The organism is Streptosporangium sp. 'caverna' (genome assembly GCF_003203775.1).
Taxonomy (GTDB): domain Bacteria; phylum Actinomycetota; class Actinomycetes; order Streptosporangiales; family Streptosporangiaceae; genus Streptosporangium; species Streptosporangium subroseum.
The window spans coordinates 9,967,895-10,083,237 of sequence record NZ_CP029711.1; the positions used below are offsets into that span (position 1 = coordinate 9,967,895).

A 115,343-nucleotide genomic window follows, 5' to 3' on the forward strand; every position below is an offset into this window, starting at 1 on the left:
ATTGGCCGAGCGGACGAAGAAGCTGACAACTAGCCCCTCCAAGGTCAGACCTCGCGAGAGCGTGTTGCCGCCGACCGCGACGGCGACCACCGGACGTGCGCCGGAGTAGTCCAGCCTGTCGCGGCTGCGGAAGTTATCCACGATCACCTTTACGTCGCCGAAGACCTCGGAAAGGTGATTCACCAACTCGTCGAAGCGCACCGGGGTCAGGCCATCGAACCTCGACGCAGGTACCCGCTTGGTCTCCTTCTCCCACAACGTCTTCAGCTTGGTGAGCGTGTCGGGGTCCTGACGTTTAACCGCAGCGGCAAGATTGTTAAAGAAATTGCGCAACGGCTCCCGATAGGCGTCGTGGATGACAGTCTTCATTCCAGTGTGTACGAGCATCGTGGAATGGCTCTCGTCGCCGCGGTGCCGTCGAGCCGCGGTGGCGAGGATGAAATAGCGCAGTGACTCCGCAAGCTCTTCGGTAATGGTCGGGACAAAACCATTCTCCGACCCCCGACCTACCGGACGGATCTGCGCGACGGTGTTATCGGGCACGATACGCACCATGTCGTAGCCATCGAGCTGGGGGCCGGTGTACTCGCCTTCGATCGCGTCCCGTCCGAAGATCTTCTCGGCACCAAAATAACCGTCGGGTTCGGGCAGGTTGAGGATGAACGTCTCCGGATACAGCTCGTCGGGGATCGACGGGTCGATGAGAACGTTGGCAAACGGGGTGGCGGTGTAGCCGATGTAGGCGCAACGCGGGAACAGCTTGAGCAGCGATCGTATCTGAGGGTTGATCTTCGCAGTCGCGACGCTTGCCTGGTCGGCCTCGTCATCAATGATCAGTGCTGGAGCATTGGCGAGCGCGCCGTCCTTCGCCGCTTTAGTGAGCCAGTTCAGGAGTCGGGCGAGGACGTCCTTCTGCTTCTTCGCAACGATCAGGATCGTGCGATCGCCCCCTTGATGGGCGGCGAACGTTGCTGAAGGCTTATGGAAATCCTTGGTCGCATCCGTCAAGGGGAACCAAGCTCCGTCGCCAGCGGTCTCGACAAGTTGAGCCTGCAGCCGCTCCTGGGTCTGTCGACGCAGACCGTTGTGGATGCCCGACAGCACAATGACCAGCTTGTAGCCGGTGTCGGCGGCTTTGGCCGCGACTCCAGTAAAACTGGTGGTCTTACCCGATTGAACGTATCCGACGACGAGACCTTTCGTCAGATATCTTGGAGTATCAGGACTATGAGTATTGGCGACGATCTTCGACGTCGACTGGTCCAGTTTCTCCACAACATCGGCTGGCAACTGTGTCAACGAGTCGCGGAAGGCGGGCCAGCGCTTGTGGTGGTCCAGCGGACCGGGATACCAGGGCTTGAGGCCGGGTGCTGAGAGCATCTTCGGTGGATAGCCAATTTTCACGCCCTCCACGAGACGCTGGTATTCCGCAACCCACTCGTCGATCTGTCCGTTCGCGAATGGCCCTCCGCGAAAGTGCTCCAGGGCACCTTCAAGCCCGAAACGCTCAACCCAATCGATGAAGACCGCAGCGAACTTGTCCATGGCGAAAACCCTAACGGTATTAATCGTTGAAAAGACGGTCATTCCGCTACATCTGGTGTGCTCGTCGGCGCGGACTGGACGGTGTGTTAGGCGGCTGGCGCGGTTCCCTCGACCATCTCGGGCGTACCACCGGGGCCGATGGTGACAACGGCGGTCACGCAGCTCAACAGCACCACCAAAGGAAATTCGACAGCGAACATCCAGAACGACGGACTCTTATCCAGAGGCTGGAGGGCGCGTACCGTATCCGGGCGGACGATAGCGTGGCGGGCGGCCGGAGGCTCCTTGGTGGTATGCCACTGTCTCTCCAGGGTGGATGGCTAGTGTCGTCTTTTAGACGGATGACACGCCCCGGTGGGTTACCACAGCTACCGGTAGAGATCAGATCGTTAACATGACAACCTGCGCCCGCGTTTCCGCGTCTCACCGGTATCTCGTGCCAAGAAAAGCCATCTTCAGCGCTGGTGAGACGGGGTCCCTACATCCCTCAGGCGTGGATCAATCCCTTGACTCAGTACGTCGTGTCGTCAAACTGGTCTGTCAGCACCCCTGTGCACCTGGGCTTGATCCGCTTTGACGGACATCATCGATGGGAGAAACCGGTTGGGTGGGGGCCGACGCATGGGCCATATCGGCGGATGGGTTGGCGCCCACGATCGTGGGCGGGTCCAAGAACCCTGGTGGGGCCGACCTTGGACTTACTCGAGCGAAGCGATTATGGCTAGAGCCGGACGCAGACGGGGTCAGTCTGGCCGATGACGTTCTTGATACCAAGTTCGTACTCGACCCTGGCATCGGAACATGCGTCATGCGAGAAGTCCGTACCCTCCTCCTTGCGTAGAGTTTCACTCCACGTCACTTTCCCTGAAACAGCTCTTTTGAGAGCCTCAGCTTTCAGATCGAGTGCTGCCGCGAGGACATGGGCAGCAAGACGCGGTGGAATGGCATTGCCAATCTGCTGAGCGATGGCCCGGCCAGCCCACGGATAGTCGGGAGGGAAGGTCTGCAACTGTCCCGCCTCAGCATGGGTGAAGCGGGGCAGTTCGGCACCATCGTTCGCTACCACTCGATTCCGAGAAATCTTTCCGGTGACAGTGGCGGCCGGCTCGGAGGAGCTGCGTCGGCCGCGAGCTCTAGGATTGCCACCACTACCGTAGTTGGACACAACGATGAACGGTTCCTGCCGATCGAGCTCGTCACCCATCGTCACCCACGGTTCCGGCTTTTGACCCCCCTCTGTGCGAGGCACACCTTTGCGGTACGGGTGATGCGTTGCACTGGGCAGTGCAACCTCGTCGTTAAAATCCTGACCCTTAAGGCGAGCGATCAAGACCGCACGACGTCGGGTTTGCGGTACTCCGAACTCCTCCGCGCGTAGTACATCATGGGCCACTGAGTAGCCATTTTCACGAAGGATTTCACCTACCACTTTCCATACCGGCAGTACCGCTGGCACCTGCTCCAGCACGATCGCCTGGTAGGGGCGGCCTAGCTCTACTGCTTTGAGCGCCCACCGCAGAGGCTCCAGTACCAGACCTGTGCGTTCGTCCTTCAGCATTGCCAGATCCGAGGTGACATCCTCGCCATCGGCCATACGCCTAGCGAAGCTAAGCACATCATCCAGGGCACGGCGTCCGGCACCAGAACCTGCAACGGTGTATGTCTGGCACGGCGGTCCACCTGCGAGGACTGTGGCGGTCGGGAAATCCGACGGTCCGAACTTACGCACGTCCTCTTGGTGCGTGCGCAGCTGGGCCGCACGGCGAGTCTCACATGCGTCCCGATCCCATTCGATGCCGACCACGGGTATACCCAACTGGCATGCGGCCACATCCAATCCGCCCGGCCCGGCGAAAAGATCCACAATTTCGGCGGTGTGCACGCGGTCTCCTGGCTGTCAGAATGGGGGTCCGTGATGGCAGAGCTGGTGTGCGCTCATCGCCGATCTACTCCTGAAGCTCGCCATGACCAGGAAAGCGTACTCCCTGTTTACGGTGGCTAGCCACCGTGGCACGGTGGCTCTATGCCCAACAAGCACAAGAACGCTTCCGTGGTCTGCCGCCCGGACCCAGAACTCTATGAGCGAGCCAAGGAGGCTGTCGCCGAGGTGGGCTCCAACATGAACGCGCATTTCATCGAGTTCCTGTGCTGGCTCGTCGGAGATACTGACGAGCTTCCCGCTCGTCCGGCTCGAAGGGGCACGGAATTATCTTCAGTGGGAAGACACGTCCAGCCGCACCGTGATCGCGATGGTGCACCAGGACTGCGGCCTCATGAGAGGGAGACGCCTGGGAGGTTGCCCTCGGTCGGACCATCTGCATCGTGAGCTTGATCGAGCTCCGTCGCGGTCGGGCTTCCCAACAGATCGACCGACGGCACGGTGACGCGTCTCCTGATCGCTCTGGATAACGATCAGCCGACCTGCCGTCAGCTGCCGACCCTCCCAACACACTGAACGACCAGGCGTAGAGGCAGGCCATCGATCCCGTTTGACGACCAAGGGCATCACTACCACTAAATGACGTTTTCCCAATTTGTCGGATAAGGCGGCTACCCTCTTCCTGATCAACAGGAGGCTACTTATGGGCAGCGCTGGAAGAACTTTGAAGGTCCTGGAGATCTGCGCCGGCGCCGGCGGTCAGGCGCTAGGCCTGGAGCGTGCCGGGTTCGAACATGAGCTGCTGGTCGAGCTAGACGCGAACGCCGTCGGCACACTCAGACATAACCGCCCACACTGGGAAGTCATAGAGGGCGATGTCGCCGATCCCGCAGTATGGGATCCCAGTGACCATAAAGGGGAGATCGCCCTTTTGGCAGGGGGGGTACCCTGTCCCCCTTTCACGATCGCGGGCAAGCAGTTGGGGGCCGGGGACGAACGTGATCTCTTCGCCTGGGCGGTCGAGCAGGTCAAAATCGTGCAGCCTCGCGCCCTGTTACTGGAGAACGTCCGAGGGCTGAGCATGCCCAGGTTCGCAGGTTACCGGCAGCATGTGCTGGATCGGCTCCGCGAGTTCGGGTACGCCGCCGAATGGCGAGTCTTAAACGCTTCCGACTACGGCGTCCCGCAACTCCGACCCAGATTCGTGCTCATCGCGATGGCATCGGATGATTTCGCATATTTCCACTGGCCTGAGACCATCGGTCGTCCCCCTACAGTCGGGGAAGTGTTGTTCCCGCTAATGTCCGCTAACGGCTGGCATGGAGCAGATGCATGGGCAGCGAAGACCAATCGCATCGCACCGACCATCGTCGGGGGTTCGAAGAAACACGGCGGCGCCGACCTGGGACCCAGCCGAGCAAAGAAGGCATGGGGGGAGATGGGTGTAGACGGTTGGGCTTTGGCTAATGCCGCTCCTGTCGGTGGTGATGTGTTCGACATCGGGCCCAGGCTGACCTGTGAGATGGTAGCCCGACTGCAGGGGTGGGACGATGAAGAATTTTTTTGGGAATTCACTGGCAAGAAAACCACGAGGTACCGTCAGATCGGCAACGCATTCCCTCCCCCGGTCGCTAAAGTGCTCGGCATCGCCATCGCCGCTGCCCTCAATCGTACGACTGAGCCTCGTGAGCGCGATCCGGACACGATGCACGACGCGATTTATCGGATCCTTCGTGACCGAGATGACTTTATGACCATCACTCAGATCAATAAGGCGGTCGATTCCCCCTTAGAGGCCCATGAACTAGAGCGCCGGATCAGCGTGCTTGGCCGGGACTTCCATATCGAAGTCCATCAAGATGGAAAAAAGCCACTGGCGTACAAACTCGGCGGCTTCAAAGCCTTTCTCGGCCAGGAGGACCACATTCGCCATGAGAAATTCAAAAAAGAAATAGGTCGCATCAGCTAGCTTCCCTTGGATGGCAGCCCAGAAGTTTGGGCTCAGCGAGTAGTCAGCGTCCACGGGAGTGATGTACGGATTTGAAGCCGTACATCACTCCCGTGGACGCAATCGTGAACTCCTTCTAGATCGACCGAAGATGCCCTAGCTCCACGCGGAGAACACAGTGAACGTCAGAGGGTCTCTGTAAGGTATGTCCCATCCGGGGAACGATGAGTAGATGTGAGCTGCGACCCAGGCGCTGGACAAGGGTGCAAGCTTGGGCCAAGGGGGTCACGCGATCTTCGTCTCCGTGGATCAGGAGGAGCGGGCGCCGAATCCCGGGTTCGCTTACTTCACTGGAATGCTCGCTGTGAAGCAGCTCCGCGTGATGGGCCTGGAACTTTGGTGCGGCTGCGCTCCAGGCCTCAAGGTCGACCACGGCGGACCTGGCGACTCCCGCCGCAAACGCATCAGTCGTCGCCAGAGCACGCAGAACGGTGTAGCCGCCAGCGCTGGCACCCCAGATGGTCATTCGCCGGGGATCTACACGAGAGGTAGCCGCTAGGTGGAGGGTAGCGTCAGCGCAGTCGGTGGCGTCGACCGTTCCCCATCTCCCCCGAAGCTGAAGCCGATACGCGCGGCCGTACCCAGTGCTACCTCGGTAGTCGATGTCGGCAACGGCGAAGCCTCGGCTCGTGAAGTACTGCGCATGAAGATCCAGCCGCAGCGGCCAGTTCGCCGTAGGTCCCGGATGAGCCCGCACCAGCAACGGTGGCGGCTGGTCGCTCTCCTCCAGCGGAGGGTAGTACAAGCCATACGCCTCGGCTCCGTCACGGGTGCTGAAAACAAACGGTTCGGGCCGGACGAGCGATGCCGGAACCAGAACGAGGCCGGCCGAGGCGAGTTCTCGAACGGAACCATCCGGATCGGCCAGCACCACCGTGGGCAATAGGGCCGAGCTGGAGCCGATGAAGGCGATGCTCCAGCCTGCCATGGCCAGGTATGGCTTGATCGAGGTGTACGGCAGAACCAGACGTTCGAGGGCACCATCAGGATTCCTCACCGCCAGATGATGCCGAGGACCCTGCTGGATGACGGCCACGACCTGGGCACCCTGGAACGCGTAGGTCCGATAGCCGAACTCCCAGGGAGCCGCCGCGACCTCGAACTCCCCTGTGATCACCGGGTCGAGGCGGTCATCACGCCAGGCATACAGGTTCCACCAGCCGGAACGGTCCGAGACGAGGTGCAGCACACCTTCCGGGCTCCACCGCGGCTGGCACACCGACTCCTCCTCACCCCCCGCGACAAGCCGAGGATCAGTGAGCGATCCGTCAGGCTGGATGTCTGCCACCCACAGACAAGAGCCGTCCCACGGCATGAGCGGCGCGTTCCATGACACCCAGGCCAGCCGCCTCCCATCGGGGCTGGGCTCAGGCGACATGTAGAAGTCGTCACCGGACGCGATCACCCTCGGCTCGGCCGACCTGTCGCCCGGCAGGATGACGAGCTCATTGTGGACGGATCCATCGTCTTCGTGTCGCTCCCGAACGCAGATCAGCCAGCTGCTGCCCGGCAGGAGGCGCAGATCGGCATAGCGCAGGGCGCCCGGTAAGACGGGAACAGGCGTCACCGGTACGGGATCCCGGCCCTCGCTCACGTGGTAGATCCGCTGGTCATAGGCGTTGCAGAACCAGAGGTCTCGCTCAGTGGCCAGATAGGCACCTCCGCCGTACTCATGCACGTACGAGGCGACATGGAAGCCCTCCGGCAGCACGTCCTGAGAGCCATCCGAGGCGGTCCAGCGCACGAGCACGTCCCCGCTCGGCCGCCCCTCGATCCAGTAGACGATCTCGCCGACCGTCTGGACGGCGTCGTGGGACACGGTGGCGCGGGCGACGAGTTCAGCCGGGATAGGGCTCACTCTTGCCATGTTCGGACGAAATCATCCAACTCGCGAACCGCCACGTCCTGGCGCTGCTCCGTCATCCGATCGCGAAGCCGCCGCACCCGGGACATGCCCGAGGTGGATCCTCGCCGGGCGAACACGGTGATCGCCTCTCGTGCCAGCCGTACGGCTTCGACCGTCTCCCCTTCCCCGAGGCGTGCCTGTGCCAGGTCCACGCTGATCTCCGCTCGTCGGCGGACGCACGTGGCGGGGGCACCGCTGAGAGCGTGCTCGAAGGAGCGGGCCGCCTGGGCGTACTGGCCGAGCTCCAGCAGACAGTTGCCCTCGTAACCCAGAAGCCGCTCGTGGTTGAAGTCGTACATCCACTCGTCACGCTCACCGCCGGCCTGCTCCAGGGCTCCGTGCGCCTGGCCGAGCTCGGCGAGTGCGGTACGGCTGTCGCCCGCATGAGCGCGGGCGGCGGCGTTCACGGCATGGAGCCAGGATTTCGTCACGCGGGTGACGGAACGATCGGCCGTGTCCAGGGCGGTCGAAGCATGGCGGACGGCTTCGTCGGCTCGCCCGGCCGCGTCGGCGGTGACCGCCCGGTAGGCGCTGATGTAGGACCGCAGCCCTCTGTCGCCGGCTTCTCCGAGAGCGTTCAGCGCGGTGTCGTACCGGTGTCCCATTTTGAAGTGGTCGCCGAGGTCGAACCAGATCCATGCCGAGAACCCGGCGGCTTCCCCGGCTGCGGAGGCGATGCGTCGTCGTAGCCGATCCGGTGCGGGCGTCTCCAGAAGGGAGAGCAGGAGGCCGAGGTGACCATCGACCGGAACGAGCATCTGGGTCGATGTCAGCTCGTGGTAGAGGCGGCGCTGATGCATGGTGATCATTTCGATGTCGTCCACCACCGCGAAGGTCAGCACGGAAGCGCGTTTACCGCAGGCGCTGAGCCGTCCCCAGTCGACATCGGAATCCGGCGTCTCCGGGCTGGACCTGCGCGCGGCCTCGCCGCTGTGGCGGAGGTGCGTCTGCTCGCGGATGACGCCGGGGAACATGCCCTTCAGCACTCCGCCCGCGCCGAGCGCGGTGTCACACGCGACGATCACCGACTCCGAGGGTGCGACCGTTCCCCGTTCGACCGCGCCGAGGTGTTGCCAGGAGTATCCGGTCAGCTCACCGAGCTCCATCAACGTCAGCGAGCGTCCCTTGCGCAGCTCACGCAGCCTGGCACCCAGGGCGGCGAGCAGTGACATGCCGGGATCGAGGTCCTTGGCCGGTCGCCCGGGACCTCGCTTTCTCTCCGTGGCCATGCGCGCACCTCGCGTTGTTTTTGCTGTTCGTTGCGAGCAAATCAGGCCATGCGGTCTGCTGTCAGCACCTTGAGAAAGCCCACCCGCCAGAGATGGGCGTCATGAGTGGGCACGGCGACTGCCGACTATCTGTCGCCGCGTCTGGAAGCACGGGACGACTCGTACGACACCGCATGAGGAAGCACACCCGATCTCCCCTGGAGAAGCCATGTCAGGCGAACCACCCCTGGTCACGACGGATCCCTGCCAGGCGGCTGAACTGCTGCAACGTGCTCTGCAGGAGGAGGGAATCGCCTCCGACGTGCACGACGGTTACGGGCTGGCGTTGGTGTCGGTCTGGGTGGGACTGGTGGTCTGGTGCAACGGCGAGCGGTTCTGGTGGCGCATCGGGTGGGACGTCCGCCGCCATCGGTTTATCTATGCCTCGCAGTCGGTAACGGACCCTCAACGTGCGGCACGACGGATCGCGTTGCGGTACGCCGATCTCCGCACAGCGCATCCGCTGCCCGAGCTGATGGCGGGGGCGCGTGGTGATCCTGTCTGACGAGTGCGTGAGTCCGCACGTGGCGATGGCCCAGCGAGATCACGTACGGCTGGAGTGGCTGCGCCCGTACCAAGCGCTGGAGCGGGCACGGCCAGTGGCCTGGACATGCTTCTGCCGTGCCACCGTCTACGAACTGCTGGAAGGCGCGGGACGGGCATTCCTCCGGCGAACTGTCCAGCTCGACGGCAAGCATGAGATACACGAGACCTCTGTCCGGCCGATCAACGAAGCCCGGACGATCTGGACGGCGCTGCTGACCGGAAGAACCCGGTAGACCGCCGTGGGATCTGGAAGAAAGGCGTCTTCGAACACGCCTCCGGCAACGTCTGTCGCCTGCCGCAGAGGATCTGGCTGAGCCAACCGGGAACGCTGTAGAAGACGATTAAGAGGAGTGACAACGATGGCGGCGCGACTGCTGTCCCTGCTCGTCGGCGCGTTCACTGATCGATTCCGGCCGATGACCACCAACACCACCGGCCCGGCTCATCCCGGCACGATGTGGCCACCGCACCTGGGACAGACACCCATGATCTCCCAGCGCTTCACCGCCACGCCCAGCCAGGTCAGGCCCGCACGCACCTTCGTCGCCGAACTCCTCGGCGACGACCACCCCTGCCGCGACGACGCCATGCTCCTCACCAGCGAACTCGCCACCAACGCCGTCGAACACCCCACCGGACCTACCGACAGACCCCAGGAATTCCTCATCACGGTCACCTTCGTCCTCAACGGCGTACTCATCACCGTCCAAGACCCCGGCTCCTCGGACATCCCCTGCCCCAAGACCACGGGACCGTACGCCACCGGAGGCCGCGGACTCGCCCTCGTCAACACCCTCGCCACCCGCTGGGGCTTCCACCGCGACTCCATCGGCACCGTCATCTGGTTCGAACTCACCTCACCCAACTGAACCCGGGCAAGCCAGGTAGACCGGCATGGCAGCGCGAGACCGGTGTACGCGCTCTGGGAGAAGCTCGGTGACGCGCCCCGAGACGTGCTTGTGATCAAGGTCAGACAAGATCTTCTTTCCTGTACTGGGCGACGAAGGAATCCATATGAAGCGAGTCATCGCAGGCATCTCGACAGCCGTGGCTATCACGCTCGCGACCGCCGTCCCGGCCCAGGCCGCTGCTCCTGCTCCTGCGGACCCGATCAAGGCGTTGAAGAGCCAGTTCGTCGTGGGCAAGGGCATGAAGTTCACCGACCTCAGCGTCGTGATCTGGGACGATGAGAGCGAGCCCTATCTCCAGCGGACTGGCTCCTTCCAGTTTGGCAAGACCGGAATCATCGCCTCGGACATCAGCTCGAAGAGCGCCAAGAAATCCAGCGACCCGAGAGCCGCGGACCCGACCGGCATATTCGCACCCTCCCGGACGATCCGGATCGGCACCACGAGCTACCTCTCGGGCGGGAGTTACCGCGAGAGCATGCCGGAGGGCAAGAGCTGGTACAAGGATCAGAAGGGCATGACCGGCGGCTCCAGTGGCTGGTTCGGACAGCTCGTGAACATCGCCGAGCCGGCGACCCTCGCGTCCCTGCTCAAGGGTGCCAAGCGGGCGGGCGTCAGCTATTCCGGCACCACCACCTTCGGCAGACTCGCCAAGGTCTCCCCCTGGTTCAGGGCCACCCTGCCGCTCCGGTCGAGCGACAAGACCGTAGTGACCTTCAAGCTCACGGTGAACCGTGGCGGGCTCCCGCAGCGCCTGACCACCTCCCACGCGGTCACGGGCATATTCGACGGTCCCGGCTGGGAAGGTAAGACGATCACCGTCGACACCCGCTTCACCGGGTGGGGCACCAAGGTCTCCATCAAGGCTCCCCCCGCGAGCAAGGTAACCGCCAAGCTCAAGGATTAGAGGCCCGACGTACTGGTCGTGGACGTTGACCGCGGCGGCGACACATGAAATGAGAACCTCCTGGCGTGATGAAGCCACATCACGACCAGGAGATACATGGACGCGCCGCGGCGTCGATCTCCGCCTCGCCATCCCAGCGGAAGCCGCCGACGTTGAGGAGGTCAGTGACCGAGACAGGTCAGTCGGTGTCGCGGTCCAGGGCGTAGCGGAGGTAGAAGTCGGGTTTGGCGAGGTAGCGGCGCCAGTGGTCGACCAGTTGGAGCTTGTCCCACTCGGTGGTGCGAATACCGTGGTCGCCGAGCTCGAGGATCTGGGCTCCGGGGAGGCTGGCGAGAATCGGCGAGTGGGTGGCGCAGATGATCTGTCCGCCCTGGGTGACCACCCGGTCCATCAGGCTGAGCAGCCGCAGACACGAATTGAACGACAGGGCGGCTTCCGGCTCGTCCATCAGATACAGGCCGGGCCCGGCCACCATCCGGTCCAGGACGGTGAAGAACCCCTCACCATGGGATTGTTCGGTGAGATCGTCATCCCAGAAGCCATACTTGCCGGACACACTCCGCGCCAGGTTGAACAGGGTTTCAGCACGGAGGAAGAACGCCCGCCGCTTGAGCCGGGGACCGTGGACAAGCCGTACCCCGGCCGAGGTCAGCTCGGCGTCGAGAACCTCGCCCAACGGAGTCGCCGGTCCGGTGCTGGCGTACTTCGTCCCGGCTTTTCCCCCCTCGGAGTTGATCCTGCACACATCGGCGATGGCCTCGACGATCGTGGACTTGCCCGAACCGTTCTCCCCCACCAGAAACGTCACCGGTGCGGTCAGCTCGACGCCGTCGACCAGGTGAGCGATCGGAGCCAGGGTGAACGGCCACTCGCCGGAATGGTCGCGGGGCATACGTAAACGGGTGACCAGCATGGATGTCATTGTTCACCACCAGATGGGAGCAGCCACTCCGTATGGGCGCGAACCGGTCCGGCGAGGGTGACGTAGTCCCCTCGGCCCGCTCGGTCAAGAATGTGCGCGGCGGCGAAGAGCCGAGCGTAGAAGTGCTCGACGCGCCGGACGAGCCGAACACCGGGTCTTCCGCCGGGCGCACCGCGAGCCTGTCCGCCCCCTCGGCGAGGATGCGACGGAGGAAGGCGCGCTGCCCGGAGTCATGAGAACGATGGTGTCCGCTGGTCACTCGTGGCCTACTTACCAGTCGGCCTGCACTTGTTTGGATTGCGGTTCATCACAGGGTTGCAATTCTGATCCTTCGGGGCACACGGACCGCACGAGTAACTCGGTGGGTTTGCGACGTCGCATGTCAGAGGCTCAGCGGCCCGAATCTTCCTTATTGCGGTGGCATCCCCTCTCTGCCTCGCGCGGATGCGTCAGTGGAGTGCGGTGGGGTGAGCGCGCGCAGGACGTGGGTGATGAGGGAGTCGAGGTAGCTGGAGTCGGGCATGCCGAGATGAAGGGCCAGGCGGTGGTAGATCGGGCCGTACAGCAGGTCGAGCGCGACGTCGAGGTCGGCGTCCGGGGATAGCCGGCCGGTGGCTTGTGCTCGGCGAAGCCGTTGTTTGAACGTGGCGATGCGCGGTTGGATGATGCGTTCACGCAGGTCACGGGCGAGGTCGGGGTCGTGCAGTGCCTCGGCGATCACTCCGATGGCGGGCGAGGCGTGCGGCGGGGTGAGCATGCCGATGACCTCGGTCAACATGGTGCGCAGGTCGATGGCCAGATCACCGGTGTCGGGAGGGTCGATGGCGATGGTCGCGGTCTCGTCGATAAGTTCCAGGACGACCGCGCCCTTGGACGGCCACCACCGATAGATGGTCTTCTTGCTCACCCCGGCACGGGCGGCGATGGCCTCGATGGTCAGCCGCCCGTAACCGTTCTCGCCGCAGAGTTCTTCGGTCGCGGCGAGGATCGCCTGTCGACTGCTCTCGCTGCGGCGCGCTGCGTTCGGTGCCCTGGACATGCCCTCACCCTAAAGGGAACGAAACGTGTCGTGTTGACATCGATCGCGCCGTTCGGCCACACTCTCAGCGACACGATACGTGTCGTTTACGGTCTCTTTTCGAGACGGAATGAGGAGGACGGCAATGGTCACCGCGGCCGACGTTTTCCTGCCGGCCATTCCGGCCCGATCCGATGCCATGCGTCTGATGAGGCCCTCCGGGGAGTTCCGCAGGCCGTCGTCGGCGGGCACGTGGTTGCGATCTTCGGTCAGCCGGTGTTCGTCCTTGGAGGTTTTGTGCCCTTTGGTTATGTGTTCACCGTGGCGCTCCTCGCCTGGTTCACCTTCTTCGCCGTTGTCGCGCCACGCCGGCCCCAACCGCTGGCGACGATGAGTTTCTGGTTCGGCCTGATCCTCAACGAGGTGCCGTCCGTGGGCATCTATTTCCTGGTGGCCTCCACGGCCCTGGCCGCCGCCCAGGGCGATCTGGATTCGGCGGGCGCCAAGGTGACGGCCGCGGTGGCCGCCGTCGCCACCATCGGCCTAGCTGTCTCCGCCTGGCGGGGGCTGCGCACGGATCAGGTGGTCGGGCGGGCCCTCGAGGAGGGGCTCGGGACCGGCTGGCGGGGTCGTGTGCACGTACCGCTGCGCCGCCACCGGCCCTGGGCCCGCATCCTGCTGCTCCCGGGCTTCATGCGGCGGCGTGACGTGGAGCGGATCCCCAACATCCGCTACGGGAACGCCGGACGCCGGAATCTCCTCGACGTCTACCGCCGCCGCGACGCGCCGCAGAACGCGCCGGTCCTGATCTACTTCCACGGCGGCCACTACACCAGCGGCGCGAAGAACCGTGAGGCACGCCCCCTGCTGTACCGGCTCGCCGGCCAGGGATGGGTGTGCATCAGCGCCAACTACCGGCTGCGGCCCGAGACCACTTTCCCCGGCCACCAGATCGACGCCAAGAAGGTCATCGCCTGGATCCGCGAGCACGCCGCCGAGTACGGTGTCGATCCGTCGAGGCTGTTCGTGGCGGGCAGCTCCGCCGGCGCCAACATTGCGGGCCTGTGCGCGCTCACACCGAACGACCCGATGTTCCAGCCCGGATTCGAGTCCGCCGACACCTCGGTCACCGCGGCGATCTGCCTCTATGGCTACTACGGCCACTACTTCGGCGACCCGCCGGATGAGCCGCCGCCCCCGCTCCAGCCACAGGGATACATCCACCCCGGTGCGCCGCCGTTCCTCATCGCCCACGGCACCAAGGACCCGCTGGGGACCGTCGAGGGCGCCCGGGACTTCGTCGCCCAACTGCGCCGTGTCTCGGACAGCACCGTGGTCTACGCCGAGCTGCCCGGCGGGCAGCACGTGTTCGATCTCTTCCACTCCCCGCGCTTCGAGGCGGTCGTGGACGGCGTCGAAGCCTTCACCGCCTGGGTTCTGACTGCTTCGCAGCGCACTCCCGACTCAGCCCGCCAGTAGGGCTTGGTCAGGTGGGGACGAGGTCGGCATGTCGGGGTAACGCGCGGCGGCTGCTCCGTCATCCGGTCACGGAGCCGCCGCACCCGGGACATGCCCGACGCTGGAACAGGCAGGCGGACGCGGCGGCTCTGGCTTGGGAGGGATTACCTGGCCGGGCGGAGAGCGTCGGCGATCTTCTTGAGTTCCGTGTCGGCGTCGACCTTCTTGGCGTAGTCAGGGCTCATCAGGAGCTCGATGGCAAGGCTGGGGTTCTCGACCCAGGTGAGAACGCGGGCGCGAGGCTCGCCGGACGGGGTGTTCTTGTCGTTGGCGAGTTCGCCGGGCGGCTCGCCGACGCTCACCAGGTACGCCTCCTTGCCGCGGATCTCAATCGGCTCGGCGCCCTGCCTGCCATATCCGGCCATCCGCCCGGAGATCTGTTCGACGGCCTTGCCGCCGTAGACGATCACCTGGATCCCGTAGCCGTCGGTCGTCTTGCCCGACTCGTTCCACGAGGTGGAGTCGCTCGTGTTACCGAAGGCGTCGCTTTCGAACAAAGGCACCCACTTGAGCCCTTCAGGCAGGTAGACGAAGTCGATGCCGGCGAAGCGGTGTCCGCCTTCGTCGCCGAGATCGCCCAGCTCGGGCGGGAGCTTCTGTGGCTTGGTCACCGTCAGCCCCGCCTCGGAGGACGAGGAGACAATGACGGTGACCTCGGCGCCGGGTTCGGCATCGTCGCCTGCCGGCGGGCTCTGGCTGACCACGACTCCAGCCGGCATGTCGCTCGACGGCGGGCCCACGCTGGATCGCACGTTGAGGCCGGCGGCCTTCAGGGCCTGGCCGGCCACCTTGGCGTCCTTGCCGACGACGTCGGGGACCACGATTCCGGATCGGATGGTCGCCACCGCCTCGCTCTTCCTCGGGGACGACGTGTGCTCGCCCGCCGAGGTCACCGTGAGATATGCCGGCAGCGCCCCCGCTACTGCCACCATGACGAGCGCCGCGCCGGCCGTGCGAAACCTGGTCACGCGCCTGCGGTGCCTCCTGCGGACGGCGCCGCCGAGTGCCGGGGTGGCCTGCACATCGGCCACCTGTGCGAGCATCGTCTCCTTCAGCGCTTCCTCTGCGTTCATGTTGATGCTCCTTCAAGGCTCGACATGCGTTCGCGGATTCGAGCGAGACCGCGCGAGGCCTGGCTTTTGACACTCCCGACCGAACAGCCCATGAGCGTGGCCGTCTCGTTCTCCGACAGGTCCTCCCAGTAGCGCAGGACCAGTACGGCCCGCATCCGCGTGGGAAGCCGCTGCAACTCCGCGAACAAGGCGTCTCGCAGGTCCACGTCGAACGGGGGCACGGCGGTGTCCGGCGGTCTGGCGAATGTGATCTCCTGGATCACCTTTCGGCGGCGCGCGACGGAGATCGCGGCGTTCACGACGACCCGTCGGGCGTACGCCTGGGGGTTGTCGTGCCTGATCCGCGGCCAGTGCCGGTAGACCTTCTCCAGTGCGCCCTGCACCAGGTCCTCGGCGTCATGCTGGGAAGCGCCACAGAGCAGAATGGCGGTACGCAGGAGCGCGGTGCTCCGGGAGGCAAGGAACTCATCGAAAGCCGATTCGTCTTCATCCGTCATAAGAGAGGCCTCCTTTCGCCCCTCTTCAACGCGCCGGCCCCTCGCAAGGTTGAGCATGAATTTTCCGCGGTGCGGACAATAGAGGCCCGCGTCAATGCCTGCCTGTCCCCCTCGACCTCACAGCCTGTTACGCGCAGAACTTCTGAATAGGCGCTTGGCGGATCCTATTCGCGGAATCTGCCTCATCGTGCCCTGAACGGTCGCGTGCTTCGTCAGCGCAACGGCTCTTGCGCTGCACGCTACTCGCCGCCAAGAGGACACCGCCCGTCACGGCTCTCCCGTCAGCTGAACTCAGCCGCGTGGTCGATGGCCCACCTCGCGAAGGTGCCGGCCGCTCGACCGGTCAGGCGCTCGACGTGATCGGTGACGCGGTTCGACTCCGGCCGGCACGCCGAAGCAGCGATCAGCGCTTCCACCAGTCGCTCGGGACGACCGTCTGCGAGCATTCGTGATCGCGCGAGGTCGGCGGGGACCGCTTCGAAGCGCAGCCGGCGCTGGAGCGCGGCACCGAGACGACCGACCTGGTCGGCACGACTAAGCACCTCAAGTCCTGTCAGCACGTACGGGCTGTGATCGAGGTGGTCCTGGTGTGCGCGCAGTACGGTGACGGCCGCATCGGCGACATCGCGCTCGTCTACGACGGCTGTGCGCGCGATATCCGGACCGGTCACCACGTCGCCTGCCCTCAGCTGTGCGGCCCAGCCACGGGCGTTGGAGGCCAACATGTCGCTGCGCAGCACCACTGGCCGCAGTCCGGCGTCGTGGAGCAGGGCCTCCATGTCCGCGTGCACCTGAACGATGGGATCGCTCTGACGAGCGGCTCCGTCGTTGATGGCCGTCGAGGACAGGTAGACGACACGGGGTGCCGCGGCGGCGAGCTCCGCAACCAGGTCATGGGCAGGGGCGGAATCGAGCAGCGGCCAGATGAGAAAGACGGCGTCGACGCCCACGAGTGCCGAGCGGACCACGGCCGGGTCGGTGAGATCGCCGACCACCGGCTCGACTCCGGGGCGCGGATCCAGCGGATCCATCTGATGGCGGGCGAGGCATCGCACGCGCAAGCCGTGCGCTTGGAGGCGGTCGACCACTTCGCGGCCGAGGTTGCCCGTCGCGCCGGTGACCAGGATCGATGAACCATGACGGGCGCTCGTGGGGCGAGTGGTGTCGGGCATGATTGGGACGCTAAAGGTTCAGGTCGACATGAAGGCAAGGCGTGTGTGGTGAAGACGGTCGGGGAAGCCGCCGCGGAGCTCGGGATCGAAGCTCACGTACTACGGCACTGGGAGCAGGTCGGGGCGCTCACCGTACGTCGCGATGGCAACGGCTACCGCGTCTACGACGACAGCGCTCTGGAACAGGCACGCACCGTACTGAAACTGCGGCGGGTCGGGCTCTCGTTGCCGGAGGTCATCGCCGCCACCTCGCCGCAGAAGGCAGCGGCGCAGGCGGTCGTGAGGGCAAAGATCGCCGCGCTTGAAAATGAGATCGTCCGCAGGCAGCAGGCGATGACATTCCTGCGACACACCGTTGAGTGTCGTCATCGATATCTCGACGACTGCTCGGAATGCGCGACTTTCGTCCGCGAAGCCTGAAACGGACACGCTGACGAATTCGCCGTCGACGCCGTCCTGTGCGCCGACCGGTGACTCCGACTCATCCACGCGCGACCACCGGGGTCTCCCGGGTTTGGACATCATCCGGTCCAGGACGGTGAAGAGCCCGCGGCTTTGTGGGACGCCGTTCGCGCGTCACGCATGAGGGCCTCCCGCCTCACTACTGCCGTCGGCCGCAACGACCTCGGGCACCCCGGAGCACCTGTTGCCCGGATCAGGCGATCCTCGCGCGCTCCAACACTCGAATCACCACGTTGCAGCAGCGGCTTTCAGTGATCGTTTAATCTTTGGGGGTGGCGTACGTACCTGAAGATCTCGCATTGCCCACGGCTCTGGCCGAGGTGGCCCAGGTCGGCTTCGAGTGGAAATGGGACGAGGAGACCGACGAGGCCGACGGCTGTGACTTCGAGCTATACGATCAGTTCGAAGAGCCCGACCGGACGGCGTGGTGGTTCCGCCTGTGGACCGGCAACCAAGAGGTCGACGGCAGCGAGTTCCGCTTCTTCGGCACGACCGGGGCGGGTGACTACGCCGGCTTCTGGCTGGTACGGCCCGATGCGGCGATCACCGACCAGCCCGTTGTCTACATCGGTTCCGAGGGTGAGCGCGGTGTGATCGCCCGGGATCTCAGCGACCTCCTCTGGCTGTTCGCCGCCGGTCTGGGCCCCGCCGAGGCCTTTACGGACCCCGACTCTCCTACGCAGCCGAGTGAGGCCTTCCATACGATCGCCGAGCGACACGCACCCGGCCGCCGCCGTGCCCCCGCCCAGATCGTGACCGCCGCACGAGCGGAGTTCCCGCACTTCTCGGATCTCATCGACGCGATGTGCCGCTGAGTCTGGGCGATCTCATCGGCCGCCTCCTCGTCAGGGGCATCGCGGGTGAGGTGCTCGACGGACGCGCAGAGGTGGGCGTGCTGACTCTGCCAGCGCAGGTCGAGGGGCAGGGCGGGACCTCGGGATAGGCGGTGCGGTTGACGAGCCCGCTGCGCCGCAGGTGCTTAAGGGTGAGCATCCGCCAGCTTGCTCGCGCTCGCAACTGCTCCCTCTTCCCGATAACGCACATGAATGTGCCTTTTGTACGGTTTATCCCACTAATGCACAGTGGGGTTACGAACAGCTGGTAAGTGGTCGAGAAGGGGAAACCCGCCACCCGGCTCTGCGACGTACCGACACAGAAAGCACGAGCATGTCCTACCTTCTGCGCATCGACTCCTCCGTCTCCGGGGGCGCGTCCTTCTCCCGGCAGGTCGCCGACACCTTCACCACCGCCTGGGACGGCGACATCGTCACCCGTGACCTCGCCCTCACCCCCGTCGACCACCTCGACGCCGCAGGCATCACGGCCCGCACCACCCCGGCGGCCGAGCACACCCCCGAGCAGAAGGCCGCCGCAGCCGTGCAGGACGAGCTCGTCGAGGAGTTCCTGGGCGCCGGCGCCTACCTGTTCGCGGTGCCGGTGTACAACTACTCGCTGCCGTCGGTGTTCAAGGCGTGGTTGGACCACATCATGATCGTCGGCAGGACCATCGGCCTCGGCGACGCCACCTCAACCGCGGGCCGGCCCGCCGTCATCGTCTCCGCCCGTGGCGGCGGCTACGGCCCCGGCGCGCCCATGCACGGCAAGGACTTCCTGGTCCCCGCCCTGGAGACAATCCTTGGCGACCCGAACCTGATGGCCCTGGATGTTCGCACCATAACGCCCGAGCTGACCTACGCGCTCACCATGGAACCCCTCCGGCACCTGCTGCCCCTCCACGAGGCCTCGCTGGAGAACGCGCACGCGCTGGCGCGCCAGTACGCCGAAAAGCTGTCCCTGGCCACGGCCTGACCAAGACCCGCAGCCTCGTCAGCAGCCGGGCGGTGCCGGCGGCCGCCAGTGGCGCGAGCGCCTGCACGGCGAACAAAGTCCCTTATGTGCGCCCTAGTGAGAGAGAAAAACATGTCGGACGTAGAACTGCCCCCGGCCGTGATGATGCTTGGGCTGATTTCCGGATTCCAGATGTCTCAGGCGCTCTTCGCGGTCGCCGAGCTCGATGTGGCGACCGCACTGTTGAGCGGGCCTCGGGAGGTCGAAGACATCGCGACGGAGGTCGGCGCGGACGCGGACGCGCTCGGGCGCATCATCCGCTTCCTGGCGCAACACGGGGTGTTCCGTACGTCGGGTAGCACCGTCGAGATCACCGACCTGGGGCGTACGCTCGCGGACGGGCCGGCCGACTCTCTGCGCAGTGTCACCCGCTACTTCCATCAGACCCACTACGCGCCGTTCGGCAACCTGCTGGACACCGTACGGACCGGTGAGCCCGCGGCGAAGGTGTTCCTCGGCAAACCCTTCTTCGACTGGGTCAACGAGAACCCGGACATGGCCGCGCTGCAGAACGACGCGATGGCCGGATTCACGCAGAACGCCCGGGGTGATCTGCTGGAGGTCTTCGACCTTCCCCAGGGCCAGACGGTCGCCGATATCGGCGGAGCGGACGGCACCCTGCTGGCGGAGCTGCTCGCCGGGCGCCCCGAACGCCGAGGCGTCGTCTTCGACCTGCCGAGCACCGTTTCCGCCGCCCGTCCGACGCTGCGGGCCGCCGGCCTGGAGGAGCGGGTGGAGGTCGTCGCGGGAGACTTCTTCGAGAAGGTGCCGGCCGCGGACGTCTACGTGCTGTCCGCCGTGCTGCAGGACTGGAACAACGCCTCCAGTCTCCGCATCCTGCGGAACGTCGTGAAGGCCGCGCCGGCCGGTGCCCGACTGGTCATCGTCGACATGGTGGTCCCCGAGGGCGACGCCCCGCACCCCACCAAGATGCTCGACATCATCATGCTCGGGATGCTCGGTGGCCGGCAGCGCAGCGAGTCCGAATGGCGCCGGCTGCTCGCGGACGGCGGCTTCACCCTCCAGCGTGTCGTCACCGGCTCGGGCTCCTACTCCGCGCTTGAGGCGACCCTCGGCTGAGGCGTCCGTCCGGTACGTACGGGGTGCGGCCCGAAGAGAGCGGAGGGAGTAAGGGGCAGGCGACCACGGTCATCTGCCCGTTGCCCGCGCTCCTTCCACCGCGTCGCCGTCCGATCCGCACGTCGGGAACGGGCGTGGGCAGGCAGCGCGTGAGTCGGGGCAGCCGCCGACACCTTCACCAAGCCCCCCACGTCAGTTCCACCATCTACAGCTGCCGTCTCAGACAGTCGGTTGGCCGGAGCTTTTCAGCCGAACACCTTGTGCGGCTGCCTGCTGAACGCCGCGAGAGTGAGGTCGTGACAGACATCCCCCGGCATTTATCGAACCGAATGACCCTTTGATCACGTTTGTTTGATGCCAGGTTTCATGGGGGCGGGCAGCAGGGGGAAGTCATGACGGCAGACCAGACGACGACAGGATCCGGAGTACGGCCGGGCCTCGGCGGCGAGGTGGATCGGGTGGACCTGCCCGCGGCCGCGGCCGCGCTGGCCCCGCAACTGCGCGCGCGTGCGTCCGAGGCGTCCACCCTCGGCACGCTGCCGACCGACGTCGTCGAGCTGCTTGAATCGGCCGGAATGTTCCGGCTGGGGCTGCCGCGTGGCCTCGGCGGTTTCGAGGCGGATCCCGCGACCCTGATCCGTACGGCCGAGACGCTCGCCCACGCGGACGGATCCGCGGCCTGGGCGGCCATGACCGGGAACGGTTCGATGTTCTTCGCCTGGCTGGATCAGGCCGTCGCGGCCCGTCTGCTCGACGGCCGGCCCGGTCAGCCGGTCTCGTCGTCGTTCGCCCCGACCGGGCAGGGTGTCGAGGAGAGCGGCGGATACCGGGTGTCGGGGCGGTGGTCCTACGTGAGCGGAGCCTCGCACGCGACGATGATCCCGGTGGGTTTCATGGTCATGGGCCCGGACGGGGCGCCGCGGACTTTCGAGGGCCGGCCCCTGATGCGCTGGGCGGTGCTTCCGGCGACGGAGCTGAAGGTCCTGCCCACCTGGAACGACGCGGCGGGCCTGCGTGGCTCCGGCAGCCACGACGTGATCGCCGAGGGCGTCCTCGTCCCCGCCGAGCACACGCTGATGCCGTTCTTCGAGCCACCGCGGGCCGACGGCGCGCTGTATCGCATGCCGTTCTTCACCGGCGTCCGTTCGCTGCTGCTGGGTATTCCCCTGGGCGTCGCCCGGCGCGCGCTGGACGAGCTGACCGACCTGATCCGGCACAAGACCCGCGAGATGGCCCCGCTGAGCCAGGACCAGGACGTACAGATCCGGCTGGCCGAGGCGGAGGCCGCTCTGCGGGCCGGTCGCGGCTACGTGCTCGACGTGACCGAACAGATCTGGGCAGTGGTGCGGGCGGGCGACGAGGTGTCCGTGCCCCTGCGTACGGAACACACCCTGGCCACACAGTTCGCGGTGCGCAGTGCGGTCCAGGCGGTCAATCTGGCGTTCGAGATCGCAGGGGTGTCCTCCGCGCTCGCGGGCGACACCATCCAGCGGTGCTGGCGCGACGTGAATGTCGCCGGCCAGCACATCGCTTTCTCACGGAGCCGCTGGCGAGGTGCGGGGCAGGCACTGCTCGGTCTGGACATCGATCCGTTCTACCTCTGACCGCTGACGACCTCGTGTGAAACAGGCCGGCCTGAGCCGGCGGTCGCGTCGACGGGTGGTCATCGGCGGTGCTTGAAGTGCTGGACGACCAGGGCGACGATGCAGGCGAGGGCGACGAGTCCGAAGCCCATGCCGACGAACATGTTGGCGACGGTGATGGACGTGACCACGTTGAGAACCCCGCTGATCACAAGCACCACCCACAGGACGAGGCGCAGCGGCCCGCTGCGAGTGCTGACGGGCTGTTCCGGCGTCTGAGTGGCGTCCTGGATGCTGTTGATGTCGGCCATGATGTGCTCCTTGTTCGATGCGATCGACGGGTTGTCGTGACGCATCGAAATCTACGGACGATCACCGCCGGCAACGATCCCGCCAACGAGACAAGCGGGGTACAGCCAGCTGTACCTGAGCTCTCCAGTGCGCGGGATCGATCATGCGACCCGCTCACAGCCATTCTGGTGACATCCCAAGCGGACCCCCCACCAGCAAGGAGTGTTCACCATGTCGCACACCCCCACCCAGCCCAGCTCCCCCCGACGTCCCCGGCGGATGCGGGGGCGGATCCTGGCTGCGGCGGCACTGACGGCGCTGACCGGGCTCACCCTGGCCGGCCTGCCGGTCGCCGCCAACGCCGCGACCGGCCCCGGCCACACCCCCGATGTCGTACGGGAACACCTGGAGCAGCTGGCCAAGGAGGCGGGCCTGCCCGCCGCGATGCGTGAGGTCAAGGAGCTCGCCCGGCACCGTACCGCCGACGTGGTGCAGCAGCGCCTGGACAAGCTGGTCAAGAGCGGTGCCTTCCCCGCCGCGCTGGCCTCGACGCGTGACGCCAAGGGGCGGACCCGCAACTACACCGCCGGGGTGGCGGACCTGAAGACCAGGGCGAAGGTCCCGGTCGACGGGAAAGTGCGCATCGCCAGCAACACCAAGATGTTCACCGCCGTGGTCGTGCTGCAGCTCGCCGGCGAGGGCAAGATCGACCTTGATGCGCCCGTCGAGAAGTATCTGCCGGGCCTGATCCGCGGCAACGGCAACGACGGCCGGAAGATCACAACTCGCCAACTGCTCCAGCACACCAGCGGCCTGCCGAACTACACGCGGTACATGCCGAGCGTCTTCGAGTATCAGCACACCTACACCGGCCCCCGGGAGATGCTCGACACCGCCCTGGCGCACAGGGCGTCCTTCGCCCCCGGCAAGGACTGGGAGTACAGCAACACCGGCTACATCGTGGCCGGCCTGCTTGTCCAGAAGATCACCGGTCGCCCCCTCAGCGAAGAGATCACCAACAGGATCATCAAGCGGATCGGCCTGCGCGACACGTACTGGCCCGGCATCGGGGACCAGATCATCCGCGGCTCCCACCCCAAGGGCTACGCGGCCAAGAAGCCCGGCGGCCCCCTGCTGGATGTCACGAACCTGGACCCGTCCTGGGGGTGGGCGGCCGGACAGCTCATCGCCACCCCGAGCGACGTCAACCGCTTCCTCGTCGCGCTGCTGGACGGCAAGCTGCTCAAGCCGGAGCAGCTCACGCAGATGCGGGCCACGGTCAAGACCAAGGGCATGCCGTCCGGCTGGCAGTACGGGCTCGGGCTGGTCAAGATGCCGCTGAGCTGCGGTGGCAACGCCTGGGGCCACGGCGGCGACATCGACGGCTACGAGACCCGCGACGCCGTCACCGAAGACGGCCGGGCGGCCACGGTCGCCGTGACGGCCCTGCCCACCGACGAGGCCGGCGTCATGAACGTCGTCGCCGCCGTTGATGCCGCCCTCTGCGCCAACCGGTGACTCCGGCTCATCCACGTGCGACCGCAGGGGTCTCCCCGGTCCGGACACCGTCCGGACCGGGACGGTGAGGAACCCGCGAACAACGGGATGTCAGGGCACGACGGTGACGGGCCAGCGGCCGGCGCGGACCAGGCGGACCGCCACGGAGCCGATGAGGCGGTGACCGGCCTGGGCCGAGGCGCCTACGACCACCGCGTCGGCCCTGACCTCGTCGGCTATCCGGATCAGGACGGACGCGGCGTCACCGCGGTCGCTCCGGAAGGTGTGCGGGACCCGGGGATGCATGGACTCGGTGATCTTGGCGATCCGCTCGCGCAGCTCGGTCCCCATCTCCTCCTGTGCCTGGAAGGCGGACACGGTGGCGTCGGGCAGGAGCGAGGTGATCGCGCCGGTGCCGGCGACGAATACGAAGATCAGCTCAGAGCCCTGGCGGCGAGCGAGCCCCCAGGCATAGGCGGCGGCGCGGAGCGAGGTCTCCGAGCCGTCGATCCCGACGACGATCACCTGGGGACCGTCGGTGCCTATCTCGAAGCCGCTCATGCCACGAGCTTATGGCCGTCCCGGATGCCGCTCCGGCCCAGGGGTCAGCGGCGCCAGTGGCCCGGCTGGACGAGACCGGACTCGTAGGCGCAGATGACCGCCTGGATGCGGTCGCGCAGGCCGAGCTTGGACAGCACGTTGCTGACGTGGCTCTTCACGGTGTGCTCGCTGACCACCAGCGCCTCGGCGATCTCGGGGTTGGACAGGCCGCGGCCGAGGAGGGCCAGGGTCTCCCGTTCGCGGCCGGTCAGGGTGTCCATGCCCGGCACCTGGGCCGGTGGGCGGGCGTTGCGCTGGACGATGTCGTCGATGAGCTTCCTGGTCACGATGGGGGCGAGGAGCGACTCTCCGGCCATGACGACGCGGACGGCGTGAACGAGGTCGTCCCTTCGCACGTCCTTCAGCAGGAAGCCGCTGGCTCCTGCGTGCAGGGCCTCGTAGACGTACTCGTCCTGGTTGAACGTGGTCAGCATGACGACCCTGGCGGCCGTCTCGGCGCAGATCTTCCTGGCCGCCTGGATGCCGTCCATGACCGGCATGTGGATGTCGAGCAGGACGACGTCGGGAGCGTGGGTGCGTACCGCCTCCACGGCCTGGACGCCGTCGCCGGCCTCGGCGACGACCGTGATGTCCGGCTGGGTGTTGAGGATCAGGGCGAAGCCGCTGCGTACGAGCTCCTGGTCGTCGGCGACCACGACGCGGATGGTCATGAGGCGTCTCCCGGCAGGCGCACCGAGACGGCGAAGCCGCATCGGCTCGGCCCGTGGCCGAAGGACGCCGAGCCGCCACAGGCGGCGGCCCGCTCGCGGATGCCGACCAGCCCGTGTCCCGCGCCGCCGGTGTGGCCGAGGCCGTCGTCCGTCACTTCGATCATGAGTGCGTCTTCCCGCCAGTCCAGCTCGACCGTGACCATGGCGGCGCGGGCGTGCTTGATCGCATTGGTGAGCGCCTCCTGGACCACCCGGTAGGCGGCGGCCTCCACGTCCGCCCGTAGCGGGCGCGGCGTCCCGCCGACGGTCAGGGTGACAGGCTGTCCGGCGCGGTTCACGCTCTCGACCAGCGCCCCGATGCGGGCCACGGTCGGGGTTGCCTCGGAGGTGTCCTGCTCCAGCAGGCCGAGCAGGCGGCGTAGCTGGTCCATCGCGTCGCGCCCGGCCGCGGCGATGGCGTCGAATGCCTTTTCCGCACGGCCGGGATCAGGTCGTACGGCCAGCGGCCCGGCCTCGGCCTGCACGATCATCAGGCTGATCGCGTGCCCGAGGATGTCGTGCATGTCCCGGGCGATGGCCGCCCGCTCCCGCTCGGCCGCCCGGTGCGCCTCCCTCTCCTTCTCGCGTTCGAGCTGGCGGGCGTAGGCCTGCCGGTTGGCCATCGCCCGGCCCATCGCCCAGGCCGCGACGTACATCACCATCGCGCGCACCGTCGTGTCCGCGCTCGGTGTGTGCAGGATCAGCCCGGCGAGCTGGGCGGCGGCGCCCCCGGCGAGCAGGATCAGCCCCCATGTCCGTGCTCGGCGCGAGCCGTGCACGGCCACCGCGTAGACCGCGATCAGCAGCGCGTACGGGATCTGCTGTTCCGCGGTGTCGGGATCGTTCAGCAGGTACGCGCCGGATGCGGCCATCACCACGAGCAGGACCGGCAGCGGCGCGCGCCGCCGCCAGATCAGCGGCAGCGCCTGGCCGAGCACGGGAAGGTACTGCTGGAGCGTGTAGCCCGCCGCCGGATCGGCCGCCCGGGTCGTCAGCAGGAAGGGCGCCGAATGGGCGGCGAGGACGGCCAGGGCGATGGCGAGGTCCGCGGCGAGCGGTGGGATCCGGCGGACAACACGGACAGCAGATGACATAAGTGAAGAAGTCATAGTTCAGGTGAACGGCGGGCCGACGAGGTTGTACGTGACCGCCACGACGGCGAACGCGGTGATGCCGAGCGCGACAATCGTGTAGGCGATCCTGCCCGGTCTCCGCCACCAGCGCTTCCACCAGGCCATCGCCGTACAGGCCAGCAGTGCGGCGGCGAGCGGCACCGTCAGCGACGACAGCACCAGCAGCGCGATCAGCACGGGTGCTCCCTGGAGGACCAGCGGCAGCGCCCGGCCCTCATCGGCCAGCAGGCCGCCGAATCCGGCCACGAAGACGACCACGAGAGCACTGGCGAGCCAGGCGAGCAGGCGCGGGACACGGGGTCCGGCGGGAGGCGACGACCGTCTGCGGGCCGACCGCGAGATCGCCGCCACGGGGAAGCCCAGCAGGGCGACCAGTGAGACGAGGAGCGCGGCGGCCAGCAGGGCGAGGTGCAGCGACGGATTCCGCAGGAGGCCGATCCGGTCGAAGACGACGGTGGCGCGGCTGATCGCCAGTTGCCCGGGCTCGGGGAAGGCGATCCTGTCCCAGCCGCCCTCCTCCTGGAAGACACCGGGCTCGAACTGGATCCAGCGCAGCCGGCCGCCCTTGAGACCGGTGGTGAGGATCCCGCCGTCGGCGGTCGCGGTGACATGCACCGGCGAGTCCGTCAGTGCCTGCACCTTCATGATGCTGCCCTGGCTGGTCCGGCTGCTCTGGTACCAGCCTTCGTACTGCTCGGCGGAGACGCCGGAGAGAGCCTGGACGGACGGCGGCTCGGCGCCCGGCAGGTAGCGGTCCATGATCTTCTCGGCCAGCTCGAACCCGTCCAGCCCGTGCCGTCCGGTGCCGTCGCCGTTGGACATGATGTGGATGCCGATGCCCTGCTCCGGGAGCAGGAACATGTAGGAGTGCATCCCGGGCATGTCGCCGCCCTTGAACAGCATGCGATGCCCCTTGTAGGGCGACTCCTCCCACATGAATCCCATACCCGGCAGCCGAGGATCCTCGGTGTACTGCCGCCGCTGCATCTCGCCGGCGACACCGGGCCCGAGGCGGGGGTCCAGCGACAGCTGGGCGAGCATGTACGTGCCCATGTCCGAGGCGGTCGATGTCGGCCCCGCGCCGGAGGCGGTGAAGTCCGCGCAGTCGAGCGAGGTCGTCGAGCCGTCCACCAGGTAGGCGCCGGTGTCCTCCAGCCCGCCGCACGCGATGGCCGAGTCCTTCATCCCCAGGGGGGCGAACACCTCGCGTTTGACGTACTCCCCGAAGGGCATCCGCGAAACCGTCTCCACCAGGTAGCCGGCCAGGGCGACGCCGTAGTTGCTGTAGGAGACGCCGGTGCCGGGCGGGCGTAGCCGGGCGGGCTGGGTCGCGGCGAGCGCCTCACCCAGCGGCCTGACGTTCTTACCGCTGCCCACCACGTGGTCCTCATCGAACCCGGCCGTGTGCGTGAGCAGGTTCCGCAGAGTGACCGGACGTCCCGGGTACGTGTCACGGATCTTGAAGGTGGTCAGATAGGTGTTGACGTCGGCGTCCAGGTCGAGCTTGCCCTCGTGGACCAGTTGCAGGGCCGCCTGCGCCGTGAACAACTTCGTCTCCGACCCGATCAGGAAACGGGTGTGCCGGGGATCCACCGGGATCCCCCGTTCCACGTTGGCCAGGCCGTACCCCTTGTCGACCACCTGCTTACCGCCCGCCACCACCGTGACGGCCACACCTGGGACCTTCTCCTCGGCCATGGCCGTGGTGACGTGCTCGTCGATCAGCGTGCCGAGCCCCGGGAGTTCCGGTGGCTGGGCGGCGTGGACCGGGGTGGTCGCGAGGACCAGCGCGGTGATGAGTTCCAGCAACATGCCGACAAGACTCCTGCGAACCTCCCCTTCGGCACATCGCCGACGTCACCCATCCCTCTCTCCCCCGCCTGGGGGAGATGCGGGCCGTACCAAACAGGGAAAATCCGAACGGGGACGCCGACCTGATGCTGCCGCCGGCGAACGCGACAGCGAGCTCAGCGACCCCTGATCCGCTTGAGGTTCATCGCGTTCGGTCGGCGACCTGGTTCGCGAGCAGGGTGAGCGCTTGCGCCGCCCTCGGTGTCGGTGCGGCCGCACGCAGGTGCTCCAGCGCCGTGCGGGCGTGGCGGCGAGCCTCCTCGTCCGCCCACGCCCGGCCGCCCGCGGCCTCCACGAGGTCGGCGATGCGCTGCAGTTGGTCGGGATCGGACGGTTCGCGGTAGAGGTCGGCGAGTTCACGGGCGGCGGTGTTGTCAGCGGTCAGGGCCGCGGCGACCGGGAGGCTCTTCTTACGGGCTTGCAGGTCGGCCAGCCGGGGTTTGCCCGTGACCGCCGGGTCGCCCCAGATGCCCAGCAGGTCATCGGTGAGCTGGCCGGCCTGCCCCAGATGCGCTCCGTAGGCGCGGAGGTGGTCGATGCGGTCGGCGTCCGCGCCGCCCGCCAGCGCGCCGAGGGCGCAGGCTTCCGCGATCAACACGCCGCTTTTGGCGTGGGCCATGGCGGTGACCTCGGCCAGGGAGAAGTCGTCGCGCTCTTCCAGCATGAGGTCGGCGTGCTCACCCTCGACCAGCTGCTGCGCGGCCGTGACCAGCCACTTGACGCCGGTGCTCCCCAGCGGATCCGGAGCCTCCGCGAGCGTCCGCACACCGAGGAAGAGCAGCGCGTCGCCGAGGAGGATCGCCTCGGGCACTCCGGCCACCGCCCAGATGGCCGGGCGATGGCGGCGAAGGCGATCCCGGTCGAGGACGTCGTCGTGCAGCAGGGAGGCGTTGTGCACGAGCTCGATCGCGACGGCCGCGGGCACCGCCTGGCCGAACTCGCCGCCGACGGCCTCGCACGCGAGGAGGGTCAATATCGGACGCGTCCCCTTGCCCGTGTCCACGACATGGGCGCCCTGCTGGTCCGACCAGCCGAAGTGGTATTCGGCCAGGCGCCTCATCGGCGCGGACAGGCCGTTGACCGCGGTTTTCAGCGCCGGGACGACGGCCTTCCTTGCATCGATGAGCGTCCGCTCGACGGACAGCGCCGACGTCGGCAAGTTCTCTCCTCTGCGGTAGGGATATTCCTGATCTCGGGCCTGGAACCCATCGAGTCGCCCGCAACGGGCTCTCTCGGCTTGCGCCCGCGCCTTCCGCCATCTCCGGCGGAGCCTCACGTGCCGGCGGAGAAACCTGACCCGCCCCTACGAGATGAATGTATTCACCAGGGATAAAATCAATGGCTTTTCCATGATTCCCTTTTGTGATTTCTTTTTGACATTAAACCAGCTCATACGGGCATACGCCATGAGGAGAATTTCACACAGGTGGCGGGAATATCTGGCTCTTCGACTTCGAGGGAATAAACACCATCACGCCGAATTGATCTTTAATGCGTGCAGGCCGGCCCCCGGCCCGGCGGCGACAGGGTGGCCGAGCCGTGGCGGACGGCGTGACCGGCGGGAGCCAGGACCACGGGGAGAGGAACGGACCGTCAGTCGCGAGTGAAGGTGGTCCAGGCAGCGACCGTACGGAAACCGATCGACGTGTAGACGCCGACGCCCTGGGCGGAGGCCTGCAGGTAGGCGAACCGCGCGCCGGAGGCGAATCCATCCCGCACGAGCGCCTCCGTCATGACCTTGCCGTACCCACGTCGCCGGTACTCCGGCGACGTCGAGATGTTCCAGATCCCGAGGAGATCCCCGTGCCGCGTCGCGTAACCCGTCGTGGCCGGGCGGCCCTCCTCCTCCAGGAGATAGGCGGTCGCCCACGGTGCGTCAAGGAGTTCGCGCCTCGCGAACCACGACATGATCTCCAGCGGGGCCTCGAAACCGGCCGCCAGGGTCTCGCCGTAGACCTGGTGATCCTTCCCGTCGAGGGTACGGATCGGGTGCGCGCCCACGGACTGCGGCAGCGGCTCCGCGCTGTCCCTCACCATCAGCGGCGCGTGCTCGCGGGTGGTCAGCCCGTACCGCGTGACCAGATCGACGATCTCCGGAGCCGGCTCACCGAGGACGTTGATGCTCCAGGGCAGCGAACGGCCGTCCATCAGCGCGGCGAAGCTCTCCACCTCGTCGGCGTCCAGCAGGCCGCCGGGAGCGAATACGGTGTTCATGAACGCCGCCGGAAGCCCGCTCACGAGCCACCGGGTGTCATGCTTCCCACGCCAGAGCTCCCCGCTGGGAGCGAGCGCGAAGAGCGACTCGAACGTGTGCATGATCGAGCGCGTCACCTCCGTGGCCAGTGCGTTGCGGTTCCCGTCGTCCATATGCGGCTCCCATTTTTAGATCGTTACATGTGAGCCAAATGGCTCAAAAATGACGATAAGTTACATAAGCCGACATATTATACTTAAGGGACATACGATGCTCGCTGGCCTGGTGTGGTGCGCCTTGCCGAGCAAGGCACCGCTCAGCTACCGGTGCTGACATGGCCGGGGCGTAGCCGTTGTCGATACGGCTACGCCCCGGTTGATCAGGTATGTGTCAGGACAGCGGGGGCGTGCTGTAGGTCAGCAGCGAGGAGTCGTCGTCGTCCGGCACCGCCAGCAGTTGCAGCGACTTCCCGTTCGCCTGCAACCACACCGGGTTGCGGGTTATCGAGTGCCCGGCCGGGCTGAGCGCGGTGACCGGGACGGTGTTGATCGCGGTCATCGAGCGCAGGTCGAGCAGGGAGATGCCACCGAGTTCGAACCCCTGGCCGGCGATGGCCATGCCCGCGACACCACCGCAGACGGCCTTGCCCTTCTGCAGGTAGTGGCAGTCCTGGAAGTCGATGAACTGCTCGGGGTTGTTCACCTTCTGCTGCAGCTTGCCGCGCTTGTTCCAGGTGTAGAAGGTGCGCGATCCCCAGCTGACCCCGTTCAGGCGGTCGCTCGACAGGTCGTGCACGATGCCGCCGATGTGGTCGTCGACGCGCATCACCTCGGTCGCCTTCATCGTGGCCGGGTCGATCCTGTAGACGATCGCGTGGCTGTTCGGCCGGTATTCGGCGACCGGAACCCACAGGTAGCGGCCGTCGTAGTCGAGCCCACCGGGGTGGTAGACGTCGCCGTCGCGCAGCTTCAGATCGCGCAGCAGGTTACCGCCGGCGTCGAACTCGAAGAGGTGCCCGATGCCCGCGCCGGGGGTGCGGTCGTAGCCACCGCAGGCGGGATTGCACGGGGTGGTCGGCTGCAGGATCTCCACCGACGTCATGAAGTAGTGATCGCCCACCCGGACGATGCCCTGCGGGTGGAAGGTCTTGAAGTGCAGTGGCACCGGCGCGCTCGGCGTCCACTGGGTGCTACGGGTCACCTTGCCCAGCAGCTGGGCGGTGGCGCTGTCCCCTCGCTCGTGACCGGCTGCGGCGGTGTCGACAACCGTGGACGGGTCGGGAGTCGCCGCTCCCGCGGCGGCCGTGGTGCCGCCGACCATGGCGGACACGGCGAGGAAAGACAGCAGTAGTCGCTGCGGCATACGCAGGCGCACGATGACCCCTTCAAAAGAACAATTCATCAAATGACGCCAGTAAGCACATCAGACATCGCTTAACACCCAACAACCCTCGAATGAACCCACTGTGCGCATCGTGGAGATGTTCCGGACTGAACCGGGAAGCTTCCCCGGACAGGTCAGAACGCCCGTCGACTTCTGATGTCCAGCATCAGCGCGGGGTCCAGCGCCAGTGTGGCCACCGCCAGCCCGAGAAACACGATCGCCAGGTAGAACTGCGGCGAGAAGTCGCTGACGCGGAGGTGGGTGTAGAGGGCGCAGACGAAGTAGAGGATGAGGCCGGTCGCGGCGGCTGTCCCGACCAGTGGCACGCCGAGGAGCCCGAGCGTCAGCCAGACCGCGCCCGCGACCTTGGGAATGCCTATCGGAAAGGTCAGCCACGATTCGGGCACGCCGGCTCTCCGGAGCGCGGGACGGAGCGTCCGCATGATCGGCGCGAAGCGGGTTATGGCGGCGACGCCCGAGAAGGCGTTGGCGGCGGCGGTGACGAGAGCGGTGACGACGTAGGCGGTGGACACGAGAACTCCAGTGAGTCGTTGAGTCGATCAGTCGGTGCCGGGTTCGCGCACGGCCTCCTGATGACGGCTCGGGTTGCCGCCCCCTAAGAGCGCCCCCGGCCGTTCCTGGTCCCCGGCCTGACCCTGGCCGTGCGTGGTTGCCGACCCCTCTAAGAGCGCCCCCTGCTCGGGGAACGTGACATCGCCCGCACCGATATGACCCGCTGCCGCACCGCGTCGGCTCGTTGAGGGTGGGTGAGCCCGGTGGGTACCCTGGTCACGGGCTGAATTTGGCCTTCACCGACATAACCGAACATCTCGATGCCCTCAGGAAAGACCCGCGCGATGTTGTGAGCGACGCCCTCGACGGGCTAGCACCCGCCGCCGCAGAGGTCCTCGCCGATCCGATCACCCGGGCGTCAAGGAGTCCCTCGCGGGAGATCCCCGCCACCTCGCTCTTCACTCCTGATCCACCCCCCGGCACCCCTCACGTTCCGAGCGAGGAACAGGCCTCCGCGAGTGTGGGCCACCGATCGCTTTCCGACCAGGGCTCTTGAGCCATGCTTCCGCTTGAAAGGCATTAGATGTCCCCCATATCCGAGGGCGGCCACCCGGTGAGCACCTACCCGCCGGATCGGGAGAAGCCCGCGGCCGACGGTCTCGCGGCCTCGCCCCTGACGCGCGTCCCGATGAACACGTTCGCCATCGCATTCGGGCTCGCCGGGCTGGCCGCCACCTGGTCCCTCGCGAACGGCGCGCTCGCCGCGCCCGCGGCCGTCGCGGTCGCGCTGTGGGCACTCACCGCGATCGCATGGATCTGGCTCATCGTCACCCACGCGATCACCGGGCGCCGCTCGGGACAGCGTCTCGTCGACCAGTTGCGGAGTCCCGTACAGGGACCGATCGCAGCCCTCGTTCCGGTCGTGGGAATGCTCATCGGCGGCGAGGTGTACGAGTACTTTCCCGCGCTGGGAACCGGGATCGTGGTCGCCTTCATCGTGATCGCCGCGCTGTTCGCCGGTTGGCTGCTGGCGCAGTGGTCGCAGGGACTGTTCCACCTCGAGGACGTCCACGGCGGATACTTCCTCCCGACGGTCGCCGCCGGATTCATCGGCGCCAACTCGGCCGCGAAAGTCGGGCTGCACGGGCTCGGGCTCGGCGCCTTCGCCGTCGGCGTCTTCTTCTGGATCGTCGTCGGCACGCTCATCCTCGCGCGCATCGCCGTCAAAGGACCGCTTCCGGCCCCGCTGGTCTCCACTCTCGCGATCTACGTCGCGCCGCCCGCGGTGGGCGGACTCGCGTGGTTCAGCCTGAACGGAGGGAGGGCGGATCTCATCGCGTACGGCCTGGCCGGCCTCACCGCGGCACTCGCCTTGATGCAGGTCGGGCTTATCCCGGCCTATCGCAGGTTGACCTTCTCGACCGGTTTCTGGTCGTTCACGTTCCCGTATGCCGCCGTGGCCCGGCAGGCGGTCGACTGGCTCACCATCGAGCACCCCGCTCTGTGGCGGATGTGGGCGTGGCTCGTCGTCGCCGCCCTCACCGCCTTCATCGCGGCGATCGCCATCCGCTGGCTGCTGTCGACCCGTACGTCCTCGATGACGCGCACCGCGGGCCGTGTGGGGACGGCGTGAAGACGGCCCGACCGGCCCATGAGCGTTTCCCGCGTTCATGATTCCCGTAGGCGGCAGGACCGTGATGATCGTCCACTTCGGTGCTTCCGAGGCCGGGCCGATCACGTGATGGCGTCGGCGACGCGGTCGACCTGATCGAGGTCGGAGGACCAGCAGTAGAGCATGACCTCGTCGGCGCCGGCGTCGCCGTACGCGGTGACGGCCTGCCGGATCGCCTCCGGCGTGCCGAGCATCTCGTCGACCACCTTGGCCGCGCCGTCCCCCATGAAGCTGCGGTAGTAGTCGCCGAGGGTGTTTCGTGCCTCGTCCAGGATCGGTTCGGGGCCGAGGGCGGCGTTGACCTGGGCCACGAGCCGAGGGTGACCGGCACGCCCGGCGGCCCGCCACGATTCCTCGATGGTTCTGGAGAACCGATCCATCTGCTCCGGTGAGAGGCGGGTGCTGAGGAATCCGTCGCCCCAGCGGGCGATACGCTCGACGGTGGCGGGAACGGAGCCTCCGACCAGCATTTCGGGGCCGCCCCGGCGGGCCGGCGCGGGACCGATCGGCCCGACGTCCTCGGCGTACGGCTCCCCTGCCCAGACGCGCCGGAGGGTCGCCATCTGCTCGTTCAGGCGGCGCCCCCGGCTGCGGGCGTCGACGCCCACGGCCCGGTAGTCGTCCTCGCGCGCCCCGATCCCCACGCCGAGGGTGAAGCGACCATCCGAAAGCCGATCCAGGGTCGCGGCCTGCTTGGCGAGCAGGGCGGTCGCGCGCAGGGGTGCGAGCAGCACCTCGGTCTGTACGCGGATCCGGGAGGTGATCCCCGCGATGGCCGCCAGAGTGACCATCGGCTCAGGGGTGTCGTACACGATGCGGTCGAGCAGGCCGAGAGTCGAGAAGGGACCGGCCTCGGCACGCCGGGCCCAGCCGAGCAGGGACGTGGGGTCGCTCGCGGGCAGGCCGAGACCTACTTTCATGGGATCGCCCCCTCCGGGACCGGCTTCACAGGTACTGGCCGGCCTCGACGCTCTCCGGCTTCGACACCCGCACCGACACCACGTTGGCCAGATTGACGACCATGCCGTTCACGTCGGCCTCACTGCCGTATCTCGTCCGGGTCAGCACCAGGCTACGCCGCTCGTCCAGAGCGTGGGCGATCGCCTCCAACGCCTCGGCCTCCCCGGCGAAATCCCCGCTCATCACGTAGACGTCCTCACCGGCCACCGGGTGAAATCGAATGCTCAGTACGGCGTTGTCAGGCACGATCCGATCCTTTCCCCCGTAATCCCCAAGGAGTACCTGCCCCGGCATCGAACGCCGTAGACCTGCTGTAGGTGACTGCCCGTCGCCTGTGCAAGCGCGGGCGAGAGCGTAGAAGGTGCGCATTAATCACTCTTTAAATCTGCTTGAATCACTCCGTCTTACCGGGACGGTTCCGTGATGCGGTCATGAAGCCCGGGGCCGGTCACCGTCATTGACAAGAAGGCAAGATCACGACATGCCACGGGCCGCCTCTACACTGGCCGTTCGTCGTCCGGATGGGAGATTCTCGTGGCGCTTGTCGTCCAGAAGTACGGTGGTTCGTCTGTCGCGGACGCGACCTGCATCAAGCGGGTCGCGCAGCGGATCGTCGCGACGAAAAAGGCCGGAAACGACGTGGTCGTCGCCGTCTCCGCGATGGGCGACACGACGGACGACCTGCTCAACCTGGCCGAGCAGGTGTCGCCGCTGCCTCCGGCTCGCGAACTGGACATGCTGCTGACCTCGGGTGAGCGCATCTCGATGGCCCTGCTGGCGATGGCGATCGCCAACCTGGGGCAGGAGGCACGCTCGTTCACCGGCTCGCAGGCGGGTGTGATCACCAATGCCACGCACGGCAAGGCCCGCATCATCGACGTGACCCCCGGCCGGATCCGCGAGGCACTCGATCAGGGGCGGATCGCGATCGTGGCCGGATTCCAGGGTATTTCGCAGGGCACCAAGGACATCACCACGCTCGGCCGCGGCGGCACCGACACCACCGCGGTCGCGCTGGCAGCCGCGCTGGAGGCCGATGTCTGCGAGATCTACACCGACGTCGACGGCGTCTTCACCGCCGACCCGCGCATCGTGCCGACCGCACGCAAGATTCCCGGAATCTCCTATGAGGAGATGATGGAAATGGCAGCGTGCGGGGCGAAAGTCCTTCATCTGCGCTGCGTGGAGTACGCTCGCCGATTCAACATGCCGATTCACGTGCGCAGCTCGTTCAGCACCAGGGAAGGCACGTGGGTCGTCTCCGACCCTTACTCCGAAGGAACCGAGATGGAGCAGCCGATCGTCTCCGGCGTCGCGCACGACCGGAGCGAGGCCAAGATCACTGTTGTCGGCGTTCCCGACAAGATCGGCGAGGCCGCCGCCATCGTCAGGACCCTGGCCGACGCTGAGATCAACATCGACATGATCGTGCAGAACGTCTCGGCCGCCGCGACGGGTCGCACCGACATCTCCTTCACCATTCCGGCGACCGACAGCCAGACGGCGCTGGGCGCGCTCAAGAAGATCCAGGACCAGGTCGGGTTCGAGTCACTGCGGTATGACGACCAGATCGGCAAGATCTCGCTGATCGGCGCCGGGATGCGCTCGCATCCGGGCATCACCGCGAAGTTCTTCGCCGCCCTGGCCGGGGCGGGGGTCAACATCGAGATGATCTCCACCTCGGAGATCCGCATCTCGGTGATCGTCGCAGAGGACGGCGTGGACGCGGCCGTGGCCGCCGCGCACAAGGCGTTCGACCTGGACGCCGACGAGGTCGAAGCGGTCGTGTACGGCGGGACCGGACGATAAGCCGGCCGGGTTGCACGAACTCGTGGAAGCCGTCATAACGATCCAATGTGATCCCCTCTCGCCCGTTACCAACGCGCCCGAGAGGATCAAAGGCTGGAAACCACACCCAGTGTGTTGCAAGGACAACTCGGCACATGCCCACAAGCAGGTGATCGCGAGGATCACCGCCGTACGGCCGTCGAACCGAAGGCGGCGCCGCCGCCACCTCTCGCTGTCCATGGCGGCGCTTCCACGCCACCTGCGAGATGCGGGACATCGCAAATCTGGCGCTTTATCTGGCCGGCGACGAATCCAGCCACATGCGCGTTCCCTCATCCGCATTGATGGTGGAGAAACGCCGTTCCGGTGCTCCGTCTAAAGCGCTGGGTAAGGAGTAAGAATCGGAGCATCGCACCGGCTGTGTAATTTCGACTGTTTCGCCTTCTCCGAGGTGTCCCCGTCACGCCGACGCCGACCGGGAGCGTGCTGACCTCGGACGGGAGCTCCGGCTCCCCTCCCCGATCACCGAGGTCAGGACACCGCCGCCCGGATCGAACGCGTTCTCACGGAGTTCGGCCGGTAGTCCCTGAATTGGCGCGACGGCACGGCTCTTGAAAGCCCCAGTCCGGGTCTGCGGCCTTCCCGCCAGTGCCGTCGCGCCACTTATTACGAAAGCCGTCATGGGTGGACGGCGACCACCAATTATCTGCCTCCGCACCTGAAAACACGTGACGACTCGCACGAGGAATCGCGCCGGATCTCATCTGGAGAAGGCATGTCGGGCCAAATACCCCCTGGTCACGACGGGAGACCAGCCCGGGTCAGGCCGATGGCGCGGAGACGGGCTCGGACACGGTGCGGATGTCGCCATCGACACGAAGGCGAGGGTGCCGATGCGTCAGACATGGACCAAAATTACTGTACAGATCTGTCTGTTCCATCGAGCCAAGTGGAGCGGTTGACCGCGCCAAACGGGGCTCCGGGGAGGTCGTTCGCACAGCCCCATGGCACTCCGAGGTTACTGCGGGCGCCCTTCCCGGCTCACAGACCGCGCCGAAAAAGGCCTGTCTCACCGAGGAGAACAGTGGAGCCAGAAGAAAGATCAGCTGGTGACGGGCATTCGGAGGCGCCGACTGCGGCGATGTGTCACCGGGCCTCGGGGCCGGCCGCGCTCGGCGGCCCCGCCCCGTTTGACGAACCCAGACAGGCCTGTCTACTGTGAGGCGCGCATTAGACAGGTTGGTCTAGTCGCTACTTTGGGGGTAGTCGTGAGTAGGTCCGTACGTCATGCGGCCCGTCGGCGGGACCGCAGTCTGATAGGGCCCACCGCGGCTCTGGGGCTCATGGCCTCCGTCGTCGTGTCCTTCCTGGCGGCCTCCAGCGCGCCGACGCCGCTGTACGCGACCTACCAGGCCGAGTGGGGCTACACCCCGATCACCACCACGGTCGTGTTCGGTGTGTACGCCGTGGCCGTCCTGGTCTCGCTGCTCATCTTCGGCAGGATCTCCGACCACCTCGGCCGGCGTCCCGTGCTGCTGGCCGCGCTCGCGGTCCAGGCCGTGGCGATGATCGTGTTCGCCACCGCCGACGGCGTCACGGCGCTGCTGGTGGCCCGGGTGGTACAGGGCCTGTCGACCGGAGTGGCCGTGGGCGCGGTCGGCGCGGGCATGCTGGACATCGACCGGGCACGCGGCACCGTCGCCAACTCCGTGGCCCCCGGCATCGGCACCGCCACCGGCGCGCTGGCCTCGGCGTTGATAGTCCAGTACCTGCCCGCCCCGGCTCACCTGATCTATCTGCTGCTGCTGGCGGTGTTCGTCCTGCAGGCGGTGGGCGTGGCTCTGATGCGCGAGACGGCGTCACCCAAGCCCGGGGCTCTGGCGAGCCTCGTCCCGGAGATCGTGCTCCCGCGCCAGGTCCGCCGCCCCGTCCTGATCGCCGCTCCCGTGCTGTTCGCGGTCTGGTCCCTGGCCGGCTTCTACGGCTCGCTCGGCCCCGCGCTCACCGGCACCCTGGTCCACTCGCACTCGGCCGTGTACGGGGGGCTGAGCCTGTTCATCCTCGCGGGGGTCGCCGCGGTGTCCGTGCTGCTGCTGCGCAACGCGCCGACGCGGACCGTGCTGTACGCCGGGGCCCTGGCCCTGATCGTCGGTGTGGGCGTCACCCTCGTCTCGATCGGCGTGAGCTCGGCGGCCGGCTTCTTCGTCGGCAGCGCGATCTCCGGCGTCGGCTTCGGCAGCGGCTTCCAGGGCGGGATCCGGCTGGTGATGCCGCTGGCCAGGCCGCACGAGCGCGCCGGCGTCCTCTCCCTGCTCTACGTCGTGTCCTACCTGGGCATGGGCCTCCCCGCCGTGATCGCCGGAGTGCTCGTCGTCCACGTCGACGGCCTGCTCGGCACGGCCCGCGAATACGGGATCGCCGTCATCCTCCTGGCCGGCGTGGCACTGATCGGCCTGCTGACCAATCGTCAGGCGAGCAACCCCGTGCCCGCGACAGCCCACCCCTGACACGGGGCGGTCGCCACCGGCGCCCGGACACAGGCCGGGAAAACGATCCTGAAAACAGGAACAAGCGGCCTACAGGGCGCGCTGCCACAGAAGACGCGGCCGTGAGCGCCGCCTCCAGGAAAGGAACACGATCATGACGCGAGAGATCAGGGAACCCGGACCGGACCACCCCATCACCGTCGAAGCCGGCAAGACCCGAGTCGTCGCCCGCGTCGGCGACACGGTCATCGCCGACACGACCTCCGCGCTGACCCTGCGCGAGGCCGACTACCCGCCCGTCCACTACGTCCCCCTCGAGGACGTCGATCCCGCCGTGCTCCGTGACAGCACGACCCAGACCTACTGCCCCTACAAGGGCGACGCGTCCTACTACCACCTCGCCCTCCCCGGCCAGGAGCTCACCGACGCCGTCTGGGTCTACCGGACCCCGTACCCCTCGGTGAGCTCCATCGCAGGTCACGTCGCCTTTTACCCCGATCGGGTGACCGTGGAGGAGAGGCCCGCTGTAGACTAGACAGATCTGTCTAAAGGAGCGAGCCATGCCGAGGACCGAGACCAAGCCATCAGCCCGCGAACGCATCCTGGCCGCCGCCAACGAGCTGTTCTACCGCGAGGGCGTGCAGACGGTCGGCATCGACCGCATCATCGAGCACGCGGGCGTCGCCAAGGCCTCTCTCTACAACACCTTCGGCAGCAAGGAGGAGCTCGTCCGCGCCTACCTCGAGAGCCGTCACGCCAGCACCATCGAGCGCATCACCAGGGCCATGGCGCGCTTCCGCACGCCGCGTGAGCGCCTGCTCGGCGTCTTCGACGCCCAGGGTGAGCTGTTCACCGATCCCGCGTTCAACGGATGCGCGTTCGTCAGGGCCAGCGCCGAGACCACGCACGGCAGCTCCGTCGAGCACTCCGCCGACGAATACCGGGCGTGGGTGCGGGCCATGTTCACCGGCCTGGCCGAGGAGGCCGGGGTGGCCGACCCCGAGTCCCTCGCCCGCCAGCTCCATCTCCTGTACGACGGGGCCGGGCTGTCGGCTCGCATGGACCGCGACCCGTCCGCGTCCACCACCGCCCGCGCCGCGGCGGTCGCGCTCCTCGACGCCGCACCCAAGGTCCCCACCCAGCGCCGTTCGGACTGACCTGCCGCCTCCCCTGTGACACCGCACTACTTGACGCTCAACGACAAGTACTTGATACTCGGCGTCAAGTAGAAGGGAAGCGGGCATGGAACCGTGGCTCGACGAGCGTCGCGCCCTGGCCGAGGATCTCCGCAGGATCGTCGGCAGCAGGGTGCTCGATCCGCTGGACATCCTGTTCGGCGAGGACGACCTGTTCGGCGTGAGCGACAGCGAGCGTCTCCGCGAACGGCTGGAGGCGAAGAGCCGGGCCTGGGCCGACGTGCTGTTCGGCGAGGACGACCAGAAGGCCGCCTACCTGGCGATCCGTCTGGTGAGCGCCCTCTACCCGAGCGACGCGCCGTTCGACCCGCCCGCCGGATGGTGGGGCACGCCGCTGGGGAAGGCCGTCGCCAGGCGCGCCGGGCACCCGTCGGCGTCCGCGGTGCCGGTCTCGGTCACTGCGGCGATGCTCGGCATCACCCGCCAGGGCGTCCACGACCTGGTACGGCGGGGCAAACTTGACCGCGACCCGGACGGTGCGATCACCACGGCGTCGATCCATGCCCGCCTCTCCTCGCGTGGCAAACGGCCCGCGAGCAGCAGAGGGAGGTCGTAAATGACCGTTCACGCCGACAGGGATCTGCGCCTCGCGGACGGCCTGACCGTCGGACGGCTCGGCTACGGGGCGATGCAGCTGCCCGGTGCCGGCTCGTGGGGGCCGCCGCAGGATCACGGCACGGCGCTCGCCGTACTGCGCCGGGCGGTGGAGCTGGGCGTCACCCACATCGACACCAGCGATTTCTACGGCCCGCACGTGGCCAACGACCTGATCAGGGAGGCTCTGCATCCCTATCCCGGCGACCTGGTCATCGCCACCAAGGTGGGCGTGGTCCGCGACGAGTGGCGGGGATGGAACGCCGCCGCCGAACCGGAGCGGCTCCGCGAGCAGGTCGAGGAGAACCTCGTCCGGCTGGGCAGGGACCGGCTCGACCTGGTCTACCTGCGGGTGGGCGGCGACGGGCTGATGTTCCCCGGCGACACGCCCTTCGCCGAGTCCTTCGGAGCGCTCGCCGACCTGCGACGGCGTGGGCTGATCCGCCACCTCGGGCTCAGCGGCGTGACCGCAGGCCAGCTCGCCGAGGCCCGCGAGATCGCTCCCGTGGTCGCGGTGCAGAACCGCCTCCACATCTTCGACCGGTCCAGCGCGGACGTCCTGTCCGCATGCGAGGCCGCCGGCATCGCGTTCGTCTCCTACTTCCCCCTCGCCGCCGGGATGCTCCGCCCCGGCCTCGACCTGTCGCAGGCCCCGCCCGGCATGGCCCCCTCCCCCGAACAGCTCGCGGCGCTCGACGAGACCGCCGGCCGTTACGGCGCGACCCGCGTCCAGACGGCGCTCGCCTGGCTGCTCGGTCATTCGCCGGTCACCCTCGCCATCCCGGGCACCTCCTCCCCGGCCCATCTGGAGGAGAACATCGCGGCGGCCCGCCTGAGCCTGACCGGCGACGACCTCGCCGCCCTGGACAAACTCGCCTGAGCGGACGACTCCGTCGCCGTACCGCTTCTGCCCTCCATCGTCGCCGGCGCGGTCTCCCAATCTCGGTGCTGATTGGATAGGCCCTCCGGTCCGATCGTCGGTCCTCTTCTGGTCGGCCGGTGCCCGAAGTGCGCCCAGATGGGCGTCCAACGCCCGCGGCAGTCCGACGCCGATCGCCCGGTTCCAGATCGACGTGCTTGAGCACCAGGTGAAGTCCGCCTTTCCGCCGGCCGATGCAACCTCCGGACGGACTCGGCGCATCAACCTGGTGTGAAGCTATTTCTCTGGGAGACCGATGAGCCTCGATGATGAGTACACCGCCTACGTGAGTGGGCGGCTGCCATGGTTGCGGCAGATCGCCTACCCGCTGTGCCAGGACTGGCACCGCGCCGATGATCTGGTGCAGACGGCGATAACGCGGCTCTACGTCAAGTGGCGCCAGGCGCGCGCCGCCGACAACCTCGACGCCTATGTCCGGGTGATTCTGATCCGGGTCTTTCTCGCCGAGCAGCGCGGCGGCTGGTTTTCGCGGGTACGGCTGGCACCCACGCCACCCGACTCCCCGTTCGAGGACAGCGACCGTGACTCGGCCATGGACATGCACCGGGCACTCGCCGCAGTGCCGCCGCGCCAGCGCGCCACCCTCGTACTGCGCTTTCACTGCGACCTGAGCGTCGAGCAGACCGCCGACACGCTCGGTTGCTCCACCGGAACCGTCAAGAGCCAGACCTCCCGCGGCCTGGCCACTCTACGCTCGATACTCGGCGCGCCGGACTCCCACCTGGCACATACGAAGGAACGTTGATGGATGCCAAATACCTGTTCGACACGCTGGCGCGCGAGGAGCAGCCGCCCATCTCGGTGGACGTGAACCGGGCCGTCGTCGCCGGACGCGCGACACGCAGGCGCCATAAGGTGACCGCCGTCGCGGTTTCGGCGCTGTCGGCGTGCCTGGCCGTCACGGTGGCCTGGCTCGGTTTCTCACAACCGGGGCAGCGGGACGGCGTCATCGTCGCCGTGCCCGCCCAACCGTCCGCCGTATCCACGGCGTCGTCCGATCCAACCTTGGAGAAGATGGTCAAAAAGGCCGTCGAGAGGATGATGAAGGAACATCCGCCCATCGGGCCGATCGCTTCCATTCCGGAGATACCGACCCGGATGTGGCTGGGCAAGCCGACCCCCGGCGAGAAAGATCTCGCCATGTGTGCCGTGCAACCGCAAGAGACCGGCTGCTCCACTTTTTCTCGGCTCCCCGCCAAGGAGTTCGCTCGTGAGCAGAGAAGAAGTTCCCGAGCCCGGAGCGAGAGGGAGATACGAGGCGCCCATCCCGCGGCCACCGAGGAAGAGGTGCTCAGACTGCTCCAAACGGAGAAACGCAATGTCAGAGAGGGAATCGCGTACGGTATCGCGAGGGACCTGGTCCACGGAGTGACGATGATCACCCAGGACGGACGGAAGATTTCCGGAAGCATCACGCGGGGCCTCGGAGCGGGGCTCGGGGTGTGGGTCGTGAAGTACCCCTCCGGCGTCACGGCGCAGACGCTGGTCTTCACCGGCGCGAACGGTGAGACCCTGCAGCGCATCCAGAACAACCTCGCCGGCTACTGACCGGCTCCCGCCACCACGGCACTGGCCGAATCAAGATTCTCGTGGTCGAAGCCGTACACCATCGTCGAGGGTTTTCCGGTGACGGCGAGCCGGTCGCGGCACCGGCCTCCGGAGCGGTGAACGCACGCGGCGTCCCGGCGACAAGAGCTACGAACGGTGATCTCATCCTGAGTTCAGGGGCCCGGCCTCACGGGTGGGGGTGGGCGTCTCCGCCCGTGAGGGCCACAGCCGCAGTGGACCCCCGCTCCGCACTCCCGGCGGAGCCCGGCCCGTCCGGCCTTCGACGGCGTCCCTGACGGCCGGAGCCGGGCGTGAACCCGAAACCGGGTTCACGGCGATACATCCCTGACCGCGTCCCCCAGCAGGAAGGGTTGCCGCCATGCCATGGTGCCCGCGATGACCGTTTCACCCACCACGCGAATCCGTGACTCCGACATCGTGAGCGAGTCGTGGACGAGCCCGGAGGTGTTCGCCGAGCTCTTCGACCGCTACTCGGACATGCTCTACCGCTACGTCTCGCGCCGGCTCGGGCCGGAGATCTCCGAAGACCTGGTGGGCGAGACGTTCCTGGTCGCCTTCGCTCGCCGTACGCACTACGACCTCACGTATACCGACGCCCGCCCGTGGCTGTTCGGCATCCTCACCAAGCTTCTCTCCCGGCACCGCCGTACCGAGGCCGCCCGTTACCGGATGCTCCAGCGCAGTCCGGTCGAGGACGTGCTGGAGTCGCCCGCCGACCGGACGGCCGAGAGGGTCACCGCACACGCCTCGCGCCCGGTGCTCGCCAGCACGCTGGCCGCGCTCTCACCCAAGGACCGCGACGTCCTGCTGCTGGTCGCCTGGAGCGATCTGTCGTACGTGGAGGTCGCCCGGGCCCTCGACATCCCGATCGGCACGGTTCGCTCCCGGCTCAACAGGGCCAGGCGCAAGGCTCGCGCCGCGCTCGGCGACACCAATCCGATCAACGAGGGGGAGTAACCGTGGACGACCTGAAGCTGCTCCGCGACCTCGGCCGCGACCTGGAGCACGACCCTCCGGCCACGCTGGCTCACCAGCGACGACGGCTGCTCGGCGCCTCCACCGGTACGGGCTCCCGGTGGACGCGTCGCTCGGCGATGCTCAGACCGTTCGGCTCCCTCGGTGGGGGCTCCCGGCGGAAGCGCCACTGGACGACGCTCGGACTGATCGCCGCGGCCACCGCGGCCGTCGCCCTCGTCCCCGCCCTGTTCCTGGGCGGGAACCCCCGGCCTTTCCTGGGTGGAGACTCCCGATCCGTGCTGGCCCCCGTGGGGGATCGCCCGGAAAAGCGGAGCGAGGCCCTCAACGTGCTGCTGATCGGCACCGACAGCCAGGTGGGCACGCCGCGGTATCGCACGGGCGGCGCGCGAAGCGACATGATGATGCTGCTGCACCTGCCCGCCGACCGCAAGAAGATCACCGTCATCAGCATCCCGCGTGACTCGATGGTCCGGATCCCGTCCTGCGGGCAGGACAGCCCCGCCCGGACCGAAATGATCAACTCGGCGTTCAGAACGGGCGGGCTGGCCTGTGCCTGGAAGACCGTCGAGTCGCTGACGAAGGTGCGCGTCGATCACGCGATCGAGCTCGACTTCTCCGGTTTCATGGCGATGGTGGACGCCGTCGGCGGGGTGGAGGTGAGGCTGCCGCGAGCGATGGACGATCCCAAGGCGAAACTGCACCTGCCCGCGGGCAAGAGCCTGGTCAACGGCGAGCAGGCGCTGGCCTACGTACGGGCCCGCTACACCATCGGTGACGGCTCCGACCTCGGGCGGATGAAGCAGCAGTATGAGGTCATGAGGGAGCTGGCGAAGAAGGCGAAGAAACTGCTGGCCAACCCGGCCGAGCTGTTCTCCTTCCTCACCGGGGCCACTAAGTGGATCAAGGCCGACGCCGGGCTCGACCTGGAGACGATGAGCACGATCGCCGTCAGCCTCACGAAGACCGACCCGGAGGACATACGTTTCGTCGTCGTTCCGTGGGGTCCGTACCCCGAGGATCCTCACCGGCTGAAGTGGGTCCAGCCGGCCGCCGACCAGCTTTTCGCCTCGATCAGATAGGAGTCGCGCCGGCATCCGGCGGCGAACCGGTCGCCGCTCTCGTGGTTCTCGGCGCTCTCCTGCCGGCCTGGCCCGGCAACCGGCTACGGCTTGGCGCACCCGCGGCATGCCCGGAACAACGGCCAGGCCGACCTGCCGCGTGAGCGGATCGACGACATCACCCGGCGAACAGCCCAACCAGGCTCGGGGCCGGCCGAAAGCCACACGGGCGTCCGTGGTGGCCGTCGGCCGACCCCACCCTCTACCGGAAGACCGGCTCGGGCATCAGGCCGTCAGGATTGACGGGCGACCGGTGAGCGGCGGCGGGGCTGTTGTCACTCGTCCTCGTCTTCTTCCACCGCGAGGACGAACCTGACCGACTGCACATCCGCCGGTCGACCCAGATATGTGCCCTCCTGCCAGGGGTTCACGAGACCCACGAACTCGCCCATGCAACCCTCGGTCGTGTAGAGCTCGACCGCGTAGGCGGTGGGGTTGTCCACCATGCTCGTGCGATAGAAGGGCTCGACCCCGACGCACCCTTGGTTCGCGGGCATTTCGAGGGGTGTTTCCCCGGCCTCGTCCCACAGCTTCAGCACGCCGGCATTAACGGTGGCGACGGCCGGAGCCGCACCGGCCGCGACGAGGAGCCCACCGGCGAGCAGCGCGGAGACCGCGAGCCTGGCGAGGCGACGGTTGGACATGAAGGTCCTCCCTGAAGGGGAGTAGGTGGCGGCGTCGGCGGACCCTTCGCCATCCACGACGCATGGTAAACAATTAACCACTCTTGGTAGTCAAGAATGATGGATCACCACGTCGAATGTCCGCGTGGTGGGATCCGGCCTACGCCGTTGAACGGCTCATGGCCGCACCACACCCACGCGCGACACGGCTGGACGATTTTCCCGGCGATCGGGCGATGGACGAGTCTGGCCGAAGAGAGACCGGGCGCCGAGGTTCAGCGGTAGTTGCTGATCTCGATGAGGTTGTCGTCGGGATCTCGCAGATAGACGCTCAGGATGGTCCCCGTCGCTCCCGCGCGGGTCACGGGGCCCTCTTCGATCTCGACGCCGTGCTCGGTCAGTTCCGCGATGACCGCGTCCAGCGGATCGTCGGCGATGAGGCACAGGTCGGCACTGCCGGGCGTCGGTCGTGCCGCCTTCAGCGCCAACTCCCGTCCCGCCTCGTGCAGATTGATCTTGCTGTTGCCGAACGCCAGGGCGCGTCGTCCCTCTCCGAACGTCACCGCCCGCATCCCCAGCACACGGGTGTAGAACTCCACCGTCGCCTCGATGTCGGCGACGGTCAGCACCAGGTGGTCGAGATGGTCGATCCGCATCCGTCCACCGTAACGGTCTCCATCGGGCCGGTCGACCTGGAGCCGGTGACACGCCGGTCGACGGCATCCCGGGAAGCCCACGGCGGGCGTGGCCGGCGGTACGGCCGGGCGGCCTTCCTGACGCTGACGTACGAGAACGTCTGGATCGAGCTGCCGGGGGTGCCGGGGATCGCCCGCGACGTTCGTGCACCGGGCATGCTCGGCCCAGGCGACGAGATCCTCGGTCGCGCGCACCCTCAACCAAGCACTACATCCTCTTGACGATACGCATCATAAATGTTGAAAATGAGAGGGAGACGCGCACCGCCCTGGAGGTCGTGACCATGTCCCAGCCCGAGGTGTCCTTCGACACCGAGCCCGGCCGTTACCGGCACCTCAGGCTCGAGTTCGACGGTGAGATCGCCAGGATCGTGCTGCGGGTCGACGAGAGCGGCGGGCTGGTTCCGGGGTACGAGCTCAAGCTCAACTCCTACGACCTGGGCGTGGACATCGAGCTGTACGACGCGGTGCAACGGCTGCGGTTCGAGCACCCGGAGGTCAGGGCCGTGGTCGTCACGGGCGGCCTGGAGAAGGTGTTCTGCGCGGGGGCCAACATCCGGATGCTGGCCCAGTCGGAGCACTCCTGGAAGGTGAACTTCTGCAAGTTCACCAACGAGACCCGCAACGGCATCGAGGACGCCACCGCCCACTCGGGGCAGACCTACCTCGCGGCGGTCAACGGCACCGCGGCCGGCGGAGGGTACGAGCTGGCGCTGGCCTGCGACCAGATCATCCTCATCGACGACGGCTCGTCGGCGGTCTCGCTGCCCGAGGTGCCGCTGCTGGCCGTACTGCCGGGCACCGGCGGGCTCACCCGGGTGGTGGACAAGCGCGGAGTGCGCAAGGACCTGGCCGACGTGTTCGCCACCAGGAGCGAGGGCGTCCGCGGCAGGACCGCGGTCGAGTGGCGGCTCGTGGACGAGACGGCACCGCGCAGCAGGTTCGCGGAGACCGTACGGCAGCGCGCCGCTGAGGCCGCGGCCCGCTCCACCCGCCCGGCGGGCGCCGAGGGGATCGCCCTGCCGCCGCTCCGGCGGTCACAGACCGGCGACACGATCGCCTACTCCACCGTCAGGGCCGAGCTGGACCGTGCGAACGGGCTGGTGGAGATCACGGTGCACGGCCCGCGTCACGACGTCCCCGAGAGCCTGGAGCGGATCCACGAGCTCGGCGCCGACTTCTGGCCGCTGGCGATGACCCGGGAGCTGGACGACCTGATCCTGCGGCTGCGCACCAACGAGCTGGAGCTGGGCACCTGGGTCCTGCGGACGGAGGGCGACGTCGACCGGGTGCTCGCCTTCGAACGGGTCCTCGCCGAGCACGGCCGCGCCGACTGGCTGGTCAACGAGATCCGCCACTACTTCAAGCGCACCCTCAAGCGGCTGGACGTGACGAGCCGCAGCCTGATCGCGCTGATCGAGCCGGGTGGTTGCTTCGCCGGACCGCTGCTGGAACTGGCTCTGGCCTGCGACCGCCAGTACATGCTGGACGGCCTGCTCCAGGAGGACGAGCCCGCACGGATCGCGCTCACGGCGAACATCGGGGAACCGGAGCCCGAGGAGAAGGATGAACCGAAACGCGGGGGGATCGCGCTCGCCCCAGGTGACGGGGAGCGCGAGCCCGCGCGGATCGTGCTCACGGCGAGCAACTTCGGCTCCTTCCCGATGGGCAACGGACTGTCCCGCCTGGCCTCCCGCTTCCACGGCGACCCCGACCACGTCGCCAAGCTCCATCTGGAGGCCGGTCGCCGGATCGACGCCGCCGAGGCGCTGGAACTGGGCCTGGTCACCTTCGCCCCCGACGACCTCGACTGGGAGGACGAGGTCCGCATCGCGCTGGAGGAGCGCGCCTCGCTCAGCCCGGACGCCCTGACCGCCATGGAGGCCAACCTTCGGTTCGCCGGCCCGGAGACCATGGAAACCAAGATCTTCGCCCGGCTGACGGCCTGGCAGAACTGGATCTTCAACCGTCCGAACGCCGCCGGACCGGAGGGCGCCCTGCGGCTCTACGGCACCGGCCGCCGGGCGACCTTCGACCGGAGGCGAGTCTGAGATGCCCATCGAACGCACCTCCGCCCGAGGCGAGCCTGAGATGTCCGCCGACCACATCCCCAGCGAAGCCGACCGGAGGCGAGCCTGAGATGTCCATCGACTACACCGATCGCATCCCCAACAACGTCGACCTGTCCGGCGACCGGCGGTTGCAGCGGGCGCTGGAGTCCTGGCAGCCCAGGTTCCTGCAGTGGTGGGGCGAGATGGGTCCCACCCTTCCCACCCAGGACGTCTACCTGCGCACCGCCATCGACGTGGGCCGGGAGGGCTGGGCCCACTTCGGCCATGTCGCGCTGCCCGAGTATCGGTGGGGGATCTTCCTGGCCGAGCGCGACCCCGACCGGCGCATCGCCTTCGGCCAGAACATGGGACGGCCGGTCTGGCAGCAGGTGCCGGGAGAATACCGGGCCGAGCTGCAGCGGCTCATCGTGGTGCAGGGCGACACCGAACCCGCCTCGGTGGAGCAGCAGCGCCGGCTCGGGCTGAGCGCCCCCTCGCTGTACGACCTGCGCAACCTGTTCCAGGTCAACGTGGAGGAGGGCCGTCACCTCTGGGCGATGGTCTACCTGCTGCACGCCTACTTCGGCCGCAGCGGACGGGACGAGGCCGACGCGCTGCTGCTGCGCAACTCCGGCAGCGAGGACTCCCCGCGCATCCTGGGCGCGTTCAACGAGGAGACCCCCGACTGGCTGTCGTTCTACATGTTCACCTACTTCACCGACCGCGACGGCAAGTATCAGCTCGGCACGCTCAAGGAGTCGGCCTTCGACCCGCTGAGCCGGACGTGCGAGTTCATGCTGAAGGAGGAGGCCCACCACATGTTCGTGGGCACCACCGGCGTGGACCGGGTGGTCGAACGCACCGCCCAGCTGATGCGCGAGCACGACACCGACGACATCGGCCGGTTCGGCGGCATCCCGCTCGACGTGATCCAGAAGTACGTCAACTTCCACTACAGCGTCAGCCTCGACCTGTTCGGCGGCGAGACCTCCACCAACGTGGCCAACTACTTCACCGCCGGGCTCAAGGGCCGCTGGCAGGAGGAACGCCGCGGGGACGACCACCTGCTGACCGAGGCCGCCATCACCGTCCAGCACGTCGAGAACGGCCGCATCGCCGACCTCCGGCTTCCGGCGCTGACCGCGCTCAACGCGGACCTGCGCGGTGAGTACATCGCCGACTGCGGCACCGGCATCACCCGCTGGAACCGTATCCTGACCGGCCACGGCATCGACGCGGCGCTGTATCTCCCGCACATCGGCTTCAACCGGCAGGTCGGCGCCTTCGCCGGGCACCACGTCACTCCCGACGGGCGGATCCTCGACCAGGTCGCGTGGGAGGCGGGCCGGGACCGCTGGCTGCCCACTCCCGGCGACAAGACCCACGTCCTGTCGCTGATGCGTCCCGTCTACGAACCGGGAAAGATCGCCGCCTGGGTCGCGCCGCCCCGCAACGGCATCAACGGCCGCCCCCTCGACTACGAGTACGTCCACTTCTGAAGGTGGTCACTCCTCGGCCGCGCACAGCGTGTCCCAGTGCAGCTGGGAGCTCCGGTGCCAGGCCTGGTGCAGATCGTTGAAGACGTTGGCCGCGCGGATGCCGATCCAGTCGGGCGGCAGCAGATCCGGGGGAAGCTGCGGGTCCAGCGACGGGAAGCGCCGCCAGTCGTGCACCAGGCGGATCTGGGCGAACAGCACCGGGTCGCCGGGCTCGGGACGGAGCCCGGCGAACTCCTGGATGAAATCCTCATACTCCGCGGCCAGGTCGCCCAGGTGCCAGGCCTGCTCCACGAGGGTGCGCTCGGAGCCGATGCCGGCGTAGGGGCCGCTGAAGGAGAACGCCGCCACGTCCAGGCCGAGCTGCTCGACGACCTGCTTGGCCTCGGCCTCGCGCGACACGTGCGGGCTGACCCACATGCCGGGAACGGGGCTGCCGAAACCGGCCCAGGTCAACCGCGTGCGCAGCTGGTGGCGGAGCTCTCTCCTGCTCTCCGGCACGGTGGCGATCAGCACGAGCCAGCGGCCGTCCCAGGAGTCGCGGTCGCGGCCGAAGGAGTAAATGCGCTCGGCCCCCTCGGTCAGGAGCTCGCGGCCGTGCGGGGTCAGCGCCCAGCGGACCCTTCGCCCGGCCCGCTCGGCGACGATCCACCCGTCGGCGGCCATCCGGGCCAGGGACTGGCGGGTGGACTTCTCCTCCACGCCCAGCCCACCCAGCACGTGCAGCAGCGTCGAGGTCCACGCGGGCTCCACGCGCGGCAGGACGTACTCCCCCAGAACGGTGAGCAGCAGCGACCGGGCGCTACCGGAGCCGGCCTGATGGCGGCGGGAGTAGGACGGCCTGGCCGGCGCCGGCTCGTGCGGTGCGCGGGGCATGGACGGCTGGATTCCTCTCTCGAAACTGTCGGACAGTATTCCAGCACATCAATGCTACAAGTTATTGACGGCACATTAATTCTATGTAGAAGATTTGCCTACGATGTTCCGTCGACGGATGGGGACGACCATGTCCGGTGCGCCCGAGTCGTTCAACGCCAGCGTCTATCTCGTGGACCGCCAGGTCGAGGCCGGCCACGGCAACCGGATCGCCGTCGCGGGACCCGCCGGAACACTCACCTACGCCGAGCTCGCCGCGCGGGCCGGGGAGTTCGCGTCAGGTCTGGGCGCCGCCGGGGTCAGACCCGAGGACCGCGTCTTCCTGGTCATGTCCGACCGGCCGGAGACGCTCGTCACCATCCTCGCCGTCATGCGGATGGGCGCGGTGGCCGTCCCGGTGTCCACCATGTACAACGGCGCCGAGCTCGACATCCTCCTGCGCGACGCCCGAGCCCGCGTGGTGGTGGCGACGCCGGAGTTCGAGACGGCCGTCAGGGAGGCGCTCGCCCGCGCCCCCGAGGCCGAGACCCTCATCATCGTCGGCGACCCGCCCCCCAAGGTGGAGGACGGCACCGGCGTGCGCGTCCTGCCGCCGGAGACCGAGGCCCTCATCGTGGCCGACGGCCTGCTGACCAAGGCGGAGGACGACACCGCCCTGCGCGCCCTGGCATCCGAGGCCGAGGACGGCCCCGACGTGCGGGCCTGGGCCGACGTCCTGGCCGAGGGCCGCCTGACCGGCCCGGCGGAGCCGTACGAGACCTGGGCAGACTCGCCCGCGCTGTGGCTGTACACCTCGGGCACGACCGGGACGCCGAAGGCGGCCATGCACCGGCACCACGGCATCAAGAGCGTCTGCGAGACCTACGGCGGCCAGGTCCTGGGCATCACGGCCGACGACCGGTGCTTCTCCGTGGCCCGGCTGTTCTTCGCCTACGGCATGGGCAACTCGATGTTCTTTCCCCTCGCCGCGGGGGCGACCACGATCCTGGACCCGGCCCGCGCCACCCCGGCCGGCGTCGCGGCGCGACTGGCCGAGGACCGGCCGACGCTGTTCTTCGCCGGTCCGACGTTCTTCGCCGCGCTGCTCGCCGCCGACGCGCCCGCCGAGGCCTTCGCCTCCGTACGACTGGCCGTCTCCGCGGGCGAGGCCCTCCCCGCGGAGATCCACCGCAGGTTCACGGCCCGCTACGGCGTGGACATCATCGACGGTCTCGGCTCCACCGAGGCCCTGCACATCTTCATCTCCAACCGGCCGGGAGAGGTGAGGCCGGGCACCTCGGGCACGGTCGTGCCGGGCTACGAGGCCAGGCTGCTGGACGAGGAGGGTTCTCCGGTCAAGGACGACGAGCCGGGCAACCTGTATGTCCGCGGCGACTCCATCGCCACCGGTTACTGGTGCCGGACCGCCGTCACCCGGCAGGTCTTCCAGGGTGAGTGGCTGCGCACCGGCGACACCTACACCCGCTCCGGCGACGGCTTCTACACCTGCCTCGGCCGCTCCAACGACATGATCAAAGCGGGCGGCATCTGGGTGTCGCCCATGGAGGTCGAGGCCCGGCTCCTCCAGCACGAGTCGGTCGCCGAGTGCGCGGTGGTCGCCTACACCGATGAGAACGGCCTGGAGAAACCCGTCGCCTGCGTCGTTCCCGCCGCCGGACGGCAGGTGGACGCCGGCGAGCTGATCGCGTTCTGCCGCGCTGAACTGGCCCCCTTCAAACGCCCGCGTGAGGTGCTGGTGCTGGACGAGCTGCCCAGGACGGCCACCGGCAAGATCCAGCGCGTTGTCATCAGACAGATGGCCGCCGAGCTGCTGGGGAAGTGAGCCCGGGGCGATGCGGCCGGCGCCGGGGCCGCTAGCCGCATTTTCCGCGGCGGTCAGGCGGTCGTGATCGGCGGCGGGCCTTCCGGGGGCTGCGGGGTCGTCCGGCGGGGTGGTGTCCAGGCGTCGTTGGGGGCTATGGCGAGGTCGTCGAGGTCGAGGTCCTTGCCGGACTCGTCGCGGGGCCGGATCGTGACGGGGCCGCCGCTCTCACGGTCGACGACGCGCAGGGGCCCTCCGTCGGGCTGCAGGTACGTGTCGCCCCATTGCATGAGGGCGAGCACGGCGGGCAGGAGGTCTCGCCCCATCCGGGTGAGCACGTACTCGTGGCGGGTGCGCTTGCCGGGTTCGCGATAGGGCTGCCTGTCGAGGATCCCGGCGGCCACGAGCTGCTTGAGCCGGGTGGCTGCCACCGCGTCGGTGATCCCGACCCGTTCGACGAAGTCGTCGAAGCGTGTGGTGCCGTAGCAGGCCTCGCGAAGCAGGAGTATCGCCGACCTGCTGCCGATCACGTCCATGGCCCTGCCGATCGAGCAGTTGTCGCCTATCTGCCACTTCGACCGGTCGGCGAGAGGTCCCAGGAAAGTCATGGCCATACGGGAATCCTACCCTGACTTTGCCGAACCATAGTCAGATGCTACGGTCTGGCTATGGAATCACCTAGCCAGGCAGAGAAGGCGGCCCCGGGGACCTCCGATCTCACCTACGCGACCGCGACCGAGCTGACCGCCGCGATGGCCGCCCGCGAGGTCTCGTCCGCCGAGCTGACCGAAGCCGCGATCTCCCGGATCGAACGCTTCGACCAGGACGTCAACGCCGTCTGCGTACCCGACTTCGACCGGGCGCTGACGGCCGCGCGCGCGGCCGATGCCGCGCGGGCCAAGGGTGACGTACGGCCGCTGCTCGGCATCCCGATGACGGTCAAGGAGTCGTTCAACGTCGCCGGGTTGACCACGAGCTGGGGCATCCCGGCGTTCAAGGACGCGAGGGCGGCCGAGGACGCCGTCGCCGTCGCCCGGCTCAAGACGGCCGGCGCGGTGGTGCTGGGCAAGACCAACGTCCCGTTCGCCCTCGGCGACCTGCAGACGTACAACGACCTGTACGGCGCGACCGGCAATCCATGGAACCTGGCCCGTACGGCGGGGGGTTCGTCCGGCGGCTCGGCCGCCGCGCTCGCGGCCGGGTACGGCCCGCTGTCGATCGGCTCCGACATCGCGGGCTCCCTGCGCGCGCCCGCCCACTACTGCGGCGTGTACGCGCATAAACCGTCACAAGGTCTCCTCCCGACCCGCGGCCACACGCCACCGGGGACACCCCCCCTGGCCTACGAGCGCGACCTCGTGACGATCGGGCCGATGGCGCGCGGCGCCCGCGACCTGTCACTCATGCTCGACCTGCTGGCCGACCCCGACGAGACCGCGATCGGCATCGCCCACGCGCTCGCCCTGCCGCCGGCCCGGCACGACGACCTGGCGGCCTTCCGCGTGCTCGTCGTGGACACCCATCCGCTGATCCCGACGGCATCGAGCGTGCGCGCCGCGATCGGCGACCTCGCCGACCGGCTCTCCGCGGCCGGCGCGAAGGTGGCCCGCGAGAGCGAGTTGTTGCCCGACCAGGTCGAGGCCGCCCGGCTCTACATGCGCCTGCTGCTCGCGTCCTGGGGGGCCGGCTATCCGCAGGAGGTCTACGAGCGCCTCCGGCTCGACGCCGGGCGGCTCGACACCGGTGACCGGAGCCTGGCCGCTGAGCGTACCCGCGGTTCGGTGCTCAGCCACCGCGACTGGATCGCGGCGGACAGCGCGCGGATACGGAACCGCCAGGGCTGGCGAGAGCTGTTCGCCGAGTTCGACATCGTGCTCTGCCCCGCCATGCCGACCCCGGCGTTCCCCCACGACCGGAGCCCGGACCGCTGGGCCCGCCGGATCACGATCGACGGGACGGACCACGACTACGCCGACCAGCTCGTATGGGCGGGAATCGCGTCGGTGCCGGGCCTTCCGGCGACCGTGGCCCCGATCGGGCGATCCGCGGACGGCCTGCCGATCGGCGCGCAGCTGATCGGCCCGATGTTCGAGGACCGCACCCCGATCCGGTTCGCCGAGCTCCTGGAACGGGAGTTCGGCGGCTTCAGCCCCCCGCCGCTCGCCCGCTAGGCCCGTTTTCCGCACGTCGGGGTAGGACCGTACGAGGCTGACCGGCCCTTCCGGACGTCCCTCTGCCGCGGCGCACCGTTCCCGCCGCGCACCTGTAGGGCGTGACCGGCTACGCGGGACCGGACTACATCGAACTCGGCCGAGAGCCCGATCGGTCGCCGTGCCCGGCACGGCGACCGATCGGGGCCTGCCTCACGAGAACCGTTATTGCCCGCCGCTGCCGTAGGGGCGGGTGATGATCTCCAGGAAGTGACCGTCGGGATCCTCGAAGTAGGCGCCGCGCCCGCCGTCGTTGTGGTTGATCTCTCCTGGGCGGCTGCGGGACGGATCGGCGTAGTAGGTGAGTCCGGCCTGCTGGATCCGCTGGAAGATCGCGTCGAAGTCCTCTTCGGACACCAGAAACGCGTAGTGCTGCGAGACGATCTCGTCCGGATCGCTGTTCATGAAGTCCAGGGTGACGCCGTTGGCGGTCACCACGGGCAGGAACGGGCCGAAGGGCGCTCCGACCTCCAGGCCCAGAATGGCGGCCGTGAACTTGGCGGAAGCCTGCCTGTCACGGGCTCTGACGATGGTGTGGTTCAGTTCGACTGACACGGTGGAATGCCTCCACGGGCATCTCACGAGCACCACGCGTGCCTCACCCGGACGGTGACAGCATCCGGTGCCGGATCGCGATAGTAGGCAGCATTCGCCGCCACTGTCACGACGAATTCCGCATCGCGCCGGAACCGGGGATTCTCTGCGGTCATATCGTTGATTTCGCTTTAACCGAATCAGCCGGCTCCCGCTTATGGAAACGAACCGCCCCCGATCTTCGAACAACGGCGGCGCCGGCTGCTTCCGAATCGGACCCTCGCCACTCAACGGGCCGGGTCGTGATCCGGCGAGGAGGCCGGCTCCTGCCCGATATCGGGCGGCAGGCCTTTGGTCTCCGTTGGTACGGTCTGGGAATGTACGAACCGGTGTATCCCCCGAAGCCCAAGCCCGGCGACAAGGTGGCGGTGCTGTCCACCTCGGCCGGTCTGCCCGGCCTGTTCCCCCGCCCCTTCGACACGGGGATCCAGCGGCTGCGCGACGACTTCGGCCTGGTCCCGGTGGAATACCCCACCACTCGCCGCATGGACGCGACGGCGGCCGACCGGGCCGCGGACATCAACGCCGCCTTCGGCGACCCCGAGATCACGGCGATCATCGCCAGCATCGGGGGCGAGGACCAGATCACCGTGACCCCGTACCTGGACGGCGAGCTGATCCGCGCCAACCCCAAGCCCTTCTTCGGCTACAGCGACAACACGAACCTGCTGGCCTACCTGTCGAACCTCGGCGTCGTCGGCTACCACGGCGGTTCGGTGATGGTCCAGTTCGGGCGCTGCGGTGGCATGCACCCCCTGACCGCGGACTCGCTGCGCGCCGCGCTCCTCACCTCCGGTGAGTTCACGCTCCCGGAGAGCACCGAGTACGGCGACGTCGACAAGGACTGGGGCGACCCGAAGTCCTTCGACTCCCCGCCCGCCATGGAGGCCTCCTCCGGCTGGTCCTGGCAGAACGCGGACCGGGTGGTGGAGGCGACCACCTGGGGCGGCAACCTGGAGATCCTCTCCTGGATGCTGATGGCCGATCGGGACATCCGGCCCCCCGAGGCCTACCGGGGCATGATCCTCCTGCTGGAGACCAGCGAGGAGCTGCCCTCGGCCACCGAGGTCTTCCGGGTCCTGCGCAACATGGGCGAGCGCGGTCTCCTGCGGCAGTTCCCCGCGATCCTCCTCGCCCGGCCCAAGGCCTGGTCCCTCGATCGGCGCAACGGCCCGGAGGAGAAGGCCGCGTACGCCGAGGAGCAGCGCGAGGCCGTGTCCCGGGCCCTGTCGGTCTACGCCCCGGGGGCGATGGTGGTCTTCGACGTGGACTTCGGGCACACCGATCCGCAGCTGGTGATCCCCTACGGGGGCCGGGTGCGCGTTGACGGCCCGGCTCGGCGAATCACGGTGACGTACTGATCGCATTCGAGCAAGAGTCTCCTTCGCTCGGGAGCCGGGTGCTCGTTGGCGGCCCGGCCCGGCGCATCACCGTGACGTACTGATCGAATTCAACAAGAGTCTCTCGCTGGATCCTCCACTTTGTGAGTCCGAATCACCATAATTGGTGATCTCGAATGGACTCCTCGGAGAGGAAGCCACACCATGCCGGACACCGCTCCCGTGCAGGCGGGGGATCCCGAGAGCGTGAACGACTACCAGGTCACGGAACGACTGGGCGATTCCGTCTACCTCGCCAGATCCCCCACCGGGGACCGGGTGGTCGTGCGGCTGCTGCCCGCGGACGTCGACCTCGACCGGTTCCGGGAGGCGATGGAACCGCTGCGGGAGATCCCCGCCTTCTGCACCGCCCAGGTCCTGGACAGCGGGGTGGACGGCGGCAGGCCGTACATCGTGAGCGAGTACATCGACGGCCCGACGCTGGAGGAGATGGTGGCCTCCGGGGGTGTCCTGGAGGCGGCTGCGCTCCACCGGCTGGCCGTCGGAACGATGACCGCGCTGGTCGCCATCCACCAGGCGGGTACGGTCCACGGCGATCTGCGCCCCGGCAGCGTGCTGTTCGGCCCCGACGGGCCGAGGGTCATCGACCTCGGCATGGCACGGGCACTGGAGGCGACCGCGTCCACGGAGACGCGCAGGGTCGACGTCCCCGCCTACACCTCGCCCGAGAAGCTCAGGGGCGCCACCCCCGAACCCGCCGGGGACCTGTTCTCCTGGGGGGCGACCATCGCCTTCGCCGCCTCCGGCCGCTCCCCCTTCGACGCCGGGTCGATGTCGGGCACGGTCAACCGGATCGTCAACGGCGAGCCCGACCTCGTCGCGCTCCCCGACGACCTGCGCGGGCTGGTCACGGTCTGCCTCGCCAAGGACCCCGCCCGGCGGCCGAGCGCGAGCGACGCCCTGCTCCGCCTGGTCGGGGAGTTCCTGACCTCCGACCTCGTGTCCGTCGCCCACCTCTCACCCGCCGGGCCCGCCACCCGCCCGGTCCGGCGCCTCCGCCCGCTGATGCTGGCCGCGGGCGCGATGGCCGTCGCCCTGGTCTCCGGGGGCGCGGTCTACCTCAGCGTGTCGGGGAACCCGGCACCCGTCGCCGCGGCGGGCCCCTTACCGGGTGCCTCGCCGAGCACCGCGCAGGGCGCGCTCGCCCCGGCCTTCACCCCCCAGCCCCAGCTCAGCCCGAACGTCACCGAGGCTCCCTTCGAAAAGGTGGAGAAGCCCACCACGGACATCGAGCTGGCCGGGACGGGCATCACCCTGCACGAGAATCCGAAGGACCCGATCAGGCTGGGTGGCTACCTGAGCGTCGCTCCGCCCTTCGGCTCGTTCGCCAGGGACAAGGGCAAGGACACCTTCACGCAGGTGGGCACCGCCCTGCAGTCGGTGCTGTCGCCACAGGGCGACAAGGTGGCGCTGAACCCGTTCGCGAAGTTCACCGACTCGACTTCCGATTACCTGAAGATCCGGGACCTGGCGACCGGTACGGAGTTCAGCGTGCCGACCGTCGAGCAGCCGTGGCAGGGTCACAGTCCCGTGTGGTCCGCGGACGGCTCCAAGGTCCTGCTGTCGGTGCGGGATCCGGACAAGGGTGTGTCCGACGGGTTCGTGGTGGTGGACGTGGCGGCGCGCAAGGCCACCCGGGTGCTCACCGAGGCCTTCGGCGCCGACACGATGGCCTTCACGTTCACGCCGGACGGCTCCGTCGCGCGGGGGTTCTACGACGGCAAGCGCTACGGGATCGACTTCTACGGCCCGGACGGGCAGGTCACCCGGACGATGAACTGGGTCGGCCAGCCACGGGTCACGAACTGGTTCTCCCCGTCGGGCGCATACTTCCTCACGGTGTGCCCCAATGAGGAGGACCTGTGCGTGTGGGACACGAAGACCGGTAACCGGCGTCACACCGTCTCCGCCGGGGACGGCGCCGTGATCCTGGGCTGGTTCAACAACCAGAACCTGCTCATCCAGAGAACCTCCAAGAAAAGCGCCAAGATCGAAGTGGTCGACTTCTACGGCAAGTCCGTCCGGGTGCTCGCCGACCTCAAGAAGATCAACACTGCCTTCCTGAGCTTCACCCCGGCGGCCCGATGACCGCAAGCACTCCGACCGCGCCGGGCGACCCCGCCGAGGTCGGACCGTACCGGATCCTCGGCAGGCTCGGCCGTGGCGGGCAGGGCACGGTCTACCTGGCCGAGTCCCCGTCCGGGAAGCAGGTCGCGGTGAAGGTGCTCAGCCAGAGCGGTGCCGGGGGCCAGACCCTGGCGGATTTCAACCGGGAGATCGAGCTGGCCCGCCGGGTGAAGGCCTTCTGCACCGCGCAGGTGCTGGAGAACGGCGAGATCGACGGCAGGCCGTACATCGTCAGCGAGTACGTCGACGGGCCCAGCCTCGCCCAGGTCATCGAGGGGCGCGGACCGCTGCGCGGCGCCGAGCTGCGCCGGCTGGCGATCGGGACCCTCACCGCGCTGGCCGCCATCCATCAGGCGGGCGTCATACACCGCGACTTCAAGCCCGCCAACGTGCTGCTCGCCCGCGAAGGCCCGCGGGTGATCGACTTCGGCATCTCCCGCGCGCTGGACTCCACCTCGACGGCCTCCGACCACCTCGTCGGCACCCCGCCGTACATGGCGCCGGAGCAGTTCGAACAGCTTGAGGCGGGACCGGCGGCGGACCTGTTCGCGTGGGCGTCGACGGTGGTGTGCGCGGCGACGGGGGAACCGCCCTTCGGGAACGACTCGCTGCCCGTGGTCATCCACCGGATCCTGAACGGCGAGCCCCGGCTCGGCGACCTGGACGAGGAACTGCGCGAGCTGGTGGAAGAGTGCCTGTCCAAGGATCCGCGGGCGCGGCCGGCGGCCACGGCGGCGCTGCTGCGGTTGCTGGGCCACCCGGTGGCACCGCAACGACTGCTGGACGAGGGCCGCGAGCAGGCCGTCACTCCTCCACCGGCTCCACCGGCGAAGCGCCGCCCGGCATCCCTGGCGATCGCCGGCTCCATCGCGCTGGCATTCGTGCTGGTCACCGGCCTCGCCATCTACCTGACGAGGACGACCGAGAGCGGCGAGACGTCTGCGGGGCTTGTGGCGAGGCCGAGCGTTTCCGCGACGACGGCCGTCCCGGAGAGACCGAGGATCGGGCCGATGCCCACCACCTCGACGACCGACCTGAAGATCGCGGGAACGAAGATCACCCTGCATGAGAACCCCTCGGACGCGGAAGGGGTGACCAGCTACGAGGACCGGCGGCGCGGTAGCGAGGCCTATCTGCGGCAGGACGGCTCCGCGACGTTCCGGTTCCTGGGGACGCTCATGAACGCCATCGCGGCCCCGGGCGGCGAGCGAGCCGTCGTCAACCCGATCAACAAGATCGCCAACGGGGAGTTCGACCTGGTGCGGGTGCTGGACGCGGCGGGAGCGCCGGAGGTCCAGATCAGGACCGTCGACTCCCCGCTGATCACCTTCAGCCCCCACTGGGACGTCAACGGAACGAGGATCCTGCTGACCGTCTTCGCGGGTCCAACAGATCCGCGCAGCAAGGGCTTCGCGATCGTGGACGTGGCCTCGCGCACGGCTCGCGTCGCCCTGGTGCCGGACGAGAACGGACCCTCCGAGTATGTCTGGGGCCCGGACTCGGCCTCGGTCATGCACAGCAGGCCCGACGGGTCGATCCGCTTCCACCGCCTGGACGGCTCGGTGCTGCGGACGGTTCCCGGAGTGGGCGAGCTGACGGCGGACGACGCCAGACCCACCTCCCTGGGGACGGTCTTCACGACCCGCTGTCCGGACAGGTCTCGCGACGTGTGCCTGTGGGACGCCGCCACGGCGAAGCGCAGGGCGACCGTCCCGCTCGGCGAAGGGTTGGGGTACGGCGGCTGGCTGGGCGACCGGCATCTCCTCGCCACCACGACCGAGGGCAAGACCACGAAGATCGTCATGCTGGACCTGCGCGGCAAGGTCGTGCGCGTCCTCGCCGACGGCCCCGTCGCGGAGCTCGACAAGGTCAATCTCTGGTACACCCCGAGGTGATCCCAGAGGGATGCTGACCAGTATTTTCGTCGTTTTTGTCCCGCTTGTTACCGGACGCCCATGCGATCGATGGCAGCATCGATAACACCGCCAAGAACTGAACTATACGTTTAGTTTACCTACCTGTCCCGGATGGGAGGCGAGTGACGTGTCCGCCGAGATCGGCGATCATTCCTGCGCCGAAGCCTCTGGGCGCCCGATCGAGATGACCCGCCGCACGTTTGTCCTCGCGACCGCCGTCGTCGGCGGGGTCGCGGCGTCACCGCGGCTGACCGACGCGGCATGGAGGCTGGTCGGCACACCGGGCGCGCTCCCCGGCGGCACCGGTGCGGCCCCCGGCCAGAGCCTCACGATCTCGCTCACGGTCAACGGGACCGAGCGGACGATCTCGGTGGACAGCCGGACGTCCCTGCTGGACCTGCTGCGCGAGCACCTCGGCCTGACCGGTACGAAGAAGGGCTGCGACCAGGGGGCCTGCGGCGCGTGCACGGTCATGGTGAACGGCCGCAGGATCAACTCGTGCCTGACCCTCGCGGTGATGCAGAACGGCGCGGAGGTCATGACCGTCGAGGGCGCCGCCTCCTCCGAGGGCCTGCACCCGCTGCAGCGCGCCTTCATCGAGCACGACGGATTCCAGTGCGGCTACTGCACACCCGGGCAGATCATGTCCGGCCTCGGGTGCATCGCCGAAGGGCACACGGGTTCGCGCGAGGAGATCCGCGAGTGGATGAGCGGAAACATCTGCCGCTGCGGGTGCTACGTGAACATCGTGTCCGCGATCTCCCAGACCGCTGAACAGGAATAGAGCGCGCCGGAGAGAACCGCACAGGAGGGATGGGCCGCGCATCGGAGCGAACCACGCACCAGGGGAACGAGCCGCGAGAGACAGACCGCAAGCAGACCGCAGAAACAGACCGCGAGAGACAGACCGCAGGAAGCAGGTCACCGGAGCAGGCCGCGAGAAGCAGGCCGCGCACCAGAGATGAGGAGCGCCATCCGTGTATCCCTTCTCCTATACCAAGGTCTCCGACGAACGCGCCGCACTGGCCGCCGGACTGCGCGGCGGGCGTTACATCGCCGGCGGCACCACGCTGATCGACCTGATGCGCGAGACCGTCGAGCGGCCCGGCGCGCTGGTGGACATCAACGCCCTGCCGCTGCACGACGTCGGCGTGACCTCGCGGGGTCTGCGGATCGGCGCGCTGGTACGGATGGCCGACCTGGCAGCGCACCCGCAGGTCCGGGCGGACTATCCGGTGATCTCCCAGGCGCTGGAGCTCAGCGCGTCCGCGCAGTTGCGCAACATGGCCTCGATCGGCGGAAACCTCATGCAGCGCACCCGGTGCACGTACTTCCGCGATGTCACCGCGGCGTGCAACAAGCGCTCTCCCGGCTCGGGCTGCGCCGCGCTGCACGGGCAGAACCGCGCACACGCGATCCTGGGCACCGGCGACGCCTGCGTCGCCACCCATCCCTCCGACCTCGCCGTGGCGCTGACGGCGCTGGACGCGGTGGTGCACCTGCACGGCCAGGACGGCGAGCGAACGGTGCCCGTGAGCGAATTCTTCCTCCTGCCGGGCGCCACCCCCGATCGCGAGCACGACCTGCGGCCCGGCGAACTGATCACTGAGATCGAGGTGCCCGCCGGCCCGCACACCAGGAGGTCGGGCTACCTCAAGGTCCGCGACCGCCAGTCCTACGAGTTCGCGCTCACCTCCGCGGCGGTGGCGCTGCGCGTGGACGGCGGCACGATCGGCGACGCACGGGTTGCCGTGGGCGGGGTCGGCACCGTGCCGTGGAGGTTGCCGGAGGTGGAGCGCGCTCTGATCGGCAGCTCTCCCTCCCCCGGCACCTGGACCGCCGCGGCCGCGCGGGCAGCGGACGGCGCCCGCCCGCTGGAGCACAACGCGTTCAAGATCGAGCTCTTGAAGCGCACCGTCGCACGTCAGCTGCGGACGGTGGGAGAACTCGGGTGACGGATTCCTCGATGGCTGGGGACGCGCCGAGGAACCAGATGACAGGTTCTTCGGCGGTTGACGACACGGGGAGGAACCGGGCGGCGGATTCCTCGATGGCCGGAGACGCGGGGAGCAACCGGACGGCAGATTCCTCGGCAGGTGAGGACGGGGGAGGAACCAGATGACGGAATCCTCGATCGGGCAGCCGCTGTCCCGGGTGGACGGGCCGCTGAAGGTGACCGGAGGAGCGACCTACGCCGCCGAGTTCGGCGTCGCCGGCATGGCGTACGCCGTGATCGTCGGCAGCTCGGCGGGCCGGGGACGGATCACCGGGGTGGACACCCGGGCCGCACTCGCCCAGCCCGGCGTGCTCGCCGTACTGTCCCACCTCAACGCCCCGAGACTGCCCTACCGCGAATACCGGGCCGCGGTCGACCCGGCCGTCGGCGAGCGGTTGCACGTGTTGCAGGACGACCGGGTGCGGTTCTTCGGGCAGCCCGTCGCCGTCGTGGTGGCCGAGACCCTGGAGGCGGCCGGGCACGGCGCGAGTCTCGTCGACGTGACGTACGCGGCCGAGCAACCGTCGACGGACCTCGCCGCCTCCACCGCCACTCCCCTGGCTCCTCCCGGTGTCAACGGCGACTACGCGCGAGGCGACGCCGACGCCGCGCTCCGCGACGCGCACACGAGGATCGACCAGACCTACCGGATGACGCGCGAGAACCACAATCCGATGGAGCTCCACGCGACGATCGCGCAATGGGACGGCGACCGGCTCGTCCTGTGGGACAAGACCCAGTGGGTCCAGTCCACCGCCGCCCAGCTCGCCGCCGTCTTCGGGATCCCGGAGGACTCCGTCCACGTGATCTCGCCCTTCGTCGGCGGCGGGTTCGGCAGCGCGCTGCGCGCCTGGCCGCACGTCACGCTCGCCGCCCTGGCCGCACGCCAGGTGTCGCGTCCGGTGAAGCTCGTGCTGACCCGCAGGCAGATGTACTCCGGAACCGGATACCGCGCCGCGATCGACCAGCGGCTGGCCCTGGGCAGCACCGCCGACGGCCGGATCACGAGCCTGGTGCACGAGGCGCGCGCGGAGACCTCGGCCTACGAGCAGCACACCGACGCGGTGCTGGTGCTGAGCCGCTTCCTCTACTCCACGCCCGCCGTGCGCGCCTCCTACCGTCTGGTCCCGCTGGACGTGCACACGCCGACGTTCATGCGGGGGCCGGGCCAGGCGACGACCTCGTACGCCCTGGAGTGCGCGGTCGACGAGCTGGCACATGAGCTGGGGATCGACCCCATCGAGCTGCGCCTGCGCAACGAGCCCGGCCACGACGAGTTCACGGGAACGCCCTTCTCCAGCCGCAGGCTGCGCGAGTGCTACAGCGTCGGCGCGCGGACGTTCGGCTGGGCGAAGAGGAACCCCGCCGTACGGTCGGCCAGGGACGGGCACTGGCTGCTGGGCACCGGCGTCGCGACCGCCTGCTACCACACGATGCGCAGCGCGGCCGAGTCCCTGGCGAGGATCAACGAGGACGGCACGGCGGTCGTGGCGAGCGCGACCAGCGACATGGGGCCGGGCACCTACACGTCGATGACCCAGGTCGCCGCCGACTCCCTGGGGCTGCCGACGGATCGGGTGGGCTTCCTGCTCGGCGACTCCACCCTGCCCCCGGCCCCGCCGCACGGCGGCTCGCAGACGATGGCGAGCGTCGGCTCGGCCGTGCGGGCGGCGTGCGACGCCCTGCGGGACAACCTCACGCGCCTGGCGGTCGCCCACTCCGCGTCCCCGCTGCACGGCGTCCGGCCCTCGGACATCGCGGCCGGTGACGGCAGGCTGTTCGTGCGCGACGCCCCCGACCGCGGCGAGACCTACCAGCAGATCCTGGCGCGCGAGGGACGTTCGCGGCTGCAGGTGCGGCGGAGCTACGCTCCGGGCGACGCGCCGGACCGCTTCTCCACCTACGCCTACGGCGCGGTGTTCGCCGAGGTCGCGGTGGACGAGGATCTCGGGTTCGTACGGGTCCGGCGGCTGTTCGGGGCCTACGACGTGGGCCGCGTCATCAACCCCAAGCTCGCGCACAGCCAGGCGATCGGAGGCCTGGTCGGCGGGATCGGAATGGCGCTGCTCGAACACACCGTCGTCGACCACCGCGACGGCAGGATCGTCAACGCGAACCTGGCGGACTACCTGGTGCCGGTGAACGCCGACGTGCCCGCCGTCGACGCGGTGTATCTCGACGGCGACGACCGGACCGCCGATCCGATCGGGGTGAAGGGCCTGGGCGAGGTGACGCTCACCGGCGTCGCCGCGGCGATCGCCAACGCGGTCCACCACGCGACCGGGCGCCGCGTCCGCGACCTGCCCATCACGCTGGAAGCCCTGCTGTGATCAGGGCCGGGCGCCTCGATGACCAAGGCCGGACGCCGTGCCGTGATCGAGACGCTGGAAGCCCTGCCGTGATCAGGGCCGGGTGCCTCGATGGCCCAGGCCGGATGTCGTGCCGTGATCGAGACGCTGGAAGCCCTGCTGTGATCAGGGCCGGGCGCCTCAAGGGCCCAGGCCGGATGTCGTGCCGTGATCGAGGCCGGAATCTTCCCTCCACGCCGTTCTCACGGGACGGACCCCGCCGGGCGGGGAAGCACCGGCCGCTGTGAGTGCCCGGCGACCTCATTGACAGACTGGCCGTGGGGTTGCTGAGAGGGGTGAGCCCGAATGGATGTTCGCCTGGTCACCGACGGAGGAATCGAAGATCGTCCCATCGAGGAGCTGCCGGAGCTGCTCGGCGATGCGGGCAACCTGGTCTGGGTGGACATTCCCAGCTGCGACGAGGAGGCCGTGAGCGTTCTGGCGGAGGTGTTCTGCTTCCATCCGATGGCGGTCCGGGCCTGCTTCGAGCGCAACCGCGTGCCCAAGGTGCACGCCTACTCGGACCACGTGTTCGTCATCCTGCACGCCCCCGAACGGGGCAAGCGCGGCCACGTGCACTACATCGAACTCGACCAGTTCGTCGGCCGGAACTATCTGGTGACCGTCCACGGACCGATCAATCCGGCGGTTGATCCGGAGGTCGCCCTGCGTGAGACCAGCGCGGTGCTCAAGCGGATCAAGGCCGGCCGGCTCCGTCCCGCCACGCCGTTCGAGCTGTCGTACGCGATCGTCTCCGCCCTGACCCGCCACCAGGAGGCCTACATCGAGACGGTGACCGGTGACGTGTGGCGGCTGGAGCAACGGGTCACGGGCGGGCAGGTCGACAATCCCGAGGAGTTTCTCGACGAGCTGTTCCGTGTCCGCCACGGGCTGCTCGCCGTACGGACCATGGGTGCGCTGAGCGGCGCGATCTACGGGAGGATGACCTCCCTCACCCGCATCTCCCCCGGAGGTCAGCGGCTGGTCGTCGACATCGCGGACCAGTTCGACCGGGTCCGCATCGTGGCCGACGGCGAACGGGAGTATCTCCAGGGGGTGATCGAGTTCTACCAGAGCGTCCTCACCGTCAAGGCCACGCTGGTCGGCCAGGCGCAGAACGAGGAGGTCAAGCGTCTGACGGAGGCCAGCTACGCCCAGAACGAGCAGGTCAAGAAGATCTCCGCGTGGGCGGCGATCTTCTTCGCCCCCACTCTCATCGGCACCGTGTACGGCATGAACTTCGATCACATGCCGGAGCTGCACTGGATCGCCGGTTACCCGGCCGCGCTGGCCCTGATGGTGCTGGTGTCCGCCGTGCTCTACGTCATGTTCCGGCGGCGGGGATGGCTGTAGCGCGGGCTTTCTCGATCACGCATGCCCTTCCCCGCGCCGGTGAAGACCGCAGGTCCGTCCCGATCTCGCCGGGTGCGGCGGCGTGAGGCGTCAGAAGTCGAAGGACTCGAGGTAGATGCGGCGGTTGGGGACGCCCGCGCGGCGCAGGGCGTGGCGTGCCGCGGTCGTCATCCCGGTGGGTCCGCACAGGTAGACGTCGTGGACGGCCAATCCGGGGATCAGGGTCCGCAGGGCGCGTCCGGTCAGGGGCACGCTCCGCCCGCCGGATGATCCGGACAGCTCGTCGACGGTGTAGTGAACCGTGGCGCCGCGCATGAGGGCGATGGCGTCCAGCTCGCCGCGCAGGATCAGCTCCTCGTCGCGGCGTGCCATGTAGACCAGGGTCACCTGGCCGGGCAGCGTCTCGAAGAGGGCGCGCAGCGGGCTGATGCCCACGCCGCCGCCGACCAGCAGCACCTGGGGCCTGCGGCGGCGCGCGGCGGTGAGGGCTCCGTAGGGGCCCTCGGCCCACACGCGGGTGCCGGGCCGCAGCCGGGCCAGCGCGCGGCTGTGATCCCCGACCCCTTTGACGGTGATCCGCAGGAAGCGCGCGTTGGCGGGGGCCGACAGCGAGTAGGGATTGGCCGTCCACCACATGCCGGGGGCCAGGAAGCGCCAGCGGAAGAACTGGCCGGGCTCGGCGCCCAGCTCGTCGAGGTGGGCGCCGGTCAGGTAGACCGACACCACGGCGGGCGACTCCCGGCGGATCTCGGCGACCTGCAGCCGATGGCGCAGGGCGCGGCGGAGAGGGGTGAGGAAGCGGTACCAGATCAGCAGGGCGACGACCGACACGTACAGCGCCTGCCAGAGCACGCTCATGACCGCGCTGCCCGCGAAGTCCGGCCCGGTGAGCTGGTGGGCGAACGCGAGGAAGACCGCGCCGTAGGTGACGAAGTGCAGGTAGTGCCAGGTCTCGTAGCGCATCCGGCGTCGTGCCTCGCGCGCCGAGGTGATCGCGACACCGATCAGCAGCAGGAGGCCGATGGCCGCTTCCAGCATCGCCGGTCCGTCCAGGAGCAGGCCCGCGGTCCCCTCCAGCATGCCGATGCCGGAGCGCGCGACGTGGGCCGCCGTGGCGAACAGCATGTGCGTCACCGACAGGACGATGGTGTAACGGCCGGCCATCGCGTGCCAGCGGGCCAGCCGGTCGGTCCCGACCCCGTGATCCAGCGCGGGGACACGGGCCACCAGTCCCAGCAGGATTGCGCAGGCGTAACCCGCGAGCAGGCCGGTGAGCCTGCCCACCCAGGCCGCCCATCCGGCGAATCCGGTGACGGAGGTCACGTCGGCCCAGCATGTCACGGTCGCCGCGGCGGCTCCGGCGTAGATCAGGATCAGCACCAGGGCCGGGTTCGCCCGCCGTGCGGGGTGACGTCCGGGGGCTCCGCGCCGCGCGCGGGGTCGCGTTCCCGAAGCGGGTGCGGCGCTGCTCAAGGTTCCAGCTGGGCGAGCTGGGCGGTGTAGGTCTTCTCCAGGGTCGCGGCGAAGGCCTTGGTGTCCTGGTCGGCGCCCGATTTCTGTTCACCGCGTGCCACCAGGGCGGACTGCGTGAGGTATTCACGCGCGTCCTTCGTGAAGAGCCGGTCGAACGCGGCGCCTTCGGCCCGGTTCAGGAGGGCGAAGTCGGCGGGGATCACCATGCCCGGTATGTCGTGCCCTTCGTGTTCGTTGCTCTCCGGCACGCCGGACCGCCGCAGCAGGTCACGCAGTCGCTGGAGGGTCGTACGGCGGTCGGCGACGTTGTCCGCGGCGAACCGCGTGAGCCGCGGGTTCGAGGTCTTGGTGGGAGCCAGCTCCAGCAGGCGCTGCGCCTGCTCGGTCATCGGGATCATCAGCTGCAGCCACGCGATGTCGGTGGGATTGAACGAACTCGACGCGGTGCCGGCCGGTGCGGTGCCGGTCGTGCCGGTCGGTGCGGAGATCGTGGCCTGGCCTCCCGGCGGGGGCAGGTGGCTCCCCGCCGTATGCTCCGCCGGCCCGACGGCGACGCACCGCGCGACCAGGACGACGGTGAGTATCACGAGCACCGGTACGCCGATGGTGGCCGCCTTCATGTCGTTCCTCTCACCCGGGTCGTTTCGGGAGGGTGGGAGGCGAGGCCCGCGGCCGCGAGCCTCGCCTCGGTGAAACGGTGAAACACTGCCGCTCAGGAGCGGCCGCCGGTGCGGGGGGTGCCGCCCCGAAGGGGGCCACCGGCGTTCTTGGGGGGTGCCGGCGGTCCCTCCCAGAGGTGCCGCCCTGGGAGGGACCGCCGGCTTTTTCAGGGGTGGTCTTAACGGAAATCTGGACAGACTGAGCAGAGTGCGCCGGGTTTTCCGTGCCGGCACGAGGTCGTCTCCGTGCCGGCACGACGCCGCGAGCCGGTGACGGAAGCCTTCACCGGACGCGCGACGGTCAGCTGGCGGCCTGGAAGGCGCGGCCCGCCGGGGTCGCGACCCCGTTGCTGTGGAAAAGCCCGCTGTTCGGCTCGGTGTCGGAGGAGGGCAGGCCGAACCACGCGTAGCGCTGCACGAACGGCAGGGAGGCCAGCATCTTGGTGGAGGCGGTGACGAAGGCGGCCTGCTGCGCGTCTGTGGGGAAACGGACGCCCTTCGAGAAGTCGATCAGGGCGTACTCGGTGAGCCAGATCGGCTTGTGGTAGCGGTCGTACACGGCCTGCAGGTAGGACTTGAGCTGGCCGACCGCGTTCGTGGTGTTGAAGTCGCCGCCGTACCAGTGCAGGGGGATGAAGTCGACGCGGTAGCCGCGCTGGGCCGCACCGGACATGAACCGGTCCAGCCAGCCGCCGGCTCTGTCCCCGCCGTAGGCGACGGCGGGAGCGCCGATCTTCTGGCCGGTCGCCGTCAGCTTCGGCCACAGCGACAGCGCCTTGTCCACGGTCATGTTGGACTGCTCGGCCATGTCCGGCTCGTTGAAGCCGAGCAGGTAAGGACCGGCGCTCTTCGCCTGGGCGAGGTTCGCGTCGGTGACGCTGGCCGCACCCCAGATCATCGGGACGAACTCAGTCGAAGCCGGGGTGGTGATGCCGTTGTGGTTCGTCGACCAGGTGTAGTACCAGTTCGCGCCGGAGCTGGCGAGCGCCCCGCTGACGCCGGACATCTGCCACACGCCCACCCCCTTCTTGCCGGAAGCCTCCGCCGGGTCCTCGGGCTTGGTCGGGGTCGTGCTGGGTGCGGGCTTGGTCGGGGTCGTACTGGGTGCGGGCTTGGTGGGCGTGCTGCTCGGGCTGGAGCTCGGCGCCGGCTTGGTCGGGGTCGTGCTGGGCACGGGGGTGGTCGAACCGGTGCCGAAGACCTGGAACTCCCACAGCGAGACGCCGTACTGGCTGGAGCGCTTGGTCGCGTAGAGGCGCACGTAGCGGCCGGTGCCCGAGACGTTGAGGGTCTGCACCCCGCCCTTGCCGGCCGTCGTGGTGTGGATCGTCGTCCACTGGCCGCCGCCGGTGGAGGTCTGGATCTGGAACGCGGTGGCGTACGCGCGCTCCCAGTTCAGCACGATCTTCTTGATCGCGGTGGACCTGCCCAGGTCGACCTGGAGCGACTGCGGGTCCTTGAAGGCGCTGGACCAGCGGGTGTTGCTCTTGCCGTCGACCGCGGCCGAGGCCGACAGATCGCCTCTCTCCGACGAGGAGGCGGTGGCCGGACGGCCCTGCGAGAGGGGAACTTCGGCCGCGCCGGCCGGGGAGGCTCCGTTGAGAACGGAGGCGCCCAGGACGGCTGCGAAGGCGCCCGCGAGCGCGATGCGGCGGACCTGCCGGCCGCCTCTGCGACTCGGTGCGGTGGTACGCGGAACGGTCTCACTCATGATGGATGAGGTCCTTCGTACGAGGGAGTTGGGGGTTGAACGTCGACGGCGTCCCGGACGGGCCGGAGCACGGCCCGTCCGACCGGCCGAAGTACGGCCCGTCCGACCGGCCGAAGTACGGCCCGTCCGACCGGCCGAAGTACGGCCCGTCCGACCGGCCGGAGCGCGGCCTGTCTGTCAGCGGACATGCATCGCCGTCGGGAGCGGATGGTGGTGCCGAGGACCGCGCAGAAGGCGACGACGCGGCGGCATGATTCGGACGGGGTGGGGAGGGCCGGCGAGAAAAACCGCCGCCGTGATCGGCGGCGCCGCCAGGACCAGGGCATACGGCTCCCGTGGCGGGCCGGCCGTCTGCCTCCTTGTTGCCATCGTCGCGTGCCTCTCCTATCGTCGCGTCCGGCGTCGGACGCACGTGCTCCTGATACAGGAGACCGGTAGGCGGGCTGGAGATAACAGAAACTTGGGATAAGCCAGGAAAATTAAGAAATTTCAGGATGAAGAGCGTCGTGGATTTCCGCCGTCCACCAGCCGCTCACCGGCTCCCCGCCCGGAGAAGAGACCGCCGGTCTCCCATTTCGGGGAGATTTATACAGCCCGTTATGGAGAGAATCGTCCAGATCCGACGCACCGGACGGCCCAGAGACGACCGACAGGAAGCGGAGTTGGATGCACGGGACCAGTAGGGACGGACCTGACACGGCGCTGGTGGTCGCCGCGCGCGAGGGAAATCAGCGGGCACTCGACATCCTGGTGGCCGACTCCCTCCCGCTCGTCTACAACATCGTCGGACGGGCGCTGAACGGGCACACCGACGTCGACGACGTGGTCCAGGAGACGCTGCTCAAGGTCGTCCGATCCCTGCCCGATCTGCGGGCCCCGGAGTCGTACCGGTCCTGGCTGGTGGCCATCGCCGTCCGCCAGGTGCGCGACCACGAGCAGGACCGCAGGACCACGCAGAACCGCAGGGCCGATCTCGACACCGCCACCGAGATGCCGGACCCCGCCTCCGACTTCGCCGCCGTGACCATCCTCCGGCTCGGGCTCACCGAACAGCGCCGCGAGGTCGCCGAGGCCACCCGCTGGCTGGACGGCGACGACCAGGCGCTTCTCGCCCTGTGGTGGCTGGAGGAGACCGGCGAGCTCGGCCGCGCCGATCTCGCCGGCGCCCTCGGCCTGTCCGGCCGTCACGCCGCCGTACGCGTCCAGCGCATGAAGGACCAGGTCCAGACCGCTCGCACCGTCGTGCGAGCGCTGCACGCCGACTCCGAGTGCTTTGAGCTGCGCGCCCTCACCGAAAACTGGAACGGCGTGCCCAGCCCGCTGTGGCGCAAGCGCTTCGCCCGGCACCTCCGTGGCTGCTCCGTCTGCGGACGGCGCACCGCCGGCCTGCTGCCCATCGACCGCCTGCTCAGCGGCCTGCCCCTGCTGCCCCTGCCCCTCGGTTTTGTCCTGGATCACTTCCAGGCCGTCCCCGCGACCACCGACGCGGCCTGGCACCTCGCCTCGCACACCCTCCCCGGGCAGAGCGGCGCCCCCACGGGGGCTCCCACTCTCTCTCCGCCGGAGCCGAGCGGCCTGCTGTCCTCCCTGTCCCCCGGCACGGTCGCCGGGTCCGCGGCGGCCGGGGTGGCGGCCATCGTCGTCGGCGTCCTGGTGACCGGGCATCTCATCACCCCGCCCCCCGTCTCGGTGGCGGAGCCCGGCGTGACCCCCCGGACGGTCTCGACGGCACCGCCGTCACGGCCTCCGTTGGCACGCGTCACGCCCCGGCACTCCCCGTCTCCCACCCGCAGCCCCAGCCCCACGCCGAGTCTCACGGCGCCCAGCCGGAAGAAAACCTCCGCCGCGCCCAAACCGGCCCCGGCGGCCCCCGTCGTGGCGACCTCCGCGAAGAAGGGCGTGAGCGTGTGGAAGATGTCCGGCCTCAGCTCGGCGCTCGCCAAGTCCGGCGCGAGCTGGTACTACACGTGGGACACCCACCACGACGGCATCACCGTGCCCAAGGAGATCGAGTTCGTCCCCATGGTGTGGGGCTCCGGCAGCGTCAAGACCGAGAAGCTCGCCCAGGCGAAGAGCGCGGGCCCGTACCTGCTCAGTTTCAACGAGCCGGACATGCCCGCCCAGGCCAACATGCCCGTGGAACAGGCGCTCTCCCTGTGGCCGCAGCTTTTGGAGACCGGCCAGAAGATCGGCAGTCCCGCCGTCGCCTTCGACGCGGACAAACCCGACGGCTGGCTGGGCCGCTTCATGTCCGGAGCGGAGCAGCGGAACTACCGCGTCGACTTCATCGTGCTGCACTGGTACGGCCACGACTTCCGCACCGCGGCCGCGGTCGGCCAGCTCAGGTCCTACATACAGGCCGTGCATGAGCGCTACCGCAAGCCGATCTGGCTCACCGAGTACGCCCTGACCGACTTCTCGAACGGCACCCGCTACCCCAGCGACGCGCAGCAGGCCGCCTTCCTCACCGCCTCCACCAAGATGCTGGCCTCCCTCCCGTACGTGCAGCGCTACGCGTGGTTCGGCCTGCCCGCCTCCGACACCGAGCCGAGCAGCGGGCTGTTCCACGGCAACGGGGACGCGACCCTGACGGGCCGCGCCTTCCAGGCGGCCCGCTGACCATCCAGAGCCGTGGATCCTCCGATCACACCTCCGACCGCGCTGCGGGTGATCCCGGGGGCCGCACCGCCGACCGCCTCGGACCACGGGATATCGGCCATAATCGATGCCATGGCTTCCCTGGTGCGACACGTGACGATCGACTGTGCCGACGCCTACCGGCTCGGCGCCTTCTGGGCCGGAGCGCTCGGCGCGTCCCTCAACGACGACGACGAGCCCGGCGATCCGGAGGCGACGGTCGAGTCCCCGGGTGCCACCTTGCTGTTCGTCACCGTCCCGGATCCCAAGACGGTCAAGAACCGGGTGCACCTGGACCTGCAGCCGCAGGACCGGACCCGGGACGAGGAGGTCGAACGGCTCCTGACCCTGGGCGCCACCCTCGTGGGCGACCACCGGCGCCCCGACGGCACCGGCTGGGTGACCCTCGCCGATATCGAGGGCAACGAGTTCTGCGTCGAGCGCAGCGCCGCCGAACGAGCGGGCTGACACCGGCTCGGATCCACTTCTCCGTCGCGCGGCCCAGATGGTGAGCCACGTGCTCACCACCTGGGCCGGGAGTCGATCTTGACGTTGCAATTAGCTGCATAAACGGCGAAACTTCACATGCTCTGGCAACAGGTTCCACCAGAGATCTATCAGCACGGTGCTGAGGGGCTTCCTGCCTGCCACAGCCGATGGGGGGTTCCCTCGTGTCCGCGTACGTTCCGGGGCGTTTCGACACGTCAGATTCGGCGCCGCTGCTCGGACGGCGGGAGGAGCGCCTGGCGCTCGACCGGCTCGTCGAGACCGTCGGTGAGGGACTGAGCGGGGCCCTGGTACTGGTCGGCGAGGCCGGGATCGGAAAGACACGGCTCCTGGAGTACGCGGCCGACGCCGCCGCCGAGCTCCAGATCGCGCGCGTCGCCGGGGTGGAATCGGAGACGCGGCTCGGTTTCGCGGCCCTGCACCGCCTGCTGCTGCCCTTCCTCGACCGGGTGGACCGGCTGCCCGCCCCGCAGCGTGACGCCCTGGGCTCCGCGTTCGGCCTCGTCGCCGGCCCGCCCGCCGATCGTTTCCTCGTCGGCCTGGCCACCCTCACCCTGCTCGCCGACGTCGCCGGCGTGCGACCGCTCATGTGCCTGGTCGACGACGCGCAGTGGCTGGACAGGGAGTCGCTGGAGGTGCTCGCCTTCGCCGGGCGCCGGCTGCACGCGGACGGCGTCGGGCTGCTGCTCGCCGTCAGGGACGAGCCCGGTGGCGCCCTGGCACTCGGCGGGCTGCCCACGTTCCACGTCGCCGGTCTGGCCGAGACGGATGCCCGCGGGTTGCTGACCGCCGTCGCCGGACGGCTCGGCCCCCAGGTGGTCGAGCGGATCATCACCGAGACCCGGGGCAATCCCCTCGCGATGGTCGAGCTGGCGGACGAGCTGTCGGGTGAGCAGCTCGCCGGAGGGTCCCTGCTCCCCGGGCCGCTGCCGGTGGGCCGGCGCATGGAGGAGCACTTCCTGCGTCAGGTCCGCGCCATGCCCGCGGAGACGCAGTTGTTGCTGCTCGTCGCCTCCGTCGCGCCACCGGACGATCCCGCTCTGCTGTGGCGGGCCACCGCACTGCTCGGCCTGTCGCCCGAGGCGGCGGACGTCGCCGTGTCGGAGGGCATTCTCTCACTCCAGAACGGCCTCGCCTTCCGCCATCCCCTCATCCGTTCGGCGGTCTACACGGGGGCGCGGGCGGCGGATCGGCGGCGCGTGCACGAGGCGCTCGCCGCCGTGATCGACCCCGGCCGTGATCCGGACCGCCGGGCGTGGCACCTCGCCTCGGCGACCGTCGGCATCGACGAGGACGTCGCGGCGGAGCTCGAACGCGCGTCCGAGCGGGCCCGGAGCCACGGCGGCTACTCGGCGCAGGGGGCCTTCCTGCTGCGGGCCGCGGAGTTGACCCCCGACCCCGAGCGTCGCGCCGGCCGGCTGCTCGCCTCCGCCGGGGCGCACCTCGTCGCCGGTGATCCACTTGTCGCGCAGTCCCTGCTGGAACGGGCCGTGCCCGGGCTCAACGCCCCCGAGATGCGTGCCGGGGCACAGCAGCTGCGGGCGGCGATCGAGATGTTCTTCGCCCGGGTGACGGCGGTGCCGTCGATCCTGCTGGAGGCGGCCGCGACGATCGGCCCGCTCGACGAGCGAACGGTCAGGGGCATGCTGTTCCAGGCGCTCGAGGCCGCGATGGTCGCCCGCCGCTACACCGTCGGCACGACGCTCGTCGAGGTGGCGCGCACCGCGCTCAAGGCGCCCCTGGCCCCCTCCGCGCGCGCGACGATTCCCGACCTGTTGCTGGACGCGTTCGCGACGCGCATCGCCGTCGGGTACCTGCCGGCGGTGCCGCTGATGCGTGCGGCGATCACGGCCCTGCGTACCGACCCCGATCTCGTCGAGGCGGGCATGCCCCTGGCCGTCCTGGGCTGGATGGCGATGGCCGACCTCTGGGACGACGAGGGGCTTCGAGCGGTGATCGAGCGCCTTGACACCTTCGACCGGGACCAGGGCGCGCTGCACGCGCTCCGCTTCACCCTTCTGGATTTGGCCTCCGTCGAACTACTGGCCGGCCGGTTCGGAAACGCGGAGGCACACCACGCCGAGGCGACCGAGATCGCCACGGCGGTCGGGATGGCGGCCGACCAGCTGATCTACCAGGTGGAGTTGCTGGCGTGGCAGGGGCGCGAGGCGGAGACGCGCGCGGCGGTGGACACCGTGATGAACGAGTGGGCCGAGCAGCGAGGGACCGCGTCGACGATCAACCACGTGCTCTTCTCGCTCACCGTTCTCGAGCTCAGCCTCGGCCGCTACCACGAGGCACTGGCCTGCGCCCTTCGCGTCTACGACGACGACGAGCCCGGGACGGGCAGCCTGATCCTGGCCAACCTCGTCGAGGCGGGCGTACGCGCCGGGGATCGGGCCGCCGCGTCCGCCGCCCTCGCGCGCCTGTCCGAGCGGGCGTGGGCCAGCGGCACGTCGTGGGCCTTGGGCATGCTCGCCAGATCCCGCGCGTTGATGGCCGACGACGACCACGTCGAGGCCCTCTACGACGAGTCCGTCGAGCACCTCGGCCGTACGACGGTCGCCACCGAGCTCGCCAGGTCCCACCTGCTCTACGGCGAGTGGCTGCGCCGGAGGGGACGCCGCTCGGACGCCCGCGACCGGCTGCGGATCGCGCACGACCTGTTCGCCACCATGGGCGCCACCGCCTTCGCGGAGCGGGCGCGTACCGAACTCCTCGCCACCGGCGAACGCGCCCGTAAACGGACGGAGCAGACCGACCACCACCTGACGCCCCAGGAGACACAGGTCGCCGGACTCGCCGCCGGGGGCGCGACGAACGCGGAGATCGCCACCAGGCTCTTCATCACCGCCTCGACCGTCGAGTATCACCTCAACAAGGTCTTCCGGAAGCTCGACATCACCTCCCGGCGCCAGCTCGCCCGGACGCTGCACGGTGAACCCCCCTCGGGAAACACCTGACCCACCCGCATCGGCCCCACTCGTCCGGAAGGAGCACCGACATCACCGGATCGCCCAGCTTCGCGGAGGTGCTGCGTCGCCATCGGCAGTCGGCCCGCCTGACGCTGGAGCAGCTCGCCGGAGCCTCCGGGGTCAGCGCCCGGACGCTGTCGGACATGGAACGCGGCCGCAGCAAGGGCCCCCAGCACCGCACCGTCACCGCGCTGGCCGACGCCCTCGGTCTGGACGAGGCCGACCGCAGGCAGCTCGTCGAACTGGCACGCGAGGGCCGCCTGCGCGACCGCTGGACCCGCCCGACCGGGCTGTGCGAGCTGCCCCGCTCCGTCGACGACTTCACCGGCCGAACCGCGGAACTGGCCTGGACCAGAGAGCTGGTGCACGCCGGGGACGCGCCGGGCGTCGCGGGCGTGGGGCTCATCACCGGCTCCGCCGGGCTGGGCAAGACCACGCTGGCCGTCCGCGTCGCCCACACCCTGCGGCCGAGCTTCCCCGACGGGGTGTTCTTCCTCGACCTGTTCGGCATGTCTCCGCAGCCCCTGCCCGTCGACGAGGCCCTGGGCATGCTGCTTCGCGCTCTCGGCGTCGCGGATCAGCAGGTCCCGGGCGACGTCGTCGAGCGTGCGTCCCTGTACCGGTCCCTGCTGCACGACCGGCGCGTGCTGGTCGTGCTCGACAACGCCACCTCCGAGGATCAGGTCCGGCCGCTGCTGCCGGGTGGCGGCGCGGGCAAGGCCCTGGTGACCAGTCGCCGCCTGCTGGCCGGTCTGGAAGGAGTGCGCAGACTCAGCCTCGGGCCCCTGCCCCTGCTGGAGGCCGCCGAGCTGCTGACCGGAATCCTGAAAGACGACGGCGCCTCGGACGAGGGATCGGCCATCCGGCAGCTCGCGCAGCTGTGCGGCGGTCTGCCCCTCGCGCTGCGGATCGCCGGAAACCGGCTGGTCAGCCGGCCCGGCTGGGACGCCGCCGACCTCGCCGCCCGGCTGATGAACGAGGAGCGCCGCCTGGACCAGCTCAGCGCCGGCGATCTCAAGGTCGCCACCGCGTTCGGGCTGTCCTACGAGCAGCTGACAGACTCCACGCGGCGGGTCTTCCGCCGGCTCGCCCCGGTGCCGGGCTGGGACTTCGACGCCGCCCTCGCCGCGGTGGTGGGCGGCACGTCGATCGACGGGGCATGGGACGCCCTCGACGAACTCGTCGACCTCGGTCTGCTGCAGGACAGCACGTCGGGACGCTATCGCTTCCACGACCTGGTCCGGCTGTTCGCCCGCGGCCGGCTTCAGGAGGAGGAGACCACGGCCGAGCGCGACGCGCTCACCGTGACGATGACGTCGTGGCTGCTGCGGATGGCCACCACCGCCGGGCGGTGGTTCGATCCCGCGTACATCCACCCCGACCGGCCTGACGCCGGCCCGTCCTCTCCGGAGGAGGCCGACCACTGGCTGCGCGCGAACGTGGACAACTGGCTGGGTGCGTTGCGGACGGCGGCGAGCGACGGCCGGCACTCCGCCCTTCTCGACTGCGCCGAGTCGATGCACTGGTTCTCCGACCAGTGGATGCACGCGCCGCACTGGCACGAGGTCTTCACCCTGGGCGCCGAATCCGCCGCCGCCCTGGGCGATCCGGCCCGGCAGGCCACGCAGCTGAACCTGCTGGCCTGGGTCCACCTGATGGCGCGAGACGACCCGGAGACCACGCTGCGGTACACCGCCCAGGCGATGGACCTCGCCACCCGCAGTGGCGCCACGACACAGATCGCCTGGGCCCACCACACCGGAGGAGGTGCGCTTCGAAGGCTCGGACGGCTCGATGAGGCCACCGCGGCGGAAACCCAGGCCGCGGAGACGTTCAAGGCCGACGGCAACGTCGGTGCGTACTGCCAGTGTCTGGGCGCCCTCGGCACCTGCCTTCGCGACGCCGGACGCCACACCGAGGCTCTGGAGCAGTACCTCGGCCTGCTGGCCCTGCTGGACGACGACCAACGGGGGATGACGCCGAGCAGCATGGCGTTCATCCGGGCGATCGCGCTTGCTCGCGTCGGCGAATGTCTGGGACTGCTCGGCCGGCGGACCGAAGCGATCATCAAGCTCACCGAGGCGATCGGCCTCATGGAACAGGCTCGGTTGCCCGTGCCGCAGGCCCACTCCCTGGAGACGCTGGCGGCCCTGCTGTCCGACGAGGGCCGGACCGACGAGAGCCGCCATGCCCATGCGCGGGCGGCCGAGGTGTACGAGGCCATCGGCGACGCCGAGGCGAGCGGCCGCTGCCGCGCCCTGGCGAACGCGGCGCCCTGACGGTTTCGCGCTACTTCTGCGTCCTGTTCTGCGTGGACGGGTCGCGTGCGCGCGACTTGAATGGAGTCTGCGGCGAAGGCCACCGGCTGACCCCGAACCGTCGGGCCGATCTCTTCCATCCTGCCTCTGAGGTGGAGGAACATCGGAACGGAAAGTAGCGCTAGACCAGTAAGACCGTTGTCCGGGGTCGGTGATCGCCTACGACCACTGATCACATCGGACCCACTCGTCCAGGACCTCCTCGATGCATCCCAGAACAGCCCGTTGCCCGTGACCGCCTACGAACGACCCGAGGAGTTCGCGATGGATCCGCACCCGTTCGGCACGGACAACGGGGTCACCGGACGATCCCCTGACGACCTTCCAGGCATGCGGCCGTCTCCGTCCGGGGACGCATCCGCCCCGGAACCGGATCCGAGGGCCGGCCGCGGGTCGGCGGATCGGCCGACGCCTCCGCTGTACGGGCGGGAGGCCGAAACGCGGCTTATAAATGATTTCGTGAGGGGGGTCCGCGGGGGCGGCGCGGCGATGGTGGTGCGGGGCGAGGCCGGGATCGGCAAGTCCGCCCTGCTGTCGGAGAGCGCGGAGGTGGCGACCGCCCACGGTCTGCGGATCCTCAAGGCGACCGGGGTGGAATCGGAGACGCACATGCCGTTCGCCGGTCTGCACCAGCTGCTGCTCCCGATCCACGCCGAGATCGCCGAGTTGCCGGCCCCTCAGCGTGATGCGCTGGGGGCGGCCTTCGGCCTGACGGACGCGGCGGTGCCGGATCTCTTCCTGATCGCTCTGGCGGTGCTGAACCTTCTCGGTGAGACCTCCGCCCGCTCGCCCGTCCTGCTCATCGTCGAGGACGCCCACTGGCTCGATCGCTCCAGTGCCGATGTGCTGGCGTTCGTCGCGCGGCGGCTGGACGCGGAGCCGGTGGTGATGCTGGCCGCGATCCGGGACGGTTTTTCCAGTTCCTTCGACGGGGCGGGGCTGCGGGAGCTGCAGCTCGAACGGCTCGACGACGACGACGCGGCCGCGCTGCTGGACGACCGCAACCCGGGCCTGGCCCCGGCGGTGCGCGGGCGGTTGCTGAAGGAGTCGGCGGGCAACCCCCTCGCCCTGGTCGAGCTGCCGCTCGCCTCGCAGGGACAGCGCGACGAGGGCGCCCTGCTGGCGTGGCTCCCGCTGACGACCCGCCTGGAGCGGGCGTTCACCGCCCGGGTGTCGGGCCTGCCCCCCGTCACCCGCACGCTGCTGCTGGTCGCCGCGCTCAACGACGGCGTCGCGCTCACCGAGACGCTGGAGGCCACGTCGGTGGTCACCGGGGGGCGGGTCACGGTGGCGGCTCTGACGCCCGCGCTCGCCGTGGGGCTGGTCGATGTGGATGAGGCGGGGGTGTACTTCCGGCATCCGCTGATGCGCTCGGCGATCCGCCAGAGCGCGAGCCTGTCGCAGCGTCACACGGCACACGCCGCACTGGCGGGCGTGCTCGCCGATCAGGCGGACCGTGGCGTCTGGCATCGAGCGGCCTCCAGCCCCGGGCCCGATGAGGGCATCGCGTCCGAGCTGGAGGTCGCGGCGGCGCGGGCGCACCGCCAGGGCGCGGTCACAACAGCCGCCGCGGCACTGGAACGTGCCGCCCGGCTCAGTGACGATCCCGCCCACCGGGTCCGGCGGCTGCTGCGGGCCGCCGAGTACGCGGTCGAGCTGGGACGGCACGACGTGGTCGTCCGGCTCCTGCGTGAAGCCGAGCCACTCGAACTGTCTCCACACCAGCGAGCACGGATCGTGTGGATCCGAGCAAGTTTCGACGACGGCATCCGCGACGACGGCGCGGGGGTGCCGTTGCTGACCGAGGTCGCCGAACGCGCGGCGGCGGACGGAGACACCGGTCTCGCACTGAAGCTCCTCGGAATCGCGGCCCTGAGATGCTTCTGGGTCCAGCCCGGTCCCGAGGCGCGGCAACGCGTCATCGCCGTGGCCGAAAGCCTGCCGGTCGACAAGAATGACGCACAACTGCTGACGATTTTCGCGTATGCGGCTCCGATCGACCGGGGTGCGGTCGTCCTCGAGCGCCTCCCCCATTCGGTCGCGGCTCCGGGCAGGGACTCACAGGCGATCCGTCTGCGGGGCAGTACGGCGGTCCTGGTGGGAGATTTCGATCTCGCGGAGGCGCTCTCCGCCGCCTCGCTCACCGAACTGCGGGCGCAGGGCCGGCTCGGGCTCCTGGCGCGGGCACTCGGCGCGCAGGCGTGGAGCGCGGTCCATCTGGCCGATCTGAGCGTGGCCATCCCGGCCGTCGAGGAGGCCGGCCGGCTGGCGCGTGAGACGGCTCAGCCGCTCATGTACGCCATCGTCCAGGCCACGGGGGCCATGCTCGCCGCGCTGCGTGGCGAGCACGATCGCGTGGAGATCTTCGCGGCCGAGGCCGAGCGGGCGAGCAAGTCCATCTGCGCTCGCCCGGTGCTGGCCACCGTACAGCTCGCACGTGGGCTCGCCGAGCTCGGTCGCGGACGTTATGACGCCGCCTACGAGCATCTGATACGGATGCACGACCCCGCCGATCCCGCGTACCACATCGGGCTGCGCTGCTACTCCGTCACGGAGCTGGCGGACGCCGCCGCGCACAGCGGTCGGGGCGGTGAGATCGCGGGCATCGTGGAGGAGCTGGAGGCCATCGCGCTCAGGACGCCGTCGCCGTCGCTGCACGCCGGCCTGCGCCACGCCCGTGCGGTGCTGGCCGACGACGCCGAGGCCGAACCCCTGTTCCAGGCCGCGCTCCAGGTGAACATGAGGCGGTGGCCCTTCGTCCGCGCGCGGGCTCAGCTCGCCTACGGCGAGTGGCTCCGGCGCCGGCGACGCTCGGCCGATTCGCAGGCGCCCCTGCGCGCCGCCCGCGAGACGTTCGACGCCCTCGGGGTCATTCCCTGGAGCGAGCGGGCGCGCCAGGAGCTGCGGGCCTCCGGGGAGACGAGCCGCCGTCGTAACAGCGAGGCACAGGACATGCTCACCCCGCAGGAGCTCCAGATCGTCCAGATGGCCGCCGAGGGACTGACCAACAAGGAGATCGGCCAGAAGCTGTACCTCTCGCACCGGACCGTCAGCTCCCACCTCTACCGGATCTTCCCGAAGCTGGGGATCGCCTCCCGATCGGAGCTGGGCAGCGCCCTTCGCACGTCCGCCTGACCTCGCCACCGGACCCGGCCGCGGTCCTTCACACGTCCCTCCGACCTCGTCATCGGGAGTGGTCGCGGTCCTTACGTTCCTCCGACTTGCCCCTCGAAGCTGGACGCGATCCTTGGCACGTCCCTCCGACCTCACCACCGGGGGTGGTCGCGGTCCTTCGCACGTCCCTCTGACCTCACTGTCCGGTTCCGGATGGGGCCGCGCCGTCCCCCGTGGTGGCGCGGCCTCTCCCTTTTGGAAAGCGTTCCCGGCGAGCCGTGACGCGTGGTGACCGGCCCGCCGGGAGGCCGTACCGGTCACCGTGCCGGGCGGTCAGGAGGTGGCGCGGGCCGCGGCCGTGATGAGGTCGGCGGTGGCGTCGGGGTGGGAGATCATGACCACGTGTGAGGCGCCCTTGATCTCGGTGGTGTGCGCCTTGGCGCGCTTGGCCATGAACCGCTCGGCCGCGGCCGGGATGGCCTTGTCCGACCCGGCGACGAGATACCAGGAGGGCAGGGTCTTCCAGGCGGGCGCCCCACTCGGCGTGCTCAGTGCGGCCAGGCTCGCGGGCCGCTGGGTGGCGGCCATCAGGGCGGCGTCACCGGCGGGGAGGTCGGCGGCGAAGGCGGCGCGGAACTTCGCGGCGTCCACGTACGCGTCGGTGCCGGTCCCGCCGTCGGACAGCGGGAAATCGCGGGTGATCAGGCTGGTGGCCAGCAGGCTGCCGGGGTACTTGCCGGTGAGGTCGAGGCCCGATTCACCCTCGTCGGGCACGAACGCGGCGATGTAGACCAGCGCCTTGACGTTGGCGTGGCCGACGGCGGCGTTGCTGATGACCTCTCCGCCGTAGGAGTGGCCCACCAGGATGACGGGCCCGGGGATGCTGGAGAGGACGCTGGACACGTAGGCCGAGTCACCGTTCAGGTCCCGCAGCGGGTTGGCGGGGGCGATCACCGGGTAGCCGGCCCGCTGGAGCTTGGGGATGACCTTGTTCCAGCTGGAGGCGTCGGCGAACGCGCCGTGCACCAGCACCACGGTCGGCTTGGCCGTCTGCTTGGCCGGGGTGACGGTGGCGGACGCGGCGGACGGGGCGACGGCCACGGCCGTCAGTGCGACGGCGGCGAGCACACCGGTCAGGAGCGTCCGCCCCTTCGGCCGGCGACGACCGGTGACCTGCGAAGACGAGTTCTCGGACATGGTGGATCTCCTTGGGGTGAGGGTGAGCTTCTCGGCGCCTCAGGGGCGCTGAAGTACGGGGCCGGCGGGGCCGTCTCAGAGACGGCCCCGGGTCTCGTCCGGCGCGACGATCGCCTGCGGTGACATGTCTGAGGAGACGCGGGCGACCCCCGTCGTGGCCGGAGAGCACCACGACGGTTCGGCCGGCCCCATTCGAGGAACCGCTCTGCTTGAGGACTCGGGTCGGTCCCGCTTGAGGAACAGCCCCGTTTGAGGAACCGCCCTACTTGAGGAACTTGAGGACCCGCTTGGTGAGCTCCGCGGGCTGCTCCTCGAAGATCCAGTGGCCGGAGTTCGCGATGACGACGCCCGTCACATTGGTCGCGTACTTGCGGACCTGGGTGGGAACGAAGTCCCCGAGGCTGCCGGCGGCGCCGATCGCGAGAACGGGCATGCGGAGCTTCTTCTTGATGTATTTGGCGTTGTCGGCGACGTCCTTCGGGAATGCGCGGAACCATTCGAAACTGGCGCGCAGGTGAGCGTCGTCCCGCAGGAAACGGGCGTACTCACGGACCTGCTTATTGCTGACGCCGTCCTTCTGGACTTCGAGTGAGTCGATGAAACCCTTCACCCAGAGCTCTTCATTGCCGTTCACCATGCTCTCGGGAAGGCCATTGGTGACGTTGAAGTAGCCGAAGTTCCAGAAACCCGCTCCCTTCGGAGTGAGGGAGGGGAACGTGTAGAGGCTCTTGTCGGGGATCGGCGCCTCGCTCAGCACCAGTTTGGTGACGTCGCCGGGGTGGGCGGCGGCGTAGGCGTAGGAGACCATCGTGCCGATGTCGTGGCCGACGATCCTGATGTCATGCTGCAGGCCGAGCTTGCTCAGAAGCCCGTGCACGTCCGCGGCGAGGGTCTTCTTGTCGTAGCCGCCCGCCGGGGCGTCGCTCTTCCCCGCCCCGCGAAGGTCGGGCGCGATGACGGTGTAGTGCTTGGCGAGCTCCGGCAGGACCTCGCGCCACGTGTACCAGGTCTGCGGGTATCCGTGCAGCAGGACCAGCGTCTTGCCGTGTCCGCCGCGCACGTAGTTGATGGATACGTCGCCGACCTTCGTCTTCTGCTCGGTGAAGCCCGCCGGCACTCGCCGGCCGTCGTCGGCGGCCGACTGGGTGGTCGACTGGGTGGTCGAGACGACCGCCGTCCGGGCCGACGCCGTGCTCACCGAGGCGTTGGCCTGCGGGGAGGCGACCGTACCGGTGAGGCCGACGACGCCGATCGCCGCGAGTGACAGGAGAAAGCGACCACGCACTTTCAGACCACGTATGGAACGAACACTTTCCATGAACATTTCCTTCTGATTCGATCACGCATTGGAGGGCGCTGAAAAATCCATCGTCAATGGCGAGCCCGGGCGCCGATGACTTTTCACGGACGCTCTCCGGCTGACTGCGGCACGGGGCCTTCCGCCTTTTCCGGCTGCTCGACCGGACCGGTCGGAGATTCGTCGACGATGTTTTTTCTGTGCCGTCCGGGCTGTTGTTCGCGGCCGTTCTCGAATAACGGCTGTACATTCACGAACTGACCGTACGGAGCGGCCCGGACATCTCGCGAGCGTCACATGACTGCACAGCCGGGCGACGCGTGACGCGCTTCTACTCCGTCGGCGGGGGTCCCGCCACTCGCAGGCGGTACGCCTCGGCCGACGCGACGATGGTCCCGAGGTCGAAGGCGGCGGGCGCGTCGTCCACGTGGGACACCGGGGAGCCGTTGGAGGTGAACCAGCTCTCGATTCCCGACGGTCCGAAGGCGACGGCCATGCGTGATCGCGGGGAGCGGACCAGGTAGCCGTGCGGAACGCCGCGAGGGCCGTGCGCGACCGCACCGGCACCCAGGTCGTAGCGCTTGTCCCCGACAAAAAAGCTGATCTCACCGTCGAGCACGATCCAGACCTCGTCCTCCCCGTCGTGAATGTGCAACGGTGTCGCGTGCCCCTTGGTGTCGTTGAACTCCATGACGCTCAGGGCGCCGCCGGTCGACGCGCCCGGCACCAGGAGCCGGACACGGCCGCCGAGGAACCAGAAGGGGTCCCGTCCGGCACCGTCATCGGATGAGATCGTGGCTGAGAGGTTCTCTGTCATGGGGCACGACCGTACGGAGCGGCTCGAACGTCTCGCGAGCGTCAAACGACTGCGCCGCCGGGCGAGAGGTGACGTGATGTGTGACGCGTCGAAGGCGGACGCGCCGTCCCGCAGTCAACCACCGCTTGACGGGACAGTCACGTGACGCTCGCGATGCACGCGTGACGCTCCCTACGGTCGGGCCATGAACTCACGGACGTCTTTCAGGAACAGCAGCACACCGACCGTCCTTCTGGTGCACGGCGCGTTCGCGGACGTGTCGAGCTGGGCCGGTGTGATCGCCGAACTGCAGGCCGTAGGAATTCCCGTGACCGCGGTGGCCAACCCGCTGCGCGGCCTGGCCGTCGACGCCACGTACGTCGCGAGCATCGCCGCCGAGATCGACGGCCCGGTCCTGATGGTGGGCCACTCCTACGGCGGTGTGGTCATCAACGGAGCCAGTGCCCAGGTGGGCAACGTCGCCGGGCTGGTCTACGTCGCCGCCTTCGCCCTCGACGAGGGGGAGACCCCGCTGGACCTCAACGGCCGGTTCCCCGACAGCCTTCTCGGACCGGCGCTGCGTCCGGCCACCTTCCGCGACGGCGCGGGCGAGCCGGGTGTGGAGCTGTATCTGAGGACCGACCACTTCGCCGCCGTGTTCGCCGCCGACCTGCCCGAGCACGTCACCTCGGTGGCCGCCGTGTCGCAGCGCCCGGTGGCGGCCGTCGCTTTCGCGGAGAGCTCACCGGCCGCGGCCTGGAAGACGCTGCCGTCCTGGTACGTCGTCGCGACGGCTGACCAGGCCATCCACCCCGATGCCCAGCGATTCATGGCCAAGCGCGCCGGCGCCGTCACGATCGAGGTCGACGCCTCACACGCGATCGCACTGTCGCAACCCGCCGCCGTCGCCGGGCACATCCGTACCGCCGCCGCGGCGACCCGCACCCCCATGCCGTGAGCATTCGCCGACCGGGGTAAGCCTGAGACCTAAGCATGTTGTTATCACGAGGAGGATGTCATGGATCTGGGACTGCGCGGCAAGGTCGCGGTGGTGACCGGCGCCAGCAAGGGAATCGGCCTGGCGATCACTCAGGCGCTGGTCGAGGAGGGGGTGCACGTCGTCGCCGGAGCACGCAAGGCGACGGCTGAGCTGAAGGCGCTGGCCGAGGCGGGACAGGTGGAGGTGGTCGAGGTCGATCTGTCCACCGCGGCCGGGCCCGCCCGGCTCGTCGAGGCCGCCGTGGGACGAGGCAGGCTCGACATCCTGGTCAACAACGTGGGCGCCGTCACGCCGAGGCTGACCGGGTTCCTCGACGTCACCGACGAGGAGTGGCTCAACTCCCTGACCCTCAACCTGATGGCGGCCGTGCGCACCACCCGAGCCGTGCTGCCCACGATGCTCGCGGCGGGACACGGAAACATCGTGACCGTCAGCTCGGTCAACGCCTTCCTGCCGGACCCGGCAGTGATCGACTACAGCGCCGCCAAAGCGGCCCTGACGAACTTCTCCAAGTCGCTGTCGAAAGAGGTCGGCTCGCACGGCATCCGCGTCAACACGATCAGCCCCGGCCCGGTCACCACGGATCTGTGGCTCGGCGAGAACGGCGTCGCCGCGACCGTCTCCCGCGCCGGCGGCGGCGACGCCGCCGCGGTGGCCGAGGAGGCCGCCGCCCAGGCGGAGACCGGCAGGTTCACCCATCCCCAGGAGATCGCCGACCTCGTGCTGCTGCTCTCCGGCGACCGGGCCGCGAACGTCACCGGCGCCGACTTCGTCATCGACGGAGGTCTCATCAAAACGCTGTGAACCCGGCACAGCCTGCGGGATCTCAGGCCGGGAACAGGTTGCCCATCAGGAGCGGGATGCCGAGACGCACTCCGATCACGAGGAGCAGCAGGCCGACGCCCATGAAAACAGCCCCGACGAGCGTCCCGCCGCCCAGCGGGCTGTCGATGCGCACCTGCGTCGGATCGCCCGGGTCATACATGATCGCGACCCGCTCGCCGGGCCTGGCGGGCGGCGGGTTGCCGCCGACGGGAGACTCCGCCTCGACCGTCTGCCCCTCCATCGTCGTGAAGCGCAGGGTCGGGTGGTAGACGGCGCGGTTGCGCCTCTCTCTCCGGGACCCGCCGGTCTGGTTCATCCGCAGCCGGATCACCTGACCCCATCCGCGCCGCGCCCGCCTGCGGAAGTCGCGAGTGTTGAGGATCACTGTGCCCCCGAGGAAAGTCAGGATCACACCGATCGTTCCGCAAATGAGGGCTACATCGCCATTGTCTGACACTCTCCGACGGTATGGCGGAGCACTTGATCGTAACTTGCAGCCGCCTGTCTGTTATGTCGATGACGAATTGATGCGGGCATGCCGGCCGATTCCGGCTTCCCCGATCCTCTCCCCCGGCTCGGCCCGCAGGGCAAGAGCGTGTGTTGACTTGACGGACTAATCCCAGATAGACCACTACGCTCGGCACTATGCCCGACCAGCCTGTATGCCACTGTCTTCTCTGTGTCGAACATGAGGTGGAGCTCGACGAGACCGACCGCAGCGTGATGCGGACCGTTCAGGAGCGCGGCTGGGCGGTCATCATGATCCCTGAGGACACGGACGGACCGGGTTGGGCGTTCACCGTCGGGCTGTGGCACACGTTCCGCTCGCCCGAGGTCGCCATGTTCGGGCTCCGCGTCGACGTGATGAACAACTGCCTGAAAACCCTGTCCAACGAGATCGCGGCCGGTCGGCACCTCGTCGCCGACCAGGAACGGGACGACGTCATCAGGAACTACTCCGTCGCGATCAAGAAAGTGGACACGAGCTGGTACCGGTCGCTGTTCGGCATGGCGCTGCATTTCTACCAGCGGCCCCCGCTGTCCTTCATGGAGGTCGTCTGGCCCGACGCCGGCGGCCGCTTCCCCTGGAACGAGGGCTGTGCGCTACGGCTTCGAGAGCTCCAGCCCGCCCTGTGGATCCCGAAGGACGACCACGCCCCGGGCCCCTGGACGAAACTCCCCTGAGACGCGGCTGAGAATCTCACGACCGTCACGAATCCGGCGGCTACGAGGGGGGCCGGACCCCTCACGGCCGTCGTGGGTCCCGGCGTCCATCGGGCCCGGAGCCGAGGTCATCCTGTGTTCCGGCGTCCATCAAGTCGCTGTCGCCTGATCCGGCTCACCGAACCAGCGAAACAGCGCGGTTTCGAGCGTGGACGCGTCACCCGGGGCGCTCCAGGCCGCGTAGCCGTCGGGGCGGACCAGGACCGGATCGCACGAGACCCGTACGGTGTCCACCCGCTGGGCCCATCGCTCCACGACGTCCACGAGGTCGTCGCGGTCACCGAGGAAGAGCGGCCTGCCCGGGCGGAGCAGTTCCACCAGGGTGACGACCCCGCCCGTGGTTTTGAGCTCCACGTCCGGGACGAGCCGGCCGGCGCCGGGGTGGCCGACGTCGTAGACCGTGCCGGTGCCGCTGATCATGCTGCCGAGGTAGTCGTTGACCTGGTCGAGTCCCATGAGCTCGGCGAACAGTTCCCGCAGGGGGTCGATCCGGGGATCGGGGTCGGCCAGGGCGGTCTGCGCGCGGACGTTCCACAGGACCCGCGCCGCCACCGGATGCCGCTCGTCGTGGTAACTGTCGAGCAACCCGTCCGGAGCCCATCCGCGCACCTGGGCGGCGAGCTTCCAGCCCAGGTTCACCGCGTCCTCCAGGCCGGTGTTGAGACCCTGCCCTCCCCAGGGGAAGTGCACGTGGGCGGCGTCCCCGGCGACGAGCACGCGCCCCCGGCGATACGTCCCGGCCTGGAGCGCCGCGTCGCCGTACCGGGTCAGCATGCGGGGCTCGGCCATCCGGATCGGGCGCCCGGCGATGTGCTCGGCCGTCGAACGCAACTCCTCCAGGGTCACCGGCGCCTCCCTGTCGGGATGCGGGCCGCGGAAGTCATAGGTGCCGATCCGGCTGTGACCGTGCCCGCCCCAGACCATGAGCCAGCCACGCGAGGTGCGGTGCCACCCTCCCGGCAAGGGATCGAGCAGCCGGACCTCGCCCATCAGGGCCGCGACGCGGGCCTCCGTGCCGGTGAACGGGATGCCCGCCAGCCTGCGGACCGCGCTGCGGGCTCCGTCCGCGCCAACCACGTAACGGGCGGTCAGCTCGTACGGCCCCGCCGGGCCGTCCACGGTCAGCGTGACGCGGTCGGAGTCCTGGGTGAGGCCCGCGACCTCGTGCCCGCGCCGGATCTCCGCACCGAGCTCCGTGGCACGGTCGGCGAAAACCTGCTCCGCCCAGGCCTGCGGGCTGCCGACGAGGGTGGGGCCCTCCCCCGCCACCGCACCGAGGTCCAGCTCGAACATGCCGGAGAAGTGGAACCGTACGCTCCCGTATGAGGATCTTCCCACCGCGTCGAGCAGGCCGCGGCGGTTCAGGGTCTGGGCGGTCCTGGCGTGCAGGGTTCCGGCCTTGGACTCCCCGGAGGGTGTGGAAAGCCGTTCGAGAACCACGGGACGGATGCCCCGAAGGGCGAGTTCGACGGCGAGCAGCATGCCCACCGGGCCCCCGCCGACCACGACGACGTCGACGGACGCATCGGGCACGGAGACGCCGGCTGCAGGGGCGTTGATCGCGGAAGCGCCGGTCTCAGAGGCGCCGGTCTCAGAGGCGCCGGTCTCAGAGGCGCCGGTCTCCACGGCGTGAAAGGTCTCCTCAGGCATCGGCGTGAACCCGCTCGGCCTCGGCCCGGCCTCGCTTGAAGGTCAGGGCGATGAGGGCGCTCAGCAGGATGCCCGCGGCGGCGACGAGGACCGCGGCCCGAAGGCCGCCCGCGACCTCGCCGCGCAGGGTCTCTCCGGTCAGCCCGGTGACGTCTCCGGTGGCGATCGCGATGAGCACGGCCAGTCCAAGCGCGGTTCCGACCTGCAGGGCCGTGGACGCCATGCCGGAGGCGACTCCCTGCTCTTCCGGAGCGACCCCGGAGGCGGCGGCGATCCACATGCCGGTCCAGGTCAGGCCCTGGCCGAGCCCCATGACGACGATTCCGGGAAGCACACTCCAGTATGAACCGCCGGTGGTCATGCCGATCGCGAGCAGGGCGGTGCCGGCGGCACCGGTGACGATGCCGGTGAGCAGGGTGAGGCGCATCCCGGCCCGGGTCGCCATCCGCTCGCCGACCTGGGTTCCGGCGGCGATCAGGAGGGACGGCACCAGGAAGGCCGCCCCGGTCATCAGGGCGCTGTAACCGTGAACGATCTGGAAGTAGAGCGTGAGGAAGTACGGAAGGGCGTTGAACGTGGCCCCGAAGATCAGGGTGACGGCCATCGATCCGCTCAGGCTGCGGTTGGTCATGAGGCGGAGTGGCATGAGAGGGTCGCGGCTGCGCGCCTCGATGGTGAGGAAGCCGGCGAGCAGCACGGCGGCGAGGGCGAAACTCGCCAGGATGACCGGTGAGGCCCAGCCGGACTCGGGGCCCTGGATGAGCGCGAAGGCGAGCAGGGTGACCCCGGCGGTGACGGTCACCGCGCCGGGCAGGTCGAAGCTGCGGCCCCGCTGCCGCACGCCGTCCGCGGGGATGAGGGCGAAGGCGAGCAGCGCCGCACCACCGGCGAGCGGGACGTTGACGTAGAACACCGACTCCCACCCGAAGGCCCCCGTGAGCAGACCGCCCAGCAGCGATCCCAGGCACAGGCCGCTGGCCCCGGCGCCGCTCCAGATCGCCAGCGCCCGGTTCCGCTCGGGCCCCTCGGCGAAGAGGGTGTTGACCAGCGACAGGGTGGCCGGGAAGAGCAGCGCCCCGCCCAGACCCTGCACCGCGCGGGCGGCGACCAGCAGGCCCGAGCTCTCGGCAAGCCCGCCGACCAGCGAGGACAGCGCGTACACCAGCAGCGCCAGGACGAACAGGCGACGGCGCCCGAGCAGGTCGGCCGCCCGCCCGCCGAGCAGCAGGAAGCCTCCGTAGGTGACGGCGTAGGCGCTGGTCACCCACTGCAAGGTGTGGTCGGAGAAGCCCAGGTCCTCGCCGATCCGGGGAAGGGCGACGAAGACGATGTTGAAGTCGAGCGAGGTGATCAGCTGGGCGAAGGCCAGCAGCGCCAGGGTCCAGCCGAGGTGACGGCGCCGGAGCAGGGAGGGAGACGACATGGCTTCCTTCATATTGTCCGGAAAAAACGAACAGTTCGACCGTTCGGGATCCTCGTACAATTAAGGTCATGCCGTCAAGTTCGCTTTTTCCGTACAATCGCTCCATGACACCGCTTCACCCGTCACCCGAGCAGTTCCGGCTGGAAGAGGTTCTCGCCGCGTTCGGCCATCCGGTCCGGGCCGCGATCGTCCGGGCGCTCGCCCCGGGCGAGGAGATGTTCTGCGGTGCGATCGTGCCCGGCGTCCCGAAGTCGACCCTCACCAACCACTGGCGGGTGCTCCGCGAGAGCGGCGTCATCTACCAGCGTCCGTCCGGGCGCAAGCTCTACATCACCCTCCGCCGGGGCGACCTCGACGCCCGCTTTCCCGGTCTCCTCGACCTCGTCCTGTCCGACGAGTCCTTCGGGCAGGCCACCTGACCGAAAACGGCCTCAACGTCGGGGCCGATCCCGAGTCCCCGGCCGTGACTCACTCGGGATGGTTGCCCGAGGCGCGGCCCGCGTCGAACGGAGTGGTGACGCCCTCGTAGGCGAGGTGGAAGGTCATTCCCAGGGACGCATGGCCGAGGTCGTGGCAGTGCGACATCCAGATGCCGGGGTTGTCCGCACGGAGTGCCTGCGCGTGGTCACGATGCTCGGCTACCGGCCCGCGCAGCTCTACTGGTACGACTCCTTCTCCTACCTGGAACACCGACATCCGCGGCCTGTACTCGGTCGAGCCGTACGCGAGCTTCCTCGGGGCCTACCAGTACTCCGCCTACCTGCGCGGCCCGCTGCTCGGCGTGATCCTGGCGGCCGGCGGGCTGGGCGCGGTGCTGCGGCGGCGGACGGCGCTGCTGCCCTGGGGGTCGCGACGGCGCTGCTGGTGGGACCGGTGGCGGTGCTCGACTTCGACCACCGCCACGTCCTGCCGGTGATCCCGTTCGCCTGCCTCGCCGCCGCGCTGGCCGTGCCGGCTATTCGTAGGCCATCGTCGCGGACTCCATCTCCTCGGCGGCCGTGAGCACCGTCTGCGGGATGAACACCACCGCCGTGGTGCCCCCGAAGGGCGAACGGTTCAGGGTGACCTTGATGCCGTGCCGGGCGGCCAGCTGGCTCACCACGAACAGGCCGAGCTGCTCGCTGTCGGCCACGTCGAACTCGGGTGGGCTGGCGAGTCTCGCGTTGATCGCCTCGCACTCCCTGACCTGCAGGCCGAGCCCTCGGTCCTCCACCTCCACCACGAAGCCCCGCCCGGCGATCCCCCCTCGGACGCTCACCGGGGTGGTGGGCGGAGAGAAGACCGTCGCGTTCTCCAGGAGCTCGGCCAGCAGGTGGGTGACATCGGCCGTGGCGGTGCCGGTCAGCTTGGCGTCCGGCATGGGAAGCACGTTGATCCGCTTGTAGTCCTCGACCTCGGCCACGGCCGCGCGGACCACGTCCAGGAGGGGTACGGGGTTGCGCCAGGTACGGCCCGCCGTGGCGCCGGAGAGGATGATCAGGCCCTCCGACTGCCGCCGCATGCGGGTGGTGAGGTGGTCCAGCCGGTAGAGGTCCTCCAGCACCTCGGGATCGGAGGTCTTGCGCTGCATGGAGTCGAGCTGGGTGAGCTGGCGGTGGACCAGCGACTGGTTGCGCCGGGCCAGGTTGCGGAAGACCCGGTTGAAGCCGTGGCGAAGCCTGGCCTCGCCCACTGCGGCCTCGACGGCCGTGCTCTGGACGGTGGAGAAGGCCCGGGCCACGTCGGTGATCTCCAGCGTGGTGCCGGTCGTGGGAATGGGCGGCGCGTCGGTCTTCACGTCCACCGACTCTCCTCGCCTGAGCCGCTCGACGACCTGGGGCAACCGCACCTCGGCCAGCTCCAGGGCCGTCATGCGCAGGTGGCCCAGCTCCTCGGCGAGCCTCCTGCCGAGCTTGGCCGACAGGATCACCGCACCCAGGATCGCGGCGAGGCCGAGGCCGCCCGCGATGATGATCTGCGCGATGATGCCGCCCGCGGTGTCGTCGGTGCGCTCGTTCAGCAGCGCGCCCCGGCTGGTCAGGAACCGGTCCGTGGTCGAGCTGAAGGCGTCGGCGATGGGCTGCCAGGCCTTCTTGTCGAAGGGCAGCTTCGACTCCTCGATCATCTCGACTTCCAGGGCGACCAGCCCCCGGTAGCCGGGGGAGACGACGAGCGTCTTGAAGGGACCGCTGAGCTCGTCGTCCAGCGCCGCGACGCCCTCGGAGAGCAGCAGCCGCCGGTTCGGCGCGAGCACCTCCATCGCCTCGTACTCCGCGTGGGTCAGTTCACCCGCCAGGGTCGCGCCGGAGACCAGCGCGTCCTCCCTGGAGAGCAGATCCTGCGCGTGGGAGATCCGCTGGAGCCCGACGGCCTGCTGGTAGAGCCCGATCTCCGAGACGGTGACGACCTGGTCCTGGAGCCGGTAGACCGCGTCGGTGATCTCACTGAACGCCTCGACCGCCTGGAGACGGTTGACCGTGTGCCCGTCGACGTCCCCCCGGATCGTGCGGAGCTTCTCCGCCTGGAGGGTGACCTCGGAGATCGCGGCGCCCAGTGCCGGGTCGAGCACCGACGTGGTCTCCAGGGAGGTGGTGTGCCGGAGGAAGTCGGCGACCGCCTTGTCCGTCTGCCCGCGTGCCTCGGACAACGGCCCTTCGGTCTGCTCGGCGGCGCTGCTGAGCTGGATGGCCGAGAACTTGCGCTCGTGCCGCACCTCGATGGCCAGCCTGGTGGCGGGCGCCGACACCTGTTCGTACAGGGTGCTGGCCTGGCGCAGCTCGAAGAAGTCCCCGACGACATAGCCGGTGACGAACGCCCAGAGTGCGACGAGCGCCACGATCGGAAGACTGAGCAACGCGTAGAGCTTGAAGCGAATGGTCCGGGATGCCATATCTCCGTGCCTGCAATATCAGTAAATATCGCGAAAAGTCGCAGAATAACAGTCAGTAGCGGTCGGCGTCCGGGAATCCCAGATCACTTCTCCGCCGATGATCGTCGCAAGGCACCGTCCGGGCCCCTCCTCGATCAGGGTCCGGTACGGCTCCACCCCCACCGGAACGTCGAAGACCGCAAAATCGGCGGGTCCGCCGGGTCCGAGACCTCCTTCGATCCCCATGGCGCGGGCCCCGCCCAGCGTCGCGGCCTCGACCAGTCTGCGGTCCAGGTCCGCGGCCAGGTAGCCCTGCCGTACCGCGAGATCGCGCAGCACCGCCACGTCCGCCAGCACGTCCAGCGACGGAGAGGAGGAGAGCGAGTCCGTGCCGACCGCGACGAGGTTGCCCTCGGTGAGCAGCGCGGCCACATCGGGGCCCTCCATGCCGAGCGTCTGGTTGGAGCGGGGGCAGAGCGCGACGACGGTGTCCCGCGCGCGGAGCAGCGCCCGGTCGTCGGCGTCGAGGTGGACGCCGTGCGCGACGTGGCACCCGGGCCCCAGCATGCCCAGCTCGCCGAGGAGCGCCGTCGGGCCGAGCCCGGTGCCCCCCTCGCGCAGGACGGCGAAGTCGAATCCCAGCTCCCTGACCAGCAGGGCCAGCGGTCCGGTCCCCGAGACCGTGTACTCCCGCTCGTGCTCGCCCTCCGCGAGGTGGACGTGCAGGCGCAGACCCAGCTCGTGGGCGAGCCCGGTGACGTCCCCGAGCACCCCGGTGTCCAGGGTGTACGGCGCGTGCGGCGAGATCCCCACCGGCTGCCCGGCCTCGGTCAGCAGGGCGGCGAACCGTTCCCGCCCCGACGCGGCCCAGCTCTCGTCGGTGTCGCCGAGCACCTCCAGGTACGGCAGGCCGCCGAGGCCGGCGTCCCGCAGCGCGCTCACGGCCTCGAGGTCGGTGACGACGTCGGCGGCCGAGGTGGTCCCGTATCGCAACGCCTGCCGGGCGCCGTCCCGGGCACTGGCCGCCCAGTCGATCGGGGCGCCGAAGTAGACCTCGTCGAAGGCCGTGGACCACTCCTCCAGGGAGGCGTAGCGCTGCCGGCCCACCTTGGCCATGTACGTGTACTGCAGGTGCGTGTGGGCGTTGACCAGACCGGCGACCATCACCCCGTCCCAGCGGGTCTCCTCCTCCCCCTGCCACTCGTCCATGATCTCCCTGCGCGGGCCGGCCGCGACGACCCGGCCGTGCCGTACGACCAGGGCGCCGTCGCGGATGAAGGGTGCGCTGACCGGAAGGATCAGCGGTGCGGAGTGGATCACGGCGTCCACACCTCTCCGAACGGACCGAGGATCTTGGTCACGGTCATCGCCCCGGCGAGCACCGCGAAGCCGGCCAGGACCAGGTAGTCCGTACGGCCGAAGGCGAGTTCGCGCATCCAGGTGCGGTGCTTGGCGCCGAAGCCGCGCAGGTCCATGGCGTTGACGGTGTCCTCGGCGTCGATCAGCGCGTTCACCGTCACCGGGACCACGACGGGTCTCAGCGAGAGGAGCTTCCTGAACGGGTTGCGGCTGCGGCTGTGCTCGTAGCCGCGGACGCGCTGGGCGTCGATGGTCTCGCGCAGCGCGGCGGCGGTGGACGGCAGGAACCTGAAGGTCAGGTCCACGCCGTAGGCGAGGCGCTGCGACAGGCGCAGGCGGGCGAGGGCGGTGCCGAGGTCGCTGGGCGCGATGTTGAAGGCCACGGGGAAGCTGACCATGCTGAGCGAGATGTAGCGGAGCAGCGTGGTCACCGCGTACGACAGCGTGGTCCAGGTCATCTCGGTCCCGGTGATCGGGATGGTGAACAGCGCCGGACCGGTTCCCGCGCGGGTGTCCGCTCCGGTGACGACGCTGTTCACCACGACCAGGATCAGGGTGAAGGTGAGCAGCAGTGCCCAGTTCGCCCTGACCTCGCGCCACGGAATGCCCGCGGCGAGGTAGTACAGCCAGGCGATCGCGGTGCAGAGCAGCATGCCGCGGACGTCGGCCACGTTCGCCACCGCCACGAGATAGAGCACCGGGACCAGCAGGAGCAGCCGTGGGTCACGGCGCCCGAGAAAGGACCCCGAACCCAGATACCGTGGCGTGATGTCCATCGCTTACAGGCCCGCCCGCTTGGCGAGAGGCTCCCAGGCCGCGTCCAGCACCGGGACGAGGATGACGACCGCGATGCCGTTGGCCAGCAGCGCCGGGAGATAGTTCAGGGTCAGGAAGACGTTGAAGTCGACGCCCTCCTGGAACCAGATGTCGGTGATGACGAAGAGGAGCCCGAGCGCGGTCGCGACGAGGGCGCCGAGCGCGGTGACGACGTGACGCACCGCCTCGTTGGAGATGGGCGGGATCGCGGCGAAGATCAGTGCGGCGATGGCGCCGACCAGTCCGTTGGCCACGCTCCAGTTCCAGTACTGCAGGCCGGATCCCTGGAGGAGGTCGATGATGACGTTGCCGACGAAGCCGACGAAGAAGCCCGCGATGACACCGAAGCGCTTGCCGAAGAACGGCACGAGCGCGAACGCCGGCCGGACCGTGACGCTCTGGGTGCCGGGGATGAGGAAGCTGAACAGGCCGAGCACCGCGTAGAGCGCGGCGCCGACGGCGCCGAACACCACCGTCCTGGAGTTGATCGACCATGGGGAGTGCTGCTGCGATAAGGCCCCGGTGCTCATGATGGGGGGTTTCCTTCCTGGGGGGATCGGTGGGAGACGAAGCGCGCGAGGTCGAACGGGTGGGGAATCCCTCCCGCGCCGTGAAGGCCGTTACGGCCGTGCAGGTGGTCGCGGATGGCCCGGACCAGGCTGGTCTGACGGAGCCCGGCGCGCGCCCACACGTCCGCGCTGCCGGCGAGCTCGGCAGGCGACATGTCGGCGACGATCCGGCCTCCGTCGACGACGACGATCCGGTCGGCGGAGGTCAGCGCCAGGTCGACGTCGTGGGTGATGAAGTAGACGCTCTCGGTGGCGGCCAGGACCTGCCGCATGAACAGGGTCGTGGTGTGCAGGTCCTGACCCGCGGTGGGCTCGTCGAGGATGAGCGTGCGCGGCCGCATGGCCAGGGCCAGGGCGACGGTGAGCCGGCGCTGCTGGCCGAAGGAGAGCGTGCGCGGCGAACGGTTCATGATGTCGTCCTCGTCGTCGAGGAGCATCGCGCGCAGCACCTCCTCCGACACCCGCTCGATCTCGGCGGCGGACCAGCGGAGGTTGCGGGGGCCGAAGGCCAGCTCGTCGGCGACCGTCGCGCAGAACAGCGCCTGGCCGGGGTTCTGGAAGACGTATCCGAAGGTGGTGGCCAGATCCCGGGTCGAGCGCTCGACGATCGGCGCGCCGTCCACGTGGACCGTGCCGCGCAGCGGTTCGAGGAGCCGGACGGCGGCACGCAGCAGGGTGGACTTCCCCGCCCCGTTCCTTCCGAGGATCGCGACCCGCTGGTGGGTTCCGAGCGCCAGGTCCACGCCCTCCAGCACGTTCCGCTCGCCGTACCCCAGCGTGACCCGCCGGTAGTCCAGCCGCGGGTCCGGCCGTGCGGAGGCGGTTCCCGCAGGAGGCAGGTTCGCAGGAGGCGGGTTCGCAGGACCGGATGAGGTGGGACGCGGCTTCACGGGGGGCGTGCCAGCGAGGGCGGACGAGGCCGGCCCCGGCTCCGCACGGGGCCCGTCGCCGGGGGCGGGCGTGATCTCTCCACGGGGTGGGCCGGGGACGAACGGCAGCTCCGCGGCCCTGGCCACGAGCGTTTCGAACGGGAGCTTCACGTGGGCCACGGGCGCGGTCGCGAGGAAACCGTCCACGTCCCCCGCGTAGCTGCCCCGCCCGCCCTCCAGGTAGAGGACCTGCGTGGGGGCGAACTCCAGGATCTCCTCGACCCGGTGCTCGACGACCACGGCCGCCCCGCCCTCGTCGACGAACCGGCGCAGCTCCCCCATGAGGCGCAGGCTCGCCTCCAGGTCGAGGTTCGCGAGCGGCTCGTCCACCACGACGATCCGGGGCCGCATCACCAGCACGCCGGCGAACGCGACCATCTGCAGCTCGCCGCCGCTCAGCTGGGCGGTGGCCCGGCCGAGCAGGTGCCGGATGCCCACCCGCTCGACCACCTCGCCGATCCGGCGGCGGATCTCCGCGCGGGTCAGCCCCAGGTTCTCCGGGCCGAAGGCCAGCTCGGTGTCGACGGTGGTGCCGACGATCTGCTTGCTGGGATCCTGGAGCAGCGTGCCGACGACGGTGGACAGCTCCTTGACGGTCTGCTCGGCCACCGGACGCCCGCCGACCAGGACCTCACCGGTCACCTCGGCGCGGTAGGCGTGTGGGATGAGCCCGTTGAGCAGCCGGAGCAGGGTGCTCTTGCCGCCGCCGGAGGGCCCGCTGACCAGCGCGAGGTCCCCGGGGCCCACGGCGAGGTCCACCCCTGCGAGCACCTGCCGGCCGGTGGATTGGTAGCGGACCGAGGCGCCGCGGAGTTTGATGGTCACAGGCCACTTCCCAGGAACTCTCGCTGCCGTGCGGACGGTGTGTCGAGGCCGATCCCCAGCGCGTGCAGCTTCAGCCGGGCGACCCGCTCGTCCAGCTCCGCGGGCATGAGGTGGACCGCGTGCGCCATCGCGTGGCCCCGCCGGACGAGGTGCTCCACCGCGAGCGCCTGTACGGCCAGCGAGAGATCCATGATCTCGATCGGGTTGCCCTCGGCCGCGGCGCAGTTCACGCACTCCCCATCGGCCAGTACGGTGACGCCCGGCGGCACGTCGCCGGTCTCGACCTCGTCCGGCACGCCTCCGGCGACGGCCACCACGGCACCGGGCCTCATGGCCCGCAGGTGCTCGCCGGTGATCGTGCGCGCGACGCCGGTCGCGGAGAACACCAGGCCCGCCTCCGGGCAGGCGTCGAGGAGCGGCAGGACCTCGTACCCCTCGTGGTGGGCGCGGAGCGCGGCGAACGGCTCCACCTCGCTCACGACGACCCGGGCGCCGAGCGCCCTGGCGTAGCGGGCCACCCCCTGGCCCACGTACCCGTAGCCCGCGACCACGCAGACCTCGCCGGCGAGCTGGAGGCCGGTGAGGTCGAGTGCGGCCATCACGCAGGACTGGCCGGTCCCGTGCACGTTGTCGAACAGGTATTTCGAGCGGGCGTCGTTGACGGCCAGCACCGGGATCCGCAGCTCACCCCGGTCCGCCATCACCCGCAGGGGACGCAGCCCGCTGGTCGTCTCCTCCGCGGCTCCGATGAGCCCGTCCAGGAGATTCTCCGCGTGCGCCAGCCGTACGACCCTGGACCCGTCGTCGACCAGCACGTCCAGCCCCTCGCGGAGCATGCGCAGCGCGAAGTCCCTGTCGTCGGCGGGCGAGGCGTCGGAGCGGGCGAGCACGGTGACGCCCTCGTGCGCGAGGGCGGCGGCCACGTCGTCGGCGACCTCGCTCGCCGGGCAGGTCACGGTCACGTCCGCCCCGGCGTCCCTGAGCGTCAGCGCGAGGTTCGCGGTCTTGGGCTCCAGCATGAGCACCAGGCCGACCCTGCGCCCGGTCAGGTCGAGCTGCCCGGCGATCGCGGTGAGCACCGGCATGAAGCGCCGCGCCCAGGAGATCTTCTCCAGTCCGCGCACATGGAGCGAGGGATCCCTGATCCCGGCTAACACGCGCGGTCCAGCACGGACGCCTCGCGGCCGTGCTCCGGCCCGTACGCACCGTCCGGCACGGACGTCTCGCGACCGTGGTCCGGCCCGTACCCGCCGTCCAGCACGAACACCTCGCGGCCGGCGTCCAGCCTGTACGCGGTGATCCCGTCACGGACCCTCGTCCCCACCGGCGCCGCGAACGGCTCCGCAGGCACGGCAAGCAGGTCGGCGGAGGGCGCCGCGGGCGTCCCCGCCGGCGCGGCGAGCAGATCGGCGGACGGTTCCGCGGTCGCCAGGATCGCGCCGTCCCGCAGGAGGCCCAGATGCTCTCTCTTCGCCCCGACCACCAGGTCGGCGATCGGCAGCGCCCTCTCGGCCGGCAGCACCCGGTGGCCGTGGAGGGCTCCCGCCGGGTCGGTCACGAGGGTCTGCGCGCCCATGGCACGGAGGCGGGCGGCCAGCTCGGGTTCGTGCCCGAGGACGGCCACCCGCTTGCCCGCCATCAGCAGGTTGGTGAGGCGCAAAATATTCTGGATAACGGTCTGTGCCCGACGGTGTCCGTCGCTCATGGTCTTTAATCCGATCTTCGCAAGGTCCGATTAAAGGGGAGAGCCATGGCTCATGACAATGTTCGTTCACGTAATGACACATAAGGGATGTCCGATGTGACCCTCCCGCCGTCGGCCGGGGACCCGCCCACCCCGCTCCACCGCCGGCCGAAGATCTGTCCCGCGTCGTCCTGCCACAGGCCCAGGCCTCCCCCCGTCCCGCTCAGCCCCAGGCCAGGCCCCTCTCCGTTCCGCTCGCCCCCGGGCCCGGGCCTCTCCCCGTCCCGCTCCGCCTCCAGACGGGTCCCCGCCACGCACCCCGCCACCCCGATCGGCGGGCCTCCCGGGTGTGCGAACACCAGATCGACATGTCGTTTTTGTGAGATTGTTGATCTAGGTTCACTTACAGGAGGTGTTCGGTGTCAAGGGCGACGTTCCGAGAACGACTGCGCTACTGGTTCGACAACACGATGTCGCGAGGCACGGTGGCGCTGATCGGCTGGCTCGCCCTGGTCTCATTGGGTCTGATCCTGACCGTCACGCTGTTGAGCCTCTGGCTGACACCGGCCGAGGCGACGAAGAACCACGGCGTCATGGGCATGATGTGGATGGCCCTGATGCGGACGCTGAGCCCGAGCAAGATCGCCAGTGACACCGGGAGCGCCCCGTTCATCGCGTTGCTGTTCGTCGCCTCACTGGGCGGGATCTTCATCGTGAGCGCGCTCGTGGGTGTGCTCTCCAACGGGCTGAAGAGCAAGTTCGAGCAGCTGCGCAAGGGCAAGTCCCGGATCATCGAGACCGGGCACATCGTGATCCTGGGTTGGTCGGAGCAGGTTTTCACGATCGTCACCGAGCTGGTCCAGGCACACGCGAGCGACCGCGGATCGGTCATCGCGATCCTCGCCGACAAGGACAAGCTCGCCATGGAGGACGACATACGGCAGCACGTGGGCGACACCGGCAGGACCAAGCTGGTCTGCCGGACCGGGCGGCCCACCGAGCCGGCCGACCTCAAGCTGATGAACCTGGACGGAGCCCGCTCCGTGGTCGTCCTGTCGCCGCAGGGCGACGACCCCGACGCGCACGTCATCAAGACGCTGCTCGCGCTGGCCAAGCGGTCCGGCGACCGCCCGCCGGTGGTGGCCGCGATCGCCGCGACCGCCAACATGGCGGCCGCCCGCCTCGCCGGCGGCCCGGACGTCCACCTGGTCGACTCCGACGACACCGCCTCCCGGCTCATCGTCCAGTCCTCCCGGCAGTCGGGCATGTCCGTGGTCTGCATGGACCTGCTCAACTTCACCGACGGCGAGATCTACCTGCGCTCGGACCCGGACCTCACCGGCATGACGTACGGCGAGGCGCTCCCGGCCTACCAGACCGCCACGGTCATCGGCCTGCGCCGCGCCAGCGGGGTCATGCTGAACCCGCCCATGGACACCGTGATCTCACCCTCGGACGAGATCATCGTGATCGCCCATGACGACTCGCTGATCCACCTGGCCGCCGGCACGCCCGGGGCCGAGGAGGATTCGATCGTCTCGGCCGAGCACGTCAAGCCGGGCACGGAGCGGACCCTGATCCTCAACTGGAACAGCAGGGGCCGCCAGATCGTCCGCTACCTCGACGGATACGTCGCCCCCGGCTCCGTCCTGGACGTCGCCTCCGACCACCCCGACGCCGCGTTCGGCTTCGAGGGGCTGGGCAACCTCACGGTGAACGCCAAGGACTGCGACACCTCCGACCGCTACGCGCTGGAGTCGCTGGGCCTGGGCGTCTACCAGCACGTGATCGTGCTCTCCGACGACCGCTACGGCACCGACCACGCCGACACCCGCACCCTGATGACCCTCCTGCAGCTCCGGGACATGCAGACGTCACTCGGCGAGCGCTACTCGATCGTGAGCGAGATGCACGACGAGAACAACCGGAGCCTGGCCGAGGTCACCCAGGCCGACGACATCGTGATCAGTGACACGGTCATCGGCCTGCTCCTGGCCCAGCTCGCCGAGAACCAGCATCTGGCCGAGGTGTTCGGCTACCTCTTCGACTCCCGCGGGTCGGAGATCTATCCTCGCCCGGCGAACCTCTATGTCCGCCCGGGAGCCCCGGTCGGCTTCGCCTCGGTGATCGAGGCGGCCCGCCGTCGCGGCGAGACCGCGATCGGCTATCGCCTGGCGGACCGGGTGAACGAGGCTCCGCACTTCGGCGTCGTTCTCAATCCCAGCAAGTCACGACCGCTCGACCTCGGTCCCGACGACTCGGTGATCGTCCTGGCCGAACGCTGACCCCGTAACCGTCCTGGCCGGACGCCGCCCGGTTCTCCGGCGGCGTCCCGGTCTCCCCGGCTCTGCCCAGGTCAGGCAGTGATCATGAAAGCCAGTCCGAGCAGAACGGCGACGGGGATCAGCCACACCACGGCCTCAACTGCGAACTCCTTGTACACGGCGAGCTTCTCCCTCTATGTCCTGCTAAATCCACGAAAACGACGATGCGCAGCATATGCGCATCGGGAGACGTCTCCATACTCGAACCCAAGTGCAACTCCGGAGTTGCGCCCGATGGGACGATGTGCAACTCTGGAGTTGCATCCAATCGCGGTGACAAAGGAGTCTCCTCATGAGCGAGAATCAGATCGAACGTGAAACCCTGATCGCGGCACCCCTGGAGCGGGTCTGGTCACTGGTGACCCAACCCGGGTTCTGGGTGGCCGACCCTGCGGGCCTGCCCGGCACCGTGGCCAAGGAAGGCGAATCGACGGTGGCGAAAAACTCCGAGTACGGCGACTTCCCGGTGCGCGTGGAGAAGGTCGAGCCGCCGACGTACGTGGCGTACCGCTGGGCCAGTGCGTTCCCCGGAGAAGAGCTGCGCGAGGACAACAGCACTCTCGTGGAGTTCACGTTGACCCCGGAAGGCGACAAGACGCGGCTCCGCGTCGTCGAGAGCGGGTTCGCGACGCTGGCCGGGTCCGAGGAACTGCGCAGCCAGGCGATGAAGGACAACACCGGCGGCTGGCCCGACGCGCTGGACGCGTTCAAGACACGCACCGAACAGTCATCCATGTGACGGACGAACGTCGCGGCGCCGCCGAGGCGGTCGACAACGTCCTCGTCGCACTGGCCGACCCGACGCGACGTCAACTGCTCGACCTGCTCGCCACACAGGGAGAGGCCACCGCGACGACGCTCGCCGAGCGACTTCCCGTCTCGCGGCAGGCGGTGGTCAAGCATCTCGCCGTCCTGGACGCCGCCGGGCTGGTCTCCGGCGGCCGAGTCGGACGTGAGGTGCGGTACGCGGTGCGGCCCGCGGCGCTGGACGCGACGGCGCAGTGGATGGCCGCGCTCGCGGCCGACTGGGATCGCCGATTGGCGAACATCAAGCGCGTCGCCGAAGCGGCGGAGCAGGATTCGCGCTAGTCCCGCTTTCCGCGCGTGCCCCCGATTGACCCGGGGTGGCCACTCACAGCACCGGATCAGACACGGATGCTGACATGCAACGATGCGGCGCGTACGGAAAACAGGGCCGGCACTCCCGTTGCAGTTCTCCATTTTCCCCGGCCAGGGTGCCTGTTCTGAACGTAATGGGCTGACGCCCCGTCAGGGCGGCACGGGTTCGCGACTCACCCGATCGGGGTGCGTTGAGCCTGCCATGAAAACGAATGTCGAAGCGGTTCCGTGGACCACGGAACCGGAGTCGTTGCCGCTGCGGGTGAGTGAGCGATTCGGGTGCTTCCATCCGCTGCGGCGGATGCCGGACCAGGTGCGCGGGCTGCTCGGTCCGGTCTGCGGGAAGCACCGCCGGCAGATCGCCGAGCACACCGGTCATGCCACGCCGTACGGGCTGCGGCGACTGCCGTCCTGGTGTCGATGAAATCCGGGCGAGATCCGCGATGACCTGTAGGAATACGTCGCCGAGCGGCTCTGACAGCCGGACGGCGTACTGATCGTTGACGATACCGGGTTCTTGAAGGGAACCGTTTTATGACTACCGACACAACCTTGCCTCCACATTTCAGTAGCAAGCAGCGGTTGATCCTGCTTGTCCTGCTCGGTGCCGGGTTCATGCTGTCCGTCGACTTCTCGATCCTGAACGTCGGCCTGCCGGAGGTCGGCGCGGGCGTCGGGTTCGGATTGACCGGGCTCCCCTGGATCACCTCCGCATACGCGCTGCCTGCGGCCGGCTTCACCCTTCTGTTCGGCCGGTTGGCAGACCTGTTCGGCCGCCGCAGGCTGTTCCTGTCCGGCATGGTCCTGCTCACCGGGGCCTCGTTGCTCGGCGGCTTCGCATCCAATCCCGAGATGCTCCTGACCGCCCGAGTGCTGCAGGGATTCGCCACCGCGATGACGATCCCCGCGTCGTTGTCCCTGCTCACCACCACTTTCACGGAAGGCCCGACGCGCGACCGCATCCTCGGCCTCAACGGCGCGCTGCTCTCAGGCGGCTTCACCGTCGGCGCACTGGTCGGCGGCACCCTCGTCAGTCTGCTGAGCTGGCGGGCCGCGTTCTTCATCAACGTCCCGGTCGCCCTGGTCATCCTGCTGCTCACCCCCTTCCTGATCAGCGAGAGCAGCCTGCCCGACCGGGTGAAGCTGGACCTGCCTGGAGCGTTGACCGCGACCGGCGGTCTACTGGCCGTGATCTACGCGATCATCGAGAAGCACATCCCCTCGGCCGTCGTCGGCGTGCTGCTGCTGGCCGCGTTCTGGACGATCGAGCTACGCTCGCCCGCGCCGCTCGCCCCGGTACGCATCCTCAAGCGGCCCACGGTGAAGTGGGGTAACTACGCGGGGCTCGTGGTCTTCACCATGGAAACCGCCATGATCTTCCTGATGACGCTCTACTTGCAAAAGGTCCTGGGCTTCTCCCCGCTGACCACCGGCCTGATCTTCGGCGTCCCGGGCCTGGCGGCCATGGCCGCCGGGGTGATCGCCGGGCGCTTCATCGGGCGCTTCGGCAACCGCAAGGTCCTGGCCATGGGCCTGTCCGTGCAGGGCCTGGCGACCCTCCCGCTGGTGTTCCTCGGCGCCGATCGAGTGGCTCTCGCGGTCCTGATCCCCGCGCTGTTCATCGGGTTCTTCGGGCACGTAACCTCCATCGTGGCGTACACGGTGACCGGGACCTCGGGTCTGGCGAACGAGGAGCAGGGTTTGGCCACGGGCCTGACCTCGATGACCCAGCAGGTGGCCGTCACCGTCGGTATCCCGATCCTGAGCTCGGTCGCCGCGACGCAAAGCGTGGAGCTGACCGGCATCCACCTCGCGCTGAGCGTGAACGTGGCCGTGACACTCGTCAGCGTGGTCTTCATCTGGTTCGGGCTGCGTCCTCGCGGCGAGCGCCACACGGCAACTTATGCACTTGGGTGATGCCGGTCAGAACGACGGATATATCGAAATGTAGTGTTATGACTACAGAGAAAGGCTGTTGATCATGACGGACGCGACCAACGGGCAGCCGGACGTCATCGACGAGCGACTCATACTCGGCACGGGCTTCACCGAGGACGAGCGTCCCGAGATCGTCGAGCGGTTCGTTCCCCTGGGGAAACGGCTGCGCTCCTATTCCGGCGACTCGGTGGAGCTGCGGCTGAGCGTCAAGAACCGCGGCGGGGCGGAGCAGCGAGTGACGCTCGAATGCCTGCTCCCGCGTGCGGAGCCGCTGGTGGCCACCTCGTCCCAGCCCGATATGCCCGCCGCACTGACCGAGGTCCGCGACGACCTGATCCACCAGCTGGACAAGCTCAAGACCAAACGGGACCCGCGCCACGATCGGCCGCACCGGCCCTGACCTCGCGGGCCCCCGATCCTTCCCCGCGGTCGGACGACGATCCCGGCGATCGCCGATCCGTCGCCTTCACGGAGCCGGACTCCAAGGAGACCGAACTCCGTGAGCCGGACTCCGTGAGCTGAAAGGGGGTCACCCGCGCTTGGCCGAGCTGTCCTCCGGGGGTGCGTCGGGGATGGAGGCGCGGAACCAGCGGGTGCCGTACGGCTCCAGCGTGAACTTGACCTTGCCGCTGCGGGGAAGCTTGAGCGTGCCGTCCACCAGCAGGTCGGTCAGCACGTCGCAGTGACCGAGATTTTCGAGCGTGAGCTCCACCTTCGCCTCGCGGTCGGCGAAGTTGTGGACGGCGACCACGGTGCCGCCCTCGGCGTCGGCCCGGTGGGCCAGCACGGCCTCGTCCCCGGCGTCCAGCACCTCGTAGGCGCCCCAGGCCAGCTCGGGCGACTCCCGATAGCGCTCGATCAGCAGCATGATCCATCGGAGCATCGAGTCCGGGTCGCGGCGCTGGTCGTTCACGTTCACGTTCTTCGGGCCGAACTTCCCCGTGGGAGACGGCACGAGGGTCTTGGGGTTGGGCGAGAACCCGCCGCTCGCGGACCACTGCATCGGGATCCGGACGGCCATCCGGCCCTCGCCCTTGAGGTTCTCGCCGAGGCCGATCTCCTCGCCGTAGAAGAGCACCGGCGTGCCCGGCAGCGAGAACAGCACGCTGTAGGCGAGCTTCATCCGCCGCAGGTCGCCGTCGAGCATCGGCGGCAGGCGACGGCGGAGGCCCCGGTCGTAGACCTGCATGTCCTTGTCGGGACCGAAGGCGTCGAAGACCTCCTGCTTCTGCGACTCGGTGAGCTTGTCGAGGGTCAGCTCGTCGTGGTTGCGGACGAACATCGCCCACTGGGAGTCGTCGGGCGGCTCGGGCCGCTCGCGCAGGGCGTCGGCGAGGAGCTCCGGGTTCTGGCGGGCCATCGACAGGTGGAACCGCTGCATGGCGATGAAGTCGAAGCACATGGTGACCTGGTCGCCGTTGCCGGCGCCGAAGTATTCCATCAGGTCCGGGTAGGGCAGGTTGACCTCGCCCAGCAGGATCGAGGTGCCGTCGCGGCGGTTCATGAAGGCGCGCAGGTCGGCGAGGAACTCGTGCGGGTCGCCGCCGATGCCCTCGATCAGGAAGGGCACCGCGTCCACCCGGAACCCGGACAGCCCGAGCTCCATCCAGAAGCCGAGGATGCGCGCGATCTCGTCGCGGACCTCCGGATTGGCCGTGTTCAGGTCGGGCTGGAACTTGTAGAAGCTGTGGTAGTAGTACTGCCCCGTCTTCTTGTCGAGCTCCCAGAGGCTGTCCTCCTTGTCGGGGAAGACGATGGCCTTGGGATCGACGGGATCGGGCTTGTCCTGCCAGATGTACCAGTCGCGTTTGGCCGAGTCCCGGCTGGAGCGCGCCTCCTTGAACCAGGGGTGCTCGTCGGAGGTGTGGTTGACCACGAGGTCGGCGATCACGCGCATACCCCGGTCCCTGGCGGTGCGCATGAACTCCACGAAGTCGCCCAGGGTGCCCAGACGGGGGTCGACGGAGTAGAAGTCGTCGATGTCGTAGCCGTCGTCGCGGCTGGGGCTCGGGAAGAACGGCATCAACCAGATGCAGGTCACGCCGAGCCGGTCCAGGTGGTCGACCTGCTGGGTGAGACCGCGGAAGTCTCCGATGCCGTCGCCGTTGCCGTCCTTGTAGGTCTCGACGTCGAGGCAGTAGACGACCGCGTTCTTCCACCATAGGTCAGCTGTGTAGGTCAGTCGCATGCATGCGCACTACCCCCGCATGGCACGTTTATGAGATACGGCGGGTATGTATCGCTAGTCACCGGACATACGGCCCGAATGTTCCTCCCGTGAGGACCGCGGTGAGTACGGCAGGCGCCTCCGGCCACGGGCTCACCGGTGTCTGGAGGACACGGGGAGACCACGAAGGAGAGCGCGGGGGAAAGTCGCGGTGGAGATCGCGGAGAAGGTCCCGGAAGGGGTCGTGAAGCACCTCGGAGAGTTACGGTGTAGTCGACGGCCTGGAGGAGACCATGCGGCAGCCAAGGCGCGGTGCGCCCATCGGCCGGCTGCTCGCCCTGCTCGCCCTGCTCCTCCCGCTGCTCGTCTCCGGAGGCCTGGGCGGGAGCACCGCCACCACCCTCCTGCCCCGGCACACGGCGGTCGCCAAGGCCGCCGGCGAACATCAGCCCCTGTCCCATCAGGTTCCGCCCGACCGGCAGCGGCATTCCTTCACCACGGGCTTCACCGGAACCGGCGGAGGCGGCCACCCGGCCGCGACCCGCCCGTCTGACGCCCGATATCTGTCTCTCGCCCCCGGTTTCGACTGGCGCCCCGCCGGTGACGACGATTCACGTTCACTCGCGGCCCCGCTGGTCAAGCCGGGTCGCGCCCCGCCCCCCACAGGTAGCTGACACTCCCCCGACGAAACACCCGGAGTCGCTCCGGGTGCCTTTGCCGTACCCGGAAAACTCCCCCCAGCCTGTGGAGGCTTCTATGACGCGTGCCCCTGTGGTGCGCGCGATGGCGGCGTTAGCCGTCATCGCGACCTCATTGTTCATCGCCCTGACCATGTCCCCGCGCCTGGGTCTCGACCTGCGCGGCGGCACCCAGATCGTGCTGGAGACGAGAGACTCCCCGACCGTCAAGGCCAACGCCGAGTCCACCGACCGCACCCTCGAGGTGCTCCGCCGCCGGGCCGACTCCCTGGGTGTGGCGGACGCGCCGCTGGCCCGTTCCGGCGAGCGGCGCATCATCGTCGAACTGCCCGGCGTGCAGGACCCGGCCAAGGCCGCCGCGGTCATCGGCAAGACCGCCCAGCTCACCTTCCACCCCGTCCTCGCCGTGCCCGACGCCATGACCAAGGCGCGGAAGGGGGAGCAGATCATGTCCGATGAGTACGGCGCCAAGCTGCTCCTCGGACCGGCCCAGCTCACCGGTGACGGCGTCAGCGACGCCGGAGCCGGGAACGACGCCCAGATGGGCGGCGGCTGGTACGTCGCCGTCGACTTCCGCGAGCAGGGTCGTGAGGCGTGGGCCAAGCTGACCGGCGCGGCCGCCTGCAACCCGGTGGGCGACCCGAAGCGCAGGGTCGCCATCGTCCTCGACTCCAAGGTCGTCGTCTCGCCGCAGATGAACTCGGACGTGGCCTGCAAGGTGGGCCTGCCCAGCGGCTCGACACAGATCACCGGCAACTTCACCGCGGATGAGGCCAAAGACCTGGCCACACTGATCAAGGGCGGTTCCCTGCCGGTGCCCGTCGAGATCGTCGAGCAGCGGACCGTCGGCCCGACGCTCGGCGCCGCCGCGATCGCGGCCAGCGCCCAGGCGGCGGTCATCGGCGTGATACTCACCGCGCTGTTCATCATCGTGATCTATCGGCTCGTGGGCTTCATCGCCGCGATCGCCCTGGCCTGCTACGCGCTCATCTCCTACGCGGCGCTGGTGGGACTCGGCGCCACGCTCACCCTGCCCGGCCTGGCGGGCTTCGTGCTGGCGATCGGCATGGCCGTCGACGCCAACGTGCTGGTCTTCGAACGCGCCCGGGAGGAGTACGCCCTAGAACCGAACTTCAAGACCGCGCTGGAGAAGGGCTTCCGCAACGCCTGGAGCGCGGTGGCCGACTCCAACATCACCACGCTTCTCGCCGCGGGACTGCTGTTCTTCCTGGCCTCGGGTCCGGTGCGCGGTTTCGGCGTCACGCTGAGCATCGGCGTGGTCGCCTCACTGATCACCGCGATGGTCATCACCCGCGTCATGGCCCAGTGGGCGATGAGCCGCAGGAGCGTGCTGGATCGGCCGAAGCTGACCGGACTGTCCGACATCGGGCGCGTCCGGACCTGGCTGAACGCGCGCAACCCTGACCTGATGCGCCGCCGTGCGCTCTATCTCGCGGTCACCTGCGTGCTGGTGGGCGTCGCGGTGGGCGGGCTGATGGTCCGGGGGCTCAACTACGGCGTGGAGTTCACCGGAGGCAGGCTCGTGGAGTATTCCACGAGCACCCCGATGACCGCCGACGCCGCTCGCGAGCTGGTCAGCGGCGCGGGCTTCCCGAACGCGGTGGTGCAGTCGTCGGGCGACGACATCTCCGTACGAGCCGGCCAGATCGGCAACGCCGAGGTGACAAAGATCGAGACCGCGCTGGAGAGCAAGGGAGGGCAGGTCACCAAGGAACGCGACGAGCTCATCGGCCCGAGCCTCGGGGAAGAGCTGCGCCGCAACGCGCTCATCGCGCTGTGCGTCGCACTCGCCGCGCAGCTCGCCTACCTCGTGTTCCGGTTCCGGTGGACGTTCGGGCTCGCGGCGGTACTGGCCCTGGTCGCCGACGCGGCGATCGTGGTCGGCACGTTCGCCTGGCTGAACAAGCCGGTGGACGGGGTCTTCCTGGCGGCGATGCTCACCGTGATCGGCTACTCGGTCAACGACAAGGTCGTGGTCTTCGACCGCATCCGCGAACTGTGGGGAGCGCAGCGCAAGGTCTCGTTCGAGGAGGTGTCGAACACCGCGATCCTGCAGACCGTGCCCCGTACGGTGAACACGGGCCTGGGGGCGCTGTTCATCCTGGCGGCGCTGGCCATGCTCGGCGGCGACTCGCTGACGAACTTCGCGGTGGCGCTGCTGATCGGCATCGTCGCCGGCACGCTCTCCTCGGCGCTGGTCGCGGTGCCGCTGGCGATCGAGCTTGAGAAGCGCAGCTCCACGCCACCGCCGCAGCCCAAGCGCAGGGGGAAGGTCGCCGCCCCCGAGGGGTCGGGCGCCGTGCTCTGACCGCACCGAGGCTCACGGAGGGCGGCTCCCGCTCTCCGTGAGCTCTCCGCGATCTCTCCGTGCGCTCTCCGCGTACGGGATCTCCGGGAGCCGAGCTCCCCCGGGATCTCGTACGCTCTCGCAGGATCTCCCGAGCTCTCCATGGCGCTCCACGCAGGATCTCCGCGGGCCCTCGGGCATTCTCCGCGGGCCCGCACAACTGCCCGGGGCGCCGGCGTTCCCCCTCCCCCGTAACTCGTCAGGAGAGGGGGAACGTCAAGGAGGTCGAGTAAGAAAGCAAGAATGTCCTCAACCTAGCGATATCCCGCTAATGTGCTTCGCGTCTGATTCCCCTGCTCTGGAAGGCGGATGCCCTCATGGCGGACGACTACGCGATGACTTTCAAGATTGTCGATGTCGATGGCGACGGCTTCATCTCGGCCAACGAGCTGACGCAGCTCATGGAGGTGCTCGGCCAGCCGATCACCATCGAGGCCGCCACCGAGGCCATCGCCAAGATCGACCAGGATGGCAACGGTCTCATGTCCCTGGAGGAGTTCGGCAACTACCTCAAGTAGGCCCGAAGAGGAGACCTCCCGAACTGACCTCGATCCGGCCCTCGCCGATGCGCTGCCGTCCCTGGGCGCATGGTCCTCGACCCCGAGGCCCTCGGCGAGGCCAGAGGTCGGCATGCCGACCTCTGGCGCTCCTGGCAACCGCTGACCCGGCGGCGCTCCCGGCGGTTCGCCCACGCTCGACCCGTGAATCCCCCCTACCGGCCGCGATGAGCCAGTCGCGGGCCGAGCGTGGATCAGATTCCATTCCCCGCCGGCGCGGTCTCGACACCTGCCGCCGGTTCCGACATGCGCGCACGATGACCGCCCCGTCCTCCGGTAGGGCCTGCGGCCAGGTGAGGCGCGAGAAGGCCCCGGCTCCGATCGACCCCGTTCGGTATGCGTGCCCGATGACCGCCCCGTCCTCCCGCCAGGTGAGGCGCGAGAAGCCCGGCTCCGGTCAGCTCCGTTCGGCCTTCTCCCGCTCCGCGTTCTGCCCGGAACCCCGGGGAGCCTCGGGAGCCTCGGAGCGGCGGACGTAGACCGGGGTCCCCGTTGGGATCATGTCGTAGAGGGGCCTGGCGTTGTGGAGCGGGACGCGGATGCATCCGTGGGACGCGGGACGCAGGGGGACCCGTTCGGAGCCGTGGAAGCCGACCTCCCCATTGAAATAGACGGTGTAGAACTGCTCGCCCAGGGGCCCCTTGGTCCATCCGGGCGTCCGGAACCAGGCACGGAAGTCGCCGACGGGAGTGACGGCGACCCCGCAGCGGCCCTTCTCGCAGTAGTGCTCGCCGTTGCCCGTCGAGATGTGCGTGACCAGCGCGGGCTTGCCGTCCTTCCAGGCCGTGAGGAGCTGACGGCGCAGGTCGATCTCCACCCTCGTGGGCTCGGCGCGCACCAGCGGCCTGAACCGCGCCGGGTGGGAGAGCGCCCGCCAGGTCGTCAGGTCGACCTCGTCAACGGGAGGCAGTTCGTTCGCCTTCTGGAAGGCCCATACGGCCGCGCGCAGAGCGGGACGGTATTCGGAACTGGGAGACCCCGAGGCGAACCCCAGCCGGTCGAGCCGCCTCTGGACCTGCTGGACCTGGGCCCCGCTGTCTCCGACGTGCAGGGTGGTGAACCCCGACACCGCGACGCTCCCGGCCTGGGGCGCGGAGGAGTCGGCCTGGGGCCTGGGCGCCCCCGGATGCCCCGGTGGAACGATACCGATATGCGCACTGCCAATCGGCAGGCACGCGGTCAATGTGAGGATCGTGTTCGCGACCAGAAAACACTTGACGGTTCTTCGCATATTTCACGCCCATCCGCTCTCCGGCGAAACCAGTCAGAAGGAATACGAGTACGTGCGATCCTCTACGGCCGAACGCACCAGACCGACGGCCTCCTGGGCGCATCCCCAGGAGAAACTGAACCCAGCTCCACCGTGTGCGAAATTGTAAATGATCTGCCCTTCTTCATCCCATTCAAGGCAGACGTTTTCCCGCCGGAAAGGCCGCAACCCAACCCGGACCGGCTCATCGGGATCCAGCTTGGCCCGTCGCAGTGCGGGCATGAACGCCAGGCAGCGTTCATACATCTCCCGCACCGGACCATGATTCTCCAGGTTGATATCCGTACCCCACTCGTCCTTTTCCGCCAGTCCTCCGAGAACAAGGATTCGCTGGCTGCGCGGCACGATGAAGACGATGTCCTGTTCGTCTTTCCCCTCGGTGTGGGAGACGCAGTGGGCCTCGTTGATCCGGCATCCGCGAATCCCGTCGTTGCGGACCCGTACCAGCGCGCCACGGAGTGGATACATGTCGATGCCGCGGAGCTGGGCGGTGCCGAGGCCCGCGCAGCACACGATCGCCTCGGCGTCGAACCGGTCGAGGAGCTCGGCTCTCCGGTCGGCCAGCAGTCCCTCGACTCGATACTGCTCGACCTGCACACCGTGAATCTTGACCTGCCGCATCAGCCACATCATGTACTGGTCGGTGTCGATCATGGGCGCCATGTGGGAGTACGCGTCGACCACGCCGTAATCGGGACTGATGCCATTGCGTTCCGCGAGTGACCGATCGCGGACGAAGCCGCGCACCTTCCCCGCGAGCTCCTGCATCTTGTGCAGGTCCTGCGGATTCTCCTCGACGGGATGCCTGAAATAGAAGTTGGATCTTCGCATGGCCACTCCGGGGACTTTGGCCCGGGCCAGCTCCTCGAACATTCCGTACGAGGTGACGCACCATTTCTTGGAGCGAGCGAGTGAGATCTGATCGTGGTGGTAACCGCACACCGCGGGCGGCCACTCCCACAGCGCGCCCGCGACGACCGAGACAATGTCGGGTGCGAATTTGTCCGCGATCACGGTGACGCGGAATCCTTCCCTGGCCAGACAGAGCGCAGTCGTCAGTCCGCTCACGCCGGCCCCGACGACAAGTATCTTCCTTGAACTCGCGCGCACCTAAGAACGCCTTCTTCCTGAATTCATCCAGCTCGATCACTTTTCGGCACGGTCGACCGCGGGAGGCCGCCATGACGAATGCTGAAACCCTTCCAGGGTAAATCGGGATACCACCGAACTCGGGAGTGAAGGCAGGCCTATCGCAGGAGAAGAGCAACCGCGAGTCGATGGGAAACCATTACCGGTAAAGGCAACGATCCGGATCGAATGGTGGCAAAGCCGCACCGGACCTGAATCCTCCGATGACGAGCGTTTGGTGGCGAGCTGGATTTTCGCCATCAATCCATCGATCGGCGGGGGCCAATATTGGCACATTTTTAGCCGATCCCCAGCGGTTACGGCGGGCCGATAAGGGCCTCGGGGGGCTGGATTGCCTGCGTTGATATTTGGGCTCGCCTATATGCCCTATTGGCGGCACCGAGCGCGGCTTTGACGGCAGGCCACCGGGTGGGAAGGCAGCCGCCCCGGCCACCCCGGACGGGGCCGGACCGTCATCACGGCCGCCGGACGGGCCGGACGACCGTCACGGCGGCGTCAGACGGTGGTGGAGACGTCCCCGGACATGCCGAAGGCCTGAGGCGGGGGTCGCCTCAGGCCTTCGGTGAACGGTGAGAAGGGAGTGTCAGGCGGTGGTCAGGTAGATCTGGCCGAAGACCTCGGAGAGCTTCTTGAGGTCGGTGGTCACGTCCACCTCGGGGGTGTTCAGGTCGTAGACGGCCGCCATGCGGCGCTGGATCGGGGTGAGCTTCTTCAGCTCGTCCCAGGCGGTCAGCCGGCTCGCCGTGCCCTGGGCGTTCTGGACGCGGGTCCAGAGGTTCACCTGCTGAGCGGCGCCGTCCATGACGGGCTTGGACACC

At 68.8% G+C, this 115,343-nt stretch carries 101 protein-coding genes and 1 pseudogene (2 of these 102 running past the window's edge); 56 read left to right on the forward strand and 46 right to left on the reverse strand.

Annotation, left to right across the window (positions count from 1 at the left end; translation table 11 throughout):
* A protein-coding gene (locus tag DKM19_RS42985; RefSeq protein WP_162642195.1) for a Z1 domain-containing protein crosses the window boundary here: on the reverse strand, positions 1-1,545 show its 5' portion. It extends 1,038 nt beyond the left edge of the window; only the first 1,545 of its 2,583 coding nucleotides appear in the window; the start codon lies at positions 1,543-1,545; its stop codon lies off the left edge, out of view.
* 721 nt (positions 1,546-2,266) lie between these two features.
* Positions 2,267-3,427 carry a DNA cytosine methyltransferase gene (locus tag DKM19_RS42995; RefSeq protein ID WP_110704227.1) on the reverse strand — a complete coding sequence of 387 codons (1,161 nt, stop codon included), beginning with the start codon at positions 3,425-3,427 and terminating at the stop codon, positions 2,267-2,269.
* A gap of 700 nt (positions 3,428-4,127) precedes the next feature.
* Here DKM19_RS42995 and DKM19_RS43000 point away from each other — a divergent pair.
* Positions 4,128-5,393, forward strand: coding sequence for a DNA cytosine methyltransferase (locus DKM19_RS43000; RefSeq protein WP_110704229.1), 1,266 nt, complete (start codon positions 4,128-4,130; stop codon positions 5,391-5,393).
* Between the two features lie 115 nt (positions 5,394-5,508).
* On the opposite strand, the gene DKM19_RS43005 is transcribed toward DKM19_RS43000, so the two are convergent.
* Together DKM19_RS43005 and DKM19_RS43010 are read right to left on the reverse strand one after the other, a co-directional pair.
* On the reverse strand, positions 5,509-7,299 hold the full coding sequence (locus DKM19_RS43005; protein WP_110704231.1) for a prolyl oligopeptidase family serine peptidase: 1,791 nt from the start codon (positions 7,297-7,299) through the stop codon (positions 5,509-5,511).
* The gene (locus DKM19_RS43010; RefSeq protein WP_110704233.1) at positions 7,287-8,567 is read right to left on the reverse strand and encodes a helix-turn-helix domain-containing protein; all 1,281 of its coding nucleotides are present in this window, start codon (positions 8,565-8,567) and stop codon (positions 7,287-7,289) included. The genes DKM19_RS43005 and DKM19_RS43010 overlap by 13 nt, the downstream gene beginning before the upstream one ends.
* 208 nt (positions 8,568-8,775) lie before the next feature.
* On the opposite strand from DKM19_RS43010, the gene DKM19_RS43015 reads away from it, so the two are divergent.
* The 4 genes from DKM19_RS43015 (at position 8,776) to DKM19_RS43030 (ending at position 10,967) form a co-directional block, all read left to right on the forward strand.
* On the forward strand, positions 8,776-9,111 hold the full coding sequence (locus tag DKM19_RS43015) for a hypothetical protein (RefSeq protein ID WP_110704235.1): 336 nt from the start codon (positions 8,776-8,778) through the stop codon (positions 9,109-9,111).
* A complete protein-coding gene (locus DKM19_RS50270; protein ID WP_162642197.1) occupies positions 9,095-9,385 on the forward strand; it encodes a hypothetical protein in 291 nt (96 codons plus the stop codon). Before DKM19_RS43015 ends, DKM19_RS50270 begins: the two co-directional genes overlap by 17 nt.
* Before the next feature lie 126 nt (positions 9,386-9,511).
* Positions 9,512-10,021 (forward strand): ATP-binding protein, encoded by a 510-nt coding sequence (locus tag DKM19_RS43025; RefSeq protein WP_110704239.1) that lies wholly within the window; start codon positions 9,512-9,514, stop codon positions 10,019-10,021.
* Positions 10,022-10,166: 145 nt separating this feature from the next.
* Entirely contained in the window at positions 10,167-10,967 is an 801-nt protein-coding gene (locus tag DKM19_RS43030; RefSeq protein ID WP_110704241.1) for a hypothetical protein, read from the forward strand.
* 178 nt (positions 10,968-11,145) lie between these two features.
* Here the strand turns inward: DKM19_RS43030 and DKM19_RS43035 are convergent, their stop codons facing one another.
* The gene (locus DKM19_RS43035) at positions 11,146-11,889 is read right to left on the reverse strand and encodes an AAA family ATPase (RefSeq protein ID WP_239513904.1); all 744 of its coding nucleotides are present in this window, start codon (positions 11,887-11,889) and stop codon (positions 11,146-11,148) included.
* Positions 11,890-12,298: 409 nt separating this feature from the next.
* Positions 12,299-12,928, reverse strand: coding sequence for a TetR/AcrR family transcriptional regulator (locus DKM19_RS43040; protein WP_110704245.1), 630 nt, complete (start codon positions 12,926-12,928; stop codon positions 12,299-12,301).
* Between the two features lie 276 nt (positions 12,929-13,204).
* Here DKM19_RS43040 and DKM19_RS43045 point away from each other — a divergent pair, with 276 nt between their 5' ends.
* Complete coding sequence (locus tag DKM19_RS43045; protein WP_110704247.1) at positions 13,205-14,386, forward strand: alpha/beta hydrolase; 1,182 nt, start codon at positions 13,205-13,207, stop codon at positions 14,384-14,386.
* A 143-nt stretch (positions 14,387-14,529) separates the two neighbouring features.
* Here DKM19_RS43045 and DKM19_RS43050 read toward each other — a convergent pair whose 3' ends face one another.
* From DKM19_RS43050 to DKM19_RS43060, 3 genes are all read right to left on the reverse strand, one after another.
* Entirely contained in the window at positions 14,530-15,498 is a 969-nt protein-coding gene (locus DKM19_RS43050) for a PASTA domain-containing protein (protein ID WP_110704249.1), read from the reverse strand.
* On the reverse strand, positions 15,495-15,995 hold the full coding sequence (locus tag DKM19_RS43055) for a SigE family RNA polymerase sigma factor (RefSeq protein ID WP_110704251.1): 501 nt from the start codon (positions 15,993-15,995) through the stop codon (positions 15,495-15,497). Before DKM19_RS43055 ends, DKM19_RS43050 begins: the two co-directional genes overlap by 4 nt.
* A gap of 281 nt (positions 15,996-16,276) precedes the next feature.
* Complete coding sequence (locus tag DKM19_RS43060; RefSeq protein ID WP_110704253.1) at positions 16,277-17,167, reverse strand: SDR family oxidoreductase; 891 nt, start codon at positions 17,165-17,167, stop codon at positions 16,277-16,279.
* A 48-nt stretch (positions 17,168-17,215) separates the two neighbouring features.
* Between DKM19_RS43060 and DKM19_RS43065 the strand changes: the two genes are divergently transcribed.
* The 6 genes from DKM19_RS43065 to DKM19_RS43090 all read left to right on the forward strand — a co-directional run bounded on the left by DKM19_RS43065 (position 17,216) and on the right by DKM19_RS43090 (position 22,161).
* Complete coding sequence (locus DKM19_RS43065; RefSeq protein WP_204358482.1) at positions 17,216-17,587, forward strand: MerR family transcriptional regulator; 372 nt, start codon at positions 17,216-17,218, stop codon at positions 17,585-17,587.
* 341 nt (positions 17,588-17,928) lie between these two features.
* A complete protein-coding gene (locus DKM19_RS43070; RefSeq protein ID WP_239513905.1) occupies positions 17,929-18,444 on the forward strand; it encodes an SMI1/KNR4 family protein in 516 nt (171 codons plus the stop codon).
* Entirely contained in the window at positions 18,435-18,572 is a 138-nt protein-coding gene (locus DKM19_RS50275) for a hypothetical protein (RefSeq protein WP_162642198.1), read from the forward strand. The genes DKM19_RS43070 and DKM19_RS50275 overlap by 10 nt, the downstream gene beginning before the upstream one ends.
* 224 nt (positions 18,573-18,796) lie before the next feature.
* The gene (locus DKM19_RS43080; protein WP_110704256.1) at positions 18,797-19,438 is read left to right on the forward strand and encodes an FMN-dependent NADH-azoreductase; all 642 of its coding nucleotides are present in this window, start codon (positions 18,797-18,799) and stop codon (positions 19,436-19,438) included.
* Positions 19,439-19,549: 111 nt separating this feature from the next.
* Positions 19,550-20,557 (forward strand): methyltransferase, encoded by a 1,008-nt coding sequence (locus DKM19_RS43085; protein ID WP_162642200.1) that lies wholly within the window; start codon positions 19,550-19,552, stop codon positions 20,555-20,557.
* Between the two features lie 392 nt (positions 20,558-20,949).
* On the forward strand, positions 20,950-22,161 hold the full coding sequence (locus DKM19_RS43090) for an acyl-CoA dehydrogenase family protein (protein ID WP_110704259.1): 1,212 nt from the start codon (positions 20,950-20,952) through the stop codon (positions 22,159-22,161).
* A 59-nt stretch (positions 22,162-22,220) separates the two neighbouring features.
* Here the strand turns inward: DKM19_RS43090 and DKM19_RS43095 are convergent, their stop codons facing one another.
* A complete protein-coding gene (locus tag DKM19_RS43095) occupies positions 22,221-22,451 on the reverse strand; it encodes a hypothetical protein (RefSeq protein WP_162642201.1) in 231 nt (76 codons plus the stop codon).
* A 211-nt stretch (positions 22,452-22,662) separates the two neighbouring features.
* Between DKM19_RS43095 and DKM19_RS43100 the strand changes: the two genes are divergently transcribed.
* Positions 22,663-23,949: a serine hydrolase gene (locus tag DKM19_RS43100; protein WP_239513906.1), complete on the forward strand. Its 1,287-nt coding sequence runs from the start codon at positions 22,663-22,665 to the stop codon at positions 23,947-23,949.
* 90 nt (positions 23,950-24,039) lie between these two features.
* Here DKM19_RS43100 and DKM19_RS43105 read toward each other — a convergent pair whose 3' ends face one another.
* From DKM19_RS43105 to DKM19_RS43140, 8 genes are all read right to left on the reverse strand, one after another.
* Positions 24,040-24,489 (reverse strand): universal stress protein, encoded by a 450-nt coding sequence (locus tag DKM19_RS43105; protein WP_110704264.1) that lies wholly within the window; start codon positions 24,487-24,489, stop codon positions 24,040-24,042.
* Positions 24,490-24,533: 44 nt separating this feature from the next.
* Positions 24,534-25,199 carry a response regulator transcription factor gene (locus DKM19_RS43110; RefSeq protein WP_110704266.1) on the reverse strand — a complete coding sequence of 222 codons (666 nt, stop codon included), beginning with the start codon at positions 25,197-25,199 and terminating at the stop codon, positions 24,534-24,536.
* Complete coding sequence (locus DKM19_RS43115; protein ID WP_110704268.1) at positions 25,196-26,332, reverse strand: sensor histidine kinase; 1,137 nt, start codon at positions 26,330-26,332, stop codon at positions 25,196-25,198. The genes DKM19_RS43110 and DKM19_RS43115 overlap by 4 nt, the downstream gene beginning before the upstream one ends.
* An 18-nt stretch (positions 26,333-26,350) precedes the next feature.
* The gene (locus DKM19_RS43120; RefSeq protein ID WP_110704270.1) at positions 26,351-28,183 is read right to left on the reverse strand and encodes a serine hydrolase; all 1,833 of its coding nucleotides are present in this window, start codon (positions 28,181-28,183) and stop codon (positions 26,351-26,353) included.
* A 181-nt stretch (positions 28,184-28,364) separates the two neighbouring features.
* Complete coding sequence (locus DKM19_RS43125) at positions 28,365-29,381, reverse strand: polyprenyl synthetase family protein (protein ID WP_204358483.1); 1,017 nt, start codon at positions 29,379-29,381, stop codon at positions 28,365-28,367.
* A gap of 434 nt (positions 29,382-29,815) precedes the next feature.
* Positions 29,816-30,589 (reverse strand): GNAT family N-acetyltransferase, encoded by a 774-nt coding sequence (locus DKM19_RS43130; RefSeq protein ID WP_110704272.1) that lies wholly within the window; start codon positions 30,587-30,589, stop codon positions 29,816-29,818.
* A 217-nt stretch (positions 30,590-30,806) separates the two neighbouring features.
* Complete coding sequence (locus DKM19_RS43135; protein ID WP_162642202.1) at positions 30,807-31,790, reverse strand: DUF6454 family protein; 984 nt, start codon at positions 31,788-31,790, stop codon at positions 30,807-30,809.
* 143 nt (positions 31,791-31,933) lie between these two features.
* Positions 31,934-32,332, reverse strand: coding sequence for a DoxX family protein (locus tag DKM19_RS43140; RefSeq protein ID WP_110704276.1), 399 nt, complete (start codon positions 32,330-32,332; stop codon positions 31,934-31,936).
* 563 nt (positions 32,333-32,895) lie between these two features.
* Between DKM19_RS43140 and DKM19_RS43145 the strand changes: the two genes are divergently transcribed.
* Complete coding sequence (locus tag DKM19_RS43145) at positions 32,896-33,945, forward strand: hypothetical protein (protein ID WP_110704278.1); 1,050 nt, start codon at positions 32,896-32,898, stop codon at positions 33,943-33,945.
* Positions 33,946-34,046: 101 nt separating this feature from the next.
* Here the strand turns inward: DKM19_RS43145 and DKM19_RS43150 are convergent, their stop codons facing one another.
* Positions 34,047-34,904 (reverse strand): LLM class flavin-dependent oxidoreductase, encoded by an 858-nt coding sequence (locus DKM19_RS43150; RefSeq protein ID WP_110704280.1) that lies wholly within the window; start codon positions 34,902-34,904, stop codon positions 34,047-34,049.
* Between the two features lie 25 nt (positions 34,905-34,929).
* Complete coding sequence (locus tag DKM19_RS43155) at positions 34,930-35,190, reverse strand: hypothetical protein (RefSeq protein WP_110704282.1); 261 nt, start codon at positions 35,188-35,190, stop codon at positions 34,930-34,932.
* Positions 35,191-35,478: 288 nt separating this feature from the next.
* Between DKM19_RS43155 and DKM19_RS43160 the strand changes: the two genes are divergently transcribed.
* The 10 genes from DKM19_RS43160 (at position 35,479) to DKM19_RS43205 (ending at position 45,574) form a co-directional block, all read left to right on the forward strand.
* Complete coding sequence (locus tag DKM19_RS43160; RefSeq protein WP_110704284.1) at positions 35,479-36,753, forward strand: aspartate kinase; 1,275 nt, start codon at positions 35,479-35,481, stop codon at positions 36,751-36,753.
* A 1,322-nt stretch (positions 36,754-38,075) separates the two neighbouring features.
* On the forward strand, positions 38,076-39,239 hold the full coding sequence (locus DKM19_RS43165) for an MFS transporter (RefSeq protein ID WP_204358484.1): 1,164 nt from the start codon (positions 38,076-38,078) through the stop codon (positions 39,237-39,239).
* Positions 39,240-39,372: 133 nt separating this feature from the next.
* The gene (locus tag DKM19_RS43170; protein WP_110704286.1) at positions 39,373-39,753 is read left to right on the forward strand and encodes a DUF427 domain-containing protein; all 381 of its coding nucleotides are present in this window, start codon (positions 39,373-39,375) and stop codon (positions 39,751-39,753) included.
* A 25-nt stretch (positions 39,754-39,778) separates the two neighbouring features.
* A complete protein-coding gene (locus tag DKM19_RS43175) occupies positions 39,779-40,375 on the forward strand; it encodes a TetR/AcrR family transcriptional regulator (RefSeq protein WP_110704288.1) in 597 nt (198 codons plus the stop codon).
* Between the two features lie 85 nt (positions 40,376-40,460).
* The gene (locus DKM19_RS43180) at positions 40,461-40,970 is read left to right on the forward strand and encodes a hypothetical protein (RefSeq protein WP_110704290.1); all 510 of its coding nucleotides are present in this window, start codon (positions 40,461-40,463) and stop codon (positions 40,968-40,970) included.
* Positions 40,971-41,888, forward strand: coding sequence for an oxidoreductase (locus tag DKM19_RS43185; protein WP_110704292.1), 918 nt, complete (start codon positions 40,971-40,973; stop codon positions 41,886-41,888). It abuts the gene before it with no gap.
* A 295-nt stretch (positions 41,889-42,183) separates the two neighbouring features.
* Entirely contained in the window at positions 42,184-42,693 is a 510-nt protein-coding gene (locus DKM19_RS43190) for a SigE family RNA polymerase sigma factor (RefSeq protein ID WP_110704294.1), read from the forward strand.
* Positions 42,693-43,496 carry a hypothetical protein gene (locus tag DKM19_RS43195; protein ID WP_110704296.1) on the forward strand — a complete coding sequence of 268 codons (804 nt, stop codon included), beginning with the start codon at positions 42,693-42,695 and terminating at the stop codon, positions 43,494-43,496. The genes DKM19_RS43190 and DKM19_RS43195 overlap by 1 nt, the downstream gene beginning before the upstream one ends.
* 396 nt (positions 43,497-43,892) lie before the next feature.
* On the forward strand, positions 43,893-44,474 hold the full coding sequence (locus tag DKM19_RS43200) for an RNA polymerase sigma factor (RefSeq protein WP_110706393.1): 582 nt from the start codon (positions 43,893-43,895) through the stop codon (positions 44,472-44,474).
* 2 nt (positions 44,475-44,476) lie between these two features.
* Positions 44,477-45,574, forward strand: a complete 1,098-nt coding sequence (locus DKM19_RS43205) for an LCP family protein (protein WP_110704298.1) — start codon at positions 44,477-44,479, stop codon at positions 45,572-45,574.
* A gap of 314 nt (positions 45,575-45,888) precedes the next feature.
* On the opposite strand, the gene DKM19_RS43210 is transcribed toward DKM19_RS43205, so the two are convergent.
* Both DKM19_RS43210 and DKM19_RS43215 read right to left on the reverse strand, forming a co-directional pair.
* Positions 45,889-46,257 carry a hypothetical protein gene (locus DKM19_RS43210; RefSeq protein ID WP_110704301.1) on the reverse strand — a complete coding sequence of 123 codons (369 nt, stop codon included), beginning with the start codon at positions 46,255-46,257 and terminating at the stop codon, positions 45,889-45,891.
* A 254-nt stretch (positions 46,258-46,511) separates the two neighbouring features.
* A complete protein-coding gene (locus DKM19_RS43215) occupies positions 46,512-46,892 on the reverse strand; it encodes a VOC family protein (RefSeq protein WP_110704303.1) in 381 nt (126 codons plus the stop codon).
* On the opposite strand from DKM19_RS43215, the gene DKM19_RS51330 reads away from it, so the two are divergent.
* The 3 genes from DKM19_RS51330 (at position 46,878) to boxB (ending at position 50,481) form a co-directional block, all read left to right on the forward strand.
* Positions 46,878-47,153 (forward strand): hypothetical protein, encoded by a 276-nt coding sequence (locus DKM19_RS51330; protein ID WP_204358485.1) that lies wholly within the window; start codon positions 46,878-46,880, stop codon positions 47,151-47,153. The genes DKM19_RS43215 and DKM19_RS51330 overlap by 15 nt on opposite strands.
* A gap of 62 nt (positions 47,154-47,215) precedes the next feature.
* A complete protein-coding gene (locus DKM19_RS43225) occupies positions 47,216-48,982 on the forward strand; it encodes an enoyl-CoA hydratase-related protein (RefSeq protein WP_239513907.1) in 1,767 nt (588 codons plus the stop codon).
* 89 nt (positions 48,983-49,071) lie between these two features.
* Complete coding sequence (boxB, locus tag DKM19_RS43230) at positions 49,072-50,481, forward strand: benzoyl-CoA 2,3-epoxidase subunit BoxB (protein WP_110704307.1); 1,410 nt, start codon at positions 49,072-49,074, stop codon at positions 50,479-50,481.
* Positions 50,482-50,487: 6 nt separating this feature from the next.
* Here boxB and DKM19_RS43235 read toward each other — a convergent pair whose 3' ends face one another.
* Positions 50,488-51,354 carry a PaaX family transcriptional regulator C-terminal domain-containing protein gene (locus DKM19_RS43235; RefSeq protein WP_110704309.1) on the reverse strand — a complete coding sequence of 289 codons (867 nt, stop codon included), beginning with the start codon at positions 51,352-51,354 and terminating at the stop codon, positions 50,488-50,490.
* 130 nt (positions 51,355-51,484) lie between these two features.
* Here DKM19_RS43235 and DKM19_RS43240 point away from each other — a divergent pair, with 130 nt between their 5' ends.
* Positions 51,485-53,176 (forward strand): benzoate-CoA ligase family protein, encoded by a 1,692-nt coding sequence (locus DKM19_RS43240; RefSeq protein ID WP_110706394.1) that lies wholly within the window; start codon positions 51,485-51,487, stop codon positions 53,174-53,176.
* A 53-nt stretch (positions 53,177-53,229) separates the two neighbouring features.
* Here the strand turns inward: DKM19_RS43240 and DKM19_RS43245 are convergent, their stop codons facing one another.
* Positions 53,230-53,769 (reverse strand): helix-turn-helix domain-containing protein, encoded by a 540-nt coding sequence (locus DKM19_RS43245; RefSeq protein ID WP_110704311.1) that lies wholly within the window; start codon positions 53,767-53,769, stop codon positions 53,230-53,232.
* A 54-nt stretch (positions 53,770-53,823) separates the two neighbouring features.
* Between DKM19_RS43245 and DKM19_RS43250 the strand changes: the two genes are divergently transcribed.
* Entirely contained in the window at positions 53,824-55,326 is a 1,503-nt protein-coding gene (locus tag DKM19_RS43250) for an amidase (RefSeq protein WP_110704313.1), read from the forward strand.
* 204 nt (positions 55,327-55,530) lie between these two features.
* On the opposite strand, the gene DKM19_RS43255 is transcribed toward DKM19_RS43250, so the two are convergent.
* The gene (locus DKM19_RS43255; RefSeq protein ID WP_110704315.1) at positions 55,531-55,920 is read right to left on the reverse strand and encodes a VOC family protein; all 390 of its coding nucleotides are present in this window, start codon (positions 55,918-55,920) and stop codon (positions 55,531-55,533) included.
* Positions 55,921-56,288: 368 nt separating this feature from the next.
* On the opposite strand from DKM19_RS43255, the gene DKM19_RS43260 reads away from it, so the two are divergent.
* From DKM19_RS43260 to DKM19_RS43290, 7 genes and pseudogenes are all read left to right on the forward strand, one after another.
* Positions 56,289-57,320 carry a S66 peptidase family protein gene (locus DKM19_RS43260; RefSeq protein ID WP_239513908.1) on the forward strand — a complete coding sequence of 344 codons (1,032 nt, stop codon included), beginning with the start codon at positions 56,289-56,291 and terminating at the stop codon, positions 57,318-57,320.
* 183 nt (positions 57,321-57,503) lie between these two features.
* Positions 57,504-58,250: pseudogene (locus DKM19_RS53165) on the forward strand (serine/threonine-protein kinase); the annotation flags it as partial.
* A 1,043-nt stretch (positions 58,251-59,293) separates the two neighbouring features.
* Positions 59,294-61,381: a serine/threonine-protein kinase gene (locus DKM19_RS43270; protein ID WP_369990739.1), complete on the forward strand. Its 2,088-nt coding sequence runs from the start codon at positions 59,294-59,296 to the stop codon at positions 61,379-61,381.
* Between the two features lie 148 nt (positions 61,382-61,529).
* Complete coding sequence (locus DKM19_RS43275; RefSeq protein WP_369987276.1) at positions 61,530-62,186, forward strand: (2Fe-2S)-binding protein; 657 nt, start codon at positions 61,530-61,532, stop codon at positions 62,184-62,186.
* 193 nt (positions 62,187-62,379) lie between these two features.
* On the forward strand, positions 62,380-63,357 hold the full coding sequence (locus tag DKM19_RS43280) for a xanthine dehydrogenase family protein subunit M (protein ID WP_110704323.1): 978 nt from the start codon (positions 62,380-62,382) through the stop codon (positions 63,355-63,357).
* Between the two features lie 163 nt (positions 63,358-63,520).
* Positions 63,521-65,728 (forward strand): xanthine dehydrogenase family protein molybdopterin-binding subunit, encoded by a 2,208-nt coding sequence (locus DKM19_RS43285; RefSeq protein WP_110704325.1) that lies wholly within the window; start codon positions 63,521-63,523, stop codon positions 65,726-65,728.
* A gap of 324 nt (positions 65,729-66,052) precedes the next feature.
* A complete protein-coding gene (locus DKM19_RS43290) occupies positions 66,053-67,099 on the forward strand; it encodes a magnesium transporter CorA family protein (RefSeq protein WP_110704326.1) in 1,047 nt (348 codons plus the stop codon).
* 90 nt (positions 67,100-67,189) lie between these two features.
* Here the strand turns inward: DKM19_RS43290 and DKM19_RS43295 are convergent, their stop codons facing one another.
* The 3 genes from DKM19_RS43295 to DKM19_RS43305 all read right to left on the reverse strand — a co-directional run bounded on the left by DKM19_RS43295 (position 67,190) and on the right by DKM19_RS43305 (position 70,942).
* Positions 67,190-68,572, reverse strand: a complete 1,383-nt coding sequence (locus DKM19_RS43295; protein ID WP_204358486.1) for a ferric reductase-like transmembrane domain-containing protein — start codon at positions 68,570-68,572, stop codon at positions 67,190-67,192.
* Entirely contained in the window at positions 68,569-69,192 is a 624-nt protein-coding gene (locus tag DKM19_RS43300; RefSeq protein ID WP_110704328.1) for a DUF305 domain-containing protein, read from the reverse strand. The genes DKM19_RS43295 and DKM19_RS43300 overlap by 4 nt, the downstream gene beginning before the upstream one ends.
* A 340-nt stretch (positions 69,193-69,532) precedes the next feature.
* A complete protein-coding gene (locus tag DKM19_RS43305; RefSeq protein ID WP_110704330.1) occupies positions 69,533-70,942 on the reverse strand; it encodes a glycosyl hydrolase in 1,410 nt (469 codons plus the stop codon).
* Positions 70,943-70,977: 35 nt separating this feature from the next.
* Here DKM19_RS43305 and DKM19_RS43310 point away from each other — a divergent pair, with 35 nt between their 5' ends.
* The 6 genes from DKM19_RS43310 (at position 70,978) to DKM19_RS43335 (ending at position 82,514) form a co-directional block, all read left to right on the forward strand.
* Positions 70,978-71,196, forward strand: a complete 219-nt coding sequence (locus DKM19_RS43310; protein WP_110704331.1) for a hypothetical protein — start codon at positions 70,978-70,980, stop codon at positions 71,194-71,196.
* A gap of 412 nt (positions 71,197-71,608) precedes the next feature.
* Entirely contained in the window at positions 71,609-73,561 is a 1,953-nt protein-coding gene (locus DKM19_RS43315; RefSeq protein WP_110704333.1) for a sigma-70 family RNA polymerase sigma factor, read from the forward strand.
* Positions 73,562-73,693: 132 nt separating this feature from the next.
* Positions 73,694-74,047 carry a VOC family protein gene (locus DKM19_RS43320; RefSeq protein ID WP_369987282.1) on the forward strand — a complete coding sequence of 118 codons (354 nt, stop codon included), beginning with the start codon at positions 73,694-73,696 and terminating at the stop codon, positions 74,045-74,047.
* A gap of 203 nt (positions 74,048-74,250) precedes the next feature.
* Positions 74,251-77,049 (forward strand): AAA family ATPase, encoded by a 2,799-nt coding sequence (locus DKM19_RS43325; RefSeq protein WP_204358487.1) that lies wholly within the window; start codon positions 74,251-74,253, stop codon positions 77,047-77,049.
* Positions 77,050-77,117: 68 nt separating this feature from the next.
* On the forward strand, positions 77,118-79,340 hold the full coding sequence (locus tag DKM19_RS43330; protein ID WP_110704339.1) for a helix-turn-helix domain-containing protein: 2,223 nt from the start codon (positions 77,118-77,120) through the stop codon (positions 79,338-79,340).
* A gap of 369 nt (positions 79,341-79,709) precedes the next feature.
* Complete coding sequence (locus DKM19_RS43335) at positions 79,710-82,514, forward strand: AAA family ATPase (RefSeq protein ID WP_110706397.1); 2,805 nt, start codon at positions 79,710-79,712, stop codon at positions 82,512-82,514.
* Positions 82,515-82,826: 312 nt separating this feature from the next.
* Here DKM19_RS43335 and DKM19_RS43340 read toward each other — a convergent pair whose 3' ends face one another.
* The 3 genes from DKM19_RS43340 to DKM19_RS43350 form a co-directional block, all read right to left on the reverse strand.
* Positions 82,827-83,690 (reverse strand): alpha/beta fold hydrolase, encoded by an 864-nt coding sequence (locus DKM19_RS43340; RefSeq protein ID WP_110704341.1) that lies wholly within the window; start codon positions 83,688-83,690, stop codon positions 82,827-82,829.
* Between the two features lie 262 nt (positions 83,691-83,952).
* Positions 83,953-85,008: an alpha/beta fold hydrolase gene (locus DKM19_RS43345; RefSeq protein WP_110704342.1), complete on the reverse strand. Its 1,056-nt coding sequence runs from the start codon at positions 85,006-85,008 to the stop codon at positions 83,953-83,955.
* 310 nt (positions 85,009-85,318) lie between these two features.
* On the reverse strand, positions 85,319-85,804 hold the full coding sequence (locus tag DKM19_RS43350; protein WP_110704344.1) for a cupin domain-containing protein: 486 nt from the start codon (positions 85,802-85,804) through the stop codon (positions 85,319-85,321).
* 184 nt (positions 85,805-85,988) lie between these two features.
* Between DKM19_RS43350 and DKM19_RS43355 the strand changes: the two genes are divergently transcribed.
* Both DKM19_RS43355 and DKM19_RS43360 read left to right on the forward strand, forming a co-directional pair.
* Positions 85,989-86,741 carry an alpha/beta fold hydrolase gene (locus DKM19_RS43355; RefSeq protein WP_110704346.1) on the forward strand — a complete coding sequence of 251 codons (753 nt, stop codon included), beginning with the start codon at positions 85,989-85,991 and terminating at the stop codon, positions 86,739-86,741.
* Positions 86,742-86,801: 60 nt separating this feature from the next.
* Positions 86,802-87,587, forward strand: coding sequence for an oxidoreductase (locus DKM19_RS43360; RefSeq protein WP_110704348.1), 786 nt, complete (start codon positions 86,802-86,804; stop codon positions 87,585-87,587).
* 22 nt (positions 87,588-87,609) lie between these two features.
* Here DKM19_RS43360 and DKM19_RS43365 read toward each other — a convergent pair whose 3' ends face one another.
* Positions 87,610-88,065 carry a DUF3592 domain-containing protein gene (locus DKM19_RS43365; protein WP_110704350.1) on the reverse strand — a complete coding sequence of 152 codons (456 nt, stop codon included), beginning with the start codon at positions 88,063-88,065 and terminating at the stop codon, positions 87,610-87,612.
* Between the two features lie 236 nt (positions 88,066-88,301).
* Here DKM19_RS43365 and DKM19_RS43370 point away from each other — a divergent pair, with 236 nt between their 5' ends.
* Positions 88,302-88,793 (forward strand): DUF4262 domain-containing protein, encoded by a 492-nt coding sequence (locus DKM19_RS43370; protein ID WP_162642204.1) that lies wholly within the window; start codon positions 88,302-88,304, stop codon positions 88,791-88,793.
* A gap of 129 nt (positions 88,794-88,922) precedes the next feature.
* On the opposite strand, the gene DKM19_RS43375 is transcribed toward DKM19_RS43370, so the two are convergent.
* Together DKM19_RS43375 and DKM19_RS43380 are read right to left on the reverse strand one after the other, a co-directional pair.
* A complete protein-coding gene (locus DKM19_RS43375; RefSeq protein ID WP_110704354.1) occupies positions 88,923-90,482 on the reverse strand; it encodes an FAD-dependent monooxygenase in 1,560 nt (519 codons plus the stop codon).
* Positions 90,475-91,905 (reverse strand): MFS transporter, encoded by a 1,431-nt coding sequence (locus DKM19_RS43380; protein WP_110704356.1) that lies wholly within the window; start codon positions 91,903-91,905, stop codon positions 90,475-90,477. The genes DKM19_RS43375 and DKM19_RS43380 overlap by 8 nt, the downstream gene beginning before the upstream one ends.
* Before the next feature lie 104 nt (positions 91,906-92,009).
* Here DKM19_RS43380 and DKM19_RS43385 point away from each other — a divergent pair, with 104 nt between their 5' ends.
* Positions 92,010-92,324, forward strand: coding sequence for a helix-turn-helix transcriptional regulator (locus DKM19_RS43385; RefSeq protein WP_110704358.1), 315 nt, complete (start codon positions 92,010-92,012; stop codon positions 92,322-92,324).
* A gap of 49 nt (positions 92,325-92,373) precedes the next feature.
* Here the strand turns inward: DKM19_RS43385 and DKM19_RS51335 are convergent, their stop codons facing one another.
* Positions 92,374-92,490: a hypothetical protein gene (locus DKM19_RS51335; protein ID WP_204358489.1), complete on the reverse strand. Its 117-nt coding sequence runs from the start codon at positions 92,488-92,490 to the stop codon at positions 92,374-92,376.
* 13 nt (positions 92,491-92,503) lie between these two features.
* Between DKM19_RS51335 and DKM19_RS43395 the strand changes: the two genes are divergently transcribed.
* Positions 92,504-92,821, forward strand: coding sequence for a hypothetical protein (locus tag DKM19_RS43395; protein ID WP_204358490.1), 318 nt, complete (start codon positions 92,504-92,506; stop codon positions 92,819-92,821).
* Between the two features lie 39 nt (positions 92,822-92,860).
* Here DKM19_RS43395 and DKM19_RS43400 read toward each other — a convergent pair whose 3' ends face one another.
* Genes DKM19_RS43400 through DKM19_RS43430 form a run of 7 tightly spaced genes read right to left on the reverse strand, consistent with a single transcriptional unit; the run spans position 92,861 to position 100,956 of the window.
* Positions 92,861-94,774 carry a nitrate- and nitrite sensing domain-containing protein gene (locus tag DKM19_RS43400; RefSeq protein WP_110704362.1) on the reverse strand — a complete coding sequence of 638 codons (1,914 nt, stop codon included), beginning with the start codon at positions 94,772-94,774 and terminating at the stop codon, positions 92,861-92,863.
* A gap of 18 nt (positions 94,775-94,792) precedes the next feature.
* Positions 94,793-96,073, reverse strand: coding sequence for an amidohydrolase family protein (locus tag DKM19_RS43405; protein ID WP_204358491.1), 1,281 nt, complete (start codon positions 96,071-96,073; stop codon positions 94,793-94,795).
* Positions 96,070-96,888, reverse strand: a complete 819-nt coding sequence (locus tag DKM19_RS43410) for an energy-coupling factor transporter transmembrane protein EcfT (protein ID WP_110704366.1) — start codon at positions 96,886-96,888, stop codon at positions 96,070-96,072. The genes DKM19_RS43405 and DKM19_RS43410 overlap by 4 nt, the downstream gene beginning before the upstream one ends.
* 3 nt (positions 96,889-96,891) lie before the next feature.
* Complete coding sequence (locus DKM19_RS43415) at positions 96,892-97,458, reverse strand: ECF transporter S component (protein WP_110704368.1); 567 nt, start codon at positions 97,456-97,458, stop codon at positions 96,892-96,894.
* Positions 97,455-99,251 (reverse strand): ABC transporter ATP-binding protein, encoded by a 1,797-nt coding sequence (locus DKM19_RS43420; protein WP_110704370.1) that lies wholly within the window; start codon positions 99,249-99,251, stop codon positions 97,455-97,457. The genes DKM19_RS43415 and DKM19_RS43420 overlap by 4 nt, the downstream gene beginning before the upstream one ends.
* Positions 99,248-100,408: an adenosylhomocysteinase gene (locus tag DKM19_RS43425; protein WP_110704372.1), complete on the reverse strand. Its 1,161-nt coding sequence runs from the start codon at positions 100,406-100,408 to the stop codon at positions 99,248-99,250. The genes DKM19_RS43420 and DKM19_RS43425 overlap by 4 nt, the downstream gene beginning before the upstream one ends.
* The gene (locus DKM19_RS43430; protein ID WP_162642206.1) at positions 100,402-100,956 is read right to left on the reverse strand and encodes a hypothetical protein; all 555 of its coding nucleotides are present in this window, start codon (positions 100,954-100,956) and stop codon (positions 100,402-100,404) included. Before DKM19_RS43430 ends, DKM19_RS43425 begins: the two co-directional genes overlap by 7 nt.
* 398 nt (positions 100,957-101,354) lie before the next feature.
* On the opposite strand from DKM19_RS43430, the gene DKM19_RS43435 reads away from it, so the two are divergent.
* The 6 genes from DKM19_RS43435 (at position 101,355) to DKM19_RS43460 (ending at position 106,716) form a co-directional block, all read left to right on the forward strand.
* Positions 101,355-103,220, forward strand: coding sequence for a TrkA C-terminal domain-containing protein (locus DKM19_RS43435; RefSeq protein WP_110704375.1), 1,866 nt, complete (start codon positions 101,355-101,357; stop codon positions 103,218-103,220).
* Positions 103,221-103,551: 331 nt separating this feature from the next.
* Complete coding sequence (locus DKM19_RS43440; protein WP_110704377.1) at positions 103,552-103,998, forward strand: SRPBCC domain-containing protein; 447 nt, start codon at positions 103,552-103,554, stop codon at positions 103,996-103,998.
* The gene (locus DKM19_RS43445) at positions 103,995-104,348 is read left to right on the forward strand and encodes a helix-turn-helix transcriptional regulator (RefSeq protein WP_110704379.1); all 354 of its coding nucleotides are present in this window, start codon (positions 103,995-103,997) and stop codon (positions 104,346-104,348) included. The genes DKM19_RS43440 and DKM19_RS43445 overlap by 4 nt, the downstream gene beginning before the upstream one ends.
* Positions 104,349-104,580: 232 nt before the next feature.
* Positions 104,581-104,802, forward strand: coding sequence for a hypothetical protein (locus tag DKM19_RS43450; protein ID WP_110704381.1), 222 nt, complete (start codon positions 104,581-104,583; stop codon positions 104,800-104,802).
* 110 nt (positions 104,803-104,912) lie between these two features.
* Complete coding sequence (locus DKM19_RS43455) at positions 104,913-106,295, forward strand: MFS transporter (protein WP_110704383.1); 1,383 nt, start codon at positions 104,913-104,915, stop codon at positions 106,293-106,295.
* A gap of 64 nt (positions 106,296-106,359) precedes the next feature.
* On the forward strand, positions 106,360-106,716 hold the full coding sequence (locus DKM19_RS43460; RefSeq protein WP_110706398.1) for an HPF/RaiA family ribosome-associated protein: 357 nt from the start codon (positions 106,360-106,362) through the stop codon (positions 106,714-106,716).
* Positions 106,717-106,845: 129 nt separating this feature from the next.
* On the opposite strand, the gene DKM19_RS43465 is transcribed toward DKM19_RS43460, so the two are convergent.
* Positions 106,846-108,504, reverse strand: a complete 1,659-nt coding sequence (locus tag DKM19_RS43465) for an alpha-amylase family protein (RefSeq protein WP_110704385.1) — start codon at positions 108,502-108,504, stop codon at positions 106,846-106,848.
* A 272-nt stretch (positions 108,505-108,776) separates the two neighbouring features.
* Here DKM19_RS43465 and DKM19_RS43470 point away from each other — a divergent pair, with 272 nt between their 5' ends.
* The 3 genes from DKM19_RS43470 (at position 108,777) to DKM19_RS43480 (ending at position 112,067) form a co-directional block, all read left to right on the forward strand.
* Entirely contained in the window at positions 108,777-109,157 is a 381-nt protein-coding gene (locus DKM19_RS43470; protein ID WP_110704387.1) for a hypothetical protein, read from the forward strand.
* A gap of 82 nt (positions 109,158-109,239) precedes the next feature.
* A complete protein-coding gene (gene secD / locus DKM19_RS43475) occupies positions 109,240-111,510 on the forward strand; it encodes a protein translocase subunit SecD (RefSeq protein ID WP_110704389.1) in 2,271 nt (756 codons plus the stop codon).
* A gap of 374 nt (positions 111,511-111,884) precedes the next feature.
* Complete coding sequence (locus DKM19_RS43480) at positions 111,885-112,067, forward strand: EF-hand domain-containing protein (RefSeq protein ID WP_239513910.1); 183 nt, start codon at positions 111,885-111,887, stop codon at positions 112,065-112,067.
* 436 nt (positions 112,068-112,503) lie between these two features.
* On the opposite strand, the gene DKM19_RS43485 is transcribed toward DKM19_RS43480, so the two are convergent.
* From DKM19_RS43485 to DKM19_RS43495, 3 genes are all read right to left on the reverse strand, one after another.
* Entirely contained in the window at positions 112,504-113,175 is a 672-nt protein-coding gene (locus tag DKM19_RS43485) for a L,D-transpeptidase family protein (RefSeq protein WP_162642207.1), read from the reverse strand.
* 195 nt (positions 113,176-113,370) lie between these two features.
* Positions 113,371-114,486, reverse strand: a complete 1,116-nt coding sequence (locus DKM19_RS43490) for an FAD-dependent oxidoreductase (protein ID WP_110704395.1) — start codon at positions 114,484-114,486, stop codon at positions 113,371-113,373.
* A 622-nt stretch (positions 114,487-115,108) separates the two neighbouring features.
* Positions 115,109-115,343, reverse strand: partial view of a hypothetical protein gene (locus tag DKM19_RS43495; RefSeq protein WP_110704397.1) — the final stretch only. It continues 1,106 nt past the right edge of the window; the window shows 235 of its 1,341 coding nt (coding positions 1,107-1,341); the start codon falls outside the window, past its right edge — the gene reads right to left on this strand; it ends in the stop codon at positions 115,109-115,111.

Bases quoted from the DNA above. Each gene is read 5' to 3' on its own strand.
- DKM19_RS43200 (WP_110706393.1), top strand. From the start codon at position 43,893: ATGACCGTTTCACCCACCACGCGAATCCGTGACTCCGACATCGTGAGC.
- DKM19_RS43335 (WP_110706397.1), top strand. From the start codon at position 79,710: ATGCGGCCGTCTCCGTCCGGGGACGCATCCGCCCCGGAACCGGATCCG.
- boxB (WP_110704307.1), top strand. From the start codon at position 49,072: ATGTCCATCGACTACACCGATCGCATCCCCAACAACGTCGACCTGTCC.
- DKM19_RS51335 (WP_204358489.1), bottom strand. From the start codon at position 92,490: ATGTCGCACTGCCACGACCTCGGCCATGCGTCCCTGGGAATGACCTTC.
- DKM19_RS43380 (WP_110704356.1), bottom strand. From the start codon at position 91,905: ATGTCGTCTCCCTCCCTGCTCCGGCGCCGTCACCTCGGCTGGACCCTG.
- DKM19_RS43095 (WP_162642201.1), bottom strand. From the start codon at position 22,451: ATGGCCGACATCAACAGCATCCAGGACGCCACTCAGACGCCGGAACAG.
- DKM19_RS43000 (WP_110704229.1), top strand. From the start codon at position 4,128: ATGGGCAGCGCTGGAAGAACTTTGAAGGTCCTGGAGATCTGCGCCGGC.
- DKM19_RS43410 (WP_110704366.1), bottom strand. From the start codon at position 96,888: ATGGACATCACGCCACGGTATCTGGGTTCGGGGTCCTTTCTCGGGCGC.
- DKM19_RS43440 (WP_110704377.1), top strand. From the start codon at position 103,552: ATGAGCGAGAATCAGATCGAACGTGAAACCCTGATCGCGGCACCCCTG.
- DKM19_RS43415 (WP_110704368.1), bottom strand. From the start codon at position 97,458: ATGAGCACCGGGGCCTTATCGCAGCAGCACTCCCCATGGTCGATCAAC.
- DKM19_RS43005 (WP_110704231.1), bottom strand. From the start codon at position 7,299: ATGGCAAGAGTGAGCCCTATCCCGGCTGAACTCGTCGCCCGCGCCACC.
- DKM19_RS43120 (WP_110704270.1), bottom strand. From the start codon at position 28,183: ATGTTGCTGGAACTCATCACCGCGCTGGTCCTCGCGACCACCCCGGTC.
- DKM19_RS43210 (WP_110704301.1), bottom strand. From the start codon at position 46,257: ATGTCCAACCGTCGCCTCGCCAGGCTCGCGGTCTCCGCGCTGCTCGCC.
- DKM19_RS43080 (WP_110704256.1), top strand. From the start codon at position 18,797: ATGTCCTACCTTCTGCGCATCGACTCCTCCGTCTCCGGGGGCGCGTCC.
- DKM19_RS43150 (WP_110704280.1), bottom strand. From the start codon at position 34,904: ATGAAAGTAGGTCTCGGCCTGCCCGCGAGCGACCCCACGTCCCTGCTC.
- DKM19_RS43455 (WP_110704383.1), top strand. From the start codon at position 104,913: ATGACTACCGACACAACCTTGCCTCCACATTTCAGTAGCAAGCAGCGG.
- DKM19_RS43085 (WP_162642200.1), top strand. From the start codon at position 19,550: ATGTCGGACGTAGAACTGCCCCCGGCCGTGATGATGCTTGGGCTGATT.
- DKM19_RS43215 (WP_110704303.1), bottom strand. From the start codon at position 46,892: ATGCGGATCGACCATCTCGACCACCTGGTGCTGACCGTCGCCGACATC.
- DKM19_RS43340 (WP_110704341.1), bottom strand. From the start codon at position 83,690: ATGTCCGAGAACTCGTCTTCGCAGGTCACCGGTCGTCGCCGGCCGAAG.
- DKM19_RS43110 (WP_110704266.1), bottom strand. From the start codon at position 25,199: ATGACCATCCGCGTCGTGGTCGCCGACGACCAGGAGCTCGTACGCAGC.
- DKM19_RS43430 (WP_162642206.1), bottom strand. From the start codon at position 100,956: ATGAGCGACGGACACCGTCGGGCACAGACCGTTATCCAGAATATTTTG.
- DKM19_RS43090 (WP_110704259.1), top strand. From the start codon at position 20,950: ATGACGGCAGACCAGACGACGACAGGATCCGGAGTACGGCCGGGCCTC.
- DKM19_RS43145 (WP_110704278.1), top strand. From the start codon at position 32,896: ATGTCCCCCATATCCGAGGGCGGCCACCCGGTGAGCACCTACCCGCCG.
- DKM19_RS43465 (WP_110704385.1), bottom strand. From the start codon at position 108,504: ATGCGACTGACCTACACAGCTGACCTATGGTGGAAGAACGCGGTCGTC.
- DKM19_RS43035 (WP_239513904.1), bottom strand. From the start codon at position 11,889: ATGACATCCATGCTGGTCACCCGTTTACGTATGCCCCGCGACCATTCC.
- DKM19_RS43180 (WP_110704290.1), top strand. From the start codon at position 40,461: ATGGAACCGTGGCTCGACGAGCGTCGCGCCCTGGCCGAGGATCTCCGC.
- DKM19_RS43350 (WP_110704344.1), bottom strand. From the start codon at position 85,804: ATGACAGAGAACCTCTCAGCCACGATCTCATCCGATGACGGTGCCGGA.
- DKM19_RS43285 (WP_110704325.1), top strand. From the start codon at position 63,521: ATGACGGAATCCTCGATCGGGCAGCCGCTGTCCCGGGTGGACGGGCCG.
- DKM19_RS43250 (WP_110704313.1), top strand. From the start codon at position 53,824: ATGGAATCACCTAGCCAGGCAGAGAAGGCGGCCCCGGGGACCTCCGAT.
- DKM19_RS43300 (WP_110704328.1), bottom strand. From the start codon at position 69,192: ATGAAGGCGGCCACCATCGGCGTACCGGTGCTCGTGATACTCACCGTC.
- DKM19_RS43345 (WP_110704342.1), bottom strand. From the start codon at position 85,008: ATGGAAAGTGTTCGTTCCATACGTGGTCTGAAAGTGCGTGGTCGCTTT.
- DKM19_RS43060 (WP_110704253.1), bottom strand. From the start codon at position 17,167: ATGCCCGACACCACTCGCCCCACGAGCGCCCGTCATGGTTCATCGATC.
- DKM19_RS43030 (WP_110704241.1), top strand. From the start codon at position 10,167: ATGAAGCGAGTCATCGCAGGCATCTCGACAGCCGTGGCTATCACGCTC.
- DKM19_RS51330 (WP_204358485.1), top strand. From the start codon at position 46,878: ATGGTCGATCCGCATCCGTCCACCGTAACGGTCTCCATCGGGCCGGTC.
- DKM19_RS43225 (WP_239513907.1), top strand. From the start codon at position 47,216: ATGTCCCAGCCCGAGGTGTCCTTCGACACCGAGCCCGGCCGTTACCGG.
- DKM19_RS43400 (WP_110704362.1), bottom strand. From the start codon at position 94,774: ATGGCATCCCGGACCATTCGCTTCAAGCTCTACGCGTTGCTCAGTCTT.
- DKM19_RS43170 (WP_110704286.1), top strand. From the start codon at position 39,373: ATGACGCGAGAGATCAGGGAACCCGGACCGGACCACCCCATCACCGTC.
- DKM19_RS43130 (WP_110704272.1), bottom strand. From the start codon at position 30,589: ATGGACGACGGGAACCGCAACGCACTGGCCACGGAGGTGACGCGCTCG.
- DKM19_RS43240 (WP_110706394.1), top strand. From the start codon at position 51,485: ATGTCCGGTGCGCCCGAGTCGTTCAACGCCAGCGTCTATCTCGTGGAC.
- DKM19_RS43315 (WP_110704333.1), top strand. From the start codon at position 71,609: ATGCACGGGACCAGTAGGGACGGACCTGACACGGCGCTGGTGGTCGCC.
- DKM19_RS43050 (WP_110704249.1), bottom strand. From the start codon at position 15,498: ATGAACGCAGAGGAAGCGCTGAAGGAGACGATGCTCGCACAGGTGGCC.
- DKM19_RS43105 (WP_110704264.1), bottom strand. From the start codon at position 24,489: ATGAGCGGCTTCGAGATAGGCACCGACGGTCCCCAGGTGATCGTCGTC.
- DKM19_RS43015 (WP_110704235.1), top strand. From the start codon at position 8,776: ATGTCAGGCGAACCACCCCTGGTCACGACGGATCCCTGCCAGGCGGCT.
- DKM19_RS43470 (WP_110704387.1), top strand. From the start codon at position 108,777: ATGCGGCAGCCAAGGCGCGGTGCGCCCATCGGCCGGCTGCTCGCCCTG.
- DKM19_RS43235 (WP_110704309.1), bottom strand. From the start codon at position 51,354: ATGCCCCGCGCACCGCACGAGCCGGCGCCGGCCAGGCCGTCCTACTCC.
- DKM19_RS43355 (WP_110704346.1), top strand. From the start codon at position 85,989: ATGAACTCACGGACGTCTTTCAGGAACAGCAGCACACCGACCGTCCTT.
- DKM19_RS43040 (WP_110704245.1), bottom strand. From the start codon at position 12,928: ATGTCCAGGGCACCGAACGCAGCGCGCCGCAGCGAGAGCAGTCGACAG.
- DKM19_RS43360 (WP_110704348.1), top strand. From the start codon at position 86,802: ATGGATCTGGGACTGCGCGGCAAGGTCGCGGTGGTGACCGGCGCCAGC.
- DKM19_RS43175 (WP_110704288.1), top strand. From the start codon at position 39,779: ATGCCGAGGACCGAGACCAAGCCATCAGCCCGCGAACGCATCCTGGCC.
- secD (WP_110704389.1), top strand. From the start codon at position 109,240: ATGACGCGTGCCCCTGTGGTGCGCGCGATGGCGGCGTTAGCCGTCATC.
- DKM19_RS43385 (WP_110704358.1), top strand. From the start codon at position 92,010: ATGACACCGCTTCACCCGTCACCCGAGCAGTTCCGGCTGGAAGAGGTT.
- DKM19_RS43100 (WP_239513906.1), top strand. From the start codon at position 22,663: ATGTCGCACACCCCCACCCAGCCCAGCTCCCCCCGACGTCCCCGGCGG.
- DKM19_RS43375 (WP_110704354.1), bottom strand. From the start codon at position 90,482: ATGCCTGAGGAGACCTTTCACGCCGTGGAGACCGGCGCCTCTGAGACC.
- DKM19_RS43480 (WP_239513910.1), top strand. From the start codon at position 111,885: ATGACTTTCAAGATTGTCGATGTCGATGGCGACGGCTTCATCTCGGCC.
- DKM19_RS43245 (WP_110704311.1), bottom strand. From the start codon at position 53,769: ATGGCCATGACTTTCCTGGGACCTCTCGCCGACCGGTCGAAGTGGCAG.
- DKM19_RS43185 (WP_110704292.1), top strand. From the start codon at position 40,971: ATGACCGTTCACGCCGACAGGGATCTGCGCCTCGCGGACGGCCTGACC.
- DKM19_RS43055 (WP_110704251.1), bottom strand. From the start codon at position 15,995: ATGACGGATGAAGACGAATCGGCTTTCGATGAGTTCCTTGCCTCCCGG.
- DKM19_RS43115 (WP_110704268.1), bottom strand. From the start codon at position 26,332: ATGTCATCTGCTGTCCGTGTTGTCCGCCGGATCCCACCGCTCGCCGCG.
- DKM19_RS43010 (WP_110704233.1), bottom strand. From the start codon at position 8,567: ATGGCCACGGAGAGAAAGCGAGGTCCCGGGCGACCGGCCAAGGACCTC.
- DKM19_RS43305 (WP_110704330.1), bottom strand. From the start codon at position 70,942: ATGAGTGAGACCGTTCCGCGTACCACCGCACCGAGTCGCAGAGGCGGC.
- DKM19_RS43195 (WP_110704296.1), top strand. From the start codon at position 42,693: ATGGATGCCAAATACCTGTTCGACACGCTGGCGCGCGAGGAGCAGCCG.
- DKM19_RS43025 (WP_110704239.1), top strand. From the start codon at position 9,512: ATGGCGGCGCGACTGCTGTCCCTGCTCGTCGGCGCGTTCACTGATCGA.
- DKM19_RS43290 (WP_110704326.1), top strand. From the start codon at position 66,053: ATGGATGTTCGCCTGGTCACCGACGGAGGAATCGAAGATCGTCCCATC.
- DKM19_RS43450 (WP_110704381.1), top strand. From the start codon at position 104,581: ATGAAAACGAATGTCGAAGCGGTTCCGTGGACCACGGAACCGGAGTCG.
- DKM19_RS43460 (WP_110706398.1), top strand. From the start codon at position 106,360: ATGACGGACGCGACCAACGGGCAGCCGGACGTCATCGACGAGCGACTC.
- DKM19_RS43165 (WP_204358484.1), top strand. From the start codon at position 38,076: ATGGCCTCCGTCGTCGTGTCCTTCCTGGCGGCCTCCAGCGCGCCGACG.
- DKM19_RS43190 (WP_110704294.1), top strand. From the start codon at position 42,184: ATGAGCCTCGATGATGAGTACACCGCCTACGTGAGTGGGCGGCTGCCA.